Source organism: Paenibacillus oryzisoli (assembly GCF_050467285.1).
Classification (GTDB): Bacteria; Bacillota; Bacilli; order Paenibacillales; family NBRC-103111; genus Paenibacillus_E; species Paenibacillus_E oryzisoli_A.
The window spans coordinates 1-115,343 of the sequence record NZ_JBCMUN010000016.1 but is presented as its reverse complement, the minus strand read 5'-3'; the positions used below and the strand labels follow the sequence as shown (position 1 = coordinate 115,343).

The following is a 115,343-nucleotide window of genomic DNA, read 5'->3' as shown; positions in this document are numbered from 1 at the left end:
CTGGAGCCGCTGAATCGCATTCACCTTGGCGAAAAGGGGACGATCTTCCTCCTCGATCAGGAGGGAAGCCCGATTCTGTCCCAAGAGCAGTACGCCACCCATGCGGAGGCGGTAAAGGAAGTGGACCGCGTCCGCCAAAGCAGCTCCAGACAAGGCGTGGTCAATATCCGGGGCAGCTCCGGCGACACGGACATTATGGTCTACCAAAAGCTCAAGCTTAACAACTGGATGCTCGTCGGCTTCGTTCCGGAGACGGATCTGTACGCCAAGCTGTACAAGCTGCGTTCCACGATGTTCATCGTCGCTGCGGTTCTGCTCGTGGCGGCGATTCTGCTGGCGACGTGGCTTTCTTACGGCATCACGAAGCCGCTCTCGCGGCTCACATCGGCCATGCGCTACGTGCAAAAAGGCGAGTTCTCGATCGCGGAGAAAAGCATCGCGGCCGAGGGCGTCGTCCAGAGCGAGGTCGCTTTCGTGACCTCCTCGTTCCGCACGATGGTGCAGCAGCTCCGGCGCCACATCCAAACGGAGTTCGAGCAGAAGCTGCTTCGCCAGCAGGCGGAATATAAGGCGCTGCTGATGCAGATTAATCCGCATTTTCTGTTCAACACCTTGGAGCTGCTGAGCAGTCTGTCCATGCAGAGGCGGGCGGAGGACAGCGTGAAGGTTATTGAAGCGTTAGGCAAAATGATGAGATTCTCGCTCAATAGCAACGAGGATCTGGTTTCGCTCAAAGAAGAGCTGGCTTATTTGCGCCAATATATCGCCATTTTGAACGTGCGGTTCAAGGAACGGCTGAACATCTCCATTGACACCCAAGGTCCGCCGGAAGGCCGGCAGATCGTCAAATTCATTCTCCAACCGCTGGTCGAAAATGCGGTGAAATACAGCTTCGCGATGCAGGAAACAGCCAAGGTGCGCATCGCGGTAACGGTGGAGCCCGAGCGCATCGTGCTCAGCGTCGTAGATAACGGGCCGGGCATGCCAGCCGGTTTGACCGAGCGTCTCTACGAGGAAACGGCGCACTCCCGGCTCCACGATGTGCTCAGCCGCAGCGGCGGACAGATCGGACTGCGCAACGTGCTGGCACGCTGTGCGCTGTACTACGGCAAAGGCTTCGTGTACACGATCCGCACGAGCCGCGAGGAAGCCGACCACGGCACGGAAATTGAGCTAAGCTTGCCGATTAAGGAGGGAACGACTCATGTATAACGTGCTGATCGTCGACGACGAACCCGAGATTCGCAAAGGTATCACGATGAAGGTGGACTGGGCGCGGCTGGGACTGCATATCGCCGGGGAGGCGGGCAACGGCAGCGAGGCACTGAAGGCGCTGGAGGCTGCCGACCAAACAGGCGGCATCGACATCGTCATCACGGATATGAACATGCCGATGATGGACGGGGTGTCGTTCCTGGAGGCGTGCCGCGAGCGGCATCCGGAACTCCGAACCCTCGTGCTGACGGGCTACGAGGATTTTCATTACGCGCGAGCGGCGGTGCGCAGCCAAGTGCGGGATTATTTGCTCAAGCCGGTGTCCAAGGACGAGCTGGAGGAGGCGCTCCAGAAGGTGACGCGCGAGCTCGACCAGGAGCGGCGGCAATCCCAGCAGCAGGAAAGCATGACCTGGCGGCTCACGCAGTATTACCAAGAGATGAAGGAACACTTCGTCGTCCAGATTGTCAAAGAGGAGCGGGAGCACGCCCAGGCGGTGCGCGATCGCGCCAAGCTGTTCGAGCTGGAGGCGTGGGACGGCTTGCGCGTGCGCATGCTCACGATCGGCCTGCGGGAGCGTTCCGTGCAGCCGGATTGCGGAGAGCGCACGCCGGATAAGCTGCGCCTGCCGTTCGAGCTGATCTGCAAGGAATTTGCCGATCAGTCGGAGCCTCCGCTGCTCACTTTCAAGGACATCAGCTATCCGGGTCTGCTGCACCTCATTGTGCCGGAGCAGGGGGACGCCTGCCAGCAGGTGGCCGACAAGCTACGCACACTAGTCGTGCAGTACTTGTCCGTGGAGCCGGCCATCGGCATCGGCAACCCCTTAAAGGGCTTCTCACACTGGCGCGAGGGATACATGTCCGCGCTGCTGGCATGGAACTTGACCGAGACGAAAAGCGGCGCGTCGCTGAAAGGCGAGGGCGTGGAGCCCGAGGCGCTGCACGAAGAGACGTTCCAGAAGCCGCGGATGATTTTGCTGAAAGGCGACATGGCGGCGTTTCAGCGCATCGTGCGCCAGGAGCTGGAGAAGGCGTTCGGCGTCTCGCAGGCGTATTTTGTAAAGGTCATTTTCCGGCTGTATCTCGGCATTGAGGCGGCTGCGCACGAGTCTGGCGTCGAACTCGACCGCAAGGACGAGCTGTGGATGCGCCCGGATCTCGTGCTGGGCTTTCACACAGTGGAGCGGGCGGAGCAGTTCCTGATCGAAATGGCGCAGCGCATTCAGCGCCGAACGAGCGAGGAATCCGGCTTCCAGGCCGTGAAGCAGTTCATCGACAGCCATTACATGTATGAGCTGAATTTAACCATGCTGGCGGAGCGGTTCAACTATTATCCGTCGTATTTTTCGGAGCTTTTTAAGGCGAAGGTTGGCGTGACCTTCATTCAATACCTGAACGATGTGCGCATGACGCATGCGGTTCGGCTGCTGGAGGAGACGGCGCTGTCCTTATGGGACATTGCGGAGCTGACGGGGTTTGCCAATGCGAGCTACTTCTCGTCCAAGTTCAAGAAGCAATACGGCCTCTCGCCGTCCGAATACCGCCTCCAACGCAAAAACGAAAAAAGTGATAGCGAACTGCCGAAGAAATGAGATTCTGGTTCGCTCGCGAAACTTGTATGCTTATTTTGCAGCCGAGAAAGCTGCAGGATAAGCATACTTTGTTTCTACGGCAGGAGGTTGTTGCCCATGGCGTCGCGCAAGTCTTCCGCAGTATGGCGGCATAACGGCACCGCATATTTATTTTTACTCCCTTGGCTGATCGGCTTGTTCGGCCTGACGCTGGGACCGATGGCAGGATCCTTATATCTGTCCCTTACCAAATACAATTTACTCAACAGTCCCAAATGGATCGGCGTGGACAACTACACCCGCATTTTTACCGAGGACGAGTCGTTCCGGCATTCGATGCTGACCACGTTCCGTTACGTTCTTCTGGCGGTTCCGCTCCGGCTCGTATTCGCGCTTGGCGTGGCGGTCATCCTGAATAAAGGGATCAAGGCGCTCGGCGTCTACCGCACCGTCTACTACATTCCGTCGCTCCTTGGCGGGAGCGTGGCCATCGCCATCGTCTGGCGGAAGCTGTTCGACGGGGACGGTTTGTTCAATCTTGGACTCAGCCTTTTCGGCATCAAAGGGCCGGCGTGGATCGCCAACCCCGACTACATTCTCTACGCGATCGTCGGACTTTCTGTCTGGCAATTCGGCTCGGCGATGGTCATTTTCCTGGCGGGGCTCAAACAAGTGCCGACGGAGCTCTACGAAGCGGCCGAAGTGGACGGCGCGGGCAAAGTGCGAAGCTTTTTCCGCATCACGCTCCCGCTCTTGTCGCCGGTCATTTTCTTCAACCTTGTCATGACGATTATCGGCTCCTTCCAGGTGTTCACACCGGGGTACGTCATCGGAGACGGCCGCGGGGGGCCAATCAACTCGACGCTTTTCTACACCTTGTACCTGTATCTAAAAGGGTTCTCCTTCTTCGACATGGGCTATGCCTCGGCGCTGGCTTGGATTCTGGTGGTCATTATCGCCATTTTTACCGCTATCGTGTTCGTGACCTCGAAGTATTGGGTATTTTACGGCGACGGCAAAGATGAAGGGAGGTGATCGTATCATGGCAAATGGAATCGCTTACGGCAAAATCGCGCGGCACACGGTCATTATCATCATCGGCCTGCTGATGCTCTACCCGGTGCTGTGGCTGATCAGCGCCTCGTTCAAGCCGAATACGCTCATCTTTTCCGATACGAGCCTTTGGCCCAAAGAGTTCACTCTCGCGCATTATCGGGATGGCTGGAAAGGATTGCAGGGCATTTCATTCGGGCGGTTTTTCGCCAACTCGGCGGAGATTTCAGTTCTCTCTGTGCTGGGCAACCTAATTACATGCTCGCTGACGGCCTTCGCTTTTGCCCGGCTTGATTTCAAGCTCAAAAAGTTCTGGTTCGGCATTATGCTCCTTACAATCATGCTGCCCTACCATGTCACGCTGGTGCCGCAATATATCGTGTACAACAAGCTGGAGTGGATCAACACCTACTTGCCGCTGATTGTGCCGAAGTGGCTGGCCCACGACTCTTTCTTCATCATGCTGATGGTGCAGTTTATCCGGGGCATCCCGAAAGAGCTCGACGAAAGCGCGACGATCGACGGCTGCTCGCAGGTGCATATTTACTGGCGCATCGTGCTTCCGCTGATGGTGCCGGCGCTGATTACAACCGCGATTTTCACCTTCATGTGGGCGTGGGACGACTTTTTTAGCCAAATGATTTACTTGAACCGTGTTCAGTTGTTTACCGTGCAGCTCGGCATCCGCTCCTTGTTCGACCCGTCGGGCCAATCCGATTGGGGCGCTCTGCTTGCAATGTCCGTGCTGTCTCTGGCGCCGGTTCTGGTCATCTTCTTTTCCTTGCAGCGTTATTTTCTTGAAGGCATCTCAACGACTGGGCTTAAGTAACTCCAAGCTATATATTTGATCTAGGGGGATGAAGCGATGAAGAAGAAAATGGGTTTACTCACATCATTGGTGGTTATGACCGCGTTGGCAGCGGGGTGCAGTTCAGGCGGTACGACGGGGGGAAGTTCCGCACCGTCTACGGCGGCAGCTACAGCAGCAGCGACAACTGCGGCGAAATCGCAGGAACCGGTGGAGCTTCGCATCATGTGGTGGGGCGACCAGAAGCGGGCGGACAAGACGAACGAGGCGCTTCGCGTTTTTGAGAAAAAGAATCCGAATATCAAAGTTGTCGGCGAGTTCGCGCCAAGCTCCGGGTATTTTGACAAGTTGAATACGATGATTGCTTCCGGCACGGCTCCGGACGTCTTCTTCCTCGGCGGCAACGTCATCGACTACGTGAACAAGGACGTGCTGCTCGATATGAGCCCGTATGTCGGCAAAGAGCTGAACCTGAGCGACATGGACAAATCGATGATTACGTACGGCACGTTCAAAAACAAGCTGTACCACATCTCGGCCGGCGCCAACGCACGCGGCATCGTCGTGAATACGGAAATGTTCAAAAAAGCGGGCATCCCGCTGCCGCAGGAAACGTGGACGTGGGCGGACTACGCCTCCATCTCCAAACAAATCTCCGACAAGCTCGGCGCGGGCTACTATGGTACGTATGATTACACGAACGACGGCATGGGCATTTTCATGGGCCAGCTGAACAAAGTCGTCTACGATATGGATAAAAAGAGCGTAGGCTTCGACCAAGCCGATGCCGAGAAATGGTTCGGCTACTGGGCCGACCTTCGCAAGAACGGCGGCATGGTCACGCCGGAGCTGCAAGTGTCCAACCCGCCGGGCGACACTAGCAAATCGCTGATCGTTACAGGCAAAGTCGCGATGGGCCTCATTCCTTCTAATCAGCTGGTGGCGCACCAGAACCTGATCAAAGATCAGCTCACCCTGCTGCAAGTGCCTAAAGGCGAGAACGGCAGCAATGCCGTTGCTTTTGAATCGAGCCAAGGTCTGTCCGGCTATGCAAAAACGAAGCATCCGAAGGAAGTCGCGCAGCTCATGAGCTTCTGGATCAACGACCCGGATGCCGCCAAAATCCTCGGCAATGACCGCGGTGTACCGGTGACGACGGCGATGCGCGACCTGCTCAAAAAGGACGCGAACCCAGTCGAGCAAATCATCTACGACTACCTGAACCGCGTGTCCGAGGCGAACAAAACCCAAAACATCAAATTCACCTACAACCCTCCTGGCTTTACGGAGTACTCCAAATTGCTCGATACGACGATCCAAGAGATCTCTTTCGGCAAAAAAGACGTGAAAAAAGGCGTAGGCGACTTCTACACCGGTGCGGTGAAGATTTTTAACGATAACAAGTAAGCGTTGACTCCCGTGAACGGGAAAAAGTGAAACGGGCTGCCGGGCGGCAGCCCGTTTTGTGTATTGGCGGGGCGCTGGAGAAGCGGGCCCGTATGGGTGAGAAATAAGAGTGGCAAACCACTCTTATTCGAGGGAATTGGCGCGCTGCGGGGAAAATAGCAGTGGTAAACCACGCTTAACGGCCGCTGAGCGCGCGAAACCCCCGCCTTCGCGGTGAAATAGACGCGGTTTACCGCGCTTATTTCGCAGCTGGCCGGCGGAAGAGAGGGAATAAGAGTGGTTGACCACTCTTATTGAGCTGCAGGGGCTTGGCGGTTTGGTGGCTAAACTGCCTGAAAAGTGCCCGCTAAGGGTGCCCAGCCCCTCTTAGCGCGGCGGAATCGGCGCAATGGGCGAGAATAGCAGGGTCTGGCCCTAGTTAGCGAGGCGATTTGATGGCTAAACCGCCTGAAAAGTGCCCGCTAAGGGTGCCTAGCCCCTCTTAATGCGCCGGAAATGGCGTGTTGGGCGGAAATAGCAAGGGCTGGCCCTAGTTAGCAAGGCGATTTAACGGCTAAACTGCCTGAAAAGTGCCCGCTAAGGGTGCCTAGCCCCTCTTAATGCGCCGGAAATGGCGTGTTGGGCGGAAATAGCAGGGTCTGGCCCTAGTTAGCAAGGCGATTTAACGGCTAAACCGCCTGAAAGTGCCCGCTAAGAGTACCTAGCCCCTCTTAACGCGGCGGAATTGGCGTGTTGGGCGAGAATAGCAGGGTCTGGCCCTAGTTAGCAGGTGTTGTTCGGCATAGTGAATGGGGAGGTAGACGATGAGCATAGAAGTGTTGAAGGAACGGCTCCGGGGTGGCAGAACAACGAGCGGGAACGTGTGGCAGGAAGCGCCGTGTGGCGTTGTAAAGTCGGAGGGTGCGAATGAGCAGGAAGTAGTGGAACCAACTTTAGAGCAGAGTAGCGTGGTTGTTACTGAAGTAGCTGGAGAGTCGTTAGAGCAGAGTAGCGTGGTTGGCACCAGAGTAGCTGGAATATCGGCCGATCCGGGGAACGCGGCTGGCCCGGTCGAGCTGGGACACCCGGAAGCAGCGAAGGCGCCAGGCAAGCCCTCGGACGCCGAGGTGCTGGCGGAGTGGGAGCGCTCCGGCGTCCGTTTTGCGGCGTCGGCGGAGCGGCTGGAGCAGGTGCACGATGCTGCGCGGCGCAGGCTGCTGGACTGCATCGTACCGACGCAGGATCTGGGGCCGATCCTGCAGGAGGGCGGCGTCTACCGCGGATGCTGGCTGGAGAGCACGGGCACGATCAACAGCGAGCTGCTCGCGCGGTTCGTGCCGTCGGTGGCGGCGAACACGTACCTCGGCTTCGCCAAGCTGCAGCGGGAGGACGGCCTGCTGCCGTACAAAATCACGGAACACGGCGCGGTGTTCCGGCAGATCCAGCTGGTCACGCCGCTGGCGCGCAGCGCGTGGAACTATTACCAGCTCAGCGGCAAGCCGCAGGCGTTCCTGCGGAGCATGTACGACGCGCTGGCGGGCTTCGACCGCTGGCTGGCGGAGTGGCGCGACACGCGGGGCACTGGCTGCGTGGAGGCGTTTTGCACGTTCGACACGGGCCATGACGGGTCGCCGCGGTTCTGGCACGTGCCGGATACGCCGCATCTCGGCGATCCGCAGCGCGTGGACCCGCACTCGCCGGTGCTGCCGTTCCTGGCGCCGGATATGACGGCGCATGTGTACTGCCAGCGGCTGTACTTAGCCAAGATGGCGGAGGCGCTCGGCGAGCCTGAAGCGGACGCGGCAGCGTGGCGCGCGAAGGCGAAACAAACGCTGGACAGCCTGTTCCGACACTGCTACGACGCGGAGGATGCCTTCTTTTATGACCGGGATCGGCAGGGGGAGTTCGTGCGTGTGCAGTCAGACGTGCTGCTGCGCGTGCTGGCTTGCGAGGTCGGGGACCGAGATTTCTTCGACGAGGCGCTGCGGCGATATTTGTTGTGTACGCGGAAGTTTTTTACGAAATATCCGTTTCCGTCGATCGCGATGGATGATCCGCGTTTTAACCCGAACTCCAACTATAACAGCTGGGCGGGACCGACGAATTTTCTCAGTATTATTCGGACGGCGCATGCGTTTGAACTTCATCATCGGTATGTGGAGCTGACGTGGGTGATGCAGCCGCTGCTGTCGGCCATGTCCCGTATGACGCGGTTCTCGCAGACGCTCTGCCCATGGACGGGCGACGAAGGGTACACGGAAGCATACTCGCCGGCCATTCTGGGCGTGCTGGATTATGTGGAGCGGCTTTGCGGCATTTTGCCGGTGGCGGATGAGGAAGGTTCGCTGTGGTTCACTGGCCTTGTGCCGTATGCGATGGACCACGGGACAGAAGTGGCCGAAGAGACGGCGTATAGCCGGACCGTGGACGGTGTTGCGTTCGAGCTGTTCAACACCCGCGAGGGCTCGGAGATTTGCCGCAATGGCGAGACGTGGATGCGGTTTCCGTATGGGCTGCGCGTCGTGACCGACCGGAAGGGCGGGCTGCTGGGCGTAATCGGCATGGTGAGCGCGCCGGTCACGGGAACAGTAAAGTACGAAGGCAGGGAGATTCCGGTGACGGCGAAGGGGAATGAGTGGCTGGTTTTTGAAAACGGGGGCTTTGCAAGCAAGCGGGATATTGGGATCGTGTACCCGACTTATTAGGATCGACCACGCGAAGGGGGCAGCAATGGCATGAAAACCAACAGCGAAGTACAAATCAGAGATCCGTACGTCGTACCTGTGCCGGAGGAAGGCAAATACTATTTGTTCGGCAGCACCGACGCGAACATTTGGGGCAAAGGCACTGGCTTCGACGTCTATGTCGGGACCGACCTCGAGCACTGGGAGGGTCCTTTTCCGGTGTTTCGTCCCGGGGAGGACTTCTTCTCGGAGGAAAACTTTTGGGCGCCGGAGGTGTATCCGTACGGCGGCCGTTATTATATGTTCGCGACGTTCCGGCGGCGCGACAATAAGCTGCTCGGCACCGCCGTGCTGGCGGCCGACAGCTTAACCGGCCCGTTCCGGCTGCACAGCGACGGGCCGGTCACGCCCGTCGATTGGCCGTGCCTGGACGGCACGCTGTACGTCGACGAGGCTGGGCAGCCGTGGATGGTGTTCTGCCACGAGTGGACGCAGGTGCTCGACGGCGAGATCTGCGCCGTGCGGTTGAGCGCGGATCTGCGCGAAGCCGTCGGCGAGCCGATCGTGCTGTTCCGCGCGTCGGAAGCGCCGTGGGTCACCCGGCTCGACGCCAAGTCGACGGACGCCGGTGACGTGTTCGTGACCGACGGCGCTTTTCTGCACCGGGCCGAGGACGGTACGCTGGTTCTGCTTTGGGCGAGTTTCCATGAGAATCGCTATGCGCTTGGTTTTGCGGTGTCCGCCAGCGGGCGCATTGAGGGTCCGTGGGTGCACGAGCCGGAGGCGCTGTTTCAGGCGGACGGCGGGCACGGCATGATTTTCCGCGCGTTCGACGGGCAGCTCATGCTCACGATTCATTCGCCAAACCGGACGCCGAATGAGCGGCCGTTGTTCCTGCCTGTAGTGGAGCAGGGCGGCATGCTGCGGCTCGTGGCCAAATAAACGGGCGGGTTATTGACTTGGCCGCGAGGCATGGTATAAAATGACTGTAACGTGAATACGGCGATGGAGTTCGCCATAACCGCCTTCGGGCTAATGACTCCTACCAGTGATCATACTATCCTGGTAGGAGTCTATTTTTTTGTCGGTAATTTTTGTGACGGGAGAGGGATTTGAAGTGAAGAAGTGGCAAGAAAGGGCGTACCGCTATGGGGAAAGCGTGATGCACGTCGCCCTGCTGGGCGCGGTGGTGAAATGGTTGCTGTACGCCGGGGTGGTCGGCATTTTGTCAGGTTCGGCGTCTGCGCTGTTTCTGGCAAGTCTGGATGATGTCACCGAGAGCCGTATGGCGCATCCGTGGCTGCTGTATTTGTTGCCGCTGGGCGGCGCGTTGATGGCGTATCTGTATCTGCGCATCGGGCGGAATGCGGGCAAAGGCAACAATCTGATTCTGGAGCAGATTCGGGGCGGGCAGGAACGCGTGCCGCTTCGGATGGCGCCGCTTGTACTGCTCGGCACGCTCCTGACGCATCTGTTCGGCGGCTCGGCCGGCCGGGAAGGAACGGCGGTGCAAATGGGTGGAAGCCTGTCCGAAGCGGTTGGCCGCGTGCTGAAAGTGGACGGCATCGACCGGCAAATTCTGCTGATGTGCGGCATCAGCAGCGGCTTCGGCTCCGTGTTCGGGACGCCGCTGGCGGGGACGATTTTTGCGCTGGAGGTTGTCGCTGTGGGGTTGGTCAGCTACCGGGCGATTTTGCCTTGTTTTATTGCGAGTGTTGTGGGCAATCTGGTGACGATCGCGTGGGGGATTCATCATCTTCATTATAAAATGGGCGCTGCGCCTGCGATGTCGTGGTCGGTTGTGCTGAAAGTGGTGATCGCTTCCGTACTATTCGGGCTGGCCGCACTGCTGTTCAGTGAACTGACGCATGGGCTCAAAAAGCTGTACGCCAAGCTCCTGGCGAATCCGATGCTGCGGAGCTTCGTTGGCGGGCTGGTCGTGATTGCCCTCGTGTTTATTTTCCAGACGCGCGATTATTTGGGGCTCGGGATTCCGCTCATTCAAAGCTCGTTTGACGGGGCAGTTGCGCCGCTTGCTTTCCTTTGGAAAACACTGTTCACCGCGCTGACGCTCGGTGCCGGTTATCAGGGCGGCGAAGTGACGCCGCTGTTCGCTATTGGTGCTGCGCTTGGCCATTCGCTGGCTGGTCTGCTGCATCTCTCCGCGCCGTTCCTGGCGGGGCTGGGCCTTATCGCGGTGTTTAGCGGGGCGACAAATACGCCTTTGGCCTGTTTTGTCATGGGAATTGAGCTGTTTGGTTCGGAAAGCATGATCTATATGTTCCTGGCGTGCGTGGTCAGTTATTTATTTTCAGGGCATACGGGCATTTACTCGTCTCAACAGATTGGGGTGTCCAAATCGAAGTTGCATCCGCTTGCGGCGGGGGCGACGCTCGGGAATGTGAAGCTGAAGAAGGCGGTTCGCGGGGAGCGGGATGAGGGGTGAGGGCTTGATGTGAAAAAGCATTCTGTGAGAAGATTGTCGTATCTTGACTCGGAAAGCAGGGAATGAAGCATGAAGTTAAGCCGGATTGAGGCCGAGATTGCTCCCGTTATTTTGGAAAGAGGCGAGGCATATCGCGACGAAGGGCGCGTTCAGTATGTAGAAGAAGTGCGCCCGGGTGTGTATGAAGCGCAGGTGGATGGAAGCGAGGACTATTATATTGAAATTCGGTTGAAAAATGGCAGCGAAGTTGTAGGCACTTCTTGCGACTGCCCATTCGACGGACCGATCTGCAAGCATGTTGCAGCGGTGCTGCTGGAGCTTAGAGACGAGCTTGCGGATGAGGCGGCGCAGTCGGCTTCTGTCGGGCAAACCAGACCCAAAGTGATTAACCTTGCCGATGAACTCGGGAGGTTGAGCAAGGACGAACTGGTGAATCTGCTTTTACAGTTTGCGGATGATATGAACGAAGTCCAGCAGCGGCTTCTGTTGAAGTTCCAGGATGCTGGCAGTGACGCGGCCATGAAGCAATACCAGAAGATCATTCGTACCTCGATCAAAAAAAATGCCGATCGGCACGGCTTTGTGTCGTATCGGCAGGTGGACGACGCCGTGGAAGGTGCGAAGATGGTATTGGACAAGGCCGATGAGGAAATGGAGGAAGGTCGTTTCATATCGGCGGTGCTGATCATTCTTTGTGTGATTCAGGAACTGTTGGACTTGCAGCAATCCTGCGACGATTCGGACGGTACAATTGGATGGTTGGTCGAATCCGGGTTGGAAACGATTAGTCAAGCGGCGGAGCAGGTGAGCGTCGGGGAGCACGAAGAACGATTGGCGTTATTAGCGAAGCTTCTTGAAGCATCTGCGTTGGAAGGGCTTGATGATTGGTCTGAGTGGCGGCTGCCGCTTTTGCAAGCGAGCAGCGTCCTAATTCAAACCGCAGAAGAAAGAAACGCCTGGGACAACCAGGTAACGTTGTTGGAGGAACGGGAACAGCGAAACTCGTCGTACAGTTCTTATTGGAACGAATCGGTTGCAGATCTTCGTCACGATGTCATTCGGCAGTGGGATGGCGAAGAGGCGGCGTCTTCTTACCTGCAATCGCTGCTGCATATGAGCGGCTTTCGTAAAAAGGCGATTGAGCAGGCTCTCGCGAAGCAGCAGTGGGACGCAGCAAGGAAGCTGATCGAAGAGGGAGAGATTGCCGATACGAAAGCCGGGTATCCGGGACGCGTCACAGAGTGGCGTAAATTCAGATATCAGCTGTATCGGCTGACCCATCAGATCGACGAGCAGCGGAAGCTTGCCGAAGAGTTTGTGCTATCCGGTGAATATGACTTTTATCTGGACTTGCAAAAGCTTTACACGGAAGAAGAGTGGCCGGTTGTCAATGAGCGGATCTTGACTGTGCTGGATCAGCCCAAAGCTAGATTCTGGAAGGAAGAGGCCTTGTACCTCCGACTCCTGAAGGAGCAGCGGGACACCAAGCGGCTTCTTACTTACGTGAGAGGGAATCCGTCGCGTATTGCAGAGCTATCCTCGTATTTGCTGGAGGAGCATAAGGCGGATGTGCATCAGCTTTTTGCCGAGTATATTGAGAGAGAGGCTGGGCAGGCAACCAACAGGTCTGCGTATAAAAAGGTATGCGACATTATTCGCCAATTGGTGAAGGCTGACGGGAATGAACAAGCGCTAGCCATCGTAGTTAAACTGCGGACGACGTATCCGAACAGGCCGGCTTTTCTGGATGAGCTGCAGCAGGTGAAGGTACGCGGGTGAAGAGTTGGGCGGACTGCGAATAAGGAGGCTTGCTGCTGTGATGGCGGCAGGCTTTTTTGTGTTGGTACCGGCCGTTGGCAGGGGATTGCCGAAAGATGAATCAACTTCTTTTTTACCAAGAATTAGGGGGAGGGATGTGGTACGATTTGAGTAGTTTAACGGAGAGCGGGGGATGCAGATGAACGACAACATTGAAAAACAATTGCAAGCATATAAAAAAGCGCTGTTTCAAAGCAAGTCAGAGATCAAGGTGATCCGGTTCTATGAGACCGATAAGCCTTACGGATGTTTCTCTAATTTTGCGAAAACGCCAATTGAATTGGATGGCCGGGTGTGGCCGACGACGGAGCATTATTTTCAAGCCATAAAATTTGTGGGAACACCGCATGAGGAAGAACTGCGAGTGGCGCCAACAGCTATGGAGGCTGCGCGGATGGGACGTGATCGGGCGCGCCCTTTGCGGAAGGACTGGGAAGACGTCAAGCTAGCCGTTATGACAAAAGCCGTGCAAGCCAAGGTGGAGCAGCATCCGCTTGTGAAAGATCTTCTTGTATCAACGGGCAGTTGCACGCTGGTGGAGCATACCCGAAATGATGCGTTCTGGGCCGATAACGGGGATGGCACGGGGCTCAACTGGCTGGGACGCATTTTGATGGAGATTCGAGAGGGGCTTGAGGACTACTCGCCGGATTTTCTTCTGCCGCAATGGCTAGTTTATCCTGAGCATGACCCCTACAGTATGTTTTGGCGAATGGGAGCCGGAGAGAGTTATATGATGTACTACGCCGATTGGTGGCGGGGGTTAAGCGAGGCGGCAAGGCGGGAGTATGATGCTTATTTTGTGCCCCCGGCAGAGTGGTGTCTTACAAATGAAGAGTAAGTCCGTCGCCATACTTCCACCCTGTTCGCCCCTCTTGAAATGAGCGAAGATAGTTCCATCAAGCCACAACGAAACGGAGATGAATGTCGATGAAACTAGCCGAAGCGCTCGTACTGCGCGCAGACACTCAAAAGAAGATCGCCCAGCTCAAACAGCGGATCGAACGGGTGGTGAAGGTGCAGGAGGGGGAGGTTCCGGCCGAAGAGCCGAATGCGCTGATCGCTGAGCTGGAACAAATCTTGAAGGAACAGACCGCCTGGATTCGCAAAATAAACAAAACAAACACGCTCACGCCGTTTAACGTCGAACTGAGTATTTCGGATGCGCTGGCGGAGCGCGACCAGCTGATGCAGCATCGCAAGCTGCTCGGCGACCTATTGGAGCAAGCGTCGATCAAGCAGGATCGTTTTAGCCGCTCTGAGGTGAAGTTCCAGCGGACGGTGGATGTCGCCGGCTTGCAGACGCAAATTGACGCATTGTCCAAAGCGTATCGCGAGCTGGATTTTCAAATTCAAGCGATGAATTGGACGACGGAACTGCTGGAAGACTAGCTGCGTAGGTAGCCATTTCGTGAAGGCGAGCACAACCCGCCAACGGGGCCTGTTGGACTCCTGAGAAAGACGCAGGGCCAAGTCTTTACAATGACGAATTAGCCCAGAACTGTTACAAGAATGCGGATCGCAGGAAGTATCGTGTACCGGGTATTGTTACGACCATGTGCTGATTGACGAAATGAGCGAGGGCGGGAATGGGGAAGCGCAGCAACAACTGGAACAAGGAAAGTTATCCACAAGGAGTGTTGTATAAATTGGCTTACCAAAATATAGATGGCGTCCGTGTCTGGGGAAAGCCGGATCCGGGCGCAGTAACGCAGGCTATCACCTGCGCCGCCCGCGGCAATGTCGTGCAAGCGCTGCTCATGGCCGACCACCACAAAGGCTACAGCCAGCCGATCGGCGGCGTGATGGCGTATGAAGGGCAGATCTCGCCGTCCGGCGTCGGTTATGATATCGGGTGCGGCAACAAGGCGGTGCGCACGAATCTGATGGCGGCGGACATCAAGCCGCGGTTGACGAAAATCATGAACAAGCTCGCGAAAAAGGTCTCCTTCGGCGTCGGCCGTTCAAACAGCGAGCAGGTGGATCACGCTTTGTTCGATGATCCGGACTGGGCAGTGTACCTCGCCGTCGGCCGGCAGGAGCACGACAAGCTAAAGGCGCTGGCTCGTAACCAGCTCGGCACGGTCGGCAGCGGCAACCATTTCGTCGACCTGTTCGAAGAAGAAGCGACGGGGCGGTTGTGGATCGGCAACCATTTTGGGAGCCGGGGGTTTGGGCATAAGACGGCCAGCGGCTTCCTGAACATGGCGGCGGGCCGCGAGTTTCTGGCGAACGCCCCGGGCGAGAGCATGGATCAGCCGCCGGTACTGCTCAATCTGAGCAGCGAGCTCGGCGATATGTACTACCGCGCGATGAAGCTGGCCGGGCAGTATGCCTACGCGGGGAGGGATTACGTCATTCAGCAGGTTTTGGATCTGGTGGGGGCGGAAGCCGACTTCGCGGTGCACAACCACCATAACTACGCGTGGCGCGAGACGCATGACGACCGCGATGTGATTGTTGTGCGCAAGGGAGCGACACCGTCCGCGCCGGGGCAGCTGGGTTTTATCGGCGGCAGCATGGGCGATATGTCTGTTATCGTGCGCGGCAAGGACACCACGGAGAACCGTGACGCGTTCTACAGCACGGTCCACGGCGCAGGCCGCATCATGAGCCGCACGCAAGCTGCGGGGAAAATGAACTGGCGCACCCGCACGCGCGCGGGTGGGCAGATCAGCGACGCGCAGATGATGCGCGCGGTGCGGGAGTTCGGCGTGGAGCTTCGCGGCGCGGGAACGGACGAAAGTCCGTTCGTGTACCGGAAGCTCCAGCAGGTGTTGGATGCGCACGCCGAGACGATCGACGTGCTGCATGTTTTGCGGCCGATCGGCGTGTGCATGGCCGGGGCGGATGAATTTGATCCGTATAAGGATTAGACGGATCAGGATGGATGGGGAAGCACCCGGTGACGGGTGCTTTTTTTATCTGCGCCGGAGGGTGACTTCTCCGATCATACCCATGGCAACCCGGTGAACTGGAATTGTTCCAGTTGATTGTTGTCCTTCTTGCAATAGGGGACACATGAACTGGAATTCCTCCATGTGATTCAGGGGTCTATGCTGCAAAGTAGCTAAAAACGCCAAAATGAACGGGAGTATTTCCAGTATATTGCCGCGAACCACCGCATTTGTGCGAAATGAGCTGGAGAAATTCCAGTTGAGCAGGAGTAGGAGTAGGAGTAGGAGTAGGAGTAGGAGTAGGAGTAGGAGTAGGAGTAGGAGTAGAAGTAGGAGTAGGAGTAGGAGTAGGAGTAGGAGTAGGAGTAGGAGTAGGAGTAGAAGTAGAAGTAGGAGTAGAAGTAGAAGTAGGAGTAGAAGTAGACGCAGGAACGGGAGTTTCGGCGTGATCTTGCCACCCCTCTGGGCCTTCTTGTCTCTTTAAGATGATGACGGTGGATTACGAGGTTGGTTCACTTACAGACGAAGCGCTCTCTGTACAGCTGCCGGTGTCAATTGTGGGGAGAGGAAGACGAAAACAAATGTAAAATGTACAGCAAAATGTGGTGAAAAGGCACTTACAACGAAAAGACCTGCATTTCATACAGTTAAAATCGGCCAAACCCTCTAAACTCAGTCATTTGGTGAGGTTGGTCCGATTTTACCTGTAGTATTTGCAGGTTTTTTTCGTTTTTCGGCTATTTTCTTCAAATTTGATGTAGGTTCTGCAATAACTACTTAGGCACTGGTCGAAGAGGAGGACAGCGGACAGGCGAATTCCTGCAAATCAGCAGGCATTTTTCACAAAAGTAGTCTTTTTTTGCAAAATACCTGCGAAAAGGCAGGTTTTTAGGCCGAACTCGCTTCAAAAGAGGATTCTCGCCCAAAATGCCTGCGCTTTCGCAGGCATTCTATCGGATCAGGGAGGGCAGAGGGAAATTCCTGCTTTATTGCAGGCTTGGTGCCGAATCCGAATGTTTTCCCGTTACCCCCACAATCCCTCGGCGACCTCCCGGCCTCGCACAATCCGCCGCCCTCAGCTGCCTTTCGGGCCTCGCACAATCCGCCGCTCTCCGCCGCCTTTCGGGCCTCGCACAATCCGCCGCTCGCCGCCGTCTTCCGGGCCCCGCACAAGCCGTCGGCCCTCAGCCCCCTCTCGGCCTCGCACAAGCCGCTGCCCGCCGCCGCCTTCCGGGCCCGCTAATGCACCCGCCCCGCCGACTCGTCCGGCGAGCCGCCAATCCGCGCCAGCGTCTCACGGTCGCAGATCACGTACAGCTGCGCATCCGCCGGAACCGGGGCGTCCAGCTTGCGGTTGATGTGCAGGTCGCCGCGGTCCGCGACCAGCGTGGCGCCCTGATCCAGCAGGGCGCTGAACGCATCGCGGTATGTCCGCCACGCCGGCTGCTTCGGCACCTCGTACATGCCTTCGGTGCACTGACGGCTCATCAGCTCGGCATACATCTGCGTGACGCCGTGCGTGTAGATGGAGCGGACGGCGGCGTGCGAAATCATCTCCTGCGTCGGGATGAACTCATCGACATCCGCGTGCTTGAACAGCGCGATGTGCTTTTCGTTCATCACCTCGGCGGTGATGTGGACAGAAACGCCCAGGCGCTCCTCGAGCGCCGCAATCGCGGTGGCGACGAGCAAGGTTTTGCCGTCGACAAGCAGCGGATCTTTGGCCGCATAGACGTCCTGCGTCACATGATCTGCGAACAAAATCACGCCCTTCGCGCGGGGCAAGCCAGCTTGAAGGAGCGTCTCTTCACCGGTGGCGTCGCCGCGTACATAGAAGAGCCGATCATCCACGATCGGCAGCTTGTCGAGCTTGTCGATAAGCACAATGTCGGTGGAGCGGTCCGTAGTCAGAATCTCCTGGATCGCGAGCTTCGCTTTGTCGTTCCAGCCGACGAGGATGATATGGTTTTGGCCTGTATAGTTCAATTGACCACCTATTCGTAGTTGTTCAAGATGTGCGAGCGATTTGACGATTTTTCGGATAAAAGCGCTGATGAGCGCAATGCCCGTAACATACAGGCAGATGGTAAAAAATTTACCGCTATCTGTCACCGGCGCATAATCACCGAACCCGATCGTAGCAAGGGTGGTTAACACCCAGTACACCGAAGTCAGCATGGAATGATCGAACGTACCCGGCTCCAGCGCCAGCGCAATGGCGGCCGCAAGCAGGACATACCCAATGACAAAAGGGAAGAAAATACGGCCCTTCAAATGAATCAGGTGATAGAAGACTTTTTTCAATTTCAGCCACATCGGCAAGGCTCCAACCTTTGCATCCAAATTCAAAATTGACTAGGGCGTGTCTGAAAACCCGCTCAGGGGCATCTTTCACCACCTTTTCGCCCAAATATAAGCATTTATAGGTTTCACTTGCAAAGTCGGCTTATATTTTTGATAAACGCACTCGTCCCGTAGGGGACGGCGTAAGCCGTTTATTATACCTACTGCGTCACTTTCGCTTGACGTACCCCCGGTACGCCTTCACAAAAGTTCCTTGCATGGAACGAAAATTCGGCAAAATCTGCGGCCCTCGGAGCATTCAGACACGCCCTATGTCGTAGCTTGCCCCAAACGCGCCAATTTCATCTAAAATCCGGAAATAACCCCATTAATTTGAGCAGGTAAACAACGGAAAGTGATACCTTGACACCCGTATAGGTTTAGCATAACATGAGTTTCGAACAATATCGAGCATGAATTTAACATTTTCGCATTTTAAACAAGCAAAAACAAACATTCAACAAATCAAAGGGGGGAAAACGAAATGGTAAACCCAGATTCCGTCTGGTATATTTCGCATTTTGATCTGACGCTGCGCCTGGTGTTGTCGCTGCTTCTAGGCGGCTGCATCGGGCTGGAAAGAGAGTGGAGCAACCATGCGGCGGGGCTGCGCACGCATATTCTCGTGTGCCTGGGATCGACGACGATTATGCTCTTGTCGATCTACGGATTCAGTGAGTTTTTTATCAGCGAGCCAGCCTTGCGCGGAGATCCGGCCAGGCTGGCTGCACAGGTCATCAGCGGCATCGGTTTTCTTGGTGCGGGCGCCATTATGCGCACTGGGGCGACAGTCTCGGGGCTGACAACAGCAGCCTCGATCTGGGTCGTTGCGGCGATTGGCTTGTCGGTTGGCGCGGGCTTCTACTATGTCTCTATTGTCGCGGTCATCCTTGTGTTGTTCTGCTTATTTGTGCTGAATCATTGGGAGAAATACTTGAATCGCAAGCGCAAACAGGAGGAATTCACCGTGAGGGTTCCGGATGACCCCCGCTGTTTAAGTGAAGTGGTGAACAGGCTGGTCGAGCTGGACGTTCAGATTCGGCATATTCAAGTCCGCCGATCACCGGAGGATAACGGTGAGGATGCAGGCTGGTTGGCGATCGGCATTGCCATGCTGCTGCATCGCGACAGCGAACAGACGGCCAACCTGCTCAGGACGATTTGCGGGTTCCCGCATGTGCTAGCTGTGGAGCCGCGCACTTTTCACAAAAAAAGAAGCAAGGTAACATCGGTTTTGTCACAGTAAGCGTTTGCATAACAGGACAAAACTCGTAAAAAGAGTATTGACAGCAAGATTGAGCACATATATACTACGAAATAAGCAATAACAAACATTTATGAGCATAAACGAGCGATACAAATGCGCAATGAAAGGAGGCCTACGTACACGCCTTAGGATGTGCGACCGCTCGTAAGGAAGCGGCGTGCTTGACGAAATGCAGTTGAGAAAGAGATAGGGACAGGAGAGGAATCAACCATGAATGAAGCCCAAGCCAAGCATACTGTAACAACCAAAGTTGCTTCCCGCGCATACCGATTAATCAAGCCGCGAGACGTGCAGCCTATTCAAATTGAACATGAGGTTCACGACTGGGAGGTCGTGGTAGAGCCGACGATCGGCAGCATATGTCATGCGGACTTGCGCTACTTTACAGGTCAACGGCGCGCCGAAGCACTCGAGCGCAAGCTGCCGATGGCGCTCATTCATGAGGGCATCGGCACGGTGCTGCACAGTGCCACGCCAGAGCTCCCGCAAGGCCAGCGCGTAGTCATCGTCCCTAATTTGCAAGGCTATTTACTTAACGGGACGAATCCGGAGACATGCTGTGAAACGTGCAGAAGCACGAAAAGCAATAACTACTGCACGCACGGCCGTTTTCTCGGAAGCGGAATGGACGGCATCGCCCAAAGCCGATTGGTTGTGCCTGCAGCGAGTGCGCTGCCTATTCCTCCGGAGGTGCCTGACGATATCGCCGTGCTGACGGAGCTGAGCTCGGTTTCCTATCAAGCGCTGCACCATGTGGCCGAAGCGTTGAAAACGGCGAAGGTTGTTGTTTTCGGAGATGGTCCTGTCGGTTACCTGGCAGCCGCCATGCTGCACCATGTCTATGGAGTTGATAAGGAGCGCTTGACGGTATTCGGAGCTGTGCCCGAGAAGCTTGCGATGTTCGATTTTGCAAAACGTGAGCTTGTCCAGAATTATGACTTTTCCGGAGGAGCCTCCTTTGATATTGCACTCGAATGCACGGGCGGCAAATTTTCCGAAAGCGCCATTAATCAAGCCATCGACGTGCTGCAGCCAGGCGGTCATCTCATTCTGATGGGCGTTACAGAGGAACGCGTGCCAATCAATACGCGGGATGTGCTGGAGAAGGGCATTACGATGCGAGGAAGCAGCCGGAGCTCGGCGGAGGATTTCATTGCTGTGCTGAATGCCATGAAAGATCGGAAATGCCAGGAGACACTGCGCAAACTGCTGCCAGAGCATAACCGGGTCATTCGTTCGGACGAGGATTTCACAGAAGCCATGGAATATGCGGCGCAGCACCGGACGTGGACCAAAGTCATGCTCGACTTTCGGTGGTAGGGCAGCAAGAACCGCAATGACAAATGTAAGCGTTTGTAGTAAACTGGATGATGCATAAAATTAAACATAATTGAGCAAAATTATGAGCAATTACGCACATTTCGAATCCGTCATGACGAAAGGAGGAAGCAGCACTTGTACAAACATAAGCTATGGGCAAAACTTCGGCCGTATGTCATGATCGCGCCTGCCATGACCGGTACTATTCTTTTCGTCATTTATCCCATTATTTATCTGATTTACCTAAGCCTATACAAGTTCAATCTCATGAACAAGGCGAAGAGCAAATTTGTAGGACTCGATAATTTCAAACAAATTTTTGCGCGGGAAGACTTCTATAAGTCCCTTTGGAACACTTGCTTATACACCGTCGGCGTCGTTGTGCTGACCATCGTCATTTCCTTGTTCGTGGCCGTATGGTTGACGAAAAGTTCGAAATTCAACTCGTTTATCCAAGCCGGCATCTTTACGCCGCATATTATTTCTATCGTCTCTATTGCCTTGGTGTGGCTGTGGATGATGGAACCAAGCGTAGGGTACTTGAACTATTTTCTGAAAATGTTCGGCCTCCCGACGTCGCAATGGGTGCAGAGCTCCAGTTCGTCGCTCATGTCCGTCATTTTCGTTTCCGTCTGGCACAGCATCGGTTACTATACGCTGATTATTGTTGCCGCTATGCGGGGAATACCGTCTGACATTTTTGAAGCCTCTTCGCTGGACGGTGCAGGCAAGATGCGGACGCTATTCAATATCACGATGCCGATGATTTCTCCGCAATTGTTCTTTATTTTGGTCATCATGACCATTGGCTCCTTTAAAGTGTTTGATACCGTTCGCATTATGACGGGCGGCGGTCCGAATAAGTCGACAAGCACATTGGTGTACTACATCTATGAGTTCCGGACGACGAATATTGGCTTTGCTTCAGCAACGGGCGTTATCCTGATGCTGGCGATCGGGCTGTTGACGATTGTATATTTTAGACTGCTATCCAATAAGGTGCATTACTCCTAAGGGCTGACATGGAAAAGAGAAGGGGGTGCTTGCCTTGAAGCGAACCGTAAACGTAATCTTGAAAATTGTATTACTGCTTGTTTTTATCTTTCCCTTCCTGTGGATGTTATCGACTTCGCTTCAGACCTATGAAGAGACGATGACCTTTCCTCCGACGCTGATTCCGGCCTCACCGCAATGGATCAACTATTATCATGCCATGACGGCGGCGCCTTTCGGCACCTTTGCCAAGAACTCGATTATAGTGACGTTGACCATCCTCATTGTGCAGGTTGTCGTCATGGTCCCGGCAGCTTTTGCCTTTGCCAAATATAAGTTCGCGGGAAAATCGATTTTGTTCGGTCTGATCTTGCTGGCTTTCATGATTCCGGGCCAAGTAACGTTCATTCCTGTGTATCTCATGCTGGCGGACTGGGGACTGATCAAAACGCTGCTGCCGCAAATCATTCCGTTTATGTCGAATGCGTTCGGAATTTTCCTGCTTCGCCAATATTTCATGCAGACGCCGGAGGAAATGATTGAAGCGGCTCGCATCGATAATGCCAGCGAATTCCGCATTATATGGAACATTATGACGCCAATGGCGCTTCCGGCGCTTGCGACGGTCGTCCTGTTCAGCTTTGTCAGCCACTGGAACGATTATTTCTGGCCTTTGGTCATGACCGATTCGACGTCCGTCCGCCCGCTGCCTGTCGGCATTTCGATGCTGAAGGAAACGGAAGGCGGCGTGAGCAACTGGAATATGTTAATGGCGGCCAATGTGGTGCTGGTGATACCGATTTTGTTCGTATACATGTTTTGCTCGAAGTATATTGTCAGAGCTTTTGTCTATTCAGGGATAAAATAAGACGAAGTTACGGGGGAATTTACAATGAAAGTTAAATTGGTAAGCGTTATCATGTCGTCTCTACTTACAACAGGTATACTCGCGGGCTGTGGCGCCTCCGGTTCCGATACCGAACAACCTGCTGTTTCTGCAGCACCGCAAACATCGGCGAAAGCATCGGAAGCGCCTAAAGGGAAAGTAACGCTGCAATTCTGGCATTCCTTAAGCGGCAAAACCGGCGAGTATATGCAAGCGATGATCGATCGTTTTAACAGCTCTCACCCGAACATTCAAGTGGTGGGGACATTTCAAGGCGGCTATGATGAAACCGCTACCAAGCTGCAGCAGTCTTTTGCTGCGAATACGGCGCCTGACGTTACCATGCTGGAGCGGGCTTATGTGCAGCAGTTTGCCGACGCCGATGTTCTGGCGGATCTGACGTCATTTCTCAAGAACTCGAGTATGAGCAAAGACGATTTTATTCCAGGCCTGATGGGGCATTCCGTGTTCAATAATAAGCTGGTGTCCTTGCCTCTGAATCGGTCAACGCCGATCTTCTTCCTTAATAAAGATTTGCTGGATGAGAAGGGACTTTCGGTTCCAACGACTTGGGATGAGCTGAAAAAGGTGGCTAACGCGCTCGTCGTCAAAGAGAACGGAGAAACCAAGCGCTATGGATTGACGATGGTCCATGATTCCTGGTACCCGATTGCCTTTATCGCACAGGCTGGCGGCACGTTCTTTAATGATAAATCAACGTCGTTGGGCTTCATCGACAATGGTATCGGCTTAAAGGTGTTTTCCTTCCTGAAAGATATGCAAAGCACGGGTGCGCTGTACTATCCGCCTTCCCAGAACTCCGGTACGGTTGCTAACCAAATGTTCCAGGACGGCAAAGCCGGCATGCTGTTTCAGTCCACAGGACAAATCGGGGCGATGGCCAATTCGAAGTTTAAAGTCGTGACGGCTTTTATGCCAAAAGATAAAGTGAATGCCGAGCCGACTGGCGGCGGTAACATCGTGATGACGGAAAGCTCCAAGCAAAAGGATGCGGCATGGGAATTCATTAAATGGGTGGAAACCGATCCGCAAGGTGGTCAGCAGCTGATTGTCGATACGGGCTACTTGCCGATGACGAAAAAAATGGCGCAATCCCAGCAAATTCTCGATCTCTGGGCAAAAGAGCCGAATCGTAAAGTTGCCTACGATCAGCTTCAATATGCGGTCGATACGAATAAAAGCGTCGTCTGGCCGGAAGTTATGAAGGAGTTCCACGCCGCTATGCAAGCGATCATGTATGACAGCAAAGATATTAAAACGACACTGGACGGCTTCACCAAAGAAACCGAACGGTTGTTGACATCGAAATAAACGGACGCGGAGGCTGGGACCAATGGCAACTCGTGAACAAGCAGGCTGGCGGAGTGTAAGCTGGCAAGCGCATCAAAATTCGAATTCGGAAATGCCGGAGAATACGATGGCGGCCGTCACTTATGCGTGGGAACTTGGCGGCATTCCGGAGTTGGACATCCGCCAAACCGCTGACGGCACCATTGTCGGTCTGCATGACGCGACGCCAGGTCGGACGACCGATGCGCCAGAAGCGGATAAAGACAAGGAAATCTCGACGCTAACGTTTGAGCAGCTGCAAGTTTGGGACGCCGGCATCCGCTTCGGCGAGCCATTCCGAGGGGAGCGTATCCCGGCACTGGCGCACATTCTGGCGGTGCTGGCCGAGCACCCGGAGCGGGAGTTATACCTGGATTACAAACAGGTTGATTTAGGCGCGCTTGCGGGCTTGATTCGCCGGTATGGCGTAGGGAGCCAGATCATTTTTGCCCATAATGATTACAACAATTGCTGCACGGTAAAAGAATTACTGCCGGACGTACGCACGATGCTGTGGGTTTCCGGGCGGGTGCCGGAGGCGGCGATGCGTAAGTTTGAGGAGATGGCAGAGGCGGATTTTGCCTCGTTGGATATTATTCAGCTGCATCTGGTCAACGCCGAGGAAGATCAGGCGGAGGCCGGCTGGAACTATCGTTTGCCGAGACCGTTTCTCGCGTCTGCTTTGCAGAGGCTGCAGGAAAAAGGACGAGAGCTGGAAGTGCTGCCGTTTTATTTTGACGATGCTTCGTTGTTCGATTTGCTCGATCTAGGGATTCGGCGCTTTGCTGTGGATGAACCAAAAGTGTTTGTTGAAAGCTTGCAACGCTATTTCTAAGTCGAATGGGAAGAAGTAAACAAGGTGCCGCTGCAGCGATGTCTGCCGGCGCCTTGTTTGCCTATTCGGTTTTGCTTGACATGGAAATAGGGAATCGGTAAGCTGAAATAAGCATATATGAGCATAAATGACGGATAAATGAGCAGGGAATTGGCACATTTCTTATAGGGGGGACTTCCTTGTTAGCAGCTGAACGAAAGTTTCGTATCGTGGATTATGTTAAGGAGCACCGTGTGGCAACGATTGGCGAGCTGGCGCAGGTATTCGCCGTGCATGAGGCAACTATTCGGCGTGATTTGGAAGAAATCGAGCAGAAGGGGCTTGTCAAACGAACGCATGGCGGCGTCACGATCGATCAGTGGACCCATGATGAACCTTCCTTTAATGAAAGAGCCGTGCAGCAATTAGATCAGAAAATGCGAATCGGCAAAATGGCGGCAAGCCTTATCCAGGACGGGGATCACGTCATTATTGACTCCGGCACGACGACGCTTCATATTGCGAAGCATCTCATTCACCGCTCGAACATTACCGTTGTCACCAATGATATGAATGTTGCGATGGAACTGCGGGATGCGTCAGGGATTAAAGTCATTGTGACCGGTGGCGATCTCTATCCATCCAGTTATATGCTGAACGGGATGTTTACCGATCATGTGCTGAAGTCGCTGCATGTGCAGAAGGCTTTCATCGGCATTCCGGTCATCCATCCTAAGCATGGGCTGATGCATCCGGAAGCGCAGCTCGTGCCTACGAAGCAGGGCATGATTGCTGCGGCGGGGAAAATTATTGTGGTGGCAGACGATAGCAAGGTCGGTAATTTGTCGCTCCACACCGTAGCGCCGGTAACGGCAGTGGATACGCTGATTACAGGTGTCGACGCGCCGGTGAAAGCTCTTCAACAATTCCGTGAGAGCGGCGTGGAAGTTATAACGGTTTAAAAAGAAAAAGAAGGCATCGCCTGCAAAGGCGATGTCTTCTTTTCTTTTTAAGAATAAGGGTGGTAAACCACTTCTAATTATAAAGAATCGGAGCTGGCAAAAAAATAACGGTAGTAAACCACTCTTAAGCTACGGATTCGCGGTCAAAATGGCCCTATTCCGATTAAATAAGGGTGGTTTGCCGCGCTTATTTTATAAGGAAAGGATAGAAAACGGAAAATAGAAGCGGTTAACCACTGCTATTGGTGCGAAGGCCCAGTGAGGGTCCGTCTCCGCTGCTCAAGGAGTTGGCGAACCGAGCAGGCTCCCACCCCTAAGAGGGCCAGCCCTAGGGCTGGCCCATGGGTTTGTTCTCGGAATCTTCGGCCCGTGTAAACATTCTGTTAAACCTTGCGTGCCCTTCACAAATTCTTATCCCCCGCTTGATATTCAACTTACATACAACCTGCATAATGGGTCTTGTCAGCAATTCCAATCCCAAGGACAAAGGAGCAGACCATGCAAACCAAAGATCAGATCAAACCCCAATTCGCAATGTTGGAAGACGCTCGCTTCATCACCAGCAAACGGCCTTGGTTCGGCAAGCTTCCGGAAACATTAACAGGCGACTATGCCTTCGCTGTAGTGGGTGACCGCTGCGGGATGGCGACGGCGGGCGTGTTTGAGAAAGCGCTCGAGGTGCTCAAGGATTTGAAGCCATCATTTGTGCTGGCCGTTGGCGATTTAATTGAGGGCTACTGGACGAACCCTGCCTCCGCGCATGAGGAGTGGGATGAGCTGGATGCGATGGTGCAAGCGACGGGTCTGCCGTTTTTCCCGACGGTTGGCAATCATGACTACGGCAACGCCTTGATGGCGGATGTGTGGAGCGAGCGTAAGGGCATGGATTATTACGCTTTCCGCGCCGGCGACGCGCTGTACATCACAATCAATACGGAACATACGCCGGATGAGCTGCCAGAAGCGTTCGTGGACGTAATCAAAACGGTAACGGAACAAATCAAGCGCGATCCTGCAGGCGCCAAGCAGTATCTGAAAGCGTTCGGTGAGGCGCTGACACCTGAACAACTGAAAGGCATGTCGCAAATCAAGATGACGATCGGCGAAGAGCAGTTCGCTTTTATCGAGAGCGTATTGAAAGAGCACCAGGATGTGAGCTGGACCTTCGTCAATATGCATAAACCTGGCTGGAAAACAGGCAGCGAGGAGTTTGCGCGCCTGGAGCGGCTGCTGAGCAATCGCCCGCACACGATTTTTGCAGGCCATCTGCACGAGTTGGAATATACCCGCGAAGGCAACCGCGAGCTGATTCAACTGGGCCGCACCGGCGGGTTGCCGCACGGGGAAGAGGAAGTTGGCGCTAACGCGAACTTGCTGCTATGGGTGACGATGCGAGGCGGCGTTCCGACCTACCGTGTCATCCATCTGGACGGCGTGCAAGACATTACGGCTTATCCACCCCATACAACCAAACATGTGAAGGAGTAGATTACGATGGAATCCATTTTCTTTGTACATATCACCGATATTCACCTGAGCAAGCCAGGCAAGCAGCCACTGTTCGGGTTGACCATGTCCGACAAACTGCACAGCATCTTTGCTGAGATCGGCAAGTTGGAGACGAAGCCGGCTTTTGTTGTGATCAGCGGCGATTTGACGCATGACGGCGATCTGGAAGATTACCGCTTCTTGCGCAGCTTCCTGCAGGCAGAAGAGCGCGCATTCGGTGTGCCGATCCATGTCGCGCTGGGTAATCACGATACGCGCGAGCCGTTTCGCGAGGGGTATCTCGAGGAGGCGCCTTCGGACGCTTCGTACTACTACAGCTTCATGAACGACGGGCTGCGTGTGGTCGTGCTGAATACGCAAGTGCCGGGCAGCCATGACGGACGTCTGGACCCTGAGCAGCTTCGCTGGCTGAAGCAACTGCTGGCCGAGCCGGCGCCAATCGGCACCATTCTCGTGCACCATCACCCGGTCGTAGGGACGCCGACGGCGATGATGGACAGCCACCTGCTGCAAAATCCGCAGGACCTGGCGGCAGCCATCGAAGGCAGTGACGTCATCGGCCTGCTGTCGGGGCATATTCACTTTCACAACATCGGCTTGTTGAACGGCGTCTTGTGCGCTTCGGCGGACGGTTCGGCGTTCGGCCTGGATCCGATGGCAGAGGGCCTCATGCGCATGGTGGAGCGTTCCGGTTACAACTATGTTCTCGTGAAAAACGGGCAGATGATCGTTCAGCCGATGACGATGCCGGGCGATCAGCGCGTACTGGTCGAGTATGATCTAAAGAAGCTGCAAGCGGCGCATAGCTAAACAGAATAGAGGAGAGGGAGAGACCATCATGTCCAGAAAAATGGTAACAGCCGGCGTAATTGCTTTAGCCATGCTGACGACAGCGGCCTGCGGAACCGGGAGTCAAGAGGCATCGGGATCGGAGAAATCCTCCGGCCAGCCGACGAAAATTACGTTCTACAGCTACAACCTGGCGATTGCCAGCCAAAAAGAGGGCGTCCTGCAGCTGATCTCCGAATTCGAAGCGGCTCACCCGGATATTAGAATCGATCCGATCGCCATTGCCTCGACCGAAATTAACACGAAAGTGCAGGCGGATATTGCCGCCGGTTCACGTCCCGACGTGGCGCAGCTCGTCTTCGACGGACTGGACTATGCCGTGCAAAACTACGGCGCCAAGGCACTCGAGGACGTTGTCCCGGCCGACGAGCTGAAAAAGAACTTCGAAGGCTTCTCCCCGAACGGCCTGAAGCTGGGGCAGCTCAAAGGTAAAACGTACGGCATGCCGTACACGTTCAGCACACCAGTGCTCTTTTACAATGCAAAAATCTTCCAAGATGCGGGCCTGGATCCGAACCAGCCGCCTAAAACGTGGGACGAGGTGAAGCAGGCAGCCTTGCAAATCACGTCCAAAACGAAAGCCGCAGGTGTGCACATCCAAGGGATGGCGGGCGCAGATTGGGTCGCCCAAGCGCTGGTCGGCAGCAACGGCGGCAAGGTGCTCTCCGATGACCGCAAATCGATTCAATTCGGCGAGCCTGAGGCTGTCGGCGCGATCAAAATGTGGCAGGATCTGATCCAAAGCGGTGCGCATGACAAATTGAACGACGGTGACGTGACGCAATCGTTCAGCGAAGGCAAGCTCGGCATGCTGCTCACGACCAGTGCGCTGCAAAGCGGCTTCATCACAGCGGCGAAAGCAGGGGGCTGGGAGCTGAAGAACGCAGCGATGCCATCCTTCGGCAGCAAGCCGACGACGCCGGTAAACTCCGGCAGCGCCTTGTTCATTCTGTCCGATGATAAAGCGAAGCAGAAGGCGGCGTGGGAATTCGTGAAGTTCGCTACCAGCGAACGCGGCTACACCATCATCACGACGAAAATGGGTTATCTGCCATTACGTCCGGCAATCGTCGACGATGCGCAATACTTGAAAGACTGGGTCACGCAAAATCCGCTTGTGAAGCCGAATCTCGATCAGCTTACGCGTCTGCAGCCGTGGGTATCCTACCCAGGCGCCAAATTCAGCCAAGTCGAGTCCACCTTTCTCGATGCCGTGCAAAAATCGCTGCAAACGACTGGCGACATCACGCCGATTATGCAGGACGCGCAGAAGCGCGCGCAAACGCTGATTCAATAAGCTTGACTGGAAAGGAGCAAATCCATGAATAACACCCTTGCCGGTGTGGCGCTTAAGGAACGATCCAAACCCGTTCAGCGAGTGCGCCGCAAGCGCTCATTGCGCTGGATCATGCCGTGGCTGTACCTGCTGCCGGCGTTGCTGTCCATCGGATACTGGGTGTACCGTCCGCTGCTGCAGACGGTACGGCTCAGCTTCTATGAGTGGAACATGCTGCCGACGTCGCCTCAGGTCTGGATGGGGCTGAAAAACTACAAGCTCCTCTTCACCCTGCCGGACATGAGCCAGGCGCTGGTGAACACACTGATCTACACCGTCGGCGTGCTGCCGTTCTCGCTCATCATCCCGCTGGCCATCGCCATCGCCACCGACAACATCGGCAAGCGGTCGCGCACCCTGTACAGGGCGCTCGTCTTCGTGCCGATGATCATGGCGCCGGTCGCGGTATCCGCGGTGTGGAGCTGGCTCATGAACCCGATGGGCGGCCTCATCAACAAAACGTTGATGGCGCTGCACCTCGTTCATGATCCGATTCGTTTCTTTTCCGACGTCAATTGGGCGATCTGGTCGGTTACCTTCATTACCGGCTGGAAGCTGATCGGCTTCAGCACCTTGATCTTCTCGGCCGCCTTGTCCGGCCTGAACAAGGAATACGTCGAGGCGGCCCGAATGGATCGGGCCAGCCGCTGGCAAATCATTTGGCACGTGCTGCTGCCCTTGCTGTCGCCAACGATTATGTTCATGGCGATGCTGAGCACGCTGTTCGCCGCCGAATGGAGCTTCTCCTACATCAATGTGCTTACGCAGGGCGGCCCGATGAACTCCACGACGAACATTTATTACTTGCTGTGGACGTACGGCTTCAAGACATTCTCCGTCGGATCGAGCTCGGCGGCAGCAGTTGTTGTCGTGTTCGGCTCGAGCTTGATCGCGCTTGGCTTCATGAAGCTCTCGAACAAGCTGTCGTTCTACGATAACTAAGGGCGCCTTCCGAAATTTCGTAAAGTCGTCAAAGGAGGAATCGACGTGAAGAAAACGTCTCTGACCGTTTCCCGCCCGGCGCTGGCCGGCAAGCATATTTTGCTCATCTTGTTGAGTCTATTGGCTGTTTTTCCATTTTACTGGATGCTGAATACCTCATTTAAAACGGCGGGCGACATCTATTCCACTTCGCTGCTGCCGAAGCATTGGACATTCGACAACTATCTCTATGCATGGAAAGCCATCCCGATGGCCCGCATGATGGCGAACTCGCTGACGGTGGCAATCGTGCAAACGGCAACGCAGCTCTTGACGAGCGTTCTGGCGGCTTTTGCATTTACTCGCTGGCAGTTCCGCGGGCAGGGCATCGTGTTTGCACTGATTTCGCTGACCTGGCTGGTGCCGTTTCAAGTCATCATGATCCCGAACTACGTCGTCATCAGCGGCTGGGGGCTGCGCAACAATTTGCTGGGGCTCATCATTCCTAACCTTGTCTCGGCCTTCGCCGTCCTGCAGATGTATCATGCGTTCCGAATGTTCCCCAAAACGCTGATCGAAGCGGCTCGCCTCGACGGCGCCTCCGATTGGAGCGTGCTGTGGCGCACCGTGTTTCCTAACTTACGGGCGACGATCGCCTCCACGGGCGTGCTGCTGTTCATCTCGGCCTGGAACGACTATTTCTGGCCGCTGCTCGTCACGAATAAACCGCAGTTTTCGACCCTGCAGATCGGTCTGCAATCTTTTATGTCCACGGAAGCGAACCAATGGGGGCCGATGATGGCGGCGACGACCATGGCGAGCCTGCCCATTCTCGTGATTTACCTGGCTTTGCAGCGACACATTATCGACTCTTTCTTAAAAGGCGGCTTGCGTTAATGAATTCACTCTTACCTGATGAGCGGGATTACCCGCAGCTAACGGGCCTGGCTAAGCCCTCTCTAGAGAAATTAGCCCATCAACAAATGCGGGAGCACATGATTAATGGCCACTTTTTGCCTGGCATGCTGCTCTCGGAAAATGAGCTAGCCGAACGCTTCGGCATGAGCCGAACACCGATCCGGGCCGCCATCTCTTTGCTGGAAAAAGAGGGCTTCGTGGAGTCCATCCGGGGACGGGGCGTCTTTGTCAAAGACATCTCGTTCCGGGAGTTTCACGAGATGTTCGAGGTACTGTCCTCGCTCCAACTGTACAGCCTGGACATCGCGGCGACGCGAAAGCTCGACTTCGACTTGCCGACGCTGGAGGGGCATTTGGAACGGCAGCTGCGCGCTTCCGAGGAGGACGATTACCGCACCTATTATGAAAGCGGGCTGCTTTTTATTGAAACGATGCTGCGCATCGTGAAGAATGCAAGCATGCTGCAGATCATCGAGCAGATCAAAGGCAAATACATGTTCAAAATCATTTCGTACCGCAAGCTGCATGTCCACACGCTGCCGAAGCCGCAGCAATCGGGGCATTTCAATAAACGCATCTATCAGGCGCTGGCGGCGGGAGATCTGGACGGAGCCAAAGGCATCGTCCTGGAGCTGATCGAGCAAATGAGCCGGCAATTTCAATCTTTTGATATGTAACGAGCAGTCATCCTATCATAGAAACGGTGGTTACACGATATGAATTCCATGGTAAAAACAGGCGAGCGGGTTCTGACAGTTGAAGGCGCCTACAATGTACGTGACTTGGGCGGTTATGCCACGAAGGATGGCAGCATGACGAGCTGGGGAGCGTTCTATCGCGCGGACGGCTTGCATCGGGTATCGGAAGAAAGTCGTGCTGCGTTGGCAGGCCGGGGGATCGCGAGCGTGATCGACCTGCGGCATGCGCGCGAAGTCGAGGAGAAGCGGAACGTCTTTGCGGATTACGAAGGCGTCGCGTATCACAACATTTCGCTGATCAACCCAGCGAAGGTATCCAGCGGCGCAGTGCGCACGCTGGGCGACTTGTACGTCGACCTGCTGGACGGCGCGCAAGCGGAATTGCTGCGCATCTTCAGGGTGCTGGCGGAGAGCGGCGACCGTGCCGTTCTGTATCACTGCACGGCCGGCAAAGACCGGACCGGCGTCGTATCCGCGCTGCTGCTGGCGCTGGCGGACGTGCCAGAGGCGACGATCGTCGAAGACTACAGCCTGACGGCTGTCTGCTTGACGCCGCTCTTGGATGAACTGCGCGCTGACCGCCCTGAGGGCGTGTCGGCGGAGGTGTACGAGCATTTTATCGGCTGCGACCCCGGCAACATGGTCTTGATGCTGGAGCACCTTGCCGAGAAGTATGCGAGTGCCGAGCAGTACCTGCGCGGCATCGGGCTGACTGAGGCGCAGCTTCAGGTGTTGAAGGCGCGCCTGGTTGGGTAGGATAGGCGCGGCACCATAAGAGCAAGCACGAACACGTCCCCGCTGTCTGGTAGGACGTGTTTTTTTTGTGGCTAAGCGACGTGGGAGGGCGCTGTCTCTCCGTCTCTGTGAAAAAGGCCGAATCCCGCCCACCGCGGTACACCACCTGCAAAAAGTACAGGAAATTTCGCTATCCTGGCCTAATTCTTGAAAGATCCTGCAAAAAGCACAGGAAATTTCGTCTGAATCCCATCTGAAAGCGGTTGCAAACCATCTTTTCTGAAATATAGCTGTAGGAAATGCAGGTATCCCTGCAATTTTGTCCCATTGGGCTGAATTTAGCTGTAGTTTTTACACTAACTACCAGGCACTTGGATGTCGCACCAGTCGATTACATCGCATTGGCTATGCTTCATCACAACTAAAAACCTGGCCGGAAAGGGCCAGGCTTTCAAATCTTCACCGCACACATTAGAAGGGCAGCGCCGGAGAGTAACTAATTGTTGGCCATCCATGCGACGATTTCGGGGTGCTCCGTGTACAAGCGATGGTGATACATAAAGTACTCGACAGCCTCCGACTCGTCCCCGAACCCAATCGTTTCAGGTGGGTTTTTAGGCATCTTTTTCAGTCCAAGCAGCAGTGGGAGTACGTGAGGATTTTGTTTTTTGGCTTGGCGCAGCAGTCTTTTCAGTTCCTGTTTCGGCCCCTGCAGCATGTACAGCATGAAAATGCGGTTATAGTTGAATTGCGCGCTATCCTCGTCGTACTCTTCAATGAAAGTGATCCCTTTCTGGTATTGCTTGGTGAGCATATAGGCGGTTGTCAGCAAATAGCGAGCGCCCATACTATCGTCCGGCGAGAGGTCGAGCATCTCCTCAAGCAGGGATAATGCTTCCTTCGGGCGCTGCAACACGTACAGACAAAGCTCAGCGCAGCCGTACATGGATCGCATAAAGGGTCTTGTTTCCGTTAATCCCCAGAAATAGCCTTTGTTCTTCTTGAAAAAGGCGCTGCCGAGCCGCTTGCGCCCGGCTTCAATCCCTTTACGGTAGTAGTCTGCTGCTGCCTGAAAATCTTTTAAATCGCCGGCAATGACGTTATAGGCATCCGGATGAAGGGGATCGAGCTTAATCGCTTGCTCAGCTAATGCTTTCCTTTCCTTCAGGGAGTGCGAGTGCCAAGCCTTATCGATGAGAGGCTGCGCCGGGCTGATGAGGCCACGATCAGGAAGGAAAAGATCATCGTCATCAAATAAGTCAAAAACTTCATCATTATCATCGTCATCATCATCATCCCGTTCCTCATCCTCTTCGTCATCGCCCATGGTCTGATCCAAGAAACCGAGGATTTCCTGAAACCGTTTGGAGACGCTGCCGGCTGAAACGCCGTAACGCGCGGCTACAGCCGTTTGAGTGATCTCCGCTTCTTCCAACAAGAAGGACAGCGTATACTCCAACGTGGCGAGGATCACAGTCTGCTTGTTAATGATCGGTTTGGATAACGTCGAGTAATGATTCCAAAGTGAGGCGATCATGGAAATGTCTTTCCACGTGTAACGCCCCAGCAGGTGCTCAGGGAGCTTGGCGGCAATGATCTCGTAAATGGGGGATGTCCATTGCAAGTAAGCAAGGAAAGACTTATATTCGGCTTGCGAAGCCGGGTGTTTAGGTTCCGCCATAACTTCCTGCGCCTGTGCCGTTTGCTGCGCGCCGATGCGCACAACATTCCCGGCTTCGTCTGTAGGCAGACAGCACTTCTTATACTTGTCGCCGCTGCCGCAAGGACAAGGATCATTCCTGCCGACTTTCACCAATTGTGACATATACCGCCCTCAAATCTTCATTTTCTTTCTATTATATCACAACGCCCAGCATAAACCCGTCATACCCTTTGCTGCCGACGGTCTGGATGGCCGTTGCGCTGATGCGCGGCTCCTGAGCCAACAGCTCGTAAAATGCCCGAACCCCCTGCACGCGCGCATCGGGACTGTCATCCCGCACGATCTCGCCCTCACGGATGACGTTGTCGCCGAGAATGACCGTGCCCGGCCGCGAGAACGCCAGCGCCCACTTCAAGTAGTGCGGATTGTTCGGCTTATCCGCATCGATAAAAATGAAGTCGAACGGCTCCGCACCTTCGGCTTGCAGTTCGGCCAGCTGCGCCAGGGCATCGCCCACCCGCAATTCCACTTTGCTGGCCAGCCCTGCCAGCAGCAGATTCGACTGCGCAACCTCCGCATGATGCGGGTCCAGCTCCAGCGTGACAAGCCGTCCGTCTGCAGGCAGCGCCCGCGCCATCCAAATCGTGCTGTAGCCGCCCAAAGTGCCGATCTCCAAAATCCGCTTGGCGCCTCTCATTTGAACGAGCAGCTGCAGCAGCTTGCCTTGGGTCGGGCTGACGTCGATCGGCGGCAAAGCCGCCTGCTGATTGGCAGCGAGCACTTGCTCCAGATCAGGATCATGCGGAATTAACTGTTGTTCGATATAGCGGTCGACTTTTTTCCACGTTTCGTTCAGTTGCATGTGAATCACGTCTCCTCTGTGAAGGGTTACTTCCTGCTTTTAGTGTACGTGGATTCAATGTATAAATATAATATATCATTATCGATAAATCATATATTTAATATATAAGTGGAGGCATCTATGAATTTACATGCTTTGCGGCTGTTCCATGTCATCGCTTCGACGGGCAGCGTCACCCGCGCTTCGGAGCAGCTTCATATCAGCCAGCCGGCCATCACCGCGCAGATCAAAAAGTTCGAAAAAGAGCTGGGCTTCCCGCTCTTAAAGCCGGAAGGGCGCGGCGTCGCCCTGACGGATGCGGGGGAGGAGCTTGCCCTGCTGGCGAAACGGTTGTTCGCGGTGGAGCAGCAGATCGAGCAGTTCACGCACGATTATCGCAGCGGGACGACCGGCGCCATTCGGCTGGCGGCGACGTATTTGCCGGCACACTTTTTGCTGCCGGCGTGGCTTGCGCGTTTTAAGCGGCAGTATGAGCAGGTGGACATGACGATTACGACGACGAATGCCGGTGATGCGTTGGCGAAGCTGGTGAACGTGGAGGTCGATATTGCGATTTTCGGCGGGATTGCGGAAGAGTATTCGGAGGCGATTCATAAAGAGGAGTTGTTTCAGGACGAGCTGTGGTTCGTCGTGGCGCCGCTTCACCGGTATACGGGTCGGCAGGTGACGCTGGATGAGATGATGCAGGAGCCTTTTGTTATGCGGGAGGAGGGCAGTTCTACGCGGGAGCGACTGATGTCGCTCTGCCGGACTTACAGCGCTGCGCTGCCGAAGATTTCGCTCCAGTTCAACGGGCTGCATGAAGCGATTCAAGCTGTTATTGCAGGGTACGGGGCGAATTTTGTATCGTCGCTGGTCGTGCGCGATTATGTAGAGCGCGGCGAGCTCGCGCGGGTGTATGTGGAAGGGATCCATTTGACAAATTCCATCGGTATTTGTACGCGGAAAGGTGAGCCGCTGTCACCGTCGGCGGCGAACTTCATCCAGATGATGAAGGGTATGCCTTAGTATTCATGCAAAAAATGTAAAAATTTGAAGAGGGGATAACTTCCATGTGTCGAACTATTCCTGCAAAAGGGGGAATAGACTTGTTAGGAGTGGCATTATCCGGCGGCGGCTACCGTGCGTCGTTATTTCATCTTGGGGTGTTGGCGCGTCTTGCCGATACGGGACTGCTTAGGCAGGTCGAGGCGTTCTCGACGGTATCCGGCGGTTCGATTGTAGGGGCTTTTTACTATCAAATGCTGTGCGAGGAGCTGCGGAAGGATCGCGTGTTAACCGATCAGGATTATCGCGATTTGATGCAGCGAGTGATCACAGCATTTGTCGCGGCGGTACAGGAGGATTTACGTAACCGTGTGCTGGTCGCGGGGGTAATCTCATCCGTCATTCCACCGCAAATTACGAAGCCGATGATGGGTTTCATGCATCGGATCTTTCCGTCATTGAACACGGATGTCGTGTTCGCTTCCAAGCTGGAGCAGGGGCTGCGGGCGTTGATGTTCCATGATACCGTCCTGCAGGACTGGCATCAGCCGCCTGTCCATCCGGGGAATCGAAAGCCGGAACTAATCATGAATACGTCGATTCTGGAGAATGGACAGACGCTTTATGTATCGTCGAATCCTGAGAGTGTGCTGTGGGCACGCAACGCGATGAATCATGGCATTCAGCCGGATGAGCTGCAGCAGCTGCCGATTGCCAAAGCGGTGGCGGCGTCGGCGTGTGTGCCGGGGCTTTTTGACCCGATGGATATTCGATTTGGGGATCATGGGGTGCATGGCGTCGATGGCGGTGTATTGGACAATCTAGGCGGGCATGCGCTGGAGCTGCTGCGGCAGTCGGACATGACGATGCTGCTCAGCGACGCCTCCATGCCGATGGCGGTGGAGAGTTACGAGGAAGTCGATGCGGTGGAGTCTTTTCTCCGTATTCAAGATCTATTCATGGATGTCATTCGCGATCTGCGGATGGGGGAGGGCAAGGATGTACTCATCGACATGCGCAGCGATCTTCCCGGCATTGATTCGACAGTCCGGACACTGGCGATGACGATGCGGACGGATCTGAATTCGTTCTCCGAGGTAGAATCCTACACGCTGATGTATGTGGGGTATCGCGCCTGCGAGGAGCAGTTGAGACGCAATCCGGTGAAAACAGCGGTACCGACAGAGGCTGCAGCGGAAAGTGCCTGGCCGTTTATGGCCATTCGCGATTATGCGGCATCGCCGACGCCGGAATACTTGACGATGCTGGACCGCAAGCGAGACAAGCGGTTGGCCATCCCGAAGCCAAGCATCACCCAGTTCATCAGCCTGGCGTATCTGCTGCTGTATGCGGCGCTGTTCGTGTACATTACGATGCACCATGGCGTGATTGAAGCGCTCTGGTATGCGTTCTGCATCCCTGTGCTCTTTGTAACGTGCGTCGGTCTCCTGTATTTGCGCAGACGCCTCGCCAAAGATCGGCGCCGAGGCACGCTGGCGCAGCTGGAGCAAAGCAGTCTCCGCCTGTAACGGGGCGGTATAGGGAAAAGGGAGGCACGGTGTACATCACCATGACCTCCCTTTTTAGCTATATCGAAATAACTACTGCGGATTCGCTTCAATAGCGCCGCCAAGCCATTCGAATTCATATTCGAATTGGGCCGTGGAGGCATAGTCGTCGGGGGAGTACGGACGAGCGGTCGGAAGGGAGGATGGGGGTGCCATCGCGGGTTCGGCCCCTTTGTCATAGCTACTAACACCTAACGCCGTTAAGAAAAATAAGCCAACGCATAGCCAAACCATTTTGACCGCCATAAAGTTCGCCGCCTCCGTCGCTTTCGGATACTTTGAGTGTACGCCAGGCATGTCATCGCAGTATCAACGGTATGTAAAGATTGCGTTGATTTTCTAGTAATCTCGTATAGTAAGCGGCGATAGATTCCTATATAATTTAATTAAAAATGATGTCGAATTGTAGGGAATATCGATGCTTGGCACAATTGGGGGAACAGCTAGAGTGAGACGCAGGTTCAGGTTATGGAAGCAAATTGGCATCGGGATATGCGGCGGTCTCATCGGTATGATCGCTTTAACGTTCACCCCTGCGACAACGGAACAGAATGCCACGCCTAATGTGGAGAAGCGGCATGTGATGATTCGGCTGGAGGATGTCGGCCTTGGCGGCGATTACAACAGTCCCGAGGGGCTGGGCAAACTGCGTGCGGTTTTTGATTATTTGGCCTCGGAGCATGTGCCTTATCATGTTGCGGTCATCCCGCGGCGAATCTCGATGAAGGCGGACGGCGTCTGGAAAGAGCGCGGCATCGACGACCCGAATCCCGATCCTTTGGTAAGCGCATTCATCAAGGTGCTCCAGGATGCGCAGCGAAGCGGCGGCGTTCTCGGCATGCACGGATACCGGCATCAGTATGGCGAGTCGTATCGGGCGGACGGCGAGCATAATTCGGGGATCGGCTCGGAGTTCAATGTGCAGGGCGCGCCGGAGACGATGGAGATGTCGTATGCGGCCGAACGGATGAAGGAGGCGCTTGCCGCATTTGCGAAGGCAGGCTTGCAGCCGGCCTTTTGGGAGTCGCCGCATTATCAGGATACCCGGGGGCAAGAGGAAGTGTTCCGCTCGTTCGTCGGCCTGCTCTATCAACCGGACATGCATTCGAAAAATTCCCTGAAAGATCTCGTCACCTACGATACGGTCAATATGTATGGGCAAAAGAGTCTCGGTTCCGTCTACATCCCGGCCCCTTTCAAATATGTGAGCGACTCGCTGTCCGTCGATCAAATGCTGGATCGAGCGCGGACGGATGATGGGTTGGCGTCGTTTTATTTTCATCCGTTTTTGGAGTTTTCGCATTTAGAGCAGGTAAAAGGCAGCGATGGTGCGCCCGTGGTAAGGGATGGGCTTCCGGAGTTTGCGTATCGGCAGGAGGCCGATCCGTCCTACTTGCACAAGCTGATGGCCGGCTTCCAGGAGCGCGGCTATCGCTGGATGTCGCTGTATGACGTCGTGCCGTTCACGCCGGGCAGCCGCGTGACGCTGCCGCCGAAGACACCAATCCACCATGTGTTGGCGGGTGATGTGATGGGCAAAGGGCACGCCGACGTTGTCGTGCGGGAGGCGCACCGCATCCTCGTAATCCCCGGCACCTATACGCCGCCGCGCAACCGCACGCAGGAAGCGTCGCAGGTGTGGCTGCAGGAGACGTATGCGCCGGAGGAGCAACTGGTGCTGCTCGACGTGAACGCCGACGGGAAGCAGGACCTGCTTGCGTACAACGCGCAGACCGGCGCTGTCCGCGTGGCGCTGTCGGACGGGCAGGCATTTCTGCCGCCGGAGGCTATGGGTGCGATGCCGTCGGGCTTGACCTCGCTGAAAGCGCTTCAGCTCTCGCGCGGCAAAGGTCTGATTGCCAAAGGCGCGCACGGCCTCGTGCAGGCGGCGGTGTCGGGCAAGCGCGTCGAGTACGCCGACGTCCCCGCGGCGCTGCCGGAGGATGCGGCCGTGTACACCGGCCGCTTTGACAGCACGGACGTCGACGACGTGCTGTGTGTGTCGGGCAGCGACCGCAAGCTGTCGCTGCTGGCGCAGCAGCGCGGCGGCGGCTTCGCCCCGCCGCGAGCGCTGGGCCAGCTGTCCGTGGACGCGGACAGCCAGGTGTTGGTTGGCGATGCGAACGGGGACGGGCGCAGCGATGTGATTTTGTACAACGCGGCGACAGGCGTCTGGCGCGTGCTCGAGAATGAAGGCGGCGGGGGCTTCCGCCCGCTCGACAATGAATTCGGCCCTTGGGCGCAGGGCGCAGCCCGGCAAGGGTTGGCCGCCGATTGGGACGGCAATGGCAAAACGGACATTGCCTCATATGACGAGACCGGCCATGTGCTGGACATGGCGATGTCGTTCCGCGGCGCGACCCGGTAGGGCGCGAGCGGGTGTTGGAGCAGGCAAGAGCGGCAACAGCGGGAGCAGGCTGGCCAGGCTCTGTTGGGCTAGTCAGGCTAGTAGTCGGGGCAAGGTCGGCTAGCTTGCTTGAGGGGAGACCGCCCGCTGATAACTGCTTGCCGTCCAAGCAACGTCGATGAATTCCTGCGAATGTGCAGGGATTTTTTGCATTTTCGGCTTGTTCAGGGAAATTCCTGCGGAAAAGCAGGCATTTGGAGCGAATTCCCCGAAAATCAGCCGATCTGCCACAAAAACCTGCCTAATCGCTGGCTTTTACCGAAATCGAGGGGGAGCGGGATGAAATTCCTGCCTAATCGCAGGTTTGGGGCGGTGACACGGTCGCACTAGTCCACTGCCGTCGGACGACTATGCCCCACTCCCCCACCTGCAACGGCAAAAAGGCCCTTACGTTCTTTTAACAGAACGTAAGGGCCTTAAGTCGCGTGCAGGTTACTCGGCGTTCTTTTTGCCGACCCCTTGCAGATAGGTGAAAGATTCCGATAACAGATGGATCAGTTGATCTGTCTGCTCTTTGCCCAAGTGGTCGATTAATCCTGCGAAAATCTCTTTATACTGATCCATTGCCTTTTGTGCAAGTGTGACGCCGGCTTCCGTTAGGGTCAGTTTGGAGATGCGGCGGTCACTTTGGTCGGGGGAGCGCTCGATATAGCCATTGTGAATGAGACTGTTCGTCATTTGCGTCACGGTCGGCGAAGTTACTTGCAACGTTTTGCGCAGCTCGGAAACGGTCGTTCCCGTTGTATCGCCTTGGTCCAGCATTCTCTTCATGAGTACGAGAACGCGGACTTCGCTCGTTTTGATTCCCCAGACCGTGGTTTTGCGCCAATCGGCCTTAGCCAAGCGTGAAAATACATCGATCAGGCTGAGGATGTAAGCATGGGAGTATTGCGTCATTGTAGTCACCGCCAGACATTCCTGATAGGTAAGGCACACTAATCATAAGAAAAGGAGCCCCTTGTCGTCAACTTTTGGGCCGCACTACTCTTGTTCGAACGATGCGGCATCGGGGAGGCAGAAAAGGGAAAACAGAGATCCAAGCAGAATATTGAGAGTATATCGAGTAGGGGAGGGTTTGCTGTGAAGAATGAGGCAACGATGCAAATAACCGAAGTGCGTGAATATATCCCATTATTGCGGAACGCCACGGCGATCTCAAAGATTCATAAAGGCTTCTCTTATGACGGGAAATATCTTGTTTACGAAGGCAGTGACAAGCCGGTTTATGTGCTACGTACTGCGACTTTCAAGCAGAGCGAACGTAAACGGCGGGAGTTTGAGATCATAGGCCGCATCCACGCCCTTGGCGTTCGGACCTCTGAGCCGGTTGCATTCGGCACGATTGAGGCGCTTGATTTATGTTACATGGTTTTGCGGTATGTCGAGGGGGAGGATGCTTCCGAGAGGCTGCCGCTGATGACGGCTGAGGAACAATATAACGTGGGTGTTGAGGCAGGGCACGAACTGCTTATGATGCATGAGATGGAAGCGCCTGTGGATCTGGGAACGTGGTCAACGCGCAGGATTGCGAAGCATAACCGTCATTTGTCGGACTATCGACAATGTGGGGTTAAGCTGCCTGGAGAGCGTGCGGTTATTGCCTTTATCGAAGAGCAGTTGCCACTGCTGGAGGGGCGCCCGAACCGTTTCCAACATGATGACTTTCATCCCGGCAATCTGCTCGTGCAGGGCGGTGCTTATGCGGCGGCGATCGATTTCAATCGGTACGACTGGGGAGACCCGTATCATGATTTTCTGAAAATCGCTTACTTCGCCAGCGAAGTCAGTATTCCGTTCTCGATCGGACAAATCGACGGATATTTTAAAGGGAAGATTCCGGGGGAATTTTGGAACCTGTATGCGCTGTATACGGCAATGATTATGTTTGGAACGATCACGTGGACGCTCCAAGTCGTGCCGGCACAGCTCGATTCAATGATGGCCCGCATTCAAAGGGTACTGGATGATCATCGGAATTTCGAAAGCGCCGTACCGATGTGGTACAAAGGTTAGTCAAGCATTTATAGGATGATGATGCAAGAGCAAATTGAAGGGTTCGTTATACGTGATTATCGAAGTAACCGATGGCAGGCTCTGTCTTATTAACTATGAGTCTCTAACAATGGGGGCACAATTTCCTGATGTCAGCTTACCGGAAGCTCATTTGCAAGACTGTGTTTTTGAACTTAGCAATGGGCTGTACACATGTCGAACCGTCCAGATGAACAACGTTGAAGAGAGGCTTGATACCGCACCGGAACTGGACTTCATAATAGAGTTTACGCTAACCGACGATGGGGGCGAACCGTGGCATCATATCCCATGGTTTGAAAGTGAATGCAACTAATTTTTTCTTTGACGCACTCAATGATGAGGGATGCAGATGACATTTCCCCTCGACGACCTGCACTTTGTACATCAAATCAGTCGATCGAAGTGGGTTTTCGCGTAAAATCATGCATTTTGTGCAGGTAAATCGGGCTAGACTGCCCCGGAAGCGTCCCCAAATGGGAAATGAGCCGATTTTTAATGTAGGTTTTACATGTTCTAGCTGAATTTTTGGCTTTTTTGGGAAATTTAATGTAGGTTCTACAGGTTCATGGGCGAGGTGGGAGGTGGGACGTGGAGGAGGCCGCCCAAATGTACCCTCCATACGACACCATCTGTGCTATACTGAAAAAGCATGTGCAGAACAGCGAAGTCCTGCCAACAAAAGTTGCGACAACCGAAATTTCGTCAACAAGGCTAGGTCAATCAAGCATTGCCAATAAAAAGCTCTATTCGTAAGCACAACGGTACGCTAAATACGACAAAACAAAAAGAAGTTGATCCCTTCCTATGAGAACGAATGTCAGCGTGAGAATGCAAACCTTTTTGAACAAGTATTTTACCGGAGAAGCGATCGATTACCGCCAGATTATCGCGCTCTATGTGCCGATCCTCGTGGATCAGGCGTTCCTCGTGGGGATGAACCTGATCAACACGGCGATGATTTCCTCGTCAGGCGTGGCGGCGGTCAGTGCCGTGAGCATGATTGATTCGCTCAATATTTTTCTGATCAGCGTGTTCATCGCGGTTTCGACCGGGGGCACGGTGGTGGTGGCGCAGTACAAGGGCAGCGGCAACGATCGGATGGTGTCGCGAGCGGCGGCAAGCTCGGTATCCTCCGTGACGTTGCTTTCGCTGGCGATTTCTGTGCTCTTTTTGCTTTTCCACAGTCCTGCGCTAAAGCTTTTGTTCGGCGCAGCGGCAGATGATGTTTTCGCCAACGCCAAGACGTATATCGTGGGCAGCTCCCTGTCTTTCACAGGGATCGCGATTGTGGAAGCCGTATGCGGCGCGCTGCGCGGGATCGGCAAGTCCCGTTCCTCGCTCAAGCTGTCGCTCATTATGAACCTGACGTACGTCGTGCTGAACGTGCTGTTCATTAATGTGCTGCACATGGGCGTGCACGGCTTGACCATTGCGATGAATATTTCCCGTTACGGCGCGGCGGCGGTGGCGCTCTTGTACCTGTTCAAGCTGGACACGAATCTGCGGGTGCAGATCAAGGACATGCTCCAGATCAACTGGGCGATGGTGAAAAAGATTTCCTACGTCGGCTTCCCCTTCGCGGCGGAGCAAATGTTCTTCAACGGCGGCAAAATGCTGACGCAAGTGTTCATCGTCAGCCTAGGCACGCACGCGTTGGCGACGAACGCGATCGGCAACTCGCTCGCGACGGTGTTCCAGATTCCGTCGATGGCGCTGTCCATCACGACGGTAACGGTCATCGGCCAGTGCATGGGCCGCCAAAACGTACGCGACGCCCGCAAGTTCGCCAAGGCGTTCATCGGCTTGTCCTCGTTTTCTTTTATCTTGATGACGCTGATTCTGCTGCCTTTATTCCGGCCGATTGTCGGTCTGTTCCATCCGCCGGAAGATATTATGCACGACCTGTTCATCATTACGCTGATTAACGCGCTGATGCAGATTCCGCTCTGGCCGCTCTCCTTCTTGATGCCGGCAGCGCTGCGGGCTGCGGGCGATTCCAAGTTCACGTCGATCACCGCCATGCTGTCGATGTGGCTGTTCCGGGTCGTGCTAGGTTACGTGCTCGGCATCGTGTGCCACATGGGCATCATCGGCGTCTGGCTCGCCATGAACATCGAATGGGGCGTGCGCGGCGGCGTCTTCCTCTGGCGGTTCCGAGGCGACAAGTGGTACCGCCACCGTCTGATCGAGCCGATGACACCGGCCGCTCCGGCTTCATCGTCCTCGCTCCCAACAGCGAAGAAATAGCCTCACTTCACATAGAAAAAGAGTGCCCCAACCAGCCTCACGGCCTCGGGGACACTCTTTTTTGCATGCTTGCTTTGGACGGCGGGTAGCCCTTGATAGCGCTGAACACGTTGCTGAAATAGCTGATGTCCTTGAAGCCGCAGCGTTCGGCCGCATCGGAGACGGAGAACCCGCCGCCGGACAGCATCATTTCCGCGTTGTTGATCCGCACCAGATTAATGAAATGCTTCACGCTGAAGCCGGTGCTCGTCTTGAACAGCTTGCCGAGGTACACGGGATGCAGGTTAACGACTTTGGCTACGGTAGCCAGGTCGAGCTCTTCGCTGTAGTGGTCGACAACAAACTCTTTCACCTTTTCAACCCGGCTGTCCGAGTGCGTGATGGGGGAATGATGGAACGAAACGGCCAGCAAGCGGTGCAGAATGAGGTGGAAAATGCCGCGCGCAAACATCCGGTACCCAGGCTGCATGCCGCTCCAGATCCGGTTGAATTCCAGAATGTAATTCAGGATTTCGCTCGTCATTTGATGTTTGGTCACAATGTCGAACGGAAAGCGAATCTCGCCCGCAGAGGCCGGCTGCATGAGCGTAAAATTGAAGGCATAGGAGTGCATCGGGGCCTCCTTGAACGTGTGCGCTTCGCGCACGCTGCCGGCGGGGATGAACAGCATGTCCCCGGCTTCTACGGTGATTTTCTCACCATTTACGTAATAGTTGGCTCGTCCCTCGATGATAAACGTCAGGTCATAGAAATCGATCTCCTGCCGGATAATTTCCCAATCGGGAAAGCAGCGGCGATCGACGAATAAGAACACCTCGGGCACGACGGATTCTAACTGCTCAAAATCCATGAAGAGGATCAGCCTCCAAAAATTAATTTGTAATCGCTTCCATTTATTTGAGGCGAAAGACCTACTTCCATCATACCACAATAAAAAAGATAAAAAGATATTTAATAATTACAAGTTTTCTTGTATTCCTCTATGTCCAAATCGCCTGACTTTTTGTAAAATCATAATCAGTGACAGGTGCTCATACTAGGCATACAAGTATACATCCTGAAAATGAATGTTTAATTATTGCAGGTGAAAATTCCCAGTAGACAGGCGCCGTTGCCCCATCTTACAGTTAGCTAGTCATACAAGTATAACCAGTTTATATGGAGGGATTTTCCCGAACTGCTCTTTGTATGCGGTTTCTGAAACCGCTTCACGGGACCTTCAAGACCAAAATGAACGCGCGATCACGAACAATGTTGTGTTTATGGACGATGGTTAATTTTAAAAGAAAGCGGTGGTTCGATGTCAGTCAAGCATCAGGCGATAGTAGGCACGGTAGCGATCGAGAAAAAAACGGCGCTCAAAACCTCGCTGCTGAGGCACATCCGGAAGGAGTGGAAATTGTATTCCTTTCTGATTATTCCCCTTATTTATTTTATCATCTTCAAGTACGTACCGATGCTCGGAAATGTAATCGCTTTCCGCAAATACAGAGGCGGCACGAATTTATTCGGCACGGAATGGGTTGGCCTGCAGTACTTCCGGATGTTTATGAAGGACCCGACGTTCTGGCGCGCTTTTCGCAACAATCTCTCTCTAAGCGTGCTGTATCTGATCGTGCGGTTCCCGCTGACGCTGATCTTTGCGCTGCTGCTGAATGAACTGCGGCGAGTTCGCCTCAAGAAATTCGTTCAAACGGTCTCGTACCTGCCGCACTTCATCTCGATGGTCATTATCGCTGGGATGACGAAGGAATTGCTCTCGATGACCGGTCCGATCAATACGCTGCTTGCACATCTCGGCATGGCCAAAATCACGTTCATCTCCTTGCCGGAATGGTTCCCGACCATCTACGTGGCCTCCGGCATCTGGCAAGGACTCGGTTGGGGGACGATCCTTTACCTGGCGGCGATGACTGGCATCAATACCGACTTGTATGAAGCGGCCAGGGTCGATGGGGCGAACCGGCTGCGGCTTGCGTGGCACGTGACGATTCCGGGTATTTTGCCGACGATTATGACACTGCTCATCCTGGATATCGGCGGTATCATGGGCTCCAATTTTGAGAAAATCTTGCTGCTATACAACCCGCTCACGTATCAATCGGCTGACGTTATTTCCACTTACGTATACCGGATGGGGATTACCGGCGGCAACTTCAGCTTTGCAACCGCAGTCGGCTTGTTCGAAGGGGTCATCGGACTGATCCTCGTCACGACGGCGAACTATATTTCCAAGAAAACGACGAAATCGAGCTTGTGGTAAAGGAGGGTTTGTCAAGTGAAGGAGTCAGCATCCTATCGCGTGTTTCAAGTGTTCAATGCCTGCGTTATGGCGCTCGTCGTCGTAATGACGCTGTATCCGTTTCTCTATCTAGTCGCCCAGTCCTTTAGTTCCGAGGCTGCGGTGTATGCAGGGAAGGTGACGTTTTTTCCGGTCGAGTTTACCGACAAAACCTATCGCATCGTGCTGGGCAAACCGGATTTCTTCCGGTATTACGGCAATACGGTCTTGTATGCGGTCGTCGGGACGATCATCTCCGTTGCTGCAACCGCTATTATGTCTTATCCGCTTTCCAAGGAAAGATTGCGGCTTAACAAAGCTGTCATTCCCTTCGTCCTGTTCACCATGTATTTCGGCGGGGGGTTAATTCCTAACTATATTCTGGTCGCCAAAACGCTGCATATGAAGGACACCATCTGGGCGATTATTATTCCCGGCGCGATCAGCGCGTTCAACGTGATTTTGATGAAAACGTTTTTTGCCTCTTTGCCGGAGGAAGTGGAGGAAGCGGCGACCGTCGACGGCCTTGGCGTTTATGGGATTTTTGCCCGCATTACGCTGCCGTTATCCAAACCGATTATGGCCACGATGGTACTGTTTAGTATGGTAGCCATCTGGAACAACTGGTTCGGTCCCGCTCTCTTCCTGCAGACGAAAGAGAAATGGCCTGTCGCCCTCTATCTCAGACAGATCATCGACAGCTCGCTCGGCACAGATCCCGGCGCTAACGCTGAAGTATCGGCCCAGATTGCAGCGACGATCAAGTCCTGTGCAATGGTGCTGACGGCACTGCCGATCATTTGTATCTACCCGTTCGTTCAGAAGTATTTTGTGCAAGGCATGATGATTGGTGCGGTAAAAGGTTAATTTCCTCCGTTATTTCAGACTGTGCTGCAGCTATGGTCCGAACGCGCGCAACGTGAACATGGCAGCCGTCTGCTATATACACAAACAAATGAAAGGGTGGAAATATGAAAAAGACAAAAAAAGCTTTAGGAATCGCCATGGCTCTTACGATAGCGGTCGCAACCGCAGCATGTTCAGACGATCAATCCGCGTCCCCGACGCCGGGCAGCAATGCCGACACAGGCCAAGCGCTGAACTACACATTTGGTGAAGGCAAGACGTTCCACGCCAATGAGCCCGTATCGTATTCGATGATGTACAGCGATCACGAGAACTACCCGAACAAGAAGGATTGGCGTCTTTGGAGTTCGATCCAGGAGAAAACGAATGTCACGTTTGACCTGAACATTACGGCCCGCACCGAGTATGAGAACAAGAAGTCACTGCTGGTTAACAGCGGGGACGCGCCTTTCATTATTCCCAAAACGTATGACGAATCCCCGTTCGTGGCCGGCGGTCAGATTGTGCCTATTAGCGACTGGGTGCAATATATGCCGAACTATATGAAAGCCGTGAAAGACTGGGGTATGGATAAAGATCTTCGTGCCAAGCTGAAATCCGACGGCAAATACTACGTGCTTCCAGGCATGTGGGAAGTCGCCGGCGGCGGGTACTCCTATGTCATTCGGAAAGATATTTTTGAGAAAGCGGGCGTTGACGTCAAAGGGCTGGAAGGCAAATGGACGTATGAAGACTTCTATGAAGCGCTGAAAAAAGTGAAGGCGTTCACCGGCGCCAAATACGTCTGGTCCGACGAGTTCAACGGCAAATCGGCGCTGAACATCGCAGCGATCCAATATGGCGTAACGGGCGGCGACGGCTGGGGCCTTTCCAACGGCACGCGTTTCAACGAGCAGACGAAGCAATTCGAGTTTGCCGATGCAACGAACGATTTTAAAGACTATGTAACCTACTTCAACAAGCTGGTCAAAGACGGCATCCTCGATCCGGAGTCGTTCACGCAGGATGATAAAACGGCGCAAGCCAAGTTTTTCAAAGGCGACACGTATGTGATCAATGCGAACTACCAGCTGATGTCTGATTTTAAAACGAAAATGCAAGCGCCGGGCGCTGACCTGTACATGATCGTACAACCGGGCGGGCCGAAGGGCATGCTGCAAATCGAAACGTCCCGTCTCGAGAACGGCATCATGATCTCCAAGAATGCGCTGGACAAATTGGGCAAAGACAAGTTTATCGAAATGCTCCGTTTCGTCGACTGGCTCTGGTACTCGGATGAAGGCCAAACGCTCAGCCTGTGGGGTGTTGAAGGCGAAACGTACACCAAAGACGCAAGCGGCAACATTGCCTTAAAGCCGGACGTTACGTACAACGGCATCAACCCGACAGCGCCTAAGAAACTTAACGTAGACTTTGGCTTCGGCGGCGGGGTGTTCGCTTACGGCGGCTCTGCGAAGCTGAAAATGTCGAAAATGACCGATGGTGAAAAAGATTACAACAACCGGATCCTGACGCTGCGTAAAGCGAGAACGCTGGCGCCGCCGATTATGGGCACACCGGATGAAAGCGAACAAATGAACTTGATCTCCAAACCGCTGATGGATTATGTCAATACCATGACTCTCAAATTCATTACAGGGCAAGCGAACATTGCAACCGATTGGAATACGTACACGGCGCAAGTCGAATCGCTCGGCGCTTCACGTTATGTGAAGATGGCGAACGATATTTTTGGCAAAACGAAAGGCATGCTTGGCTATTAATCATGAATCAGGGGATCTGCGGCAAGCTTTCTTGCCGCAGGTCCTGACATTTAACGTTGAACATAACTCGTGGTCGAGGCCGGGAGTGCATATAGATGAAGGCTGCAAGCAGAGAGAACGTATGTCAGGGAGGGAAAGGCATGAATACGAAGGTACGCTGGATGGACGGATGGACATTTGCAAAAAGCGGGCTGGAGCTGACGGATTGGTCCAGGCTCCCGTTCGAGCCGGTGGATTTGCCGCACGATTGGCTGATCTACGATACAAGCAACCTCTACGAGAACAGCATCGGCTGGTACCGCAAAACGCTGGTCTGGGCGGCGGCGGATTTGGGTCGCCGGGTGCTGCTGAGCTTTGACGGCGTCTACATGGATAGTTCCGTCTACGTGAACGGGCGTTTTGTTGGCGAATGGAAGTATGGGTATTCGGCTTTTGAGCATGACATAACGGATGCGTTGGTGGAGGGTGATAACGAGGTCATAGTGAAGGTTGTCCACCAAAGTCCGAACAGCCGGTGGTACTCGGGTGCTGGCATTTACCGGGATGTGTGGCTGATCACGCGTGGGCAAGAGTATATCCCGACGCATGGCATTTATGCAGCAGCGGTTCGGAAGGGCGAGCGCTGGGAGCTTTCGGTGGAGACGGAGCTAAGCCTTCGTCAGGACGGCTGGGTGACTCAGACGCTGCTGTACGGGGGCGAGCCGGTGGCAGCTGTGACAGAGCAGGCTGCGGCTACGATGGCAAGTGGCGCGGAGCTAGTTGTGGCTGCGAAGGCAAGAGGCGGGGATGAAGCAGGCTGCGCGAAGCTCAGTCAGATGCTTGAGGTGGAGGGTGCGCGCGTTTGGAGCCCCGACGAGCCGAATTTATATCGGCTCGTGACGGAGCTGCGGGTTGCTGGCGCAGATGGAGAGCAAGTGCTCGTGGAATGCATCGAGCAGAACGTGGGGTTCCGGGAGGTCGTGCTCGACCCGCAGACGGGTTTTTATTTGAATGGCACGCGCATGAAGCTGAACGGCGTCTGTGAACATCACGACCTGGGTGCGCTCGGCGCAGCTTTTAACTTGGCGGCGCTCCGCAGGCGATTCCAGATTTTGAAGGAAATGGGTGTCAATGCAATTCGAACCGCCCACAATATGCACGCGAAGGCATTTATGGAGCTCGCGGATGAGATGGGCTTCCTGATCGTCTCGGAAGCGTTCGATATGTGGGAGAGAGCGAAGACGACGTACGATTATGCGAGGTTTTTTAAGGCGTGGGCGCAGCGGGATGTAGCAAGCTGGATCCGGCGGGACCGCAATCACCCGAGCCTGATCCTGTGGAGCATCGGCAATGAAATTTACGATACACATGCAGATGGCCGAGGGCAGGAGATCACCCGGATGCTGGCGGCCGAAGTGATGAAGCACGATCCGAAGGGGAACGGCCGGGTCACAATCGGCTCGAACTATATGCCGTGGGAGAATGCGCAGTTGTGTGCGGACATCGTCAAGATTGCCGGCTACAACTACGCTGAGAAGTACTATCACAAGCATCACGAGGAGCACCCGGACTGGGTGATCTATGGCAGTGAGACGGCTTCGCTTGTGCAGAGCCGGGGCATTTACCGCTTCCCGTTCGAGCGGTCCATTCTTGCCGATGACGACGAGCAGTGCTCAGCGCTGGGCAACAGCACGACTAGCTGGGGTGCGAAATCTGTCGAAGCTTGCATAATCGCCGAGCGGGAGGCGCCTTTTTCGCTGGGACAGTTTATTTGGACCGGGTTTGACTACATCGGGGAGCCAACCCCTTATCATACGAAGAATGCCTATCTCGGCCAGATCGATACGGCGACGTTTCAGAAGGATTCGTACTACATCTATCAGTCTGCGTGGACGGATTACCGGGCGAAACCGATGGTGCATATTTTTCCGTATTGGGACTGGAATCCGGGGGAAGTGATCGACGTTCGCGTCTGCTCAAATGCGCCGAAGATCGAATTGCAGTTGAACGGCGTGACCGTCGGCACGTTCGATATTGACCATAGGCATGGCAGCCAGCTGGTCGGTTGGTGGAAGCTCCCGTACGAACCGGGGGAGCTTAAAGCGCTCGCTTACGATGAAGCGGGGCGCGTCATCGCGACGGCCGTACAGCACTCGTTCGGTGATGCGCACGAGATTCGGCTGACACCGGATAAGGCGGGGCTGGTCGCGGACGGCGAGGATTTGATGTTCGTCGAAATCGCGATGGCGGATCGGGACGGCAACCCGGTGGAGAACGCGACGAACCGGGTGCAGGTCGAGGTAACGGGCGCCGGCCGGCTGCTGGGCCTCGACAACGGCGACAGCACGGACTATGACGCGTACAAGGGCGTAAGCCGCAGATTGTTCAGCGGCAAGCTGATGGCGCTGATCGGCGCGAGGTTGGAGCCCGGCACCGTACGGGTGGAAGTGACCTCCGAAGGGCTGGCGCCGCAGGTGCTGACGTTCGAGGTGCGGGCTGCTGAGCCGGGGAAAGCTGCCACCGGAGGACCTGCGTTGCGAGGAATTGCAGAGGAAGTGCTGTGGAGGGACGCGGTGCAAGGTGTGTCGGCTGCGACGAGCAATCAGGCGCAGCCGGTTGTGACAGGTGCTCTGCGCGAGATTCCCGTGCGCAAAATCGAAATCGTCTCCCCGATGGGCCAGCAGTTTGACGCTGAGCGGAGGGGGATGACCGTGCAGGCGCGCCTGTACCCTGCGAACACATCCTACACGGACGTGGAGTGGAGCGTCGTGAACGACGCGGGGATCGCGTCGAATCTAGCCCGCGTGGAAGCGAGCGGAGGCGAAGCGAAGCTGATCGCGCTGGGCGACGGCGAGTTCCGGCTCCGGTGCACGAGCCGAAACGGCACGGCCAAAACGAAGCTGATCTCGCAGCTGGAGTTTACGGCGACGGGGCTGGGCACGGCGTACAAGGACCCGTATGGGTTCATTTCCGCCGGGCTGTATGACTACAGCAAGGGGGATGTCGGCAACGGCAATGAGCGCGGCGTGGCCACCAGTCGGGACGGAGAGACGCAAGTTGGCTTCCGGGGCATCGACTTCGGCGCGTACGGCTCCGACCGGATTACGCTGCCGATCTTCGCGCTTACCGGCGAGCCGTATGCGCTGCAGATTTGGGAAGGCATGCCGGACGAAGCCGGCAGCGAGCTGTTGGCGGATGTCATCTACCAGAAGCCATCCAGGTGGAATGTGTACCAGGAGGAGACCTATCGCCTCTCGAGGCGGTTGACTGGCATTACGTCTTTGTGCTTTGTGCTCCAGAAGAAGGTGCATATCAAAGGCTTCTCCTTCGAGAAGGTGAGCCGGGCGTACGAGGTGAACCACGCTGCAGTGTGCGACCAGCTGTACGGCGATACATTCACTCGGAGTGGCACATGTGTCGAGGGCATCGGCAACAACGTGTCGCTGGTGTTTGGCGGCATGGATTTCGGAAGCGAAGGGGCGACGAAACTGGTCGTCTGCGGCGGCTCGCCGATTGCGCAGAATACGATTCACCTCCGGTTTTCGGGGAGCGCCGGGGACAGCAATCAAGTGATTGAGTTTACCGGGTCCGATGGTTATGAGGAGCGGGTTTTTGAGATAGAGCGAGTAACGGGTGAACAGAGCGTGATCTTCGTATTCTTGCCTGGCAGCCAGTTCGATTTTGGCTGGTTCCGGTTTGAGAGATAGCGAGATAGGAGCGGCCATGCGATGCAGCATCATATATTTGTTCAGCAGAGTCAGCGGAAGAGGAGCATAGTGACGCTATTTGCACGAATTGGGCCCATTTGGGCGATAAAGGGATCGAGAGTGCGCTATTTGTGGCATTTTTCGCAAAAAGGACGGCTCAGAGCCTGAATAGGGTCATCTCGTTCCGCCTCTAGGCGGAAATGTGTGATAACCGCTGAAATAGCGGCGTGTCGTTCCGCATACAGGGCTGATATGGGGAGAGCAGTAGGCTTACCGCGATAGGCACTTGGGAAGTTAGTTACCGGAGGCCGTTTTGGAACGGCACGAGTGGACGAATAACGCTGTAAATTCAGGAATGCCGGCTGTTTAGCGGGCAGGACCGGGAAAGGGGGACGCGATGAATCATATTAAGCTCGATGCCGCAACGGAAGTCAAGGGATTAATTCGGGACAATGTGCATGACACGTTGAAAAGAAACATCATGGAGCTCCGGCTCGAGCCCGGTCGATTGATTTCAGAGAAAGAGATTATCGAGATGCTGCAGGTGAGCCGAACGCCGATTCGCGAAGCGTTGGTGAAGCTGGCGCAGGAGGAGTTGATCGAGACGATTCCCCAGAAGGGGTCTTTTATCTCGCTGATCGATCTGCAACTGGTGGAGGAGTCCCGCTTTATCCGGGAGACGTTGGAGACGGCCGTTGTGCGCCAGGCTTGCGAACTGCTGAATGCCGAGCAGGCGATGCAGCTGCAAAACCTGATCAACCTTCAGGAGCTTTGCGCAGCGGAGCGAAATTACGCTCGACTGTTCGAGCTCGATGAAGAATTTCATCGGACGATTATCGTCGGCTGCAGCAAAATCCGCACCTGGGGGCTGCTCCAGCAGCTCGGGACGCACTACAACCGCATCCGGTATTTGCGGCTCGCTGTGAATTACGACTGGGACGTGATTTTGTCCGAGCACCGCAGTATCGCGCGCGCGATTCGGGAGCGCAATCCGGACATGGCTGAAGAGGCGATGCGGGAGCATCTCAGCCGGGTCAGATTCGAGAAAGAAGAGTTAATGGCGAAGTATCCGACTTATTTTAGATAAATAGATAAAGGCAAGAACGTACAATAGTGGAGGTATCATGATGGGTGACAGCACGAATGCATATGCTTGTTGGCTGGGCTATGCGGCGACGAACGACAGCAAAAGGGTAGATGAAGCGTGGGCGCGGAAGGTGGTTGTGCCTGCCTGCGAGTCGGAGGTGCTGGAGACGGCGGCTTCCGAACTGATAAACGGTTTGGGGGCGATTGTTGGCGCAAGACCTGTGCGCACCGCTGCTGCCGATGGGAGTCCATGCCTCGTGCTCGGCGTCCGCGGGTACCTGGGCGAGCTGGAGGCCGGGCTGGTGCCGGAGCTGCAGCCGGGAAACACCTCCGGTGATGGGTATGTGATCACGCGTCTGGGCGAGGCCGGGCTTGTTATCGCCGGCAATTCGGCGAGAGGTGCCTTGTACGGGGTTTTTCACCTGCTGAGGATGCTCCTGTGCGGGGAAGATTTGTCGGCGGTCGCTATTACAGAGTCGCCGATGAACGGCCTGCGCATGCTCAATCAATGGGACAATATGGATGGATCGATTGAGCGGGGGTATGCGGGGAAGTCGATTTTTTTCAGGGACGGTCGCATTGTGCAGGATCTGACGCGGATTCGCGATTACGCCCGCTTGATGGCCTCGGTCGGCATCAATGCGATTGCGATTAATAATGTTAACGTGCACGCAGTAGAATCGCTCCTCATTACTGAGCGGATGCTGCCGGATGTGGCTCGGGTCGCCGCGGTGTTTCGCAGCTACGGCATTACCACGTATCTGAGCGTCAACTACGCCAGCCCGATGGAATTGGGCGGTCTCAGCAGCGCGGACCCGCTGGACGCGGAGGTGCGGGCGTGGTGGAAGGAGAAAGCCGGGGAGATTTATCGGGTGATCCCGGATTTTGGCGGTTTTCTCGTGAAGGCTGACTCGGAGGGACGTCCGGGGCCGTTCACCTACGGACGCGACCATGCGGAAGGCGCGAATATGCTGGCGGAGGCGTTGGCGCTGCACGGAGGCATCGTTATTTGGCGCTGTTTCGTGTACAACTGTCAGCAGGATTGGCGCGACCGCGTTACCGACCGGGCGCGGGCGGCGTTTGACCATTTTACCCCGCTCGACGGAAAGTTTCACGATAATGTGATCCTGCAGATCAAGAATGGCCCGATGGACTTTCAGGTACGGGAGCCGGTGTCGCCGCTGCTGGGCGCGATGCCTGCGACAAATCAGGTGCTGGAGCTGCAAATTACGCAGGAATATACCGGCCAGCAAAAACATCTGTGCTTCCTCGTGCCGCAGTGGAAGGAAGTACTCGGCTTCGACACGCATGCCGAGGGCAGCGGCAGCACGATCGCACAGGCGGCAAGCGGCCGTTTGTTCGGCAGACAGCTGGGCGGCATTGCAGCGGTGTCCAACATCGGCGACGGACCGAGCTGGACGGGGCATATTCTGGCGCAGGCGAACCTGTACGGATTCGGCCGGTTGGCGTGGAACCCCGAGCTAACGGCGGAGCAGATCGCGCGGGAGTGGGTGGCGCTGACGTTCGGGACTTGCGCCGAGGTCATGGCGGCTGTAACCCGGATGCTGCTGGATTCCTGGCAGATCTATGAGAGCTATACGGCGCCGCTTGGCGTCGGCTGGATGGTCAATCCCGGCCATCATTACGGGCCGAATGTCGACGGCTACGAGTATTCGCGCTGGGGGACGTATCATTTTGCCGATTCCCAGGGCATGGGGGTCGACCGTACTGTCCACACGGGGACCGGATACACGGCGCAGTACTTCGCTCCGCATGCGGAGCGGTACGAGAACGTGGAGACATGTCCGGATGAGCTGCTGCTTTTTTTCCATCATGTGCCGTACACGCATCGGTTGAAGTCCGGCAAGACCGTGATTCAGCACATCTATGATACGCACTTCGACGGGGTGCGCGAGGCGGAGAGGCTGGTGGAGACGTGGGAAGCGCTGCGGGGATTGATGGACCAAGAGCGTTTCGAGCAGGTGAGCTGCCGACTGCGCGAGCAAGCTGAGCATGCGAAGGAGTGGCGCGACCAGATCAACACGTATTTCTTTCGGAAATCGGGCATTGCGGATGAGCGCGGGCGTGTGGTGTATTAGGGTGGATGTCGGGAGGCAGGCGACGACCAATTAGGGGGTATGGATGGCATGACGCCAGTGACGATAGGGGAAGTGATCAAGCATCTGCTGGACGGGGCGGCCCTGGTTGAAGGCGGCGTGGATGGCGTTGTGGCCGGTCCGGGGAGCGGCTGGGGCGAAGCCGATGCCAATACCGATACCGATGCCGCCAGGGCGGGCACGTTTAATGCTTCCACGGCCGTGACGGGCGTCGCCGTCGTCTTTACGGCAACGCAGGCGCTGCTGGAGCAGGCGGCTGCGCTCGGTGTGAACCTCGTGATCTCGCACGAGGGCCTGTTTTATTGCCACCGGGAGGCCGGCGCGGCCTGGCTCCCGGACGACCCCGTCGTGCGCGCTAAGCGTGAGCTGCTCGGACGCACGGGCATGACGGTCGTTCGCTATCACGACCGTCCCCATCGCTGCCAGCCGGATGCCATCACGGCTGGGCTAATCGAGGCGCTCGCCTGGGCGCCTCACCTCCTGGCGCACGAACCCGCGGCCGCGGTCGTGGAGATCGAGCCCATGACGCTGGCGCAGGTCGCCCGTCATGTGAAAGCGAAGCTCGGGATTCCCTACGTCCGCGCAGCGGGGAATCCCGACATGCTCTGCCGCCGCATCGGTGTGGCGGCGGGTTACCGCGGCGGAGCCGGCGTAGCGGTGCCGCTCATCCAGGCGCACGGCCTGGATCTCGTGATCGCCGGCGAAGGCCCCGAATGGGAGACGCCGGAGTACGTGCGCGACGCGGCCCGGGAGGGCCGGCCGCTGGCGTACCTCGCGCTCGGCCATGCGGAGAGCGAGGAGCCGGGCATGCGCGCAATCGCGGCGTGGCTGCGCGAACGGTTCCCGGGCGTTCCCGTGCATGCGTTGCGGGAGGCGCCGCTTTTTCGCGTACTGTGACGAATAGCCATCAAAGGTAAACGGTTCCGCCGTCCTCTCAAGGGCCGCTTCGAGGAGATACATGCTGAAACGCTGATAAAAGCTCTGCACCTTCCTTCACTGGGAGGCGCAGAGCTTTTTTGTTTTTGCGCAGGCGGGGGATACAAGGCTCAACGTACCCGTCAACTCTCTTTTTCTCCAACGTTCTCCCTCTACTTCCGCAAGGCCGCCATGCTTTTCATCAGGCTCCGCACAGTTTCGGGCCGCTCTTTCGCAAGATTCCGCAGTTCCTGCGGATCCTCCTGCAGATCGTACAACTCCAGCGCATCGTTATGATTCTCAATATATTTGTATCTGCCGTCATAAATCATGCGCGTGTTGGTGAGCTCGCTAAGCTGATACGGCTTGTGCTGTGGCGGATTATCCTGCAATTGCGGCACGAGCGAGACGCCATCAAGCCTGCAATGGGCATACGGGATGCCGCACAGCTCCATCATCGTCGGGTACAGGTCAACCATCTCCGCCAGAGCCTGGCTCGTTCCCGTTGTCGCTGTACGCGGATCAGCGATGATCAACGGAACACGCAGTGCACCTTCGTACATCGTGTTCTTCTGGAAGAGACCGTGATCTCCCATCATTTCGCCATGATCCGCGCAAAACAGGATGACCGTATTGTCCGCCAGCCCCTTGCGGGTGAGCGTGTCCAGAATGCGCCCCACCCAATCGTCGATTAATTGAATGGCCGCGGCGTACTGCCGCTTGACCTGCGTCAGGTGAGCTTCCGTCATACCGGCGGTTTGCTTTTTGGATTTTTTCTTGACCCATTCCGGCTTGCCGGCAAAATCATCGCGAATCGAATCCGGGAACGTACGGTCCGCGAACGCTTCCGCGTATTCGGCGGGCGCGTCCCACGGGTCATGAGGCCCCACGAAGCTGACAAACAAATGCCAAGGGGCATCATCCGTCGCTTGCTCGATAAACTCGCACGACTTCCGCCCGATATAGCTGTCGTGGAAATGCTCCGCAGGCAGCGGGGACGGCGTTGCGTTATAGTAGCTCCAGCCATCGAAGCGCTGACGGTAATCCTCGACGAAAGCGTCCAGTTGTCCGTGCGCCCGCAGGTAGTGCTGATAAGGACCGGCGATATGCGCATCGTTTCCGGCATCCAGATCGAAATGCATGAGATGATTCCGGCGGAACGCCGCGTTCATCTTGCCTTCGGTTTCATGCGGGTGCGTAAAACCAAGATGGTACATAATCGGCAGGTCGCCGTTTAGACCGTAGAAATGATCGCCTTTGTGCAAGTCGCTCTTGCCGACAATGCCTACCCGATATCCGGCCTGTCGCAAGGCTTGATAATAGGTGGGCTGCTCCACCGGGTAGTTGACGAAGTTCTCCAGATTACCGATGCGATGGGGATACAATCCCGCGGCAATCGAGCTGCGGCTTGGGCCGCAAACGGGACTGTTGCAGCTGGCCTGTACAAAGCGGACGCCGCTCTCGGCAATACGGTCAATATGAGGGGTATGCACATAAGAGGTGCCGGCGCAGCTCATCCAATCGGAGCGATATTGGTCGACCATGATCATGAGAATATTAGGTCTATTCACAAGCAAACTCTCCCTTCAAGCTGGTATTCCTATCTACTATAAACTGCGTCTTTTAAGCGGTTCGATAGCCGATTCTCCGATTTCTTTGCATATTATCCGAGGAGCTGGACGCTGTACAATCGACGGTGAGAGTGTAAGAAATAATGCAAAGAAATCGGAAAATGCGTTAACGACGAAAGCAGGCGCGGCGAAGTATAGTAAGGTCATCCCGAAGAAATGCCAGATCAACGCTAAGGAAATGGGGGCAGAACAGAGTGGGAAAACAACCGCATATCATACTTTTCAATCCGGATCAATGGCGCGGCGATGTGCTGGGGCATATGGGCAATCCGGCGGCAGTGACGACGAATCTGGACGCGATGGTGAACGAGGATGCCGTATCCTTTCGCAATGCCTTTTGTCAAAATCCGGTATGCACGCCGAGCCGCTGCTCGTTCATGTCGGGCTGGTATCCGCACGTCAGAGGACACCGCACGATGTATCATATGATGAAGCCGGACGAACCTGTCTTGCTCCAAACCTTGAAGGACGCGGGCTACTACGTCTGGTGGGGCGGCAAGAACGATCTCATTCCGCCAAGCACCGGATTCGAGCCGTACTGCGATGTGAAATACGTGCCGAAGCAGGCGCCGCGGCCGATGTTCGGCGGCGCTTTCGAAGGAACGGGAAACAACTGGCGGGGCGCACCGGACAGCGATACCTATTATTCCTTCTTTGTTGGAGAGCTGGACACAGGGGGCGAATCCCATTATTACGATTCGGATTGGGCGAATATTCAGGGAGCCATCGAGCTGATTCAGAATCCGCCGACAGACAAGCCGCTGTGCATTTATCTGCCTATTTTGTATCCGCATCCGCCTTATGCAGTAGAGAGAGCGTGGTATGATCGGATCGACAAGTCGCTCCTGCCGGAGCGGATCGATACGAAGACGCTGTCCGGCAGCAAGCCGTCCATCCTGACGGGACTGCGCGATTTGTACCGCATGGAGAACTGGTCCGAAGAGCGCTGGACGGAGCTGCGAGCGACCTATTATGCGATGTGCGCAAGGGTTGACTATCAGTTCGGCCTGCTAATGGAAGCGCTTAAACAGGCGGGCATTTACGACGACACCGCGGTCTTTTTCTTCTCGGATCATGGCGATTTTACCGGCGATTACGGGCTTGTGGAAAAAAACCAGAACACCTTCGAGGATTGCTTGACCCGTGTGCCTTTCATCGTGAAGCCGCCCGCGGCGGAAGCGGCGCAGCCCCGAGTAAGTGATGCGCTGGTCGAATTGGTCGATCTGACGGCGACGGTGCAGCAGTATGCAGGCCTTACGCCGAATTATACGCACTTTGGCAAGTCGCTGGCGAGCCTGGTTGCCGGGGAGACGGAGACGCACCGCGACGCGGTGTTCTGCGAGGGCGGAAGACTGCACGGCGAGACGCACTGCAACGAATCCGCACCGGCGAATGGAGATCCTTCCATGCTGTACTGGCCGCGGGGCGAGATGCAGCGCAGCGAAGGCCCCGAGCACACGAAGGCGGCGATGGTGCGAACGCACCGTTACAAGTACGTGCGCCGCTTCTACGAGCAGGATGAGCTTTACGATCTGGCGAACGATCCGGGCGAAACGACGAACCGGATTGAGGACGCCGAGCTGGCCTCGATTCGTGATGAGCTTCGAGAACGGATGCTTACCTTTTATATGGAGACGTGTGATGTCGTTCCGCATGGTAGAGATGCGAGAGAAAAGAAATAATAATCGATAATCGGGAGGCTGAAGCGCATGAAAAAATGGATGTTGCTTTCTCTGAGTACGGCAGTCCTGGCTTCTACTTTGGCAGGGTGTTCCGGCGCAGCAAAAACAGGCAACGAAGGAACTGGCAAGGAGCAAGCCGCTGCGGACGATATGAGCGAGAAAATCACGATAAATCTGATGACCCGCAGCTATGCAGGCGGCGGCTGGGCGCCGAACAATCCGATGATTGAGGAGATTAACAAACGCCTGAACATCGATCTCAAGATTGAGTGGGTGCCGTCTGCGAGCTATCAGGAGAAGCTGAATGTACTCGCTGCGTCGAACAATTTCCCGGATGTTTTCTACGCGCCGAATGCGGAATTTGTCAAATGGCAGGCGAAGAATGTGTTCATGGATGTGAAGCCGGAGCTGAGCAAATATCCGAACTTGACCAAATACATTCCGGAGGAATCGTTGAAGTTGTTCAATCCGAAAGGCAAGTATTACGGTCTGCCGTTCTACTACCAGGATGTCAGGGATTCGCTTGCGATCCGAAAAGATTGGCTGGATAAGCTGGGACTCCAGATGCCGCAGACGGTTGACGAGTTCTATAACGTGGCGAAGGCGTTTGCTACGCAGGACCCGGATGGCAACGGCAAGAACGATACGGTCGGCTTCTCGGTCGAGATCAGCCCTAACGGTAAATTCGGCTTCGGCAGCACGGGGAATTTCCTGACAGCCAGCTTTGGGCTTGCGAATTACTGGAAGCTGGATGACAGCGGCAAGCTGACCCCAATGCAGACGCAGTCCAAGGAGTTAAAGGATTATATTGGCTTCTTGCGGAAAGCATACGCGGAAGGCGTGCTGGATAAAGATACGCCGATTCTGAAATCGCGCGATTCGCTGAACAAGCTCGAGGCAGGCAAATCGGGCATTGCGCCAGTAAACCCGCAGCAATTGTTCGTGGAAACGATGCCGCCGATTCTGAAAACGGATGCGAAAGCCGAGCTTGTCCAGCTGATGCCGCCGAAAGGACCCGCAGGCAGCGGCGGCATTCCGGTGCTGACATCCGGAGACAACATTGTAATTAACTCGAAAATTGACGCGAAAAAGCAGCAGCGTATTCTGAAGCTGCTCGATTACATGGTATCCGACGAAGGGTATGATTTCATCAAGCATGGCATTGAAGGCGTCCACTATAAGAAAATCAGCGATACGCAGTATGAGCAGTTGGACGCTTCGGTGAAGGATCGTCAATATTTGCTTCTGGGTTGGGTTTTCAAACGCTTTGATCCAATGTTCCTGATCTATAAATGGACGGACCCGAAGCAAGTGGCGGTCATTAAGTCCTATTTTGACAACAATGACAAGGTGCGGGTCAAGGATGCTGGAGCGGGTCTTGTCTCCGATACGGCGACCAAGCTCGGTACGAATATTGACAAAAAATGGATGGATACGATGGTGAAGGTGATTGCCGGACAGGAGTCCATGGAAGCAATCGATAAAGCGGTTGCCGATTGGAAGGCTGGCGGCGGCGATCAGATTATTCAGGAAATGAATGAAGCGTACCTCAAGACGAAATAAACCGGGAACCGGGCCCCGGGAAGGCCGCGCACGTAACAGGCTTTCCCGGTATCGGGCTACAAGGAGGGCATGATCTTGCAATCAACTGTTGCACAAACTGAGAATATCCGCAGCAAGACAGCGAGCCGCAGCCGTTGGTATGAGTGGAAGCGGGGCTTGCCGGTCTACCTTATGCTTCTGCCGGGGCTTCTGTTCTTCATCGTGTTCAAATACATTCCGATGGGCGGCATCGCGATTGCGTTTCAGGAATACGATCCGTTCGAAGGCTTTCTGGGAAGCCCCTGGGTCGGCTTGCAGCATTTCGAAGCGCTCTTTCGCGACCCGGATTTCTGGATGTTATTTCGTAACACACTGCTCATTAGTGGCATCAATCTGTTTTTCTTTTTTCCAGTTCCGATTGTTCTGGCGCTGCTGTTGAATGAGGTGCGCGTCAGTTGGTTCAAAAAAGGGGCGCAAACGCTGCTGTATGTGCCGCATTTCCTGAGCTGGGTCGTCATTGTCAGCTTGACGGCGCTGCTGTTCTCGACGCAGGACGGGGGCATTAACAATCTGTTGTCCACTTGGGGCTATGAGCGAATCGAGCTGCTGACCAATCCACACTATTTCCGATGGCTGTATTTGTTTCAGGTGATCTGGAAAGAAGCCGGCTGGAGCGCCATTATCTTTCTTGCCGCGCTGGCCTCGGTCGACCCTACGTTGTATGAAGCGGCGCGGGTGGACGGCGCGAGCCGGATGCGTCAGATTTGGCATATTAACCTGCCGGCTTTGCGGTCTACGATTATCATTTTGTTTATTTTAAGATTGGGACACGTGATGGATACAGGCTTCGAACACATCCTGCTGCTTCAGAACTCCTTGAATCTGCAAGTGTCCGAGGTATTCGATACTTATGTATACCGTGTGGGGATTACCCAAGCGGAGTTCAGCTACACCACGGCAGTTGGTTTATTCAAGTCCATTATCGGTCTGGGCCTTGTGTATTTGGCCAATCAGGCATCCCGCAAAATCGGAGAGGAAGGAGTGTACTGACATGAGATCTACCGTTGTGCTGCGCAAGCTGAGCCCCTTCGATATCGTCATCTACGTGCTGATTGCGGTCATCCTGCTTGCTGTGCTGCTGCCCTGTCTGTATGTGCTGTTCAGTTCATTCTCGACGAAGCAGGAAATGCTCTCCAGAGGCGTATTTCTGTTCCCGAAGACATGGACACTCAATGCTTACGGCTATTTGTTCAACAATCATAATTTTCTGACCTCTTATTGGAACGCCATTGTCATTACGGTTGGGGGCACCGCGCTGAGCATATCGACGACTACACTGATGGCTTACGCGCTTTCCCGGACATGGCTCAAGGGCAGGAAGACGCTGAATCTCATGGTACTGATTACGATGTTGTTCAGCGGCGGCATTATTCCGACCTATTTGCTGACCAGCAATCTGGGTTTGCTGAACAGCTATTGGTCGCTCTTCCTGAACAATCTGGTCCTGCCGTTTAATCTGATCGTGATGCGCAGCTTCTTTCAGAACACGCCGAAGGAGCTGGAGGAGGCGGCACGCATCGACGGTTGCGGGGAGTGGAAGCTGTTCCTGCGCGTCATGCTGCCGCTGTCCATGACATCCATTGCGACCTTCACGGTGTTCTATGCGGTATTCTATTGGAACTCCTACTTTCAGGCCATTCTGTTTATCAGCGATTCGCAGCTTATGCCCCTGCAGGTCTTTCTGCGGCAGATCGTGCTGGAGTCGGGCAATTCACTGGAATCGGTTGCCAATGGTTACGAATTCGGACCGCCGGTCAAGATGGCCGTTGTCGCCATGGCTTCGATTCCGATGATTATCATCTACCCGTTCTTTCAGAAATACTTCGATAAGGGAATGCTGGTGGGCTCTGTGAAAGGGTAGCTCATCTGCCGGAAGTCTGCTAGGGAGAGAAATCGAGCATGATATAATAAGCGTAAGCGCGCTGCGAGCCCAAGCGGCGCCAGTGCATCGCAGAGTTTCATGACTAAATTTCGGAGGTTCTTCCTATGTATCAGATTATGGTGGTGGAAGACGAGCAATGGATTCGCAGCGCCGTTGTGAAAATGGTCGAGCAGCAGGACGGTGCTTACGAAGTGGTGGCGGAAGCCGGGAACGGCGAAGAGGCCCTGGAGACGATTCAACAGGTGTGGCCGGCGATTGTCATTACGGATATCCGTATGCCGATACAAGACGGTCTGTGGCTTGTTAAGGAAATTGCGGAACGGCGGCTGCCCGTCATCACGATCATAGTTACCGGTCATAATGAATTTGAGTACGCGCGGCAAGCGCTGCGGTATCAGGTTAACGACTTTCTGCTGAAGCCTGTTCTGGAGGAGGAACTGGTCTCGGCCCTGGAGAAGGCGAAGGCCCGGATTCCGCAACTTCATCATTTGCGTCAATATTTTTTGATGATTCAGCAGTTATTCGACAAAATTACGGACTTCGAGACATCGGAGCTGTTCAAGGAGCAGACTCGAATCACAAGCAGTATCCTGTCGGCAGAAGGTCTGCAGGAGAGTGAGAAGAGTCTGCTGCTGCGGACGTTCTCAAGTAAATACAATGAACTTATACAGAACACGCAGCCCGCTTTCAAGCGGCTGGGGCTGTCCCAGGGGCTGCGGCAGGAAGAAATCGAGGCACATTTTCTGCAGTTATCAGAGGCTTGGCTGCATAGCTATCACGCGATGAACAATGTAGAAATGCGGCAGGTTGTGCGGAAAGTGTGCGACTATTTGCAGAGTCATTATCGGGAGGAACTTTCGGTTTCCGACATTACACAGCGGTTTCATATCAGCGTGTCGCAGTTCAGTCTGCTGTTCAAGAAATACACGGGGCAATCTTTCATCAACTATTTGAATGCTCTTCGCATCCAGCAAGCCAAGCAGTTGCTCGTCGACGGGGAGCGTAAAGTTTATGAAGTCGCCGAGCTTGTCGGCTTTCAATCGCTGCCCCATTTTAACCGGGTGTTCAAGCAGCTTACGGGACAATCGCCCAATGAGTACCGGAAAAGGTTAAGTGTGTAAGAATGAACTCATACCTGCATCGTTTTCACAAACGGTTTTCGATCAAAACAAAGTTGACCATCGCGTTTCTGCTCGTCGGGCTGCTGACCATTCTGATCATGGGCTTCTTATCCTATTCCTATTACAGCAGCGGCATCAAGCGGGATTTCCATCGGATCTCGGAAGAAGCAACACTTCGCTTGAACCATCATATCGACTTCTATATTTATCAGCTTTCCAAGTCTACGCAGTCCGTTATGAAAGACGAGCTTGTTCAGCAATGGCTGAAAGCTGGCAAGGAGGCCTCTCTGGAGGAGCAGCTGGACGTTCAGAAGGTGCTGAGAACATATGTCGCCCTGAATTATCCCGAAATTGTCGGCATGTTCCTCATGGCGCCGGACCAACGCACGTTGGCGATGACCAATCTGACGCTGCGCTCGGAAGAAGGGCTGTCGAAGGAGCCTTGGGCGCGGGACGGCATCCCGGAGAAGACGCAGGTTCTCGAGACACATGCGGTCAAATACGTGAATGAGGACGTCAGAGTGCTTTCACTTGAAATGCCGATCTACAGCGTTGACAGTATGGATCTCTTGGGCAAGCTGGTGATCGATTTTTATCTGGATGAAATACAGCATACGTTTGAGAAGTCCAGTCTTGCCCCGCATGGCCAGTTTTTCATCATATCCGATGGGGATCGGATCGTGTATTATCCCAATTATCCGTGGCTGGGACTGCCGCGCGAGCAGACGCCGCTTCGCCAGTTGAATTTGACAAATACCGAGAATGCTTCGATTCAGGAATGGGAGGGGCGGAAAACACTGGTCGCTACGACCCGATCGGAAACGACGGGGTGGACGTTCGTATCCATCGTGCCGCTGGAGGAGATGGCGACGGCCTACAAGCATACGCCGAATGCGATGGTGTTGGCGTTCGTCATTATCGCGGCCTGCATCATCCTCGTCGTGCCGTTCATCTCCGGCGCATTCGTCAAGCCGATTCTGCATCTCCGGCAGGTGATGGGCAGTGTGGAGCGGGGCGACTTGACCGTGCGCGCATCCTATCAGTCGGGGCATGATGAATTTCAGTATTTGAACCGGAGCTTCAATATGATGGTTGAGCAGGTGCAGCAGCTCCTAGACACGGTCAGCTCCATGAAATTGCAGGAGGTCAGCCTGCAACTGAGGGAGAAGGAAGCGCTTGTGAAGGCGCTGCAAACGCAGATTAATCCGCATTTTCTCTATAACTCACTCGATATTATCAAAAGCATGGCCTATCTCGAGGATATGCCAGAGATGGTCAAGCTGGCGCGAAGCCTGGCGGATTTCTACCGCTATACAGCTCAGGATATGAATAACATTGTGCGGCTGGAGGAGGAGTTGACGCAGCTCCGGCGATACTTGTCGATCATTCACATCCGGTTTCCCGGCACCTTCCGCAGCCAGATTAGCGTCAATGAGAAGTTTATGAATTGCCGTATTCCCAAGCTGATTATTCAACCGCTTGTTGAGAATGCGGTCAAATATGCGATTGAGGTCAAAGAGGGCAGGGGAAGCATTATTGTCAACGCATTCGACGATGGCGCTGATCTCGTCATTGAGGTGGCGGATAACGGTCCGGGCATTCAACAAGCGCGTTTGGCGCAGATCCAGACGATGCTGAAGCAACTGACGGAGAACGCCATGGACGAATTGGGCAAGCATCCGAATCTCGGCATCGCCAATGTGCATGCGCGCATTGTGCTGCAATACGGCAGCGCTTACGGGCTGTCGCTTGACTCATTTGAAGGCCGGGGCACAGTGGCGTCGATCCGGCTTCCCCTGAAAGACCAACTCCAAGAATAAGAAGGTGAGGGTTTGCCATGAAAGCGATTATGCTCATGTTCGATACGTTAAATAGACATATGCTGCCACCGTACGGCTGCGATTGGGTCCATGCCCCGAATTTCAAGCGGCTGGCGGAACGGACCGTGACGTTCGATCGCGCCTATGTGGCCAGTATGCCTTGTATGCCGGCCCGGCGCGAGCTTCAGACGGGACGTTACAATTTTCTGCATCGCAGCTGGGGGCCGATGGAGCCGTTTGACGACTCCATGCCGGAGATCCTCAAATCCAGCGGCGTGTACACGCACCTCGTCACCGATCATCAGCACTATTGGGAGGATGGCGGGGGAACGTACCATACCCGATACAGCTCGTTTGAGCTGATTCGGGGTCAGGAAGGCGATCAATGGAAAGGGCATGTGGCCGATCCCGAAATGCCCGATATGATTGCGATGAAGGCCATGCATCCCTTAATCCGTCAGGATTGGGTTAACCGGGGATATATCCGGGAGGAGCAGGATTTTCCGCAAGCGCTTACGGTAAGCAAGGGACTGGAGTTTATCCGGCATAACCGGGACGAGGATCGGTGGTTCGTGCAGATTGAAACCTTTGATCCGCACGAGCCTTTCTTTGCACCGCAGCGTTATAGGGACTTATATCCTCACGATTACCAGGGCAAGCATTTCGACTGGCCGCCGTACGGGCCTGTGCAAGAAACAAGGGAAGAGATTGATCACGTCCGTTACGAATATGCAGCGCTGCTCAGCATGTGCGATCACTATTTGGGCAAGGTACTGGATACGATGGATGAGCTCGATCTCTGGAATGATACATTGCTGATTGTCAACACCGACCACGGCTATTTATTGGGTGAGCATGACTGGTGGGCGAAGACCATTATGCCGTTCTACAATGAGATTGCGCACATGCCGATGTTCATCTGGGACCCGCGCAGCGGCGTCCGCAATGAACGCAGGCAGAGCCTTGTGCAGACGATCGATCTGGCGCCGACGCTGCTCCGCTATTTCGGGCTGGATATCCCACCGGACATGCAGGGCAAGGATTTGGCCGCCACGATCGCCCATGACCGGGAAGTGCGGAAAGCTGCGCTGTTCGGGCTCCACGGGGCGCATGTCAACGTGACGGACGGCCGCTATGTGTATATGCGCGCTCCCGTCTCGAAGGACAACACGCCGCTGTACAATTACACGCTGATGCCGACGCACATGCGCAGCCGATTCTCGGTGCGGGAGCTGCAGGACATCGAGCTGCGGGCGCCGTTCTCGTTCACGAAAGGCGTGCAGACCATGAAAATCCCTTCTGCGGGTTCCGGCTTCGCGCACAGCTTCGGCACGCTGCTATTTGACGTGCAGGAAGATCCGTTGCAGCAGCGGCCGCTGGATGACCCGGAGATTGAGTCTCAGATGATCGGACACATGAAGCGGCTGATGGCGGACAGTGAAGCTCCGGAGGAGCAATATGTCCGTCTGGGCTTGGCCTAGAGGAGGAAGCGAACCATGAATATTGAACAACTGATCGCGCAGTTGACAGTTGAGGAAAAAATCAGCCTCCTCGCCGGAGCGAGCTTCTGGACGACGCAAGCGATAGAGCGGTTGGGCATTCAGTCAATCACGCTGACGGACGGCCCTCATGGCCTGCGGCTTTCCACGGGGACGAACCCCGGTGAAATGCTTATGCAGACGAAGCCGGCGACCGCATTTCCCATCGAAGCGGCGATGGCCGCCACATGGAATGAGGCGTTGATTGAAGAGATGGGCGCCGTGATGGCAGAGGAATGCCAGCATTATGGTGTCGGCATCCTGCTCGGTCCGGGAATGAACGGCAAGCGCTCGCCCCTTGGCGGGCGCAACTTCGAGTATTTCTCGGAGGATCCGTACTTGACAGGGCGTATGGGAATCGCTTTTGTAAAAGGCGTTCAAGGCGGAGGCGTCGGTGCGTCGATCAAGCATTTCGTTGCCAATGAGCAGGAGACAAACCGAATGGTCGTCAGCTCTGAAGTCGATGAACGGACGCTGCGGGAGCTATATATGCTGCCGTTCGAAATGGTCGTTCGCGAAGCGAATCCATGGACGGTCATGTGCGCCTATAATCAGGTGAACGGCACGCATATGGGCAATCATCATGCGTTTTTAAACGGCGTGCTCAAGCAGGAGTGGGGCTTCGACGGGTTGGTGATGTCGGACTGGGGCGCCGTTGTCGATAAGGTGGCTTCGCTGCAATCCGGGCTGGATCTGGAGATGCCGGGGCCGGGCACGCGCACAGAGGAAGCACTGGAGGCCTATCATCAACAGCGGGTCACGGATGAACAGCTTGACGATCATGTGCGGCGCGTGCTGCGTACGGTGCAGAAGATCGTGGCGCACAAGCGGGAAGTACCCGTCATCGACGCCGAGCGGCACCATGCCGTGGCGCGGAGGGTCGCGGAAGAAGCGATCGTCCTGCTGAAAAACGAAGATGCGCTGCTCCCGCTTTCTCCACACGCCAAGGTCGCGGTGCTGGGGGCGTTCGCCAAGGAGCCGCGCTTTCAAGGGGGCGGCAGCTCCCATATGAACCCGGCTCTGCTGGATTCCCCGTACGAGGAAATCGCTAAATACGCCGATGCCGTATACAGCGCCGGGTATGACCAAGCAGGCAGCGCCGAGCTATTGGAAGAGGCGTGCGCATTGGCGGCAGGGCGGGATGCCGTTATCGTCTTCGCAGGCACGACCGAGGCGATTGAGAGCGAAGGCTATGATCGTGCCGATCTTCACCTTCCCGCCAGTCATCTGAAGCTGATTGTGGCGGTCGCACACATCAATCCCAACGTGATTGTCGTCGTGAACAGCGGCTCCGCCACGGCGATTGGCGCCTATGCCGACAAGGTCAAAGGAATCGTACAGGCGTGGCTGCCCGGGCAAGCGGGCGGCTCGGCCATCGCGAACGTGCTGTTCGGCAGCGTGACGCCGTCCGGCAAGCTGAGCGAGACGTTCCCGCTGCGGCTGGAGCATAACCCGTCGTACTTGTCATTCCCTGGCAATGTCTGCCAGGTGCACTACGCTGAGGGCATCTTCACGGGCTACCGACACTATGACACGAGAAAGATGGATGTGCTGTATCCGTTTGGCCACGGCTTGTCGTATACGACGTTTGAATACACCAATTTGCGTCTTTCCAGCGACGTCCTCACGAACGGCGAAGTGCTGCGAATCGCCATTGACATCACTAACACCGGCAAGTACGCCGGCCAGGAAGTCGTGCAGGTGTACGTCCGCGACGTTCAGGCCGAGGTGGTCAGACCGGACAAAGAATTAAAAGGCTTTGCCAAGGTTGCGCTCCTCCCGGGTGAAACCCGTACGGTTGAGGTGCAGTTGGAGGAGCGGGCGTTCGCCTATTACGCCGAGCACTTGGGCAGGTTTGCCGTAGAAGCCGGAGCGTTCGAGATTATGGTCGGCGCTTCCTCGCGGGACATTCGTATCAGCGCAACCATTCAATTTGCGTCGGAGGAAGACGTCAGAGAGCCGTTGACGCTCGCTCATGCGCTGCAGGTTTGGCTGCAGGATGAGCGCTACGCCGAGCAGGTCGGGCAAGTCATGCATCACCTGCATATCGATGAGGAGAATCCTATGTATGCGATCTTTCTGGGCATGCCGATCCGAACGATTCTTGGTTTCCTGTCCTCGTTCGGCTATTCGCAGGAAGTTGTGGGACAGATAGAAGCGATGTTCGGCAGTCCTGCGGAAACTCGGGCAGAATCGCAGGGGGGAATCAAACTCCGGGGTTAGCTCTGCCCTTCTCGCCTCGTGAGCGGTATAGTAATCATATGTAAGTCAATAGCCAAGAAGTCGAGCGGCCCTCCGCTTGGCTTCTTGGTCGTTGATTAAACTCAATCTCCCCTCGTTGCCCTTGAACAGCCAATTTCCCTTTAGTTTAATCATTCTCCGCTATAATCCACTTTGACAGATCACATTTTCGTCGCTTTTGTTATTCCACCCAATGCTTCAACGGAAACAGGAGCATCTGCCGCTGGCAAACTGCTCCCGTTTTGTTAAACTATCTTCCCGTTAGCGCAACGAGGCTGCCGATCTATACCGGCAGCCTCGTATTGGTCGCTTAAACCAATGGGTAATCAACTACAATAACATTTTCCAGTATACCATCCAGCGATTTAACAAATTCCTGATGAACGGGATGCGGACCATATGAACGCAGCGACTCAAGGTCTTCAAACGTTACCCGTAATCCGAGAGTATAGCCCTTAATATTTTCCGTTTCTTCAGTTACGTTGATGCCTGCACTTATATCAAATATCCCGGGGATACGATTCCGAAACGTTAACAATTGATCCAGCAATTCCTGTTGCTTAATTGGCGTGACATTAGTATTGAACTTGAATACAACGAGATGTTCGTACATCGCTAAATTGCCCCTTTTTAAACTTAATGTTGTGGTGCTATTGTTCTTTCGTTAGTGCAAAGGACCAGCTATTTTTTTATCTGTTATTTTAATGCATTCAGTGACGACAAACCCTAGGTTATAATTGTGTTTAAATCTGATTTGATACGCTTCAGGTTTCATTTTTTTATTGTTAATGACTTCATGAACCTTTGCGAAAACGGTTAACTCAGAAAAACCGCCATCACCCTTTTTCATAGTTGTTATTTCAAAGGGCTCGAAACTGTATAAGAATTCCTTCCCTGGTTTTAAGTATTTTTTCTCTTGAAGAGCAAATAGCGTACGTCTTTGCAACTCTGTTGTCAACATGCGCTCTAGTTGCGCTTCTCGCGAATGTGGAAAATCCCAAAAAGCGATCCATTCAATCGAATCCTGCTTATTAGTATTCTCATCATTTGGATGAGCTATGGCAGACTGCCTAGTTGTCAGTAAAACCCCAACGATAAAGAGTGTCAATATATATCTTGTTCGCACAATATCACCTCATTTTAGGTTTACCAATTTGAGGTACAATTATTTTATTCGTAAAAGATCAAAAAAGCAGCCTCTTCAATGCTGGGAGGCTACTTTTTCTGTCGGTTATTGAGCGCTACTGCCCGTTAGCTTAATGCCCGCAGCCAGCCTACTACTTTATTAATGAAGGGATACCAGACATAGTACTGGCGGCAAGGAAATGCTTCAAACTCAGAACTTACGGCAAAAATATGTTTCATAATTGAACTTGTTGGAATGATTTTAGGTGATAATTTGATTCAAATTGTGGGCAAAGCAATAGTTCAAGTCACATTGGTCACCATTGCAGCAAATAGGATTCTAATTCGGCAGAAAGTAGCAACGCGATTCCTGCATCAACCCAGCGTCAGCGCCTGAACGGGAAAAGCTGCGACATCTGCCCAATCTTCTTCATAAACCCACGTATCCCTATCGTCGAAAAGCCTCGCGGCACGCCGCTCGGACTCGAAGCGCGGCCACCCCGCTGCCTCGGGCGTCGCTCCCAACTCGCCCGTATGGATAAAACGGATCCAGGCGCGGTGCATCGCCTGGGCCAGAGACGCCCGCACGGTGAGGAACCCGCGGTGCCAGACGTACGGCAGCTCGCTGCCATGCCCGGCGTCCTGCGGCGCAGCGGCGCCGAAGCGGTACAGCCAGACCAGCCCGCCGGCCTGGCTGTACGCATCCGCGGTCCGCAGCGCCGCGGATCGATAGAAGGCGTCGGTCAGCACCGACTGCCACACGTCCATATCAGGAGCGGACTCGCCACTGCGGCGGCCGCTCCGTTGCTCGTAGGCGGCTTGGACCGCCGCCGCTCCCTGGCCGAAGAGGGTGCGCAGCACCTCTTCGGTGGGCGGGTTCAGCGCGGCCTCGCCAGCGATGAACCCGTAAGCTTCGTGACTGGCCGTGCCGATCAGCAGCGGCCGGAGAGAGGCGCCTTGACGTGCCAGCGCCTCCAAAGGAGGTTCTGTCACGACATGACCGTCGATGACAGGGCCAAAGAAGTGGAGCCCGCGCACATCGCGCATCCACGCCTGCTGGGCCGCCATCAAGGTCGCGGCCGGCAGCTCCAGCAGGCGATCGGCTGACGCTGAGGTGAGCCCCAGCGTGTGAAGGAACTGCTCGGCGAGCTGCACCGAGGTCGCTTGGTCGCGGATGGATTGCACCGCGCCGCTCATGGCAATCGCCCGGTGGAACAAGCCGCTGGCCAGCGGGGAAACGAGCAGCCCTCCGATGCATTTGGCGCCGGCGGAATGGCCCATGACGGTGACGCGTGCAGGATCGCCCCCGAAAGCTGTGATGTTGGCCTGTACCCAATGCAACGCGGCGATGAGGTCGAGCAGTCCGGTATTGCCGGATGACGCGTAGTCAGCACCCAGCACAGCGGATAGATCGAGAAACCCGAGCGCGCCGAGCCGATAGTTGACGGTCACGACGACGATATCGCCGTTCGCGGCGAACGTCTGCCCGTTCAGAGCCGGGGAGGAGCCAGAGCCCGATGTGAAGCCGCCGCCATGGATGCAGATCAGCACGGGCCGCTCCGGCGCTGAGGTGCCGGGGGTCCAGATATTTAGCGTTAAGCAGTCTTCCGACTGCTGGGGGTTGTAGTCAAGCTTTGCGGGCTGCGGGGCCGCAGCGCCGTAAAGACTGGCGTCGCGAATGCCGTCCCAGGAAGTTGGCGGCAGCGGCGGACGAAATCTACGATCGGCGCCGACAGGCGGCGCTGCATAAGGAATTCCGCGGAAGGCAAGGATAGGGCCTTCCTGGACGCCGCGGACAGGTCCGCAGCTTGTTGTAACGACAGGGCGATCGCCCGGTTGTGTAAGCGGCATAGTACGTTTCCTCCGAATCTTGTGATAAGATGGTGGCAAGTAAAAGGCTGTACGGGTTAGAGCAGCAGCAGGCAGGCTCCGATCATCGGAGTTGCAATCATGCCGGTTTTGAGAACGGAAGCAGGCATGCGTTTGGTGAACTGGGCGCCGATATAGGAGCCTGTCATGGAGCCGACGAGCACGGTGAGCAGCAGCTTGTAGTCAAGGCTGCCTGCTGTGTAGTAGCCCGCCGCGCCGGCCGCGGCAATCGGCAGGATGACGAGCATGGACGTGCCCGCGGCTGTGCGCATGTTCAAGCCGACTAGCAGCATCAGGCCAAGCTGGATAAAAGGCGTCGAGCCGATCCCGAAGGCGCCGGTCAAGAAGCCGACGAGCAGACCGAGGCCAACGGCGGATAATCTGCTGCGCAGCGCGGAGGGAGCGGGCCGGTCGGCGGGATGCTTCGCGGCATAGGACATGCGCAGCCACAGGGCGAGGCCCGATACAATCAGCATGCCGGACGTGCACCATTTCATCGCGCCTTCCGGAATGGCAAAAGCGACGCCGGAGCCGAGCCACGACGAGCAGGCGCCGGTTACGCCGACGAGAATGCCGCTGAGGACGTCGGTGTTTTTTTGCTTGAGTTGGCCGATGAAGCCGGTCAGCGAGGTAAACAGCATCGCCGCGATGGCGGTGCCCATGGCGAGGTGGATCGGGTAGCCGAAGCCGACGGTGAGCACGGCGATCATAAAGCCGGAGCCGCCCGCGCCGACAAAGCCGAGCAGCAGGCCGACCAGCAGCATCACGAGCATAATGGCGAGTACAGTAGTCATAAGAGCCTCCTGATTGTGGTAAGGAACAGGATCGATCATCTGTTGCTTTTGATTGTAGAATTGAGCGGAGCCGATGTCTAATGCGAAAAGGCAATCGAAGCTATGCACAAAAAACATGGAGGGTTGCAGCATGGAATGGCAGCAGTTGGAACATTTCAAGGCGCTTGCCGAGGTGCAGCATTTTACCCGCGCGGCGGAAAAGCTTTCCCTGTCGCAGCCTGCGCTGAGCCGCTCGATTGCGAAGCTGGAGGCGGAGCTCGGGGTGCTTTTGCTGGAGCGGGATGGGCGAACGGTGCGGCTTAGCCGCTATGGGGAGCAGTTTGCGAAGCGGGTCGACCGCATTTTAGGAGAGATGGAGGCAGGCAAAACGGAGCTGCTCGAAGCGCTCGATCCCGACAGCGGGACCGTGGTCATTTCTTTTCTCAAATCGCTCGGTATTTCGGCGGTTCCGGCGCTGCTGAGCGAATTTCTCGCGCTGCGGCCGCGGGTTCGGTTTCAACTGTATCAGGACTCAACGCGGGATATGCTGGATCGGCTGGAGCTGCGCGAGGTTGACTTTGCAATTTCCGCGATGACGGAGGCGCGAAGCGGGGTGGCGTGGGCGGATTTGTGGCAGGAGCAGATGTATGCCTACGTGCCGCAGCATTCGCCGTTGGCGTCGCAGGCGGCCGTCTCGTTACGGGAGCTGGCGGAGCATCCGTTTATCGCGCTCAAAAAAGGCTACAGCCTCCGCACCATCACGGACGGCTTGTTTGGCCGCCTGGGGCTGGAACCTCGTATCACGTTCGAGGGGGAAGAAGTGATGACGGCGGTCGGCCTGATCGCCGCGGGACTTGGCGTCGCCATTTTGCCGGATGTTCCGATCTGGTGCCCGGACAAGGTCATCCGGCTGACCATGACGGACCCCGACTGCCGCCGGACGATCGGACTCGCCTGGAAAACGGAGAGGCGCTTGTCTCCCGCGGCGGAAGGCTTTCAGGCTTTTTTGCTGGAGCGGTTCGGAACTGAATCCTAACAGTGGAAAGAGCATGATGAGTGCCAGCGCAGCAGGGAGCTCGGTCTCGAGGCGGAGAAAAGTTCTACCTGCAGATGGATGAGAAGGCAGGGAGTCTTATTTTACAATGAACAGAGCAAGCTAAGGTCAACACGTAATCTGAAAGGAGTTCATAATGAACACCCAAGCGTTTATCACCTATGGGATTATGATCGTCATCCTGATTCTCGTCTTCTGGCTGCGGAGCCGCCGCAGTGATCGCCCTATCCGCAATAAAGGATTCAATATGTTGATTCCGGCAGTGATTCTGCTAATCGTATTCGGTTTCAGCATCTCCTCTTTGATGCATATTCCCAATCAGCCGTTCCATGCGCCTGCGCTGTGGGAGGACTTGTGTGCGGTCGTGTTGGGCGCTGTCTTGGGCAGCATTATGCTGTACCATACAGGCTACGAGAAGCGGGAAGACGGCGAAGTGTATGGGAAACCGAACAAAAATTTCAAATATGTCCTGATCGCCATCATCGTCATTCGGGTTGTGCTGTCGCAGTATTTGCAATCGCTGAATTACACGGAATTTACGACGTTAACAATGGTAATGGCGTATGTTTATATTTGTGTATGGCGCATCGGCAGCTTCGTGAAATATCGGAAAGTCAGAGCGGCTTAATGGATAAAAAGGCACCCTCCCGCACGCATGCCGTGACGGGGAGGTGTTTTTTTTTGCAAAATTGAGGCTGCAGGTGCGCTGCCATTTTTCTCATTGTAAAATCCCGCAAATAGGCGTAGAACCTAATTAATAGTGATTCTCAACCGCAGCGAGATGCAAGGAGAGAAAAAAATGCAACAGTCAGAGTTGTATGATGTGACGATTATTGGCGGAGGGCCGTCAGGGCTCTACTCCGCTTTCTATAGCGGTCTGCGGGAATTGAAAACGAAAATCATCGTGAAGATGGCATTTTCGAGCTGCGGACTGCGTCGGGCACGGCCCACTACTCCCGAACGATCATCGTCGCTGTCGGCGGGGGATATTCTGAAGCATCCGGGCAAGGTGCACCTGATCGCCGGCGCGTTCCAGGATGCGGCCAACGCCGTGAACAGGGCGAAGATGTACATTCAGCCGGGGGCGGATTCCTACGGCATGGTATCTTCGCATAATGCGATGTTCAAGGAACGAAACAAAGAGCTTGTGAAGAAATTGATTCAGGCGTAGGAACAGCGCCTCCCAGCCTCCCGTTTTAGCCACCCGTCCCCCTTCGTGGTGTGGACAAGGGGCTTTTTGCATTTTCGTGCCGGAATGCCCAAAAAGTAAATCTTGCACAAAAAAAGAGCATAACCGAAATACCGATAAAGCGTAGCGGATGAAAAAGTGTAGATTTTGGCGCATCTGTTGGTTATGGTACGGTTGGCTCGGTTGACCGGAAAGGCGCATGAAGAATCCAATCAGAAAGGAGCTAGTAGAGATGAGAAGAGGAAATGGGAAATGGTTGATGGCAGTATGGGCAATCGCATTGTTAGTAAGCCTGTGCGTTCCGGGTGGAATGGTGGGGCATGCCCATGCGGAGGAAGCAGCGAGTCTTCTGGCCAACGGAGGCTTTGAGTCAGGAACCTGGCCGCTAAAAACAGGCGCTGTGCTCGATACAGCAACCAAGCATAGCGGTAGCCAAAGCGCCGGTATGAGCGGCACCGCCACAAGCCAGTATATGGGGAGCGGGTTGATTCCCGTGCAGGCCACCGCAGTTTATGATTTAACGGCCTGGATGAAAACAGCAGGCGTATCGACATCGGAGGCAGCCAGTGTCAATGTCCTCATGATCGGCGACAGCAATAATTCGCTGGGGTGGTACAGCGGAGCTATGAAGCTGATTCGGGCTGGAGGCGACCAGGATTGGACGAAGTATCAGGTCGAGCTAAGCGCGTTCGCGCCTGGAACCGCTTACATCAGGGTGTATGTTCGCCTAGATGCCAATGTTACCGGCACTGTGTGGTTTGACGATCTTGCCGTACAGACCTCCAGCAATACGTTGGCGAACGGGGGATTTGAGTCCGGCTTGTGGGCCATGAAGAAGGGATCGATCTGGGCGGATACGGCCGTTCGGCACAGCGGCAACACAAGTGTCGGTATGACCGAGGCGACGGAAGGTCAATACGCAGGGAGCGGTCTGATTCCGGTTCACGACAATGATGTGTATGAGTTGTCGGCCTGGGTTAAAACAGCCGCTCTGTCCAGCAGTGACGGCGCCAGTGTTAATGTGCTGCTGGCTGACGCGAATATGGATTCCCTGGGTTGGTACAACAATGCCATGAAGTTGATCGGGACCGGGGGGACGCAGGACTGGACGCAATATGCGGCGGAGCTGGCTCATCTGCTTCCAGGCACGGCATACATTCGGATCTATGTCCGTCTGGATGCCAATGTCGCCGGTACCGTATGGTTCGATGATCTTATTTTTAAACCGAAGGAGTTGGTGATTGGCACGGACGGCCCTGTCGGCAACATTATCGCGGCAGACAATCCGGCATCGTTGGACCTTACCCTGAAGAACAACGCGGCCCAAGACAAGGATGTGCATGTAACGTACAGTTTAACGGATGCCGATCATCAGACCGTGGCAGGGGAAAGCTTTGATGCCCATGTGACGGCAGGATCGACCTATCAGAGCTCGGTTAACTTGTCCGCGCTGAACCGTTATGGGCAATATACGTTGTCCGTGGTGGCCCAGGAAGCGGGGAAAGCCGCTATTTCCGAGGATTTTCCTTTCAGCCGGGTTGATTCGCCCGCGGCTCCCGCGACGGACAATATGTTTGGAACGGCCCTTCACTTGATGGGCAAAACCGACGCCAATCTTGTCGACACGTATCTTTCACAGGTGGCGGATACAGGCATCAAGTGGATCAGGGATGACGCCCGGTGGGAGAAGGCGGAGACCACAGCGGGGCAAATCGGGATTCCTGCCTCCTGGGATCTGTTTGTGGACACAGCGTTATCCAAGGGTCTTCATCCGATCTTGATTATTGACTACGGCAATCCGTTATATGACGGGGGCAAAGCACCTTACACGGATGAAGGGATTGCGGCTTATGCCAACTATGCAGGCGAGCTGGCCGAGCATTTTGCGGGCAAGGTGGATCATTTTGAAATATGGAATGAATGGAATATCGGCGGCGGGAACCCGGATCGTCTGTCTGCTGAGGCCTATGCTAAGGTGCTGAAGGCAGCCTATTCCGCGATAAAAGCCGCCAATCCCGATGCTTTCGTCATCAGTTGCGCCACCTCCGGAGCGGATGCGGAGTGGATCGGCAGCGTACTGGCGGCAGGCGGTTACGGCTATATGGATGCCGTTTCCATCCATCCCTATACCTATCCTGTGAACCCGGATGACGGAGGCCTCGCCGCCAGTCTGACTGCCATTCATAATCTGTTCGCCGCGTACGGTCCTGCCAAGCCCGTCTGGGTGACGGAAATCGGCTGGCCTACCAGTGAAGTCCTCGACCGCGGGGTAAGCGAACGGGTATCAGGCGCATATGCGGCGAGAGCCTATACGCTTGCTTTGAGCAGCGGCATTGCCGAGAAGGTGTTCTGGTATGATTTTAAAAATGATTACAAACCGGACACAAGTCTTGAAGGGCAATTTGGCCTTGTCCGAGGGGATCATGAATCTGTCCCTTGGTCAGCCAAACAAAACTATATTGCCTACCGCGCGGCAGTCTCCCGACTATCCGGAGCCGCATATGTCCAGTCGTATGACCCGGGGGATCGGGTACAAGCATATCGATTCCATCGAAGCTACGACGGCAAGGATGTGATTGTCGTGTGGAGCCAAGGCGATGCCAAGCAGTTGCTGATGCAGCTGGGCGTTTCCACAGCCACGGCTTACGATTTATACGGCAATCAGACCGCACTCTCTGCCGGGACAGACGGAACGATGATGCTGCCGGTGTCAGAGGAGCCGGTCTATGTGGAAGGGGAGTTCGCCCAGACAATCAGCATCAAAGATCCGTACAGCCTGGATGTCTATCCACAGTTGACAACGACACCGCAGGGAGACCAGTGGGCGGCGGAGATTCGCATCCGCAATCAACTGGATATCGCTCAATCCGGAACGGTGCAGATGACGGGTTCAGGGCCTTGGCAGCAGGGCAGCGGTCCGCAGGCATTTACGGTTATGCCCAATTCCACGACGACCGTGACCTATCTATTTACGGGAGAACCGGAGCCCGTCCTGTACGATCTTGATATCCGGACCATTCAGAATAATGGGTCGGACACGGTGGTGAAGCGCAAGCTTAGCTTCATGGCGGCGGAGCAAACGGATCAGCCTCCCGTTATTGACGGCATGATGAGCGCAGGAGAATGGGCGGGAGCCAGACCCATCACCATTGACCAGGCCTCCCAATCTCATATAACAGATTGGGGAGGAACCAGCGATCTCAGCGCGACAGGGTATCTGCAATGGGATGCAGATCATTTGTATCTGGCAGTGTCAGTTCAAGATAACGTTTATGCGCAAAGCGGAACAGGCAGCGACATCTGGAAGGGCGACGGCATTCAATTTGCCATTGATCCAGGGCGGAAATTGGGTTCCTCTGCGCTGGGGTACAATGAAATCGGTCTTGCGCTTAACTCGGATACCTCCAATGTCATCTTGTGGAGATGGAAGGCTCCGGCAGGAGCGGGAGGATTGAATAATGTCCAGCGGGCCGTTCAGCGCAACGCCGTCAGCAGTACAACGGTCTATGAAATGGCTATTCCATGGACGGCCTTGCTGCCCGCAGGGATGACGCCGACGGCAGGAACCGACCTCGGATTCTCCCTGCTGATCAATGATAACGACGGCGCCGGTCGGCGCGGCTGGATGGAGTATATGGGGGGGATTGGCGCATCCAAGGACCCTAAAGCTTTTGGAGATTTGCTGCTGGTGCTGCCGGAGTCGTGCACAGGAAATTAAACTGGCCGCCTGGTTCCTAGCTGGTTGGAAGGCCCATGATGTCAATCATGGGTCTTTTAGCCGTTGCGCGGGCAAAAAAGGAAGCCTTCCACAAAAACTGAAGCCGCACGCACAGCGAAAAAGAAGGTTTCGGTCAAAAGTTGGCGATTTCGCGGCCGCCTCGCTGCATGTTACCGTGAGGCTGACCCTCGGGTCATCAGGAAAGAAGGAAAGGATGTGGCGCTAATGATTACCGACACGGCGTGGCAAGCCCCGTGGATCGCGTGTGCGAGCTGTACCGGCGATGTCGCCCCTGTTTTCAGAAAAAGCTTTCAACTGCCGTCCGGTTGCGAGGGGAAAGCCTATGTCCGCATTTGCGGTCTCGGCTTCTATGTTATGAAGATTAACGGCCGCCGCGTGTGCGAAGATATTATGCAACCGGCGTTTACGGCGTATGACAAGACGGTGCTGTTCAATGTGTATGAGGTAAATGAATATCTGGAGATCGGCGACAATGTCATCGAGGTGACACTGGGCAACGGTTGGTACAATGAGCGGCAGGCCACAGCCTGGGAATTCGAGCATGCGGCCTGGCGGGGACGACTCCGAATGACTATGGCTTTAATGGTAAATGGAGCCGTTCTCCTCACTTCCGATAGCAGTTGGGATTGCGCGCCCGGCGGCACGCTTTTTAACTCTCTGCGCTGTGGCGAAACGTTCGATGCTGGATACCAGATTGCCTCCTGGAGCAAGGCGATCCTTGTCCCCGGGCCTGGCGGCGTGCTGAAGGAGCAGCAGATTCCTCCGATTCGGGTCAGGGAGCGGATCGCGCCCGTGGGTGTGGTGGACAGCCCGTTGCCCGTTATTTACGATTTTGGCGTGAACCTGTCGGGAAATGTTGAAATCAAGGTAACAGGCGCCAGGGGCAGCAGAATCATCATCCAGTATTTCGAACTGCTCCGGGTTACCGCAACGCCAGATTTGGAGCGGTACCGGCAGCATGTCTACGACGAACGGTTCCAACAGGATGAGTATGTGCTGTCTGGCGAAGGAACGGAGGTGTGGCACAGCGAGTTCGGCTATCACGGCTTCCGCTATGCAAGAATATACGGGGATTACGAGACGCTGGAGGTGGAGGCGCGCTGCTTCCATACCGATTTGCCTGATGCGGGAGGCCTGGTGTGCGACAATCCCCTGATCATGACGATTCAACAAGCGGTGCGCCGTTCGACGTTGACCAACTATCATCACATTCCCACGGATTGTCCCCACCGCGAGAAGAATGGCTGGACGGCAGACGCCCACCTGTCCTGCGAACAGGCTTTGTTTAATTTCGCAATCGGCGACGCCTATGAGAAATGGCTCGATGATCTTGTGGAAGCCCAGCGTCCGAATGGCCGCATTCCCTGCATCGCTCCCGTCGGCAACTGGGGATATGACCAAATGATGTGCGGCCCTGCTTGGGACGCGGCGCTTTTTGTGCTGCCCTGGCAGTTGTATCGGTATACCGGAGAGACCCGGTATTTGGACAAATATATAGAGCCTATGGAGAGATACATCTCGTACTTGCCCTCTATCCTCGACAATGGGATCTGCCGGACAGGCCTCGGGGATTGGTCGGCGCCGCCGTCAGCGCCTGCCTTTCCGAAAGAAGCGTTGCTAACTGGATACGCGTTCCATATGGTTGACTTGTTCAGGAAAAGCTGCAGCGTGCTGGGCAAGAACGTCGGCCAGGCGCGGGCATCCAAGCTGGCGGAAGGTATGAAAAGCGCGTTTATGCGGGAGTACGGACATATTCAGTCCGATAGTCAGGTGTTCCACGCCATGAAGCTTATGTTTGGACTGACGGAGGATGCGGCCGCAACGGCAATGGACCTGGTCAAGGCCGTAAAACTGGCGGATGACCATATCCGGGGCGGCATTTTTTGCGCCAAGCTCATTCTGGATGCGCTGACGGATCACGGGCGGTTTGACCTGGCCTATCGGATTGCCTCTCAGCAGGATTTTCCCGGGTGGGGCCATATGGCGCATAGATGTGCAGGCACTTTGGGAGAAAACTGGTTTGGCGGCTCGTCCATGAACCATCCCATGTTTTCCGAAATCGGTGCGTGGTACTACAAGGCTCTGGCGGGATTCCGAATTGACGAGGACGCTCCGGGCTTCAGGCGAATCCGCTTGTCGCCTCACATTCCCGCAGATATCCGCAACTTTCGCGCCTGGCACAACACGCCCTTCGGCAAGCTGGAACTTGCGTGGGACGAGCGGGAAATTACGGTGTCGATTCCTGAAGGGAGCAGCGCGACGTTGACGCTGGGACAGAGGAGCGAGGAGCTTGGCGCAGGGAGACATACGTTTCCAAGAGAGCGGGATCGCTCCTCATAATCACAAAAAAGAAGGGATATCACAAAAAAAGAAGATGCGCGCATCACCGATAAAGCGTACCGGATGAAAAGGTGAAGATTTCGCAGCTTCCCGGCTGCGTGTTATCGTGGCATCAGACCTAATGCCGGCACATACGGCGTATGACAAGAAAGGAGCGATTTCCGTGCGGCAATCTCAAAACCTGTATTCGGAACCCCGCCAGCAGGAAAGCAGTCAGACCGACATGAGGCTCAAGCGGGGCCTGATGAAGTCGATCCTGCGCGATAAATATTTATATCTCATGCTTGTTCCTGTGGCTGTTTATTTTCTCTTGTTCAAGTATGCCCCTCTGTTTGGCGAACTGATCGCCTTCAAGAATTACCGTTTGGCAGACGGCATCTGGGGAAGCAGCTGGGCTGGGCTGGATCATTTCCGCAAGCTGTTCTCCAGCACCGATTTCTATATCGTGCTTCGCAATACGCTGCTGTTGAATGTGTACAATCTGGTGTTTGCCTTCCCTGTGCCCATCCTATTGGCGATTCTTCTGAACGAAGTGCGCCTTAACGGATATAAGCGGATGCTGCAAAATCTGCTCTACATCCCCCACTTTATTTCATGGGTGGTACTCGGCACCATTGTGATCTCGCTGCTGTCTCCCTCTACCGGCATCGTCAACACGATACTGAAGCTGGTCGGATTGGAGCCTGTCTACTTTATGGCCAGCAACTTATGGTGGCCGGTTTCCTTCGTCGCATCGGGGATCTGGAAGGAGGCCGGCTTTGGCACCATCCTCTACATGGCGGCCATGACGGCGATTGATCCGATGCTTTATGAGGCAGCCAAAATCGACGGGGCCAGCAAGCTGCGGCAAATCTGGCATGTCACGTTACCGGGTATACGCAGTACAGCGGCGATTCTCATGATTCTTCAGGTAGGGCGCATCATGGACGTAGGCTTCGAGCAGGTGTATTCCATGAAGAATCCTGCCGTTACCAAGGTAGCCGAGGTTATCAGCACCTATGTCTATACCCGTGGTATTGAGAATCTGCAATACAGTTACACCACGGCGCTTGGTTTGTTCCAATCCTTTGTGGCTCTGATTCTGGTTGTCAGCGTCAACTGGCTGATCAAATCTATGGGGGAACGAGGATTGTGGTAATTCACCCGAAGAAGAGAGGAGATTTGTCTATGCCAACCGGACGCAAACGCCTGACGGCTTCAAATGCGGGTCATTGGGTCAACAATGTCTTTTTGGCCTTGTGTGCCATTGCTACGGTGTTTCCGTTTATTAATATCATCGCCGTCTCTTTCAGCGGCAGCAGAGCCATATCCGCGGGGGAGGTATTCTTGTGGCCTGTTGAATTCAATATTGCGGCGTATCGCAATCTGGTGGAGGACGGGCAACTGATCGTAGCCATGAAGAATACCGTGCTGATTACGGTCATCGGGACGCTTCTGAACATGGTCTTCACGACCTTGGCCGCCTATCCCTTATCCAAGCCCGGCCTGCGGGGCAGAAGCGTTATGCTGCAGGCGGTGCTGTTCACCATGCTGTTCGGCGGCGGAATGATTCCACACTTTCTGCTGGTCAATTCGCTGGGGCTGGTTAATACTTACTGGGCCATCTGGCTTCCGGCGCTAATCAGTGTCTATAACATGTTTGTGATGAAATCCTTTTTCGAGGGATTGCCTGCGGAAATAGAGGAATCCGCGGCCATGGATGGCGCGAATGAATGGGTGGTGCTGCTCAGGATCATCCTTCCCCTATCAATGCCCGTCCTTGCAGCGTTGACACTTTTTTATGCCGTGGGCTGGTGGAACTCTTACATGAACGTGCTCATTTATATCCGCAGCACCGACAAGATGTCCCTGATGGTCAAGCTTTACCAGATGATTGATCTGGTCAGCCCGGAGATGCTCCGCAGCGGAGAGGGCGTCGCGCAGCAGACCATTACCCCGGAGGGAATCCGGGCGGCTGCGATCGTCTTTTCGATTACGCCGATTCTGTGTGTGTATCCGTTCTTGCAAAAGCATTTCATCAAGGGTGTATTGCTGGGTTCCGTCAAAGGCTGACCCGGCGCATTAGGTAGATATCACAGGCTGCATACGGCCATGATATAATAAAAATTATTCAGGAGGTCACACATGAAATTCAGACAGAAGAAAAAGTGGGTTGCTTCTACGGCTGCGTTAGTGCTGGCAGCGACGATGTTTGCCGGATGCTCGAACCAAACAGAAGGGGGCGCTGCTGCGCCAGCGGGAACTTCGTCGGCAGGAGCCAATGCGGGTGCAGATCCGTATGCTGCCCTTCCCAAGGCAGTCAGCATCTCAATGTTCGACAGAGGCGCGGTATCCAGCGACGAGGGGACATACGAGAACAATCGTTGGGTGAAGTGGATAAAGGAGCAGTCTGGCATCGATGTGAAGATTGTGCCGGTGCCCCGCAATCAGGCGCAGGATAAGCTCAATGTGCTGATTGCCTCGAATCAGGCGCCGGATCTCATTTGGGAATATGACCGCGCATATATCGGTAAATTAGTTACGCAGGGCGCCATTCAGCCAATTGACGAATATATTGAGAAATACAGCACGTCTTACAAAAAATACTTGCAAGAGCATCCCGACCTGAAAGCCTATCTGACCTTCGAGGGCAAGATGTATGCAGTAGCCACGGAGCGTACGATGGATTCCGTCGCCAACCACGGCATGTGGATTCGGCAAGATTGGTTGGATAAGCTGGGACTGAAAACTCCCACCACAATGGATGAGCTTATCAATGTGGCCAAAGCCTTTAAAGACCAGGACCCGGACGGAAACGGCAAGGCGGATACGGTTCCACTGGTAGGCAGCAACACCTTTGACGCTTACTCCGCCATGAATGCGGCCATGAACAACCAGTGGTATCTGGAGAACGGGAAAATGAAGTACGGCGCTACGCTGGATCGTTTTGGCGACGCCATGGCTCTGGAAAAACTCATGTATGAGAATGGATTGGTTGATAAAGAGTACCTTACGGACAAGAACTTCCAGCGTGCCAATCAGTTGTGGACCACAGGCAAGGCCGGCATTTATGTGGCGAGCTGGGGCAGCGGCGCCATGGAGACCCATATCAAGGACATGTGGAAAAACGTCCCTGCTGCCAATCCGGTTCCGCTTGAACCCGTCTCCACCAAAAACGGCAAATTCGGTTTGTATCAGGAGACCAAGCCTTTCATCTTTGTAGCGTTCAACAAGGAAATGAAAAATCCCAAGGCCGCAGTGGAATACCTGGACTGGTTGGTGGACAAAGGCTGGATGACGCTGGTCAATGGTATCGAGGGAACTCACTATAAAATGGTCAACAATGTGCCGCAGCAACTGGATGCGGACAAGTATAAAAAAGAAGTCAACTATGCGCCTGAATATGCGGTGTTGCGCGATGCCAAGTTCTCCCCCGCGGATCTTCTGGTGAAAGCGGCGCCTGACGCAGTTTCCCAGAAAGCTGCTTCTCTGAGTAAGACAGGGCTGGAGACGGCGATGAAGAACGCCTTCCATCGTGATATTCCGTATCAGCCTAATTTCGCGGAACTGAATGAGATCCAGACAGCGTTGAAGCCGTTTATTGAAGATACGCGGGCTAAGGTGACCATGCAAGGCAACCAGTATACCGCCGTTTGGGGGCTGGAGGAAATTCGCAAAGAATGGAAGCGGCTTGGCGGGGATAAGGTAGAGGCTCTTGCTCAGGAGTGGTACGAAGCCAACAAGGCAAGCTTTAAATAGCGATCAGAGATGAACGGCAGGCGCCGCCGCTGCGATTACACATGTGAAAGGAACAGGCAAATGAACCGTGTGCAGAATCAATGGATGAAAAAGATGATAACAGGTCTGATCATGCTTCTGTTCTTGAGTGTAAGCGTGTCGGCGGTGCTTTTCTATTTGATTTTCACGGACGATCTGAAGGAACGACTTGTAGGCACCAATATGGAGCTGCTGGAGCACATGGAACAGAAACTGGAGCTGGTGCTGAAAAATGTGGACAACGAAGCCATCCAATTGGTTCAGAATGACGAAGTGAAGAAGTTTTTTGACGATAATCTGCCCCAAGGGGAGCGGACCAGCAATGATTTCCGAGTTGGCAGCTATATCGACAGGCTGATCCGCAGCGACGACTACCTGTTCTCCGTGGATCTCTATTCCTACTCTCAGGATCGCTTGGTGTCCGGGGATATTCTCACGGAGGAACTGAGGCTGAAGGATTACGCCTGGATCAATCGTTTCAGCCAGTATGACGGCTATTCTGACTGGTTGGCCAGCCGCAAGGTGCTGATCAACAATTCCTCTTTTCCGCTGTACCGCAATGTGGTGACATTGGTCAGAACCTATCCTTTGATTCACTCCTCCGGCGCCCGCAAGGGTGCCGTTGCCGTTAATTTAAAGGAGGAAATGCTGTTGTCCCTGATTCACCATGAGGAAGATGAGCAAGGCTTGAATCTGGTGTTGGATAAAGATGGTCTGGTAGTCATTCATCCCGATCAGTCCAAGCTGGGGGAGAATCTGGGAACAGTTCCGTATGTGGCGCAGATCTCGGCGGAAGGCAAGAACTTCGGCACTTTCAAGACCAGGTTGAATAATCGGACGTCTACCGTTTTCTACAGGGTTAATCCTTACACGGGCTGGCGGATTGTGAGAGTCGTCTCGGATATAGAGATGAACAAGCCCTTGCTGGTGATTCGCAATACGCTCGTTGTTCTGTCCGGCGCTATCCTGCTGCTTGCAGCCATGCTTGCCCTCGCTGTGGGAAGATGGACGTTCAAGCCGCTGAACCGCTTTCTGGGCAATCTCGCTGCAAGGCTGAACGCTCAATTTCCCCAGGAAGTGAGCAGCGAAGGAGAAGACGGTCTCCGGCTTATGGAGTCTCGCTTCGAGGACATTCTGGAGAATAGCGAGCAGTTGAGGAAGCAGGTTCGGGAAACCAAACCGATTCTGAAGTGGCAGCTGGTCATGGAACTGCTTTCGGACTATAAGATCAATATTTCCAATACCCGGCAGTATATGGACATGTTAGGGATGCAGCTGGATATGAACCGTTTTGTTGTGCTGACCGCAGACTTCGACCAACGTCATGAATTGACGCCGCAGGATGTCCATCTGTACAATTACGCGCTGTGCAATGTGACGGAAGAATTGATTCAGGCTGAGGGCAAGGGAGTTGCAATCGAACTCGAAAACGGTTGCTGCGCCATTCTGATGAGTTTCCCCGATGGCGATGGAGAAGCCGAATTTCGGGCGGGTGTGGTAGCGGAGCTAATCAAGAATTACATCATGGAAAATTTCAAGCGCACGGTCACCATCGGCGTAGGCGGGCTGGCCAGTTCAGCGGAGGAGATTCATCTTTCCTTTCGGCAGGCATGTGACGTGCTGGCTTATCGCCTGCTTCTCGGAGGCAATACCGTCATTACGCGGGATGATGTGCAGATCGGCGAATCTGCGCTGCTTTACCGCATGATCGCAATGACCGACAGCATGATGGATTCCCTGAAGCTGTTGGACGGGGAGAAACTCAAGGCGCAGACAGATCGCTGGTTCGATGCCTTCACCCAGTACGGGATTCCTCCGGAGATGATTCGGCAGATTAACCTGCAATGTTTGATGAAGGCTGTTCTGGTCGCCGGAGAAGCGGGAATTGAGCCGGAACAGCTCCACATGCCTCAGGAAATGCGAACCTCGCTGCACCAATATGAAAGTCTCGAAGACATGAAGCGATTCATGCTGGACATGCTGCGGGAATGTATGGAAGCGATCCGTCACAAGCGGAACAGCCGGGAAAAGAACGATTTAATCGAAAAAGTTCTGGCCTTTATTCACAACAATTATGGCAGGGCCGAGCTTTCCTTGAACTTGCTGGCGGATGAGTTTCATGTAAGCTTGTCCCATCTGAGCAAATTATTCAAGGAGCAGACCGAGAGCAACTTCATCGATTACCTGATGAATCTCAGGATTAGCCGGGCCAAGAAGTTGCTGATCGAAACCGAAGGGCGCATCCGGGACATTGCCGAGGCGGTCGGCTACAGCAATGTCAACAGCTTTGTCCGCATTTTTAAAAAGCTGACTGCGCTGACACCCACGGAATATCGAGAGCATGGGAAGAAAGACAGCGGGTAGACGGAATGGACACAATGGACAAACTAGCGAGCAATGCTTAGGGACGAGACTATGTATAAGCGTTTGCTGTCCATTGCGGATGGCGGCGCTTTTTTGCTTGCTGGGATGAGGCGAGTTAGAATCGTTGGCGGTGCGTGATGGGCGGCGTCAAGGGGCTCGGCTTGGTAACAACGATTACGTACAGGAGATCCAGCAGGAACGTCAGGATGTACAGCGTCGTCAGCAAAAAAGACTCCGGATACATGGCGTATCCCAGGATCGAGGCGCATAGCGTGCCGATCGTCTTGACATAGGCGATGGCGAGCGATTGGCCTTTGCCAGGCTGTTTTAGCCACATGATCATGAAGAGGAATGACATCATAAGATTGATGCCGAAGGCGGAATATTTCCCTTCTTTGTCGTTGAATTCCACGTGCATGCCGTAGTGCAGCAGCAGCGCCATCACGAGCAGGCCGGCGACGGAGAGGTAGAGGAGCGGTTTGTTAGTTGTTTTGCGCGTTGCGTAGACGAGGAATTGCAGGAAAATCACGCAGTCCAGGGCGAACCAGACGATCGTGCCGATTTTTTGAAACGGGTCAAACGGGATGACAAAGCCGTACAGAAATTCCCACGTAATATTGGCGCATAACGCCAGTAGAGGCATACCGCAAGTCCGGTCGCGGAACCCCTGCAGGATGATGAGTACATAGGTGACCGTCCAGAAAAAGGCAAGCCCCAGCTGCAGCCAACGTTCCGCTTCATGATTCAAAAGGGAGTCCATGCCGCCGTTCACATCCTTCCCAAGCTCTTTCCTAGATAGATATGAAGGGCTTGGCTTGGCTATGACGGGGTGGATATAGGTTGTATCGGTGTAGATAGATCGTTTGGAATTTCAATCCACGCACCTATACAGGGTGCGACCAACCGATTCGAAGTGTCGAGAAGCTGGAAGAGATATTTCAATCTACGCACCCATACAGGGTGCGACGCACTGCGGAGCCCTGCACGGCGAGTTCGAGTGATTTCAATCCACGCACCCATGCAGGATGCGACAAAACGGCGCGCACGAACATTATCGGCACAGGCCTATTCAATCCACGCGCCCATGCAGGGTGCGACACCGTACAAGCGGGTACCCAGCAGTATCCGATGTATTTCAATCCACGCACCCACGCAAGGTGCGACCGACGCACCGTTTTCAAACGAAGTTAAATTTCCATTTCAATCCACGCACCCACGCAAGGTGCGACTGGAAATAGTAGATGGCATTGAGCCTTTTGTTAATTTCAATCCACGCACCCACGCAAGGTGCGACCGGGTATCAAAATGACAAAAGGACTTATTCCGCGATTTCAATCCACGCACCCACGCAAGGTGCGACGTCACTCTAGTAGCAAAAGGATTGCAGCGAAGAGAATTTCAATCCACGCACCCACGCAAGGTGCGACCGCCTAGGAAGTGCTGGACCTGCAGCAGGAAGTGAAATTTCAATCCACGCACCCACGCAAGGTGCGACGGTAGCGCGCTTCCAGGAAAAGCTGGAGGTTGTGCAATTTCAATCCACGCACCCACGCAAGGTGCGACACCGTATGGCGCGAATGTCTGCGCTGCGGGAAAGTATTTCAATCCACGCACCCACGCAAGGTGCGACCCCTATCGATAGTCTATTCATAGACTCGGGGGAAATTTCAATCCACGCACCCACGCAAGGTGCGACAATCATAATGAATATAGGGTGGGTGGTCCGTATATTTCAATCCACGCACCCACGCAAGGTGCGACAGCCCATTCTGATGCAAAAGCTCTTATTTCCACCAGCTTTTGATCAAATCAAGCGAAAAACAGAACAGCTCCCCTAAAAGCAGGTCAGCCAGCTCATGCCTCTACCCTAATATTACCAAAAACGTGGTGCGAATGTCCCGGCATTTTTATGTGCGCTTCTCATTCGCACCGCAGGTTCGCACTCAGAGGCGGCACAGCAAAGAGCCGAGCTCAGCGCTCGGCCCCTGAAGGAGCCCCAATTGCTCCTCAATGTTGTTGTGTTAAGTCGACGAGGAAGTCGTGTGAAATTGTAAGGGGACAAAAAAGTCCCTTAGCGCGGAAAAAGTCCTCTTCGCGATTTGTGACGGTCATCCGCGACTGTTAAAGCTGTTTTCTGCCTTCAAAACGCTCCGATTCGCCCCTAAAAGACAGCAATGTCCGTTACCGACGCACAAACCCCGATAATCCGCCGGTAAGAGACGCCGATGTCCGTTAGCTGCAGCGCGCCCCCGGCCCGGGAAGCAGATCGCGAATGATCACGGCCCCCCCCCACTGACACGTGGCCACTTTAGCGTGAAGCTCGCAGCCTAACACGAGCAGACGCTCCAGCCGTTGGAGAAGCGTCAGACGCAGGCGCTAACCCGGCAACACTGATCTTGCTTCCTCGCGATCAGCACCCTCAAAGCGGTTGAACATCGCATTGTACAGCACAGCAGCCGCCACGGCCAGCCCGGCGAGCAGGCTGAACGTCCACCCATACCCGATCCACGCGCTCAGCGGGATCGATAGCGGCGCGAGCGTGCGGCCCAGCGTGTACCGCAGGCTCGCCGCCGCAAAATACTGGCCGCGCACCTGCTCCGGCGCCAGCCGTGAGACGAACGCCTGCTGAGGCCCGGCCGACATCAGCTCGGCGAGCGTAAACACGGCGATGGCGAGCGTGAAGCCCCAGAACGTGGACATCCGGCTGAACATGAGGATGCCAATCGCATAAAACAACGCCCCGCCGATAAACACGTACCGATCGCGGAACGCCAGCATCCACTTCGTGATCGCGACGGTGAACAGCGCCACGAAGAGTCCGTTCTCGGACACAATCAGGCCGAACAACTGCTTGCCGGTCACGTCCAGGTTCCAATCGCCGAAGCTGAAAATCGTGCTAAGCGACACCGTTTCCTGAATGAAAACGGGGAACAATAGATCGAGCTGCATGAACGTCTGCGACAGCAGCACGCCGGCCAGCACGAACAGCAGGAACACGCGGTCCGTGGCGATGACCCGGTAGTCGCGCAGCTGCGCGCCGACGACCCGGTACCACGGCTCGCCGGCCGACGAGCGGCGGCGCTCCGCCACAGAAGCCGGCAGCGTCTCCGCCAGACGCCGGCTCATGAACAGCGCGAGCAGCGCACAGAACACCGCTGCGCCGAACAGCACCATGTATGGGTTGTCCTCGTACAACAAAGAACCAAGCAGCGGGCCGACGACCACGGCCATATTCGCTGCCGTATAAAAAATCGCGAACACGCTAGAGCGATGTTCTTCCGGCACGACGTCCGCCACCATGGCTTGGCTGGCGGGCCAGTACAAAGAACCGGCGAAGCTCGCTGCGCAAAAGCCGACAAAGCTTAGAGCCGGCAGTCCCACCGCCGGCGAGGCGGCAAGGGCGAACAGCCCATAGCCGGCTGCCTGCGCGGACGCTGCGATGACCATCATGCGCTTGCGGCCGAACCGGTCGGCGCAGTAGCCGCCAAGCAAGTTCGCCACAACGGAGATCGCTTGCGACAGGATGAGCAGCATGCCCGCCCAGCCTTTGCCGAACGCTTCGGCGAAGTAAATCGATAGAAACGGAAAAAACGTCCAAAAAATAACGTTAAACGCGGTCTCCCCGCCGAGGCGGATTTTCAAATTCGTGTCCCAATCTCTGATTTTCATATAGAAGAAGCCTCTCTGATTCTGTCTGGATATCTATCTATCTTTTCATACTATATTAACCCATGGTTAATAACAAGACATCCATCCGGAGACCGAATCCGGCATGGACAATCATCTCCGTACAATTTGCAACCCCGCCCCAACTCCATTACACTAAATAATGGAACCGTTCGGAATCCCCGACGAACCGTCGCACCCTGCACGGGTGCGTGTATCGAAATAAATAACGGCAGTGAAAGGATGAAATCACCCGTGAATATGCTGAGTACGCTTTCCATGCAAGATCTGAAAAACTTCAAGCACGAGCTGACGCGTTTTATGATGACGTATAAATTTGCCCTGGACGAAATGGAGACGCGCATCGAGATTCTTGTTCAGGAATTTGAAATGCTCCACGAATACAACCCGATCGAACATACCAAATCCCGGCTGAAATCGCCGGAGAGCATTATCCAGAAGCTGTACCGCAAGGGAGGCGATCTGTCTTTTGACGGTATCAGGGGCAATGTGAAGGACATCGCGGGTCTGCGCATTACGTGCTCGTTCGTTTCGGACATTTATGTCCTCAGTGACATGTTGAAGAACCAGAGCGACCTCCATCTCCTGAGCGAAAAAGATTACATCAAGCACCCGAAGCCGAACGGCTACCAAAGCCTTCATCTGCTGATCGAGGTGCCCGTACATATGTCCGACCGGACCGAGCGCGTCTGCATGGAGGTGCAGATTCGTACGGTGGCGATGGATTTCTGGGCGAGTCTGGAGCACAAAATCTTTTACAAATTCAAAGAGGGCAATCAGGCGGTTCCCCAGCGTTTATTGCAGGAGTTGAAACAGGCGGCAGATGTGGCCGCGAGGCTGGATGAGCAGATGGAGCGTCTGCACCGTGAAATTGAGGAGATCCAGGAGGAGCAGTCGGACGAGGCGGCGGATTCCTTGAACCGGATTATTATTAATAATCAGCAGTTTGCGCTCCCGAAAGCATTAATGTCGGCGCTCATGAATAATGATGGGGATGAGGACAAGTCGTAGAGCGGGGAGGCTCTGGGGCAGTCCTAATTTGAAAAAAGAGGGGATTTGCACATGAAAGCTCAGAACTACGCCAATCACAAAAGGATGCACCCGCTGTTTCACTACGTATTGTCGCTGCTGGTTTTTGCGCTCATCGTGGCCGCGATGTTCGAGCTGGTGAACAGCCTCAAGGCGGGCGAGGATTTGCTGCCTGCGGTTTTATTTTTGCTGATCACACTGATTGTGATTGTGGTGTTTCTGCTGCTTCGCTCTTACCCGCTCAAAGCGCAGGATCGCGCGATCCGAGCGGAGGAGAACCTTCGCCACTACGTGCTGACGAGCAAACTGTTGAATTCGAGCCTTACCACCAGTCAAATTACTGCCTTGCGCTTCGCGTCCGACGCCGAATTTCCCGCGCTGGCGGAGAAAGCCGCTGCCGAGAGCCTGACTCCGGATGCGATCAAAAAGCAGATTCGCGATTGGCGCGCGGATAACGAGCGGATTTAATTGGTATAGCAAATACTTTTACAGCGGCTTACGTGAAAAGAGAGTGTGGATGCTTCCGGCATCTGCACTCTCTTTTTGTGGATTCCCACACAAAATTTGTCGCAAGCTAGTTATTTTATACTAGGACTTCTGGTACAATTTCCATAGATGATTTCGTTTACATTGAATCTGACGGATGGAGCGGTGCGTATGAGCATGGTGGTGAAGGGGAAGCCTTTTCAAGCGTTTTTACATAAATGGTCTGAGGATAAAAAAGAGTACCGCAAAGTGTTCCTGCTTTTTGCCTACTTATTCTGCGTCGTATCGGCGTCAACGATCGGGCGGACGGCGGCGGACACGCTGTTTTTGAGCCGGTTCGATAATTCGTACTTGTCGGTGATGTACCTGCCGCAGGCATTGGTCATGATCACGGCGGGGGTCCTGTTTCAGCGGTTTTCGCCCAAAGTGCGTTTGGACACGCTCATCAAGGTGCTGATCCCGCTCATCAGCGCGCTCGTCTTGGTATCTCGGCTGGGCGTAGGCATGGAGCTGCGCTGGGTGTTTCCGGTCATGTATATCGGCTACGATGTGTTCAACTTTCTGATGATCGTGTGCTTCTGGCAGTTCGCGACCTCGGTCATGGATCAGCGCAAAGCGAAGCAAATGATCGGCCTCGTCGGCAGCGGGGGGATTGTGGGCGGGATTTTGAGCGGGTTCGGATTAAAAGCATTGGTACCGCTGGTCGGCACGGCGAACCTGATCTTCTTCTATGCGGCTTTGCAGCTGCTGGCCATGTTGGCGGTGTACGTGGTTCTGCGGACCACGCGGGATACGGCTGCAGAGACGAAGCCAGTCCAAGCAGCCGCCCCTGCCGTCAAGCGGGCGAATGCACAGAAGTCGGGGCTTTTTGCCAGCGTTCCCCATCTCAAATACGTAGCGATTCTGGCCGCTGCTCTCGTGCTGTCCCTGACCTTGATCGATTACCAGTTCAAAGTCATCCTGCGCGGAACCTTGCAGAACGAGGCGTTGGCCGGCTTTATGGGAAGCTTTTACGGCTTCTCGGGGCTGATTGCGCTTTTTGTGCAGCTGTTCGTCTCCGGCAAAATCATTACCCGATTCGGCGTGATGACGGCGCTGCTGATTTTTCCTGTCGTGCTGTTTGCGGGAAGCTTGGGCGTGCTCGTGCTGCCTGTGCTGGCGATGGCGGTCATGGTAAAAGGCAGCGACAAAGTCGTCGGGGACACGATCTACTCCTCGGTGAGCCAGCTCGTCATGTTCCCGGTTCCGCCGGAGTGGCGGGGCAAAGCCAAGGGCTTCCTCGACGGCATCGTTCGCAATGGCGCAAAAGGGCTGGCGGCGATCTGCCTGCTGCTTGTGACGAGGTGGGTCGCACCGGAGGATTTGAGCTATATCGTGCTGGCGCTGCTGCTGGTGGGGATCGGGGCCGGTATCAAAGTGAAAAAAGCGTACCTCAGCACCCTCCTCGCCAATCTCAAAACCGCCCAGGACGACACGCAAATTGAGCTGAATTTGATGGATTCGGTGACTCGGCAGATTTTGATCGATACGTTGGGATCTACGGATAAGCAGCAGGCGCTGTATGCATTCGGATTATTGAAAGAAGCGTCCTACGATTTGACACCGCATGTGCGTGATTTGCTGCGATATTCGGCGCCGGAAGTTGTGATGGAGGCGCTGGCCTACGTGGAGGAGCGGATGCCGGCGGGGTTCGAAGGGGATGTGCTGCCACTGCTTCACGCAGAGTCGCCGCCCGTTCAGGCCAAAGCGCTGCTCGCGCTGTCGGCCTACGCGGATGACGCGTATCTGGAGGAAATTACGGAACACTTGGATGCGGAAAAAGTGGAAGTTCAGGCCGCCGCCATCGCAGGCCTTGTCAAATATTACGGCATCGAGGGCATGTTCCGTGCGGTCGGCAAGCTGAAGGACATGATGGAGAGCGGCCGGGAAGAAGAACGAATGGCGATGGCGTCGCTGTTTGGACAGATTCGGGTCAAAAACTTCTACAAACCGCTGCGCGCGCTTCTGGAGGACCGGAGTCCGCAGGTGCGGATCCGGGCGCTGGAGTCGGCGGCCATTCTGCATGTGCCTCCGCTGATTGATGCGATCGTGGCGCTGCTGCGGGACAATCAAACGCGTCGTCATGCGGTGGAAGCGCTGGCCGCCTACGATGAAGACGTGGTGCTGCCGCAGCTCGCGCCGTATTTGGAAGATCTGGATGTCCGGCTTTATATGCCGGCGGTGTTTGAGCGGATGCCCGGGGAGGCAGCGTTAGATCGGCTGTTCTCTTATTATGGCACTGCGTCTTATGAACTGCGTGATCGGATTGTCGAGTCACTGCAGCGCATGCAGCAGCTGCGGCCGCATATGGCGGTGGATGCGAAGCTGACGGAGACGTACATTTTGCAGGAAATTCAGCTGCATGGCCAATTTGCTGAGCACGGCGCCGCTATCGCCGGGGACGAGCGGTATGCGGAGATTGTGAAAATGGTTCAGGAAAACCGCCGGGCCATGAGCCGGCGCGTGTTCCAGCTGCTATCGCTGCTGCACGACAGCCAGACGATGCAGGCGGTGTACCTCGACTGGTCGGAGGGCGACTCTCGCCAGCAGGCGAATGCGGAGGAGGTCATCGACCAGACGTTGCAGGGCACGCTGCGCACGGAAATGGCAAAGCTGATGGCGAGCCCGCGCGAGCTTGGCAAGCATGCGGCGAGCCCGGCGGAGCGGACGCTTCATCTGGACTGGTTGGCGGAGCAGGGCGACGACTGGCTTGTGCAGTCGATCCGCCACCTGCTGCTGCGGGAGTCGGGCCGGAGCGGCGACGCGGAGCTCGAGGAGCTCATGCACCGGGTACAGATGCTGCGCCAGGTGGCGCTGTTCCAGGGGCTGACGAGCCGGGACCTCGCCGCCATCGCCGTGCGGCTTCACCCGATGGAGGTGAAGCAAGGGGCTACGGTAATCCGCGAGGGGGATCCAGGGGATTCCCTGATGCTCCTCGTCGAGGGCGCAGCCGGCGTGCACCGGGCGGGCGCGAAGCTCGGCGGTCTGAAGCCGGGGGACTGCTTCGGCGAGATGGCGATTCTCACGCAGAGCGCGCGCACGGCGTCGATTGTGGCGGAAGCCGATTCGCAGCTGCTGCGGCTGGACTCGGCCGTGTTCTACGACATGATGTTCGACCAAAAAAGCATCGCCGTCGAAATGATGAAGCTCCTCTCGCGCAGACTGCGCTCGGAGCTCGCGCGCGGCAAGGCGGCGCAGGAAGCGGCGGTTGGAGCGGAGACGGATGGGCCGCCAGCCGTGGTACAGCAGCGAATCTTGCATGCGGCGTCCGATGAAGCGGCCGCAGGGCTGGAGCTGATGTCTGAGGAAACTGTGGGAGTGTCGAGTGCTGGGCAAAAGTTGGCGGAAGAGGCAACGGCAGCAACCAATACGCCTCCATCCACGGAAAGGGAGCGCGAAGCTGCTGCCGATCAAGCAGCTTCTGGAGCTGCTGATCCGGCTGATCCGGCTGGAGCTGCGGGGCAAGATGTGTCTGATTTGACGAGCAACGGCGTCATCCTGCGGCGCATTCTGGTGCTCCAGAAGATTGACCTCTTCGCCCACCTTGCGCCCAAAGACTTCGTCTGGCTGGCGCAAATGGTTGAAGAGGTTGCCTACTCGCCGGGAGATATGATCTGCAAGGCTGGCGACTTTGGCGACAGCATGTATGGCATCATCGAGGGCCGCATCCGCGTCCATCGCGGCAGCGATACGTTCGCGATGCTGGGCGAGGGCGATTTCTTCGGCGAGATGGCGATCATCGACAGCGGCCCGCGGTCAGCTGACTGCACGGTCGCTGAGCCTGCCGTGCTCATGAGATTGCATCGCGATCTCGTGTTCAGCTTCTGCTTCCAGAACATCGACGTGCTCCGCAGTATGATGCGCGTCATCGCGGACCGGCTGCGCGGGATGAACTAGGGGCTTTAGCTCTTCTGGCCGACCGACGTTGACGGAGGCTGCAGCGATCGAGCCGATCGGCATTGCCAGTGGTGTTGATGCTGGCAGGCAATAGCGCGTTACCCCGGTAATGCCGCACCTGTGAGGAGTTGCCGGATTGGCTCATAAGTGCTAGAAAATAAGCGTAGTGAACCACTCTTATTTCCTGAATTTCCCTCGGCTTCGTGCAAATAGAGGTGGTGAACCGCTCCTATTGCGGCGCGACTGCCCCCGAAATCGTAGATTTGAAGCAAATAAGCGTGGTCTACCCCTCTTATTTCTCGCCTTTCTCACGAAAGGGCGGAAATAGAAGCGGTGAACCACGCTTATTTTTCTCATTGCTGTACATGAGCGTACGAGCGCCTTCATTTTCTCATTCGACAAACAAATTAGCCGTGCCTAGCCCCTCTTAAATCGCCGAAAAGTAGCGTTTTCCGCGCAATAGAAGGGTCTAGGCCTAGTTAGCGCCGCCGATCCTGGCGTTTCCGGCTTCGGCAAGTCAAATTAGCCGTGCCTAGCCCCTCTTAAATCGCTGAAAAGTAGCGTTTTCCGCGAAATAGAAGGGTCTAGGCCTAGTTAGCGCCGCCGATCCTGGCGTTTCCGGCTTCGGCAAGTCAAACTAGCAGTGCCTAGCCCTTCTTAAGTCGCCGAAAAGTAGCGCTTGTCGCGAAATAGAAGGGTCTAGGCCTAGTTAGCGCAGCTCTCCCATTCGCCCTTAACCCGCGCTGCCATCGCACGACGTCCGCGCGCACGCCCGTCCGCGCATCGGCCACGCGCTGCCCTACCCGCGCCGCCGGCTCCGGCGCAGCAAATACAGAAAATACGGCGTCCCGATGATCGCCGTCATGATCCCGACGGGGACCTCACGCGGCAGAATGACAACGCGGCCGATGAGGTCCCCGAGCAGCATCAAGTCCGCGCCAATCAGCGCGGACAGCGGCACGAGCCACTGGTGGCGGCCGCCGACCAGGCTGCGCGCGATGTGCGGCGCGATCAGCCCGACGAAGGCGATCGCGCCGACCGCAGCGACGGAGATGCCGGCGAGCGAGACCGCCAGCAGGAGCAGCCAAAAGCGCTGCCGCGCGATCACGACGCCCAGCGCCGCGGTCATGTCGTCCCCAAGCTGGAACACGTTCAGCTTGCGGAAGCTCGCCCAGACGACCGGCACGAGCACGGCGATCCAGGGCAGCAGGCTCCACACATGCGCCCAACTCCGGTTCCAGAGGGAACCGGACAGCCACAGCAGCGCCATGTTGATGTCGCTCGGATGGCGGACGATCAGGTACTGGATGCCCGCCTGAAAAATGGTGCCGATGGCGATGCCCACCAGCGCCAACGCCGAGGGGCGCAGCGTGAGCCGCCGGCTCAATCCAAGCAGCAAGCCGAATGCGGCGAACGCCCCGGCAAAAGCCGCCACCGGCAGCACATAGGTCGGCACCTTCGGAAACACAAAAATAACCAGCGCCGCCATAAACCCGGCGCCCTTCGTGATCCCAATCACGTCCGGGCTCGCCAACGGATTACGGATCACGCTCTGCAGGATGACGCCGCCGACCGCCAGACCGACCCCGGCGAGCATCGCCACCAGCATTCGTGGCAGCCGCAGCTGGTGCACGATGAAGTACGACGGGTGCCCCGCATCCGTCAACGCACGCCAAACGCTGCCGTACGGCACGCGCACCGCCCCGGCGTGCAAGTAAACTACGGCAAGCCCAAGCAGTACCACCAGCGCGGCAATCAGCGAGGTAAGTGGGCGCCCGAAGGTTTTCCCGCTCATCCCCGCACCCCCCTCATCCTCAGCGCCAAATAGATGAAGAACGGCGCCCCGATTAAGGCGGTCACGATGCCGACCGGCGATTCATACGGAAACGCGAGGAACCGGCTCACAAAATCCGCAAACAGCAGCAGCACGCCGCCAAGCAGCGCGGTCACTGGCGCGAGCACAGCTAAGCTACCGCCAACCAGCGCCCGTGCGATATGCGGCACGAGCAGGCAGACGAAGCCGATCGGCCCGCACAGCGCGACCGCCGAGCCGGCCAGCACGATGACCAGCACCATGCTGATGCCGCGCACGATCAGGATGCGCTGCCCGAGCCCGCTGGCCATTTCATCGTCGAGCAGCAGCAATTTCAGAGATGGCAGCATAAACCCGAACAGCGCCATCCCTCCGACAAAAAACGGCAGGATCACTCGAACCTCCGTCCACGCGGCGTGCGTCAGGGAGCCCACGAGCCAGAACATGATGCTGTCCGTCGCCGCCTGATTGAGAATGATCATGCCCTCAGTCAGCGAGGACATCAGAAAATGAATCGTGATCCCCGCCAGCGCGATGAACACGTATTGCTTGCTCCCTCCGCCGGCGAGCGACCAGACGAGCAGGGCACCGAGCGTCGCACCGGCGAAGGCGAGCCCGATCAGCCCCAGATTGCCGCCATGGCTCTGGGGCAGCAGCACGAGGCCAGCGACGACCGCGAGCGCGGCGCCTGCGTTAATGCCGAAGACGTGCGGCGAGGCGAGCGGGTTTTTGGTCGTCAGCTGCGTGAGCAGCCCGGCCAGCGCCAGCTGCATGCCGACGAGGCACGCCATCAAGGCACGGGGGAGTCGCAAGGTTTGAATATACAGGTGCGACTTGTCGCTGCCCTGGTAGGTCACGGCTTCGTACAAGGTGCGCCAGCTCACGTACGTTTGGCCCCATTTTAAGCTGCATACGATCCCTACAGCCATCATCACGAGCAAACCGGAAAAAAGGAAGAGCAGAGGCCGATACCGGCTCTGCTTCTTAGTTATAAGCTTCATACCTTTTATTGCCCCATATTCTTCACAAGGTCGTCGAGCATTTTCTCGGAACCGAGCAGTCCGCGGGATAAGGACCAGTCACGGCGCTCAACGGTGTATACTTTGTTGTTTTTGACGGCGTCGATTTTCGCCCATAGCGGATTTTTCTCCCACTCCTGCACGATCGTCACTTTGTCGGTTGGGAGCAGGAACAGTGCTTGCGGGTTCGCTTCAACCAGCTGCTCCAGCGTAATTTGCGGGTACGCCGCGTCGTTCTTCACCGGATCCACGTAGCCGAGCATGGCGAGGAAGGAACCGCTGTACGCGTGGTCGGAGTGGGCGAAGAAGCCTTTTGGATTCACAACAGCGGGCAGCACTTTTGCACCGGATGCGTTCAGTTTCTTTTTCAGTGTGTCGACTTTGGTTTGGTGTTCGGCGAGGCGTTTCGCCGCTTCGTCTTCTTTGCCGACCGCTTTGCCGATCAGGGTTACGTTCTTAAGCATTTGATCGTAGTTTGCCATGTAGTCGTCCAGCACGAGCACAGGGGCGATGCCTTTCAGCTGCGCGATCGCGTTCTTATGCTTGTTGATGTCCACGATGATCAGGTCGGGCTTCAGCGAGGAGATCAGCTCCATGTTAGGCTCGTAACGGGAGCCGACGGAAGTGTACGTAGGGAGCAGCGCCTTGACGGAATCCATCATCAGCGAAGCGTCGCCATCATCGGCAACCCCAACCGGCTTCACGCCGAGGGAGACGAGGATGTCGGTAAAACTGAACTCCATCGCGACGATGCGCTCCGGTTTCTTCGGCAGCTCCAGCGTGCCTGCGACGTCTTGAATCGTGATCGGGCCGTCGGCTTTGGCTGTCGGAGCAGCGCTCGCGCTTGCGCCGGCCGCCGGGGCTGCCGTACCCGCTGCGGACTCGGTATTTGTCCCTTTGCCGCAAGCTGCAAGGCTTAGCGCAAAGAGGCTGATGATGAGCAAAAGGCTGATGCGTGAAAAATACGTTCTCATGATTGCTTGTCTCCTTCATGCAAATGATTATTATTCTCAATGAGAATAATACCGAATATGCCGAAGATTAGACATGTCTAATATGCAGATGGCGCATGTCTCATTTTTAGATTTTGTCGATGGCCGCTTGGTAAGCGCTAGGGGTGGTGCCGGTTTTCTTTTTAAACACCTTGCTAAAATGAAAATAATCCAGAAACCCAACGCGCCCCGCGATCTCCTTGGCGAGCAGATCGGTCTGCTGGAACATCGTCTTCGCCTTCTCAATCCGCAGCGTGTAGAGGTAGTTCATCAGCGTGGTGCCGGTCGTCTTTTTGAACAGGACGGTAAAATACCCCACACTCATCCCCGCGCGCCGCGCCAGCATGGGCAGCGTCAGCTCGAGCATGTAGTGCTCGTTGATGTAGGAGAGCGTGCCTTCGATCGCTTCGGCGGCGGTCTTTTTCTCGTGGGACAGATCCGACTCGTGCAGGTAAATGTACAAAATCCGCTCCAGCATCATCCGCTTCCGATAACTCTGCTTCGCTTCTTCTTCCGCGGTGCTCGTAGGAATCTCTTCCGTCGTGCGGATCAGCTCGTCGAGCATGTAGTGGATTTTGATCTCGCTGAGCGTGGTCAGATGGCCATGGAGATGCCAAGTCTGATCGTCCGGCAGCACGTGGTAGGTCAGAACGACATAGCTGACGGCCTTGGTGCGCGGCACTTGGAGGACGTAGTCCCCTTGATCAGGATGACAGGCGTACGCCTGGGAAACGATGATCGGCTCGTAGCCAGAACGCTGCAGCGTGAGGTGGCCTTGGCGGACGATAATGAGTTGATGCCGGTGAGGCTGTACCGCCACCTTGCGCGGCCCCGTGTAAGCCTGAACCTGATCGATGAGGGGAACGAGCGGAATCAGTTGTTCGAAATTCATTGGCACGCGGCCGTCCTTTCCGTGAAAAGCTTCTCCCTTGATAGTGACACAAAACGGGGGAGGGGACAATACGCGGAGAAAAAGAAAAAGCACCCCGACCGGGTGCCTTCTCCTGCTGTCACAGGGCGTATACGCTCCTGCATATAATTTCGGGCAGTTCCGCGCGCTGAGCGGCATACTGCTCAGGCGTGATGCTGCCGCTGCTGAAACGGGCTTCGAGCTGAGCCGCGAGTTCGGCGAGCTGCAGTTCGATCACTTTTTGCACATCCACGTGATTGGCTTTGGCGATGTCGGCTAACGAGTAGCCGTCCCACTGGGCCTTGTACATAGCTTGTTCCGAAGCTAATCCCAGGATTTGCAGCAAATCGTCTCTAGGTTCCGGGGAGCTGATGGCAATCACCTTCTACATAGCGTGTATAGTAGTATATTCAGTTAGCTGCGAAATGGAATGGGGCAATTCCTACATAATCACATACCCGGGTGTGGCATATTAGTAACAAGTCTGAATGCTGCAAGCAAGGAGGAATGTTTCATGAAGCTTATGCGAGTGCTCGTTGTGGGTATACTGCTGCTGTTGTTCGCAGGGCAGGCGACGCCGGTGTCCGCCGATGGCGCGTATCATTTTGGGTTTAAAAAGAGTGTGAACGGCCAGCCCCCGTCGATCGATGAGGAGGGCTTTAAAAGTTTGTTGAAAGAGAACGGTGCCGTGTTTACCGGCGATCAGTCGCAGAAGGAGCTGTACCTCACCTTTGACAACGGGTACGAGAACGGCTACACCGGCCGCATCTTGGACGTGCTGAAGGAGAAGCAGGTGCCGGCGATTTTCTTCGTGACGGGGCATTATATCAAAACGGAGCCGGAGCTCCTGAAGCGAATGGCCGCGGAGGGCCATCTGATCGGTAACCATTCCTGGAGCCATCCGGATATGAGTCAGATTTCAACCGCGCAGATCCAGAAAGAGCTGGATCAGGTCAAAGCCGGCGTCGCCGCCGTGACGGGGCAGCAGGAGATGCGCTATCTGCGGGCGCCGCGCGGCATTTTCAACGGCCGGTCGCTGGCGACGAGCCATGGCATGGGTTACACCAACGTGTTCTGGTCCGTTGCGTATCGCGACTGGGAGCCTAAGCAGCAAAAAGGCTGGGAGTACGCCTATAAGAATGTCATGGCGCAGCTGCATCCGGGCGCAGTGATTTTGCTGCACTCGGTGTCGAGCGACAACACCGAAGCGCTGGGCCGCATCATTGACGCGGCGCGCAGTCAGGGGTACCAGTTCAAGAGCCTGGACGAGATGAAGGGGCGGACGCCTTAGGGGGACGCGCTACTCGTCGGCTCCATGCGGTCAAGGGAGAAGCCTGCGAAAAGGCAGGCTTTTCGGGGCAGACATGGGGGGAGAAGAGGAATTCCTGCGAAAGTGCAGGAATTTTTTCTGTTTCGCGGAAAACTGCCCCTTTTTTAGAAAAAAGGATGCTGATTCGCAGGTTTTTGGCTTTAATCGGGTTGAGGTCAGCGAAAAGGATGCAAGTTTGCAGGAATATGTGCTGGGGGAGGTGGGTTGCCTGTCCATCAACGAGATACACAATGATCGCAGATACAACCACATGCTATGTTCCGGTAAAGCGAAGGTTTATCAAAATTTCATTAGCAGGCCATCCAAAGTGGATTTTTTACAGTACCCTCTTCCCAATCGACCGCAAACCTAGTATAGTGGTTGATATCGGACACGATAAAAGCGTTTTCATAGGCCAAGAGATGACGGAGAAGGCCCTGATAACATGCGATGTAGCGAAAGCTGCATCGTTGTTGTCAGGGCTTTTTGTCGTCTACAAAGGAGGGATACCGGGAAGATTTGGCCGCAGAGATGAAGGAGTCATTCAACACAAAGACAACGGAGGAATGCACATGGAAGGAAACCGTTTTTCAAAAATCGTAGCCATCTGTTTGACGGCACTGCTGCTTTCGTTCAGCGTGATTGGCTTCGGATCGGCTCAAGTCGCCTATGCGGATGTCGACCTGTCGCCAGCAACACCTATCGGATTAGGGGCGGTTGCAGGCCCCTCGCAGGTGACGCTGACCTGGAATGCCAATGCAGAAGCAGACTTGAAGGGCTATAAGCTTTACATGAATGGAACCGATATATCCGGGACGGTGACCGGCACGACCTACCTGGTTTCTGGACTATCGAACGGTACGACGTACAGCTTTGCGCTCTCGGCCGTGGATAGCGTCGATCAAGAATCTACCCTTTCGGATGTGGTCACTGCCACACCGCTGCAATATCCTGCACTGATGATTACCGAGGTAGTTCCGGACAGCAAGAAGATCGATTTTACAAGCGGTACGCCGGATGCCTACGAATTTGTCGAAATCTACAATACCAGCGATGCCGCGATAGCCTTGAAAAACTACAAAGTCATTTACACGACACCTTCTGTATACAAATGGACGATTACGACGGACACGATCATCCCTTCACACGGAACGGTCGTGCTTTGGGCGAAAAATACGAGTAACTCCACCACGAATACAGCCACCGCCGCCGGCTTCAATACAAGCTATGGCACGAATCTCACTGCGGATCAGCTTGTTATGGTCGATGCCTTAGGCGGCATGGCCAACACATCCGCTCGGACCTTGTCGATCGCGGCACCCAATGATGTGCCGATCTCTACGGTCTCTTATGGAGCATCCGATCCCGTCGAGAATCGGGGGATCAACTACATGTATCCGACAGACGGCTCAATCACACTGCGGAAGATGAGCTATGTCGAGGAGGCAACGCCAGGCACCGTTTTCGCCGCGCAGCTGCCGCCTTCGCCTTCGGATACCACCGCTCCATCTGCACCTGCAGGCCTTTCCGCAGCGGCAGGAACGAACAGCGTCGTCCTGAGCTGGAGTGCCGCTCCTGAACCGGATGCTGCCTATTATAAGGTGTACATGGATGGTGTGCTCCATCAAACGCTGCTCGGCAATCATACGGGCGTAACGATCAGCAATTTGGAAAATGGTCAGTCCTATCTCTTCGAGGTGACAGCCGTAGACACGGCCGGCAATGAGTCCTCGAAATCGAATGCAGTCACGGCAGCGCCTACGATTGCATCGTTACCAAAGCTGCTCATCACGGAGCTAGCGCCCGATACGGACAATTATTGGCCGGCAGGGGCAACGACCTCTTATGATGCCTACGAGTTTGTAGAGATTTTCAACACAGACGCCGCACCGATTGACCTTCAGGGCTATAAGCTGAAGTTCACGAGCAATGACCCGTCAAAAAGCTGGGAGAAAGCGATCGACGGACCTTTCGTGATACAGCCGCGGGAAACCAAGCTAGTCTTAACTCATTTCTCGGGTCTTGACTTTTATACAGCCGATCAGTTTAACCGCTACTTCTTCGATGAATATCCGGAAAAGTATGTACCTGCCGGCAATCTGTACGCGATGAACGATATCAACGGCCTGATCAATGCCGGAACACAGACGATTGCGATCCTGGATCCGAGCGACTCGGAAATCGTGAAGGCTTCCTACAACGATACCGGCGGGACCGATTTTGCTGAAAAGCAAACAATCACGTACGCTTATCCGATCGACGGAACGACTACGATGAGGAAAGTTGGCACGAAGCAGCCGGCATCGCCTGGCGTTATCCTGAACGGACAAGTGCCGCCAATAACGAAATTGGACCAGGTTGCGCCCGTCGCGCCAACCGGCGTCAATGCAGTTCCCGGGGAAGGTAAAGTCACGGTTAGCTGGCATGCAAATGCGGAAGCGGACGTCGTCTCCTATCTGATTTACAAAAACGGCAAGCTGGACGTCACACTGCCAGCCACCCGAACATCACTCGATGTGCCGCTGCTGCAAGGAGAAGTGACATACGCCTTCGAAGTTTCCGCACTGGATTCTTCGAATAACGAATCGCCGAAATCAACAACCGTATCGGCAACGCCGTCCCACCAGCACATTACCCAAACGGTGCGGGCCGACAATCCGCAAGCTCCGGCGTATCAAATGCTGTGGGATGTCAGCGAGCCAGGACCTGTCGTACCGGGGCTTGTGGAAGATTTCGTTCCACAGGGCATGGCCTACGACAAAGAACATGACTGGATCATCACCACCAGCTACATGGAAGACAAGCGGCCGAGTACACTTTCCATTCTCGACGCGAAAACCGGTCTGCTGGTTAAATACGTCAACCTGTATGACGGCAGCAACCCCTACAACGGCCATGCCGGCGGCGTCGCGGTCAGCAAGAATCATGTATGGATTGCTTCCGGTTCCTATCTCTATCAATTGAAGATGGAGGACTTGATCCAAGCACCGAACAAGGGAAGCGTTTCGTTTGAAAGCAAGTTTTTGACGGTCACAAACGCATCCTTTACGACATACGCAGACGGTGTGCTGTGGTCAGGTGAATACTACTATCCGCCGACGTACAATACCGATGGGAGCCATGCCTTGCTCACGCGGGACAACACCAATCAATATGCGTGGGCAGCCGGATACCGGCTGGATGATCAGACGGATGTGCTGCCTTCCGGCAAAGTGAATGGAACAAGCGCCGTCGTACCTGATATGATCTTATCCCTTCCGGACAAAATTCAAGGCATGGCTGTGCTAGGCGACAGTATCATGCTGAGCCAGTCCTACTCGAGAAGCCGGGACAGCGATCTTTTAAAGTATGAGAAACCGGACTTTACAGGAACGCCGCATACGCTTGCTACAATCGGTGCAACGGATGTACCTGTCTGGTACTTGGATAGCGGCGCGAAAGCAGCCGGCAATAACGACCTTCTCGTACCGCCAATGCTCGAAAATACGATCGAACGGAACGGTGAGCTGTACCTCCTGTTCGAATCCGGTGCGAACGCATATCGCGACACGGCGAATTATGTCATGGATCGCATGCAAAAGGTTAATTTAACAAAATGGTCCAATTACGGCCATCCATCCATTCCCACACCTGATGGTGACACGCCACCATCAACGGGGTCCCAAGCGTCTGGACCTCAGCCAACACAAGAACCGGCGAATTCGGTCATCGTGAAGGCGGATGATTTGAAGCCAGCGCAAGGAAAAGCCACACTAGAGCTGCCGAAGGCGGCGGATACAATCGTACTCCCTGTGGATACCGCCAAGCTGCTTCAGAGCAATGCGCTCGAAATTGTAAAAGACGATGTGACCATCACCCTGTCGAACGATGTGCTTCAGTATATCGCGAGCCAAGCGACTTCGGCGGACAAAACGGGCGAAAGCATTTCGCTTCGCGTGAACATTGTAGGCAGCGACGGGAAGGCCGACCTGCCGATCCAAACCGCTAATGCGGAAGTGAAGGCTGCCAGCCTCACTGTTGATTTTCAGCTGAGTATTACGAACAGATCTGGTGAGTCAACCGTGATCCGCACCTTCGAAAAGCCGGTCACCGTTTCGTTCAAAATCCTTCCGAATGCAGATAAACGTTTGCTCGGCGTATACTATATCAGCGATGACGGCAAGCTGGAGTATGTCGGCGGGGAGCTGCATGGCGATGTGATGGAGGCGCAGCTGTATCATTTTAGCAAGTATGCCGTGCTGGCGTACGCCAAGACGTTTGCGGATGTTCCGAAGGAACATTGGGCGGGCGCAGTCATTGCGGAACTAAGCGCCAAGCATATCGTCGAGGGCGTCACAGAGAATACCTTCGAGCCGTCGCGATCCGTTACGCGCGCTGAATTTGCCGCGCTGCTCGCAAGAGTGCTGAAACTGCAGGCGAAGCAGGGCGGTGCGTTCTCCGATGTACCCGCTGACGCGTGGTATGCCGGCGCCGTCCGAGCCCTTGCGGAAACGGGGATCGTGAACGGGCTGGACAATGGCAAGTTTTCGCCGGAGCAATCGATAACGCGTGAGCAAATGGCCGCCATGCTGGTCAGAGCGGTTAGTGCGAGCGGCGCACCGGCAGAAACGCAAATGCTGGAGCAAGCTTTTGCGGATGAAGGGACGTTCAGCCCTTGGGCATCGGAAGCTGTGAAGAAAGCCGCGGCCATCGGTTTGCTTGAAGGGAAGGATCAGAACCGTTTCGATCCGCATAGCGAAGCATCCCGGGCTGAGACCGCACAAGCGGTGTACAATCTGCTCGCTGTTCTGAAGGGCCAATAAACGTTGCAAAAAACCACAACCGTGAGGTTGTGGTTTTGTTTTGTGGAGGGGAGTTACCATTTTGTCCGTAAAAACCAGGTTGATCCATAGCTGGACTAACAGATTGAAGGCCCCCTGTTATCTCCAGAAGGCGCTACCTTATTATACACTCGAAAATTCACGCAAATCCGTAGCCATTGAGTAACTTATTGGTTGTTCCGAATCCGTCTCGATCCAAGCACGTTCTTTATGCGCATAATCACTTATTTGACGTGATTTAAAATCAAAGAATTTCTCATCAACTATTTTCAAAACATCCAGCTCTTCCGGCGTAAATACATTAGGATTAAACTCTTGTTTGGCTTTAACAGTCATCAATATCCATCCCTCGTCATTAACTATCTTTTCCTCAATCGAAATGATATCCATACGTTGAAGATGTGCTAGCATAATCTCATGATCTTTTGGTACTGGCCCGAAAGGAAACCTTGTATAAACCGCTCCACTTATCGATACCGTTTGCCACTTGTAGCGAATAAAATCAGAGTAAAACAGCAACTTCATGAGTTTTGTCTTATTGACCCCCGACCTTGCAAAAAACAATATCATTTGAATAAATTTATTTAAGTTAAAAGAGATATTACCGCTTAATTGACTATACTCGTATGGCTTGTGAATAGCTTCAATGATTTCCTCATCATCTTGTTGTAAAATACCGGCTTGCCCGCTTTTCCAGGCTTCAAGTATTTCTATAGTTTTCTTCAATTCCCGCGGCGAAAGTACTCCCTTGTTTTTCTCAAAATACCCCCAGATTCGCGACGGATCATTCCTTAACTCCCGGTAAATCTCTAAATGTTTATCACTTGGCATATCCCCAGATTCATGGCGGGTAAGACTTGCCGAGCCTATTCCCAACAATTTAGCAAACGGCCGCGATCCAATTCCCTTATATTGTGCCCGCACAGCTCTAATTTCTTCCGTTGTCATACCAAACAATTTATCATACGTGTGACGAATCGTAGCCATTTGATTAGCATTGTAATCCTCGTCATATACCTCACAGCCGCATTCATCGCAAACCAATAACGTGAGTTCAACCGGTATACTCTTCCCGTTAATGATGTAGTTACGGGTAACCTTACTCTCCTTAACAGATTGATCCTTGTTACACTCATCACAGTGTCTCATTTTTTCACAACCCCTTTTTCCCTAATTGTGTTGTTAATCATCACTAATCTTTTTGTTTCAAAGTAAGTAAAGTCATAAGAGAGGGGCGAAAACCGGAGCCCGTCGCCCCCTTATGTATCCGTGTCTTCATTATTATCCTTGTATTTAAGTTGATATTTATCGGATAAATTTCCGTGGTCCTACTTCCACCGGGTGAAAGGATATTGCTATGCACTTCGTTTCCGCACTTTTTATCTTGATTTTGATATATGCCCAAACCCCGTTAGCCATTTGCTTCTCATATTCGTAGATCATTTCGCCTGAACCATTGTGGTCCAGCGTAGGGGAACCGGAACATTCGTCGCTTTCCTCTAACGTCAGCATAATTTGCCACGCGTGACTGTCATTCATAACCCCAAGGTCGAAATAGTCTTGTCTCTTATCGCGGTCTTTTCGGTTTATGATATGCCTTGTTTCTCTTGATGTCATTAACTTCTTTGCTTCATGCAGGAACTCATTCATGCCGCTCATTCACCCCCGTGATTACATTATATCCAAAAATGCAATCATGATGCAAGTTCAACAAAAGTGCAATCACAAACTTATTTTGACTGCTATTTCTTCGGTTAGGTTCAGCGGCCAGCTTCACTGCTTACTTGGTCACAAACAGCATAAAAAACCGCTGTTTTAGCGGGTTTTTCCTATGGAGGTGAGATGATCAGCACAAATAAGAGAGAGGATCATATCCCCTCTCTTCGATGAAGCGAGTGTTCTAACGCCCGTTAGGTAACGCGAAGCAGCTCGCCTCTCTTTTAGTTTAATCGATTCCTCGTCTGTACGCCAAGATGGTCTGTCAGCGATGTATCGCTTACCTCTTACACTTACACGCCATTCGCTAAATCGCTCTTAATCGTCGCTTCGGATTTCTTCTGTTCCAGCCATGTCTGGGACATGTCCGAAATCTTCTGCTCGGTCAGCGTCTGCTTGATCGAGTCTTTCTTCTCGTCGAGCGTAGGTGTCGCCGCGGCTTTATGGTCGGTCACTTTGATAATGTCGTAGCCCGCCTCGGTTTGCACCGGCTCGCTCAGCTCGCCCGCCTTAAGAGCAAAAGCCGCTTTCTCAAGCGCAGCATCCTGCGTGCCGGCCGAGAAATAGCCCAGCTCGCCGCCTTTGTCTTTGGTATTCGCATCCGTAGAGCTTTCCTTCGCGAGCGCGGCGAAGTCGGAACCGCTTTTCAGCTTAGCCAGCAAGGCATCGGCTTCTTCTTTCGTCGCTACGGTAATATGCGAAGCTTGGACTTGCTCCGGCGTTTTCAACGTCTCGAGATTTTCGTCGTAGTATTTCTTAATGTCGTCATCAGTGACGGTGATTTGCGGTTCGAGAATTTTTTTGAGCATGACTTGGGAACTCATGTTTTTCTTAAGGTCGTCTACCGTCATACCATACGAGGTGAGCGCCTGTTGGAACTGTTCTTCCGATGGGAAGGAAGCTTGGATCGATTTGATTTCAGCGTTAACATCATCATCGGTGACGACGATGCCGGCTTTCTTGCTCTCTTGCGAGATCAGCTCATCGTTAATGAGCGAATCCAACGTCTGCTGCCCGCCGCTCGCGACCATTGCATCGTAAAGTTGGGTTGAGCTTATTTTTACACCGTTGACGGTGGCAATCGTTTTCTCGGCTTTGCTCGCGCTGACAGGCGGGTATACGGCAATATAAGCGATAAAACCGGCAAGCAGTACGGAGGAGGTCCAGATCCATTTGCGGTCTTTTTTCTTCGTTGTCATAGTAGTCTCCCTTCGAGTTGGCTTGCTTCGTGTGGATACGGCTTATTATGACGGACGAGTCTGAAGAGGAGATGAGCGGAACCTGAAAATTGGATGAATACTTAATTTGGCATGGGGGATGGAACACGCTAAAATAAATTGTGTAAAATTAAATCGTTGACAATTATTATTGCGAGGAGTAAGATGTAGTCATGATCGATGTTAACAATTGAATTTCACACAAATTAAATTCTCTCCATACAAGGAGGCCACACTTATGAAAAAACATGACGTTGTCATCGTCGGCACAGGCCCAGCGGGGCTTACCGCGGCGATTTATTTATCCCGGGCAGGTTTGGCGCCGCTCGTTATCGAGGGCGTGCAGCCGGGCGGCCAACTGACCACGACGACGGAAGTGGACAATTTCCCCGGATTTCCAGAAGGCATCACCGGGCCTGAGTTAATGGAGAATATGCGCAAGCAAGCGCTGCGGTTCGGAGCCACCATTCAGGCGGGCAGAGTCGCATCGGTCGATACGTCGCGCCGTCCTTTTGCGCTGATGTTGGAGAGCGGGGAGCAGCTCGCCGCGGACGCTGTCATTATTTCTACAGGCGCATCCTCCAAAATGCTCGGCATCCCCGGTGAAAAAGACTATATCGGGCGCGGGGTTAGCACTTGCGCGACATGCGACGGCTTTTTCTTCCGCGGCAAAAAAATCATCGTCATCGGCGGCGGCGACACCGCGATGGAGGAAGCGAACTTCCTGACGCGCTTCGCTTCGGAAGTGCTTATCGTGCACCGCCGCGCCGAGCTTAAAGCGTCGAAGATCATGCAGGAGCACGCTCGGGCTAACAGCAAAATCGCGTGGAGCCTGAACCGGACGCCGCTTGAAGTGCTCGGCGGACCGCTCGGCGTCACAGGCTTGCGCGTGCGGGATGAGGTGACCGGTGAGGAGAAAGTGCTCGAGGCGGACGGCGTTTTCGTCGCGATCGGGCACACGCCGAACACGGATTTCCTCGGTGGCCAGCTGGCGACTGACGAGCTGGGCTATCTGCAAGTCACACCAGGAGCTTCTGCCACCAGTGTGGAGGGCATTTTCGCTTGCGGCGACGTGCAGGACCGGATTTACCGGCAGGCGATCACCTCAGCGGGCAGCGGCGCAATGGCTGCGCTGGATGCGGAACGCTTTTTGACTGAGCAACACATGGCTGTAACGGTATAAATCAACCTAAACTTAGGAGGCAGATGAATATGACAAACGCAACATTACGCAAAGGTGCAGCAACCGTAGGCGGACAGGCGGTGACCTTGGTAGGCCCGGAGCTTAAAGTGGGGGATCAGGCGCCGGACTTCAGACTGAACAAGGATTTAATGACTGAGGTAACGCTCGCGGACTATGCAGGCAAAATCAAGCTGATCTCCGTCGTCCCTTCCGTCGATACGGGCACGTGTGATGCGCAGACGCGCCGCTTCAACGTCGAAGCCGATAAGCTGGGCGATAACGTCGTCGTGCTGACCGTCTCGGTTGACCTGCCGTTTGCGCAGGCGCGTTTCTGCGGAGCAGCAGGCATCGACCGCGTCGTGACGCTGTCCGACTACAAAGCCCGCGACTTCGGCAAAGCCTACGGCGTGCTGATTGACGAGCTGCAATTGGATCAGCGGGCGATTTTCCTGGTGGATGCGAACAATACGATTCGCTATGTGGAATATTTGGTGGAAATGAAGGACCATCCGAATTACGACGCGGCTTTGGCGGCGCTGAAGGAGCTTGCGTAAGCAGATGCGGTAGAGGGGAGAGGCCTGTGGGCAATGTCATTAAGTTAAGACACAGGGCCAAAAATCAAAAAAAATGAGCAGGTTATCGAAAAGATAGCCCGCTCTTTTTTGCGCAAAAATAAGAAATAGGACTTGACAAAAGCCCCGTCGGTGGAGGAGCGGTGGCGCCATCCAGTGACGAGAGGTGGTCCAGCGGTAGTTAATAGGTAGCCAAGTCCAACTGCAGAGCGGCGGAAGAGTGGATGCCCCCTCGACCTAGGGCAGGTCCGCAAAAGATGCAATTGTTAGACCGATGAATATTGCAATTGGATTACGTCTAAAAAAATGAGAATCCAAAAAACAATCCGATTTCTGAGGTGATTGAAATGGCATTGACCTCCACACAAATTTATGTGAACTTGCATGTACAGAATGCGGAACGATTTTCAGTGCTGATATAGAGGATGCATCGGGGTTATGGTTGAGCCGGGGGAACGAGCAGTATTGCATCCCTCAATATAGTATAGGAAACGATATGGCGCAAGATCAGGCAACTCGGCGCTCGACACAAAAGGGCTGACCCGTTGTGCCATAGCACAGCGGGTCAGCCCGAAGCTACGTACGTTCTTACTACCGCATTAATGAAGGGTCCACCACAGCCGCAGCAGGAGCGAGGCGGCTTCCGCTCTTGTCATGCTACCCGCAGGCTCGAACCGATTGTTCTCCCGGCCTTGCACAAGCCCATGCCCATATACCGACATCACAGACGGCAGAGCCCAGGTGGAGATACTCGCATGATCGGCGAATGGAAGCGGACCCGCCCCGCTGCTGTCCCACTTCATCGCTCTGGTCACCATGGCGGCGGCCTCCTCCCGGCTGATCAGCTTCTTCGCGCCGAATGAGCCATCCGGATAACCGAAGACGATTCCTTTCTCCGTTCCTATGGAGATTGCCGGCAATGCCCAGTCCGGAATGCTCGTACGGTCGTTGTAGACTTGGACATCTATTTGTTCACCGACGGGGATTTGAAGGGCTCGAACCAGCATCACAGTAAACTCCGCCCGCGTGACCGCCCGGTCTGGAACGAAGCGGTTGGCATCGACGCCGGCAACAATCCCCAATCCTGCCGCTTCACAGACATCCGCTTCCGCCCAATGTCCATGCATATCCGTAAACGGGCACACAGACGGAGACGGTCTAGGGTCTGCGGCTGTCTGACGCGTCACGACGATCGTATATACCTGAAGCGTCCCGTCCTGGGCTTTCACTGTGACTTCAATCGTATTCGTTCCCGGGCTTAACGACAGCGTACGGCCTGCATCCCCGCTCGTTACCGCTTCCGGCTTCTGGCCCTTCACCCCAACCGTCACGGTTGCCCGATCGTCGGCTAATGTCGGAATTACGCTGATGCCGGCGATAGCATGGGCCACGTTCAAAGAATAGTTCAGATTGTCGGAACGGAACGAAGGGGTAAGCCCCGTTGCCCCTTTGATGCTCAATCCGTTAAGACTGGCATTCGAGCTTAGTGAAGCTGAGGCCGCTCCGCCGCCAGTGGAAGATTCTCCGTCATCTGTGTCAAGCATACGCGTCACAACAACCGTATACGTCATCGCCGTTGTGCCATCCTGTGCGGTCACGTTCACTTTGATCGTGTTCGCTCCGACGTTCAGCGGCAGCGGTGAGCTCTCCGCACCGCTCGCAAC

Annotated in this window: 84 protein-coding genes, 1 pseudogene, 1 CRISPR repeat array and 1 riboswitch (1 of these 87 running past the window's edge); of the genes and pseudogenes, 63 read left to right on the top strand and 22 right to left on the bottom strand. The window is 55.0% G+C overall.

Going from position 1 to position 115,343, the window contains the following annotated elements:
* From ABE504_RS25010 to ABE504_RS24955, 12 genes are all read left to right on the top strand, one after another.
* Window positions 1-1,212: the 3' portion of a cache domain-containing sensor histidine kinase gene (locus ABE504_RS25010; RefSeq protein WP_430094079.1), read on the top strand. 600 nt of this gene lie to the left of the window's left edge; only the last 1,212 of its 1,812 coding nucleotides appear in the window; the start codon falls outside the window, past its left edge; it ends in the stop codon at window positions 1,210-1,212.
* Complete coding sequence (locus tag ABE504_RS25005; protein WP_430094077.1) at window positions 1,205-2,809, top strand: response regulator transcription factor; 1,605 nt, start codon at window positions 1,205-1,207, stop codon at window positions 2,807-2,809. The genes ABE504_RS25010 and ABE504_RS25005 overlap by 8 nt, the downstream gene beginning before the upstream one ends.
* Window positions 2,810-2,905: 96 nt before the next feature.
* Window positions 2,906-3,823 (top strand): carbohydrate ABC transporter permease, encoded by a 918-nt coding sequence (locus tag ABE504_RS25000; RefSeq protein WP_430094074.1) that lies wholly within the window; start codon window positions 2,906-2,908, stop codon window positions 3,821-3,823.
* 7 nt (window positions 3,824-3,830) lie between these two features.
* A complete protein-coding gene (locus ABE504_RS24995; protein ID WP_430094071.1) occupies window positions 3,831-4,670 on the top strand; it encodes a carbohydrate ABC transporter permease in 840 nt (279 codons plus the stop codon).
* 36 nt (window positions 4,671-4,706) lie between these two features.
* Window positions 4,707-6,056 (top strand): ABC transporter substrate-binding protein, encoded by a 1,350-nt coding sequence (locus tag ABE504_RS24990; RefSeq protein WP_430094067.1) that lies wholly within the window; start codon window positions 4,707-4,709, stop codon window positions 6,054-6,056.
* Between the two features lie 803 nt (window positions 6,057-6,859).
* Entirely contained in the window at window positions 6,860-8,740 is a 1,881-nt protein-coding gene (locus tag ABE504_RS24985; RefSeq protein WP_430094064.1) for an MGH1-like glycoside hydrolase domain-containing protein, read from the top strand.
* Between the two features lie 30 nt (window positions 8,741-8,770).
* A complete protein-coding gene (locus tag ABE504_RS24980; protein WP_430094061.1) occupies window positions 8,771-9,661 on the top strand; it encodes a glycoside hydrolase family 43 protein in 891 nt (296 codons plus the stop codon).
* Window positions 9,662-9,711: 50 nt separating this feature from the next.
* Window positions 9,712-9,771: riboswitch (Fluoride riboswitch) on the top strand.
* 110 nt (window positions 9,772-9,881) lie between these two features.
* Window positions 9,882-11,165: a voltage-gated chloride channel family protein gene (locus tag ABE504_RS24975; protein ID WP_430094323.1), complete on the top strand. Its 1,284-nt coding sequence runs from the start codon at window positions 9,882-9,884 to the stop codon at window positions 11,163-11,165.
* A gap of 69 nt (window positions 11,166-11,234) precedes the next feature.
* Window positions 11,235-12,944: an SWIM zinc finger family protein gene (locus ABE504_RS24970; protein ID WP_430094058.1), complete on the top strand. Its 1,710-nt coding sequence runs from the start codon at window positions 11,235-11,237 to the stop codon at window positions 12,942-12,944.
* Window positions 12,945-13,122: 178 nt separating this feature from the next.
* Entirely contained in the window at window positions 13,123-13,824 is a 702-nt protein-coding gene (locus ABE504_RS24965; RefSeq protein WP_430094055.1) for an NADAR family protein, read from the top strand.
* Window positions 13,825-13,913: 89 nt separating this feature from the next.
* Entirely contained in the window at window positions 13,914-14,375 is a 462-nt protein-coding gene (locus ABE504_RS24960; RefSeq protein ID WP_430094053.1) for a DIP1984 family protein, read from the top strand.
* Window positions 14,376-14,632: 257 nt separating this feature from the next.
* A complete protein-coding gene (locus tag ABE504_RS24955) occupies window positions 14,633-15,859 on the top strand; it encodes an RtcB family protein (protein ID WP_430094321.1) in 1,227 nt (408 codons plus the stop codon).
* A gap of 1,260 nt (window positions 15,860-17,119) precedes the next feature.
* On the opposite strand, the gene ABE504_RS24950 is transcribed toward ABE504_RS24955, so the two are convergent.
* A complete protein-coding gene (locus ABE504_RS24950; RefSeq protein WP_430094050.1) occupies window positions 17,120-18,196 on the bottom strand; it encodes a potassium channel family protein in 1,077 nt (358 codons plus the stop codon).
* Between the two features lie 511 nt (window positions 18,197-18,707).
* Between ABE504_RS24950 and ABE504_RS24945 the strand changes: the two genes are divergently transcribed.
* The 14 genes from ABE504_RS24945 to ABE504_RS24880 all read left to right on the top strand — a co-directional run bounded on the left by ABE504_RS24945 (window position 18,708) and on the right by ABE504_RS24880 (window position 32,802).
* Window positions 18,708-19,469 carry an MgtC/SapB family protein gene (locus ABE504_RS24945; RefSeq protein WP_430094047.1) on the top strand — a complete coding sequence of 254 codons (762 nt, stop codon included), beginning with the start codon at window positions 18,708-18,710 and terminating at the stop codon, window positions 19,467-19,469.
* A gap of 231 nt (window positions 19,470-19,700) precedes the next feature.
* Complete coding sequence (locus ABE504_RS24940) at window positions 19,701-20,810, top strand: alcohol dehydrogenase catalytic domain-containing protein (RefSeq protein ID WP_430094044.1); 1,110 nt, start codon at window positions 19,701-19,703, stop codon at window positions 20,808-20,810.
* 177 nt (window positions 20,811-20,987) lie between these two features.
* Entirely contained in the window at window positions 20,988-21,824 is an 837-nt protein-coding gene (locus ABE504_RS24935; RefSeq protein ID WP_430094319.1) for a carbohydrate ABC transporter permease, read from the top strand.
* Window positions 21,825-21,927: 103 nt separating this feature from the next.
* Window positions 21,928-22,671, top strand: a complete 744-nt coding sequence (locus ABE504_RS24930; RefSeq protein WP_430094316.1) for a carbohydrate ABC transporter permease — start codon at window positions 21,928-21,930, stop codon at window positions 22,669-22,671.
* A 24-nt stretch (window positions 22,672-22,695) separates the two neighbouring features.
* Window positions 22,696-24,021, top strand: coding sequence for an ABC transporter substrate-binding protein (locus ABE504_RS24925; protein ID WP_430094041.1), 1,326 nt, complete (start codon window positions 22,696-22,698; stop codon window positions 24,019-24,021).
* Between the two features lie 22 nt (window positions 24,022-24,043).
* Complete coding sequence (locus ABE504_RS24920) at window positions 24,044-24,874, top strand: glycerophosphodiester phosphodiesterase (RefSeq protein ID WP_430094038.1); 831 nt, start codon at window positions 24,044-24,046, stop codon at window positions 24,872-24,874.
* 179 nt (window positions 24,875-25,053) lie between these two features.
* Window positions 25,054-25,815 (top strand): DeoR/GlpR family DNA-binding transcription regulator, encoded by a 762-nt coding sequence (locus tag ABE504_RS24915; RefSeq protein ID WP_430094035.1) that lies wholly within the window; start codon window positions 25,054-25,056, stop codon window positions 25,813-25,815.
* Between the two features lie 498 nt (window positions 25,816-26,313).
* Window positions 26,314-27,303, top strand: coding sequence for a metallophosphoesterase family protein (locus ABE504_RS24910; RefSeq protein WP_430094032.1), 990 nt, complete (start codon window positions 26,314-26,316; stop codon window positions 27,301-27,303).
* Window positions 27,304-27,309: 6 nt separating this feature from the next.
* A complete protein-coding gene (locus tag ABE504_RS24905; RefSeq protein WP_430094030.1) occupies window positions 27,310-28,134 on the top strand; it encodes a metallophosphoesterase family protein in 825 nt (274 codons plus the stop codon).
* 28 nt (window positions 28,135-28,162) lie between these two features.
* Complete coding sequence (locus ABE504_RS24900) at window positions 28,163-29,470, top strand: ABC transporter substrate-binding protein (protein WP_430094027.1); 1,308 nt, start codon at window positions 28,163-28,165, stop codon at window positions 29,468-29,470.
* Window positions 29,471-29,494: 24 nt separating this feature from the next.
* Window positions 29,495-30,451: a carbohydrate ABC transporter permease gene (locus tag ABE504_RS24895; protein ID WP_430094024.1), complete on the top strand. Its 957-nt coding sequence runs from the start codon at window positions 29,495-29,497 to the stop codon at window positions 30,449-30,451.
* A 45-nt stretch (window positions 30,452-30,496) separates the two neighbouring features.
* The gene (locus tag ABE504_RS24890; RefSeq protein ID WP_430094021.1) at window positions 30,497-31,327 is read left to right on the top strand and encodes a carbohydrate ABC transporter permease; all 831 of its coding nucleotides are present in this window, start codon (window positions 30,497-30,499) and stop codon (window positions 31,325-31,327) included.
* Window positions 31,327-32,025, top strand: coding sequence for a GntR family transcriptional regulator (locus ABE504_RS24885; RefSeq protein WP_430094019.1), 699 nt, complete (start codon window positions 31,327-31,329; stop codon window positions 32,023-32,025). The genes ABE504_RS24890 and ABE504_RS24885 overlap by 1 nt, the downstream gene beginning before the upstream one ends.
* A 39-nt stretch (window positions 32,026-32,064) precedes the next feature.
* Window positions 32,065-32,802: a tyrosine-protein phosphatase gene (locus ABE504_RS24880; RefSeq protein WP_430094017.1), complete on the top strand. Its 738-nt coding sequence runs from the start codon at window positions 32,065-32,067 to the stop codon at window positions 32,800-32,802.
* A 475-nt stretch (window positions 32,803-33,277) separates the two neighbouring features.
* Here ABE504_RS24880 and ABE504_RS24875 read toward each other — a convergent pair whose 3' ends face one another.
* Complete coding sequence (locus ABE504_RS24875; RefSeq protein WP_430094014.1) at window positions 33,278-34,606, bottom strand: SEC-C metal-binding domain-containing protein; 1,329 nt, start codon at window positions 34,604-34,606, stop codon at window positions 33,278-33,280.
* 31 nt (window positions 34,607-34,637) lie between these two features.
* Window positions 34,638-35,306 carry an O-methyltransferase gene (locus ABE504_RS24870; protein WP_430094011.1) on the bottom strand — a complete coding sequence of 223 codons (669 nt, stop codon included), beginning with the start codon at window positions 35,304-35,306 and terminating at the stop codon, window positions 34,638-34,640.
* Between the two features lie 120 nt (window positions 35,307-35,426).
* Here ABE504_RS24870 and ABE504_RS24865 point away from each other — a divergent pair, with 120 nt between their 5' ends.
* Entirely contained in the window at window positions 35,427-36,314 is an 888-nt protein-coding gene (locus tag ABE504_RS24865; RefSeq protein ID WP_430094008.1) for a LysR substrate-binding domain-containing protein, read from the top strand.
* Window positions 36,315-36,403: 89 nt separating this feature from the next.
* On the top strand, window positions 36,404-37,822 hold the full coding sequence (locus ABE504_RS24860) for a patatin-like phospholipase family protein (RefSeq protein ID WP_430094314.1): 1,419 nt from the start codon (window positions 36,404-36,406) through the stop codon (window positions 37,820-37,822).
* 72 nt (window positions 37,823-37,894) lie between these two features.
* On the opposite strand, the gene ABE504_RS24855 is transcribed toward ABE504_RS24860, so the two are convergent.
* Entirely contained in the window at window positions 37,895-38,017 is a 123-nt protein-coding gene (locus ABE504_RS24855) for a hypothetical protein (RefSeq protein ID WP_430094005.1), read from the bottom strand.
* 292 nt (window positions 38,018-38,309) lie between these two features.
* Between ABE504_RS24855 and ABE504_RS24850 the strand changes: the two genes are divergently transcribed.
* Complete coding sequence (locus ABE504_RS24850) at window positions 38,310-40,229, top strand: DUF2334 domain-containing protein (RefSeq protein ID WP_430094003.1); 1,920 nt, start codon at window positions 38,310-38,312, stop codon at window positions 40,227-40,229.
* Window positions 40,230-40,700: 471 nt separating this feature from the next.
* Here ABE504_RS24850 and ABE504_RS24845 read toward each other — a convergent pair whose 3' ends face one another.
* Window positions 40,701-41,165: a MarR family winged helix-turn-helix transcriptional regulator gene (locus tag ABE504_RS24845; RefSeq protein WP_430094311.1), complete on the bottom strand. Its 465-nt coding sequence runs from the start codon at window positions 41,163-41,165 to the stop codon at window positions 40,701-40,703.
* Window positions 41,166-41,348: 183 nt separating this feature from the next.
* Here ABE504_RS24845 and ABE504_RS24840 point away from each other — a divergent pair, with 183 nt between their 5' ends.
* The 3 genes from ABE504_RS24840 to ABE504_RS24830 all read left to right on the top strand — a co-directional run bounded on the left by ABE504_RS24840 (window position 41,349) and on the right by ABE504_RS24830 (window position 44,549).
* The gene (locus tag ABE504_RS24840; protein WP_430094001.1) at window positions 41,349-42,281 is read left to right on the top strand and encodes a phosphotransferase family protein; all 933 of its coding nucleotides are present in this window, start codon (window positions 41,349-41,351) and stop codon (window positions 42,279-42,281) included.
* A gap of 52 nt (window positions 42,282-42,333) precedes the next feature.
* Window positions 42,334-42,615 carry a hypothetical protein gene (locus ABE504_RS24835; RefSeq protein WP_430093998.1) on the top strand — a complete coding sequence of 94 codons (282 nt, stop codon included), beginning with the start codon at window positions 42,334-42,336 and terminating at the stop codon, window positions 42,613-42,615.
* 491 nt (window positions 42,616-43,106) lie between these two features.
* A complete protein-coding gene (locus ABE504_RS24830) occupies window positions 43,107-44,549 on the top strand; it encodes an MATE family efflux transporter (RefSeq protein ID WP_430093995.1) in 1,443 nt (480 codons plus the stop codon).
* Window positions 44,550-44,586: 37 nt separating this feature from the next.
* Here ABE504_RS24830 and ABE504_RS24825 read toward each other — a convergent pair whose 3' ends face one another.
* Window positions 44,587-45,399 (bottom strand): AraC family transcriptional regulator, encoded by an 813-nt coding sequence (locus ABE504_RS24825; RefSeq protein ID WP_430093992.1) that lies wholly within the window; start codon window positions 45,397-45,399, stop codon window positions 44,587-44,589.
* Between the two features lie 450 nt (window positions 45,400-45,849).
* On the opposite strand from ABE504_RS24825, the gene ABE504_RS24820 reads away from it, so the two are divergent.
* The 7 genes from ABE504_RS24820 to ABE504_RS24790 all read left to right on the top strand — a co-directional run bounded on the left by ABE504_RS24820 (window position 45,850) and on the right by ABE504_RS24790 (window position 57,246).
* On the top strand, window positions 45,850-46,812 hold the full coding sequence (locus tag ABE504_RS24820; RefSeq protein WP_430093989.1) for an ABC transporter permease: 963 nt from the start codon (window positions 45,850-45,852) through the stop codon (window positions 46,810-46,812).
* Between the two features lie 15 nt (window positions 46,813-46,827).
* Complete coding sequence (locus ABE504_RS24815; RefSeq protein WP_430093986.1) at window positions 46,828-47,697, top strand: carbohydrate ABC transporter permease; 870 nt, start codon at window positions 46,828-46,830, stop codon at window positions 47,695-47,697.
* A gap of 104 nt (window positions 47,698-47,801) precedes the next feature.
* Window positions 47,802-49,460, top strand: coding sequence for a sugar ABC transporter substrate-binding protein (locus ABE504_RS24810; protein ID WP_430093983.1), 1,659 nt, complete (start codon window positions 47,802-47,804; stop codon window positions 49,458-49,460).
* A 140-nt stretch (window positions 49,461-49,600) separates the two neighbouring features.
* A complete protein-coding gene (locus ABE504_RS24805; protein ID WP_430093982.1) occupies window positions 49,601-53,146 on the top strand; it encodes a glycoside hydrolase family 2 TIM barrel-domain containing protein in 3,546 nt (1,181 codons plus the stop codon).
* Window positions 53,147-53,543: 397 nt separating this feature from the next.
* Window positions 53,544-54,233, top strand: a complete 690-nt coding sequence (locus ABE504_RS24800; RefSeq protein WP_430093979.1) for a GntR family transcriptional regulator — start codon at window positions 53,544-53,546, stop codon at window positions 54,231-54,233.
* 40 nt (window positions 54,234-54,273) lie between these two features.
* Window positions 54,274-56,331: an alpha-glucuronidase family glycosyl hydrolase gene (locus tag ABE504_RS24795; protein WP_430093976.1), complete on the top strand. Its 2,058-nt coding sequence runs from the start codon at window positions 54,274-54,276 to the stop codon at window positions 56,329-56,331.
* 48 nt (window positions 56,332-56,379) lie between these two features.
* Window positions 56,380-57,246 carry a Nif3-like dinuclear metal center hexameric protein gene (locus ABE504_RS24790; protein ID WP_430093974.1) on the top strand — a complete coding sequence of 289 codons (867 nt, stop codon included), beginning with the start codon at window positions 56,380-56,382 and terminating at the stop codon, window positions 57,244-57,246.
* A gap of 191 nt (window positions 57,247-57,437) precedes the next feature.
* Here ABE504_RS24790 and ABE504_RS24785 read toward each other — a convergent pair whose 3' ends face one another.
* Window positions 57,438-58,835: a sulfatase family protein gene (locus tag ABE504_RS24785; protein WP_430093973.1), complete on the bottom strand. Its 1,398-nt coding sequence runs from the start codon at window positions 58,833-58,835 to the stop codon at window positions 57,438-57,440.
* Between the two features lie 254 nt (window positions 58,836-59,089).
* On the opposite strand from ABE504_RS24785, the gene ABE504_RS24780 reads away from it, so the two are divergent.
* From ABE504_RS24780 to ABE504_RS24745, 8 genes are all read left to right on the top strand, one after another.
* Window positions 59,090-60,577: a sulfatase-like hydrolase/transferase gene (locus tag ABE504_RS24780; protein WP_430093971.1), complete on the top strand. Its 1,488-nt coding sequence runs from the start codon at window positions 59,090-59,092 to the stop codon at window positions 60,575-60,577.
* A gap of 27 nt (window positions 60,578-60,604) precedes the next feature.
* Complete coding sequence (locus ABE504_RS24775; RefSeq protein WP_430093968.1) at window positions 60,605-62,140, top strand: extracellular solute-binding protein; 1,536 nt, start codon at window positions 60,605-60,607, stop codon at window positions 62,138-62,140.
* A gap of 69 nt (window positions 62,141-62,209) precedes the next feature.
* A complete protein-coding gene (locus tag ABE504_RS24770) occupies window positions 62,210-63,169 on the top strand; it encodes an ABC transporter permease (RefSeq protein WP_430093965.1) in 960 nt (319 codons plus the stop codon).
* Between the two features lies 1 nt (window position 63,170).
* Window positions 63,171-64,040, top strand: a complete 870-nt coding sequence (locus ABE504_RS24765) for a carbohydrate ABC transporter permease (protein WP_430093963.1) — start codon at window positions 63,171-63,173, stop codon at window positions 64,038-64,040.
* 125 nt (window positions 64,041-64,165) lie between these two features.
* On the top strand, window positions 64,166-65,182 hold the full coding sequence (locus tag ABE504_RS24760) for a response regulator (protein WP_430093962.1): 1,017 nt from the start codon (window positions 64,166-64,168) through the stop codon (window positions 65,180-65,182).
* A gap of 2 nt (window positions 65,183-65,184) precedes the next feature.
* Window positions 65,185-67,002, top strand: a complete 1,818-nt coding sequence (locus ABE504_RS24755) for a cache domain-containing sensor histidine kinase (RefSeq protein WP_430093961.1) — start codon at window positions 65,185-65,187, stop codon at window positions 67,000-67,002.
* Between the two features lie 17 nt (window positions 67,003-67,019).
* A complete protein-coding gene (locus ABE504_RS24750; RefSeq protein WP_430093959.1) occupies window positions 67,020-68,483 on the top strand; it encodes a sulfatase in 1,464 nt (487 codons plus the stop codon).
* A 15-nt stretch (window positions 68,484-68,498) separates the two neighbouring features.
* A complete protein-coding gene (locus tag ABE504_RS24745; RefSeq protein ID WP_430093958.1) occupies window positions 68,499-70,763 on the top strand; it encodes a glycoside hydrolase family 3 C-terminal domain-containing protein in 2,265 nt (754 codons plus the stop codon).
* A 328-nt stretch (window positions 70,764-71,091) separates the two neighbouring features.
* On the opposite strand, the gene ABE504_RS24740 is transcribed toward ABE504_RS24745, so the two are convergent.
* The 4 genes from ABE504_RS24740 to ABE504_RS24725 form a co-directional block, all read right to left on the bottom strand.
* A complete protein-coding gene (locus ABE504_RS24740; RefSeq protein WP_430093957.1) occupies window positions 71,092-71,394 on the bottom strand; it encodes a Dabb family protein in 303 nt (100 codons plus the stop codon).
* A 51-nt stretch (window positions 71,395-71,445) separates the two neighbouring features.
* On the bottom strand, window positions 71,446-71,907 hold the full coding sequence (locus ABE504_RS24735; protein ID WP_430093955.1) for a hypothetical protein: 462 nt from the start codon (window positions 71,905-71,907) through the stop codon (window positions 71,446-71,448).
* 374 nt (window positions 71,908-72,281) lie between these two features.
* The gene (locus ABE504_RS24730; RefSeq protein WP_430093954.1) at window positions 72,282-73,757 is read right to left on the bottom strand and encodes a carboxylesterase/lipase family protein; all 1,476 of its coding nucleotides are present in this window, start codon (window positions 73,755-73,757) and stop codon (window positions 72,282-72,284) included.
* Window positions 73,758-73,813: 56 nt separating this feature from the next.
* Window positions 73,814-74,569, bottom strand: coding sequence for a sulfite exporter TauE/SafE family protein (locus ABE504_RS24725; RefSeq protein ID WP_430093952.1), 756 nt, complete (start codon window positions 74,567-74,569; stop codon window positions 73,814-73,816).
* Between the two features lie 130 nt (window positions 74,570-74,699).
* Between ABE504_RS24725 and ABE504_RS24720 the strand changes: the two genes are divergently transcribed.
* The 9 genes and pseudogenes from ABE504_RS24720 (at window position 74,700) to ABE504_RS24680 (ending at window position 88,990) form a co-directional block, all read left to right on the top strand.
* Window positions 74,700-75,584 (top strand): LysR family transcriptional regulator, encoded by an 885-nt coding sequence (locus ABE504_RS24720; protein ID WP_430093951.1) that lies wholly within the window; start codon window positions 74,700-74,702, stop codon window positions 75,582-75,584.
* A 154-nt stretch (window positions 75,585-75,738) separates the two neighbouring features.
* Window positions 75,739-76,230 (top strand): CcdC protein domain-containing protein, encoded by a 492-nt coding sequence (locus tag ABE504_RS24715; RefSeq protein WP_430093949.1) that lies wholly within the window; start codon window positions 75,739-75,741, stop codon window positions 76,228-76,230.
* A 348-nt stretch (window positions 76,231-76,578) separates the two neighbouring features.
* A pseudogene (locus ABE504_RS24710) lies at window positions 76,579-76,773 on the top strand (thioredoxin reductase); the annotation flags it as partial.
* A gap of 250 nt (window positions 76,774-77,023) precedes the next feature.
* Entirely contained in the window at window positions 77,024-80,509 is a 3,486-nt protein-coding gene (locus ABE504_RS24705; RefSeq protein WP_430093947.1) for a sugar-binding protein, read from the top strand.
* Window positions 80,510-80,734: 225 nt separating this feature from the next.
* Complete coding sequence (locus ABE504_RS24700; protein WP_430093945.1) at window positions 80,735-82,870, top strand: family 78 glycoside hydrolase catalytic domain; 2,136 nt, start codon at window positions 80,735-80,737, stop codon at window positions 82,868-82,870.
* Between the two features lie 163 nt (window positions 82,871-83,033).
* Window positions 83,034-84,008, top strand: coding sequence for an ABC transporter permease (locus ABE504_RS24695; protein WP_430093942.1), 975 nt, complete (start codon window positions 83,034-83,036; stop codon window positions 84,006-84,008).
* 29 nt (window positions 84,009-84,037) lie between these two features.
* Window positions 84,038-84,922, top strand: coding sequence for a carbohydrate ABC transporter permease (locus ABE504_RS24690; protein WP_430093940.1), 885 nt, complete (start codon window positions 84,038-84,040; stop codon window positions 84,920-84,922).
* A 72-nt stretch (window positions 84,923-84,994) separates the two neighbouring features.
* A complete protein-coding gene (locus tag ABE504_RS24685; RefSeq protein WP_430093937.1) occupies window positions 84,995-86,608 on the top strand; it encodes an extracellular solute-binding protein in 1,614 nt (537 codons plus the stop codon).
* A 60-nt stretch (window positions 86,609-86,668) separates the two neighbouring features.
* Window positions 86,669-88,990, top strand: a complete 2,322-nt coding sequence (locus ABE504_RS24680) for a helix-turn-helix domain-containing protein (RefSeq protein ID WP_430093935.1) — start codon at window positions 86,669-86,671, stop codon at window positions 88,988-88,990.
* 115 nt (window positions 88,991-89,105) lie between these two features.
* Here ABE504_RS24680 and ABE504_RS24675 read toward each other — a convergent pair whose 3' ends face one another.
* Complete coding sequence (locus ABE504_RS24675) at window positions 89,106-89,750, bottom strand: hypothetical protein (protein ID WP_430093933.1); 645 nt, start codon at window positions 89,748-89,750, stop codon at window positions 89,106-89,108.
* A gap of 108 nt (window positions 89,751-89,858) precedes the next feature.
* Window positions 89,859-90,751: a CRISPR direct-repeat array (repeat unit 32 nt; unit sequence ATTTCAATCCACGCACCCACGCAAGGTGCGAC).
* A 615-nt stretch (window positions 90,752-91,366) separates the two neighbouring features.
* On the bottom strand, window positions 91,367-92,659 hold the full coding sequence (locus tag ABE504_RS24670; protein ID WP_430093932.1) for an MDR family MFS transporter: 1,293 nt from the start codon (window positions 92,657-92,659) through the stop codon (window positions 91,367-91,369).
* A gap of 258 nt (window positions 92,660-92,917) precedes the next feature.
* Here ABE504_RS24670 and ABE504_RS24665 point away from each other — a divergent pair, with 258 nt between their 5' ends.
* The 3 genes from ABE504_RS24665 (at window position 92,918) to ABE504_RS24655 (ending at window position 98,128) form a co-directional block, all read left to right on the top strand.
* Window positions 92,918-93,688, top strand: a complete 771-nt coding sequence (locus ABE504_RS24665) for a GTP pyrophosphokinase (protein ID WP_430094308.1) — start codon at window positions 92,918-92,920, stop codon at window positions 93,686-93,688.
* Window positions 93,689-93,739: 51 nt separating this feature from the next.
* A complete protein-coding gene (locus ABE504_RS24660; RefSeq protein WP_430093929.1) occupies window positions 93,740-94,174 on the top strand; it encodes a DUF6526 family protein in 435 nt (144 codons plus the stop codon).
* Between the two features lie 189 nt (window positions 94,175-94,363).
* Window positions 94,364-98,128: an Npt1/Npt2 family nucleotide transporter gene (locus tag ABE504_RS24655; RefSeq protein ID WP_430093926.1), complete on the top strand. Its 3,765-nt coding sequence runs from the start codon at window positions 94,364-94,366 to the stop codon at window positions 98,126-98,128.
* 799 nt (window positions 98,129-98,927) lie between these two features.
* On the opposite strand, the gene ABE504_RS24650 is transcribed toward ABE504_RS24655, so the two are convergent.
* The 5 genes from ABE504_RS24650 to ABE504_RS24630 form a co-directional block, all read right to left on the bottom strand.
* Window positions 98,928-99,923, bottom strand: coding sequence for a FecCD family ABC transporter permease (locus tag ABE504_RS24650; protein WP_430093924.1), 996 nt, complete (start codon window positions 99,921-99,923; stop codon window positions 98,928-98,930).
* Window positions 99,920-100,942, bottom strand: coding sequence for a FecCD family ABC transporter permease (locus ABE504_RS24645; protein WP_430093921.1), 1,023 nt, complete (start codon window positions 100,940-100,942; stop codon window positions 99,920-99,922). Before ABE504_RS24645 ends, ABE504_RS24650 begins: the two co-directional genes overlap by 4 nt.
* Window positions 100,943-100,947: 5 nt before the next feature.
* Window positions 100,948-101,934, bottom strand: coding sequence for an ABC transporter substrate-binding protein (locus ABE504_RS24640; RefSeq protein WP_430093919.1), 987 nt, complete (start codon window positions 101,932-101,934; stop codon window positions 100,948-100,950).
* 106 nt (window positions 101,935-102,040) lie between these two features.
* Window positions 102,041-102,844, bottom strand: a complete 804-nt coding sequence (locus ABE504_RS24635) for a helix-turn-helix domain-containing protein (RefSeq protein WP_430093917.1) — start codon at window positions 102,842-102,844, stop codon at window positions 102,041-102,043.
* A gap of 118 nt (window positions 102,845-102,962) precedes the next feature.
* Entirely contained in the window at window positions 102,963-103,172 is a 210-nt protein-coding gene (locus ABE504_RS24630) for a hypothetical protein (RefSeq protein WP_126142467.1), read from the bottom strand.
* Between the two features lie 204 nt (window positions 103,173-103,376).
* On the opposite strand from ABE504_RS24630, the gene pdaA reads away from it, so the two are divergent.
* Together pdaA and ABE504_RS24620 are read left to right on the top strand one after the other, a co-directional pair.
* The gene (gene pdaA / locus ABE504_RS24625) at window positions 103,377-104,153 is read left to right on the top strand and encodes a delta-lactam-biosynthetic de-N-acetylase (RefSeq protein WP_430093914.1); all 777 of its coding nucleotides are present in this window, start codon (window positions 103,377-103,379) and stop codon (window positions 104,151-104,153) included.
* 590 nt (window positions 104,154-104,743) lie between these two features.
* Complete coding sequence (locus ABE504_RS24620; RefSeq protein WP_430093912.1) at window positions 104,744-108,973, top strand: S-layer homology domain-containing protein; 4,230 nt, start codon at window positions 104,744-104,746, stop codon at window positions 108,971-108,973.
* A gap of 141 nt (window positions 108,974-109,114) precedes the next feature.
* Here the strand turns inward: ABE504_RS24620 and ABE504_RS24615 are convergent, their stop codons facing one another.
* The 3 genes from ABE504_RS24615 to ABE504_RS24605 form a co-directional block, all read right to left on the bottom strand.
* Window positions 109,115-110,140 carry a type II toxin-antitoxin system antitoxin SocA domain-containing protein gene (locus ABE504_RS24615; protein ID WP_430093910.1) on the bottom strand — a complete coding sequence of 342 codons (1,026 nt, stop codon included), beginning with the start codon at window positions 110,138-110,140 and terminating at the stop codon, window positions 109,115-109,117.
* A gap of 156 nt (window positions 110,141-110,296) precedes the next feature.
* Complete coding sequence (locus ABE504_RS24610) at window positions 110,297-110,641, bottom strand: hypothetical protein (protein WP_430093908.1); 345 nt, start codon at window positions 110,639-110,641, stop codon at window positions 110,297-110,299.
* A 359-nt stretch (window positions 110,642-111,000) separates the two neighbouring features.
* Window positions 111,001-111,906 (bottom strand): peptidyl-prolyl cis-trans isomerase, encoded by a 906-nt coding sequence (locus ABE504_RS24605; RefSeq protein WP_430093905.1) that lies wholly within the window; start codon window positions 111,904-111,906, stop codon window positions 111,001-111,003.
* Window positions 111,907-112,162: 256 nt separating this feature from the next.
* Here ABE504_RS24605 and trxB point away from each other — a divergent pair, with 256 nt between their 5' ends.
* Together trxB and tpx are read left to right on the top strand one after the other, a co-directional pair.
* Window positions 112,163-113,107, top strand: a complete 945-nt coding sequence (gene trxB / locus ABE504_RS24600) for a thioredoxin-disulfide reductase (RefSeq protein WP_430093903.1) — start codon at window positions 112,163-112,165, stop codon at window positions 113,105-113,107.
* 29 nt (window positions 113,108-113,136) lie between these two features.
* Entirely contained in the window at window positions 113,137-113,661 is a 525-nt protein-coding gene (tpx, locus tag ABE504_RS24595; RefSeq protein WP_430093901.1) for a thiol peroxidase, read from the top strand.
* Between the two features lie 617 nt (window positions 113,662-114,278).
* On the opposite strand, the gene ABE504_RS24590 is transcribed toward tpx, so the two are convergent.
* Window positions 114,279-115,343: S-layer homology domain-containing protein (locus ABE504_RS24590; RefSeq protein ID WP_430093899.1), on the bottom strand; the 1,065-nt coding region annotated here is incomplete at its 5' end.

What these genes read in the sequence shown, in the direction of transcription:
- ABE504_RS25005 (WP_430094077.1), top strand. Translation starts at nt 1,205, where the DNA reads ATGTATAACGTGCTGATCGTCGACGACGAACCCGAGATTCGCAAAGGT.
- ABE504_RS25000 (WP_430094074.1), top strand. Translation starts at nt 2,906, where the DNA reads ATGGCGTCGCGCAAGTCTTCCGCAGTATGGCGGCATAACGGCACCGCA.
- ABE504_RS24995 (WP_430094071.1), top strand. Translation starts at nt 3,831, where the DNA reads ATGGCAAATGGAATCGCTTACGGCAAAATCGCGCGGCACACGGTCATT.
- ABE504_RS24990 (WP_430094067.1), top strand. Translation starts at nt 4,707, where the DNA reads ATGAAGAAGAAAATGGGTTTACTCACATCATTGGTGGTTATGACCGCG.
- ABE504_RS24985 (WP_430094064.1), top strand. Translation starts at nt 6,860, where the DNA reads ATGAGCATAGAAGTGTTGAAGGAACGGCTCCGGGGTGGCAGAACAACG.
- ABE504_RS24980 (WP_430094061.1), top strand. Translation starts at nt 8,771, where the DNA reads ATGAAAACCAACAGCGAAGTACAAATCAGAGATCCGTACGTCGTACCT.
- ABE504_RS24975 (WP_430094323.1), top strand. Translation starts at nt 9,882, where the DNA reads ATGCACGTCGCCCTGCTGGGCGCGGTGGTGAAATGGTTGCTGTACGCC.
- ABE504_RS24970 (WP_430094058.1), top strand. Translation starts at nt 11,235, where the DNA reads ATGAAGTTAAGCCGGATTGAGGCCGAGATTGCTCCCGTTATTTTGGAA.
- ABE504_RS24965 (WP_430094055.1), top strand. Translation starts at nt 13,123, where the DNA reads ATGAACGACAACATTGAAAAACAATTGCAAGCATATAAAAAAGCGCTG.
- ABE504_RS24960 (WP_430094053.1), top strand. Translation starts at nt 13,914, where the DNA reads ATGAAACTAGCCGAAGCGCTCGTACTGCGCGCAGACACTCAAAAGAAG.
- ABE504_RS24950 (WP_430094050.1), bottom strand. Translation starts at nt 18,196, where the DNA reads ATGTGGCTGAAATTGAAAAAAGTCTTCTATCACCTGATTCATTTGAAG.
- ABE504_RS24945 (WP_430094047.1), top strand. Translation starts at nt 18,708, where the DNA reads ATGGTAAACCCAGATTCCGTCTGGTATATTTCGCATTTTGATCTGACG.
- ABE504_RS24940 (WP_430094044.1), top strand. Translation starts at nt 19,701, where the DNA reads ATGAATGAAGCCCAAGCCAAGCATACTGTAACAACCAAAGTTGCTTCC.
- ABE504_RS24935 (WP_430094319.1), top strand. Translation starts at nt 20,988, where the DNA reads ATGATCGCGCCTGCCATGACCGGTACTATTCTTTTCGTCATTTATCCC.
- ABE504_RS24930 (WP_430094316.1), top strand. Translation starts at nt 21,928, where the DNA reads ATGTTATCGACTTCGCTTCAGACCTATGAAGAGACGATGACCTTTCCT.
- ABE504_RS24925 (WP_430094041.1), top strand. Translation starts at nt 22,696, where the DNA reads ATGAAAGTTAAATTGGTAAGCGTTATCATGTCGTCTCTACTTACAACA.
- ABE504_RS24920 (WP_430094038.1), top strand. Translation starts at nt 24,044, where the DNA reads ATGGCAACTCGTGAACAAGCAGGCTGGCGGAGTGTAAGCTGGCAAGCG.
- ABE504_RS24910 (WP_430094032.1), top strand. Translation starts at nt 26,314, where the DNA reads ATGCAAACCAAAGATCAGATCAAACCCCAATTCGCAATGTTGGAAGAC.
- ABE504_RS24905 (WP_430094030.1), top strand. Translation starts at nt 27,310, where the DNA reads ATGGAATCCATTTTCTTTGTACATATCACCGATATTCACCTGAGCAAG.
- ABE504_RS24900 (WP_430094027.1), top strand. Translation starts at nt 28,163, where the DNA reads ATGTCCAGAAAAATGGTAACAGCCGGCGTAATTGCTTTAGCCATGCTG.
- ABE504_RS24895 (WP_430094024.1), top strand. Translation starts at nt 29,495, where the DNA reads ATGAATAACACCCTTGCCGGTGTGGCGCTTAAGGAACGATCCAAACCC.
- ABE504_RS24885 (WP_430094019.1), top strand. Translation starts at nt 31,327, where the DNA reads ATGAATTCACTCTTACCTGATGAGCGGGATTACCCGCAGCTAACGGGC.
- ABE504_RS24880 (WP_430094017.1), top strand. Translation starts at nt 32,065, where the DNA reads ATGAATTCCATGGTAAAAACAGGCGAGCGGGTTCTGACAGTTGAAGGC.
- ABE504_RS24875 (WP_430094014.1), bottom strand. Translation starts at nt 34,606, where the DNA reads ATGTCACAATTGGTGAAAGTCGGCAGGAATGATCCTTGTCCTTGCGGC.
- ABE504_RS24870 (WP_430094011.1), bottom strand. Translation starts at nt 35,306, where the DNA reads ATGCAACTGAACGAAACGTGGAAAAAAGTCGACCGCTATATCGAACAA.
- ABE504_RS24865 (WP_430094008.1), top strand. Translation starts at nt 35,427, where the DNA reads ATGAATTTACATGCTTTGCGGCTGTTCCATGTCATCGCTTCGACGGGC.
- ABE504_RS24855 (WP_430094005.1), bottom strand. Translation starts at nt 38,017, where the DNA reads ATGGCACCCCCATCCTCCCTTCCGACCGCTCGTCCGTACTCCCCCGAC.
- ABE504_RS24845 (WP_430094311.1), bottom strand. Translation starts at nt 41,165, where the DNA reads ATGACGCAATACTCCCATGCTTACATCCTCAGCCTGATCGATGTATTT.
- ABE504_RS24830 (WP_430093995.1), top strand. Translation starts at nt 43,107, where the DNA reads ATGAGAACGAATGTCAGCGTGAGAATGCAAACCTTTTTGAACAAGTAT.
- ABE504_RS24825 (WP_430093992.1), bottom strand. Translation starts at nt 45,399, where the DNA reads ATGGATTTTGAGCAGTTAGAATCCGTCGTGCCCGAGGTGTTCTTATTC.
- ABE504_RS24820 (WP_430093989.1), top strand. Translation starts at nt 45,850, where the DNA reads ATGTCAGTCAAGCATCAGGCGATAGTAGGCACGGTAGCGATCGAGAAA.
- ABE504_RS24810 (WP_430093983.1), top strand. Translation starts at nt 47,802, where the DNA reads ATGAAAAAGACAAAAAAAGCTTTAGGAATCGCCATGGCTCTTACGATA.
- ABE504_RS24805 (WP_430093982.1), top strand. Translation starts at nt 49,601, where the DNA reads ATGAATACGAAGGTACGCTGGATGGACGGATGGACATTTGCAAAAAGC.
- ABE504_RS24800 (WP_430093979.1), top strand. Translation starts at nt 53,544, where the DNA reads ATGAATCATATTAAGCTCGATGCCGCAACGGAAGTCAAGGGATTAATT.
- ABE504_RS24795 (WP_430093976.1), top strand. Translation starts at nt 54,274, where the DNA reads ATGGGTGACAGCACGAATGCATATGCTTGTTGGCTGGGCTATGCGGCG.
- ABE504_RS24790 (WP_430093974.1), top strand. Translation starts at nt 56,380, where the DNA reads ATGACGCCAGTGACGATAGGGGAAGTGATCAAGCATCTGCTGGACGGG.
- ABE504_RS24775 (WP_430093968.1), top strand. Translation starts at nt 60,605, where the DNA reads ATGAAAAAATGGATGTTGCTTTCTCTGAGTACGGCAGTCCTGGCTTCT.
- ABE504_RS24770 (WP_430093965.1), top strand. Translation starts at nt 62,210, where the DNA reads ATGATCTTGCAATCAACTGTTGCACAAACTGAGAATATCCGCAGCAAG.
- ABE504_RS24765 (WP_430093963.1), top strand. Translation starts at nt 63,171, where the DNA reads ATGAGATCTACCGTTGTGCTGCGCAAGCTGAGCCCCTTCGATATCGTC.
- ABE504_RS24760 (WP_430093962.1), top strand. Translation starts at nt 64,166, where the DNA reads ATGTATCAGATTATGGTGGTGGAAGACGAGCAATGGATTCGCAGCGCC.
- ABE504_RS24755 (WP_430093961.1), top strand. Translation starts at nt 65,185, where the DNA reads ATGAACTCATACCTGCATCGTTTTCACAAACGGTTTTCGATCAAAACA.
- ABE504_RS24750 (WP_430093959.1), top strand. Translation starts at nt 67,020, where the DNA reads ATGAAAGCGATTATGCTCATGTTCGATACGTTAAATAGACATATGCTG.
- ABE504_RS24745 (WP_430093958.1), top strand. Translation starts at nt 68,499, where the DNA reads ATGAATATTGAACAACTGATCGCGCAGTTGACAGTTGAGGAAAAAATC.
- ABE504_RS24740 (WP_430093957.1), bottom strand. Translation starts at nt 71,394, where the DNA reads ATGTACGAACATCTCGTTGTATTCAAGTTCAATACTAATGTCACGCCA.
- ABE504_RS24730 (WP_430093954.1), bottom strand. Translation starts at nt 73,757, where the DNA reads ATGCCGCTTACACAACCGGGCGATCGCCCTGTCGTTACAACAAGCTGC.
- ABE504_RS24725 (WP_430093952.1), bottom strand. Translation starts at nt 74,569, where the DNA reads ATGACTACTGTACTCGCCATTATGCTCGTGATGCTGCTGGTCGGCCTG.
- ABE504_RS24720 (WP_430093951.1), top strand. Translation starts at nt 74,700, where the DNA reads ATGGAATGGCAGCAGTTGGAACATTTCAAGGCGCTTGCCGAGGTGCAG.
- ABE504_RS24715 (WP_430093949.1), top strand. Translation starts at nt 75,739, where the DNA reads ATGAACACCCAAGCGTTTATCACCTATGGGATTATGATCGTCATCCTG.
- ABE504_RS24705 (WP_430093947.1), top strand. Translation starts at nt 77,024, where the DNA reads ATGAGAAGAGGAAATGGGAAATGGTTGATGGCAGTATGGGCAATCGCA.
- ABE504_RS24700 (WP_430093945.1), top strand. Translation starts at nt 80,735, where the DNA reads ATGATTACCGACACGGCGTGGCAAGCCCCGTGGATCGCGTGTGCGAGC.
- ABE504_RS24690 (WP_430093940.1), top strand. Translation starts at nt 84,038, where the DNA reads ATGCCAACCGGACGCAAACGCCTGACGGCTTCAAATGCGGGTCATTGG.
- ABE504_RS24685 (WP_430093937.1), top strand. Translation starts at nt 84,995, where the DNA reads ATGAAATTCAGACAGAAGAAAAAGTGGGTTGCTTCTACGGCTGCGTTA.
- ABE504_RS24680 (WP_430093935.1), top strand. Translation starts at nt 86,669, where the DNA reads ATGAACCGTGTGCAGAATCAATGGATGAAAAAGATGATAACAGGTCTG.
- ABE504_RS24675 (WP_430093933.1), bottom strand. Translation starts at nt 89,750, where the DNA reads ATGGACTCCCTTTTGAATCATGAAGCGGAACGTTGGCTGCAGCTGGGG.
- ABE504_RS24670 (WP_430093932.1), bottom strand. Translation starts at nt 92,659, where the DNA reads ATGAAAATCAGAGATTGGGACACGAATTTGAAAATCCGCCTCGGCGGG.
- ABE504_RS24665 (WP_430094308.1), top strand. Translation starts at nt 92,918, where the DNA reads ATGCTGAGTACGCTTTCCATGCAAGATCTGAAAAACTTCAAGCACGAG.
- ABE504_RS24660 (WP_430093929.1), top strand. Translation starts at nt 93,740, where the DNA reads ATGAAAGCTCAGAACTACGCCAATCACAAAAGGATGCACCCGCTGTTT.
- ABE504_RS24655 (WP_430093926.1), top strand. Translation starts at nt 94,364, where the DNA reads ATGAGCATGGTGGTGAAGGGGAAGCCTTTTCAAGCGTTTTTACATAAA.
- ABE504_RS24650 (WP_430093924.1), bottom strand. Translation starts at nt 99,923, where the DNA reads ATGAGCGGGAAAACCTTCGGGCGCCCACTTACCTCGCTGATTGCCGCG.
- ABE504_RS24645 (WP_430093921.1), bottom strand. Translation starts at nt 100,942, where the DNA reads ATGAAGCTTATAACTAAGAAGCAGAGCCGGTATCGGCCTCTGCTCTTC.
- ABE504_RS24640 (WP_430093919.1), bottom strand. Translation starts at nt 101,934, where the DNA reads ATGAGAACGTATTTTTCACGCATCAGCCTTTTGCTCATCATCAGCCTC.
- ABE504_RS24635 (WP_430093917.1), bottom strand. Translation starts at nt 102,844, where the DNA reads ATGAATTTCGAACAACTGATTCCGCTCGTTCCCCTCATCGATCAGGTT.
- ABE504_RS24630 (WP_126142467.1), bottom strand. Translation starts at nt 103,172, where the DNA reads ATGTACAAGGCCCAGTGGGACGGCTACTCGTTAGCCGACATCGCCAAA.
- pdaA (WP_430093914.1), top strand. Translation starts at nt 103,377, where the DNA reads ATGAAGCTTATGCGAGTGCTCGTTGTGGGTATACTGCTGCTGTTGTTC.
- ABE504_RS24620 (WP_430093912.1), top strand. Translation starts at nt 104,744, where the DNA reads ATGGAAGGAAACCGTTTTTCAAAAATCGTAGCCATCTGTTTGACGGCA.
- ABE504_RS24615 (WP_430093910.1), bottom strand. Translation starts at nt 110,140, where the DNA reads ATGAGACACTGTGATGAGTGTAACAAGGATCAATCTGTTAAGGAGAGT.
- ABE504_RS24610 (WP_430093908.1), bottom strand. Translation starts at nt 110,641, where the DNA reads ATGAATGAGTTCCTGCATGAAGCAAAGAAGTTAATGACATCAAGAGAA.
- ABE504_RS24605 (WP_430093905.1), bottom strand. Translation starts at nt 111,906, where the DNA reads ATGACAACGAAGAAAAAAGACCGCAAATGGATCTGGACCTCCTCCGTA.
- trxB (WP_430093903.1), top strand. Translation starts at nt 112,163, where the DNA reads ATGAAAAAACATGACGTTGTCATCGTCGGCACAGGCCCAGCGGGGCTT.
- tpx (WP_430093901.1), top strand. Translation starts at nt 113,137, where the DNA reads ATGACAAACGCAACATTACGCAAAGGTGCAGCAACCGTAGGCGGACAG.